This window comes from Caballeronia sp. INDeC2 (assembly GCF_023631325.1).
Lineage (GTDB): Bacteria > Pseudomonadota > Gammaproteobacteria > Burkholderiales > Burkholderiaceae > Caballeronia.
The window spans coordinates 112160-223835 of sequence record NZ_JALQDG010000031.1; the positions used below are offsets into that span (position 1 = coordinate 112160).

Annotated in this window: 111 protein-coding genes and 1 pseudogene (2 of these 112 cut by a window edge); 53 read left to right on the forward strand and 59 right to left on the reverse strand. The window is 64.1% G+C overall.

From position 1 onward, the window contains the following. The 6 genes in view from NCS28_RS20795 to NCS28_RS20820 are tightly spaced (at most 29 nt apart) and all read left to right on the forward strand, a layout consistent with a single transcriptional unit that may run on beyond the window. On the forward strand, positions 1-450 hold the 3' portion of the coding sequence (locus NCS28_RS20795; RefSeq protein ID WP_250515657.1) for a cytochrome b. Its footprint begins 123 nt before the window's first position; 450 of the gene's 573 nt are visible here — the last part of the coding sequence; its start codon lies beyond the left edge, outside the window; it ends in the stop codon at positions 448-450. After that, positions 447-1367: a pyrroloquinoline quinone biosynthesis protein PqqB gene (gene pqqB, locus NCS28_RS20800; protein ID WP_250515658.1), complete on the forward strand. Its 921-nt coding sequence runs from the start codon at positions 447-449 to the stop codon at positions 1365-1367. The genes NCS28_RS20795 and pqqB overlap by 4 nt, the downstream gene beginning before the upstream one ends. Before the next feature lie 29 nt (positions 1368-1396). After that, positions 1397-2143, forward strand: a complete 747-nt coding sequence (pqqC, locus tag NCS28_RS20805; RefSeq protein ID WP_502801224.1) for a pyrroloquinoline-quinone synthase PqqC — start codon at positions 1397-1399, stop codon at positions 2141-2143. Positions 2144-2148: 5 nt separating this feature from the next. Next, positions 2149-2448, forward strand: a complete 300-nt coding sequence (gene pqqD, locus NCS28_RS20810) for a pyrroloquinoline quinone biosynthesis peptide chaperone PqqD (protein WP_250515797.1) — start codon at positions 2149-2151, stop codon at positions 2446-2448. Positions 2449-2452: 4 nt separating this feature from the next. Further along, a complete protein-coding gene (pqqE, locus tag NCS28_RS20815) occupies positions 2453-3649 on the forward strand; it encodes a pyrroloquinoline quinone biosynthesis protein PqqE (protein ID WP_250515659.1) in 1197 nt (398 codons plus the stop codon). Continuing rightward, positions 3646-4338: a response regulator gene (locus NCS28_RS20820; RefSeq protein WP_250515660.1), complete on the forward strand. Its 693-nt coding sequence runs from the start codon at positions 3646-3648 to the stop codon at positions 4336-4338. Before pqqE ends, NCS28_RS20820 begins: the two co-directional genes overlap by 4 nt. Here the strand turns inward: NCS28_RS20820 and NCS28_RS20825 are convergent. Further along, positions 4266-5288: an ATP-binding protein gene (locus NCS28_RS20825; protein ID WP_250515661.1), complete on the reverse strand. Its 1023-nt coding sequence runs from the start codon at positions 5286-5288 to the stop codon at positions 4266-4268. The two genes, NCS28_RS20820 and NCS28_RS20825, sit on opposite strands and share 73 nt — an antisense overlap. A 149-nt stretch (positions 5289-5437) precedes the next feature. On the opposite strand from NCS28_RS20825, the gene NCS28_RS20830 reads away from it, so the two are divergent. Beyond that, the gene (locus NCS28_RS20830) at positions 5438-7786 is read left to right on the forward strand and encodes a TonB-dependent receptor (RefSeq protein ID WP_250515662.1); all 2349 of its coding nucleotides are present in this window, start codon (positions 5438-5440) and stop codon (positions 7784-7786) included. A gap of 8 nt (positions 7787-7794) precedes the next feature. On the opposite strand, the gene NCS28_RS20835 is transcribed toward NCS28_RS20830, so the two are convergent. The 4 genes and pseudogenes from NCS28_RS20835 to NCS28_RS20850 all read right to left on the reverse strand — a co-directional run bounded on the left by NCS28_RS20835 (position 7795) and on the right by NCS28_RS20850 (position 11711). Beyond that, the gene (locus NCS28_RS20835) at positions 7795-8796 is read right to left on the reverse strand and encodes a glycosyltransferase family 2 protein (protein ID WP_250515663.1); all 1002 of its coding nucleotides are present in this window, start codon (positions 8794-8796) and stop codon (positions 7795-7797) included. A 191-nt stretch (positions 8797-8987) separates the two neighbouring features. Beyond that, positions 8988-10052 carry a beta-propeller fold lactonase family protein gene (locus NCS28_RS20840; RefSeq protein WP_250515664.1) on the reverse strand — a complete coding sequence of 355 codons (1065 nt, stop codon included), beginning with the start codon at positions 10050-10052 and terminating at the stop codon, positions 8988-8990. A gap of 172 nt (positions 10053-10224) precedes the next feature. Then, positions 10225-10752, reverse strand: a complete 528-nt coding sequence (locus NCS28_RS20845) for a DUF3280 domain-containing protein (RefSeq protein ID WP_502801225.1) — start codon at positions 10750-10752, stop codon at positions 10225-10227. A gap of 52 nt (positions 10753-10804) precedes the next feature. Then, positions 10805-11711: pseudogene (locus NCS28_RS20850) on the reverse strand (cyclic nucleotide-binding domain-containing protein). A 241-nt stretch (positions 11712-11952) separates the two neighbouring features. Here NCS28_RS20850 and NCS28_RS20855 point away from each other — a divergent pair. The 3 genes from NCS28_RS20855 to NCS28_RS20865 all read left to right on the forward strand — a co-directional run bounded on the left by NCS28_RS20855 (position 11953) and on the right by NCS28_RS20865 (position 13240). Beyond that, positions 11953-12279, forward strand: coding sequence for a hypothetical protein (locus NCS28_RS20855; protein WP_250515665.1), 327 nt, complete (start codon positions 11953-11955; stop codon positions 12277-12279). A 3-nt stretch (positions 12280-12282) separates the two neighbouring features. Next, positions 12283-12654, forward strand: a complete 372-nt coding sequence (locus NCS28_RS20860) for a VOC family protein (RefSeq protein WP_250515666.1) — start codon at positions 12283-12285, stop codon at positions 12652-12654. A 337-nt stretch (positions 12655-12991) separates the two neighbouring features. Then, positions 12992-13240, forward strand: a complete 249-nt coding sequence (locus NCS28_RS20865; protein WP_250515799.1) for a hypothetical protein — start codon at positions 12992-12994, stop codon at positions 13238-13240. A gap of 18 nt (positions 13241-13258) precedes the next feature. Here the strand turns inward: NCS28_RS20865 and NCS28_RS20870 are convergent, their stop codons facing one another. After that, positions 13259-13813, reverse strand: a complete 555-nt coding sequence (locus NCS28_RS20870) for a DnaJ domain-containing protein (RefSeq protein ID WP_250515667.1) — start codon at positions 13811-13813, stop codon at positions 13259-13261. A gap of 87 nt (positions 13814-13900) precedes the next feature. Beyond that, a complete protein-coding gene (locus tag NCS28_RS20875; protein WP_250515668.1) occupies positions 13901-14209 on the reverse strand; it encodes a hypothetical protein in 309 nt (102 codons plus the stop codon). Between the two features lie 101 nt (positions 14210-14310). Here NCS28_RS20875 and NCS28_RS20880 point away from each other — a divergent pair, with 101 nt between their 5' ends. From NCS28_RS20880 to NCS28_RS20890, 3 genes are all read left to right on the forward strand, one after another. After that, positions 14311-14859, forward strand: a complete 549-nt coding sequence (locus NCS28_RS20880) for a phosphonate degradation HD-domain oxygenase (RefSeq protein WP_250515669.1) — start codon at positions 14311-14313, stop codon at positions 14857-14859. 116 nt (positions 14860-14975) lie between these two features. Beyond that, the gene (locus NCS28_RS20885) at positions 14976-16385 is read left to right on the forward strand and encodes a DHA2 family efflux MFS transporter permease subunit (RefSeq protein WP_250515670.1); all 1410 of its coding nucleotides are present in this window, start codon (positions 14976-14978) and stop codon (positions 16383-16385) included. A gap of 105 nt (positions 16386-16490) precedes the next feature. Beyond that, complete coding sequence (locus tag NCS28_RS20890; protein WP_350029804.1) at positions 16491-17078, forward strand: transglycosylase SLT domain-containing protein; 588 nt, start codon at positions 16491-16493, stop codon at positions 17076-17078. 134 nt (positions 17079-17212) lie between these two features. Here the strand turns inward: NCS28_RS20890 and NCS28_RS20895 are convergent, their stop codons facing one another. Both NCS28_RS20895 and NCS28_RS20900 read right to left on the reverse strand, forming a co-directional pair. Further along, complete coding sequence (locus NCS28_RS20895) at positions 17213-17617, reverse strand: hypothetical protein (RefSeq protein WP_250515671.1); 405 nt, start codon at positions 17615-17617, stop codon at positions 17213-17215. 95 nt (positions 17618-17712) lie between these two features. Continuing rightward, positions 17713-18015: a hypothetical protein gene (locus tag NCS28_RS20900; RefSeq protein ID WP_250515672.1), complete on the reverse strand. Its 303-nt coding sequence runs from the start codon at positions 18013-18015 to the stop codon at positions 17713-17715. Positions 18016-18202: 187 nt separating this feature from the next. Between NCS28_RS20900 and NCS28_RS20905 the strand changes: the two genes are divergently transcribed. After that, entirely contained in the window at positions 18203-18895 is a 693-nt protein-coding gene (locus tag NCS28_RS20905) for a hypothetical protein (RefSeq protein WP_250515673.1), read from the forward strand. Positions 18896-19095: 200 nt separating this feature from the next. Next, entirely contained in the window at positions 19096-19599 is a 504-nt protein-coding gene (locus tag NCS28_RS20910; RefSeq protein ID WP_250515674.1) for an Mpo1 family 2-hydroxy fatty acid dioxygenase, read from the forward strand. Here the strand turns inward: NCS28_RS20910 and rarD are convergent, their stop codons facing one another. Then, the gene (gene rarD / locus NCS28_RS20915; protein WP_250515675.1) at positions 19600-20577 is read right to left on the reverse strand and encodes an EamA family transporter RarD; all 978 of its coding nucleotides are present in this window, start codon (positions 20575-20577) and stop codon (positions 19600-19602) included. It abuts the gene before it with no gap. A gap of 375 nt (positions 20578-20952) precedes the next feature. Between rarD and egtD the strand changes: the two genes are divergently transcribed. Beyond that, a complete protein-coding gene (egtD, locus tag NCS28_RS20920) occupies positions 20953-21921 on the forward strand; it encodes an L-histidine N(alpha)-methyltransferase (RefSeq protein WP_250515676.1) in 969 nt (322 codons plus the stop codon). A 1-nt stretch (position 21922) separates the two neighbouring features. Here the strand turns inward: egtD and NCS28_RS20925 are convergent, their stop codons facing one another. Genes NCS28_RS20925 through NCS28_RS20945 form a run of 5 tightly spaced genes read right to left on the reverse strand, consistent with a single transcriptional unit; the run spans position 21923 to position 28027 of the window. Next, on the reverse strand, positions 21923-22219 hold the full coding sequence (locus NCS28_RS20925; protein WP_250515677.1) for an acylphosphatase: 297 nt from the start codon (positions 22217-22219) through the stop codon (positions 21923-21925). 49 nt (positions 22220-22268) lie between these two features. Then, positions 22269-23408: a hybrid sensor histidine kinase/response regulator gene (locus NCS28_RS20930; RefSeq protein ID WP_250515678.1), complete on the reverse strand. Its 1140-nt coding sequence runs from the start codon at positions 23406-23408 to the stop codon at positions 22269-22271. Between the two features lie 25 nt (positions 23409-23433). Next, positions 23434-24030 (reverse strand): chemotaxis protein CheB, encoded by a 597-nt coding sequence (locus NCS28_RS20935; RefSeq protein ID WP_250515679.1) that lies wholly within the window; start codon positions 24028-24030, stop codon positions 23434-23436. Between the two features lie 2 nt (positions 24031-24032). Then, entirely contained in the window at positions 24033-24869 is an 837-nt protein-coding gene (locus NCS28_RS20940) for a CheR family methyltransferase (protein ID WP_250515680.1), read from the reverse strand. A 17-nt stretch (positions 24870-24886) separates the two neighbouring features. Then, positions 24887-28027 carry a hybrid sensor histidine kinase/response regulator gene (locus NCS28_RS20945; protein WP_250515681.1) on the reverse strand — a complete coding sequence of 1047 codons (3141 nt, stop codon included), beginning with the start codon at positions 28025-28027 and terminating at the stop codon, positions 24887-24889. Positions 28028-28200: 173 nt separating this feature from the next. Between NCS28_RS20945 and hpnA the strand changes: the two genes are divergently transcribed. The 3 genes from hpnA (at position 28201) to NCS28_RS20960 (ending at position 32459) form a co-directional block, all read left to right on the forward strand. Continuing rightward, complete coding sequence (hpnA, locus tag NCS28_RS20950; RefSeq protein ID WP_250515682.1) at positions 28201-29211, forward strand: hopanoid-associated sugar epimerase; 1011 nt, start codon at positions 28201-28203, stop codon at positions 29209-29211. Between the two features lie 244 nt (positions 29212-29455). Beyond that, on the forward strand, positions 29456-31702 hold the full coding sequence (locus NCS28_RS20955; RefSeq protein ID WP_250515683.1) for an NADP-dependent isocitrate dehydrogenase: 2247 nt from the start codon (positions 29456-29458) through the stop codon (positions 31700-31702). A gap of 226 nt (positions 31703-31928) precedes the next feature. Next, complete coding sequence (locus NCS28_RS20960) at positions 31929-32459, forward strand: hypothetical protein (protein ID WP_250515684.1); 531 nt, start codon at positions 31929-31931, stop codon at positions 32457-32459. Between the two features lie 121 nt (positions 32460-32580). Here the strand turns inward: NCS28_RS20960 and NCS28_RS20965 are convergent, their stop codons facing one another. After that, a complete protein-coding gene (locus NCS28_RS20965) occupies positions 32581-33783 on the reverse strand; it encodes a glycosyltransferase (RefSeq protein WP_284505373.1) in 1203 nt (400 codons plus the stop codon). 420 nt (positions 33784-34203) lie between these two features. Between NCS28_RS20965 and ispH the strand changes: the two genes are divergently transcribed. Then, the gene (gene ispH / locus NCS28_RS20970; RefSeq protein ID WP_250515685.1) at positions 34204-35166 is read left to right on the forward strand and encodes a 4-hydroxy-3-methylbut-2-enyl diphosphate reductase; all 963 of its coding nucleotides are present in this window, start codon (positions 34204-34206) and stop codon (positions 35164-35166) included. A gap of 13 nt (positions 35167-35179) precedes the next feature. Then, positions 35180-36334, forward strand: coding sequence for an adenosyl-hopene transferase HpnH (hpnH, locus tag NCS28_RS20975; RefSeq protein ID WP_250515686.1), 1155 nt, complete (start codon positions 35180-35182; stop codon positions 36332-36334). Between the two features lie 78 nt (positions 36335-36412). Here the strand turns inward: hpnH and NCS28_RS20980 are convergent, their stop codons facing one another. The 3 genes from NCS28_RS20980 to NCS28_RS20990 all read right to left on the reverse strand — a co-directional run bounded on the left by NCS28_RS20980 (position 36413) and on the right by NCS28_RS20990 (position 39018). Beyond that, positions 36413-36559, reverse strand: a complete 147-nt coding sequence (locus NCS28_RS20980; protein ID WP_250515687.1) for a hypothetical protein — start codon at positions 36557-36559, stop codon at positions 36413-36415. A gap of 170 nt (positions 36560-36729) precedes the next feature. Continuing rightward, positions 36730-36924 (reverse strand): YbdD/YjiX family protein, encoded by a 195-nt coding sequence (locus NCS28_RS20985; RefSeq protein ID WP_008354281.1) that lies wholly within the window; start codon positions 36922-36924, stop codon positions 36730-36732. A gap of 9 nt (positions 36925-36933) precedes the next feature. After that, positions 36934-39018, reverse strand: a complete 2085-nt coding sequence (locus tag NCS28_RS20990) for a carbon starvation CstA family protein (RefSeq protein WP_250515688.1) — start codon at positions 39016-39018, stop codon at positions 36934-36936. 264 nt (positions 39019-39282) lie between these two features. Here NCS28_RS20990 and NCS28_RS20995 point away from each other — a divergent pair, with 264 nt between their 5' ends. Both NCS28_RS20995 and NCS28_RS21000 read left to right on the forward strand, forming a co-directional pair. Further along, positions 39283-40710: a cache domain-containing protein gene (locus tag NCS28_RS20995; protein WP_250515689.1), complete on the forward strand. Its 1428-nt coding sequence runs from the start codon at positions 39283-39285 to the stop codon at positions 40708-40710. Continuing rightward, positions 40700-41338 carry a response regulator gene (locus NCS28_RS21000; RefSeq protein ID WP_250515690.1) on the forward strand — a complete coding sequence of 213 codons (639 nt, stop codon included), beginning with the start codon at positions 40700-40702 and terminating at the stop codon, positions 41336-41338. Before NCS28_RS20995 ends, NCS28_RS21000 begins: the two co-directional genes overlap by 11 nt. A 28-nt stretch (positions 41339-41366) precedes the next feature. Here NCS28_RS21000 and NCS28_RS21005 read toward each other — a convergent pair whose 3' ends face one another. Next, the gene (locus tag NCS28_RS21005) at positions 41367-41984 is read right to left on the reverse strand and encodes an MlaC/ttg2D family ABC transporter substrate-binding protein (protein ID WP_250515691.1); all 618 of its coding nucleotides are present in this window, start codon (positions 41982-41984) and stop codon (positions 41367-41369) included. Between the two features lie 258 nt (positions 41985-42242). On the opposite strand from NCS28_RS21005, the gene hpnN reads away from it, so the two are divergent. The 3 genes from hpnN (at position 42243) to NCS28_RS33230 (ending at position 46204) form a co-directional block, all read left to right on the forward strand. Then, the gene (hpnN, locus tag NCS28_RS21010) at positions 42243-44903 is read left to right on the forward strand and encodes a hopanoid transporter HpnN (protein ID WP_250515692.1); all 2661 of its coding nucleotides are present in this window, start codon (positions 42243-42245) and stop codon (positions 44901-44903) included. Next, complete coding sequence (locus tag NCS28_RS21015; protein ID WP_250515693.1) at positions 44900-45877, forward strand: MlaA family lipoprotein; 978 nt, start codon at positions 44900-44902, stop codon at positions 45875-45877. Before hpnN ends, NCS28_RS21015 begins: the two co-directional genes overlap by 4 nt. A 201-nt stretch (positions 45878-46078) precedes the next feature. Further along, positions 46079-46204 (forward strand): hypothetical protein, encoded by a 126-nt coding sequence (locus tag NCS28_RS33230; RefSeq protein ID WP_284505381.1) that lies wholly within the window; start codon positions 46079-46081, stop codon positions 46202-46204. 32 nt (positions 46205-46236) lie between these two features. Here the strand turns inward: NCS28_RS33230 and NCS28_RS21020 are convergent, their stop codons facing one another. From NCS28_RS21020 to NCS28_RS21065, 10 genes are all read right to left on the reverse strand, one after another. Beyond that, a complete protein-coding gene (locus NCS28_RS21020; RefSeq protein WP_250515694.1) occupies positions 46237-46470 on the reverse strand; it encodes a type II toxin-antitoxin system Phd/YefM family antitoxin in 234 nt (77 codons plus the stop codon). Between the two features lie 25 nt (positions 46471-46495). Then, the gene (locus NCS28_RS21025) at positions 46496-46969 is read right to left on the reverse strand and encodes an acyl-CoA thioesterase (protein ID WP_250515695.1); all 474 of its coding nucleotides are present in this window, start codon (positions 46967-46969) and stop codon (positions 46496-46498) included. A gap of 130 nt (positions 46970-47099) precedes the next feature. Continuing rightward, positions 47100-47756, reverse strand: coding sequence for a phosphorylase (locus NCS28_RS21030; protein ID WP_250515802.1), 657 nt, complete (start codon positions 47754-47756; stop codon positions 47100-47102). Positions 47757-47782: 26 nt separating this feature from the next. Then, a complete protein-coding gene (gene shc / locus NCS28_RS21035; RefSeq protein WP_250515696.1) occupies positions 47783-49762 on the reverse strand; it encodes a squalene--hopene cyclase in 1980 nt (659 codons plus the stop codon). Further along, positions 49762-51039, reverse strand: a complete 1278-nt coding sequence (gene hpnE, locus NCS28_RS21040) for a hydroxysqualene dehydroxylase HpnE (RefSeq protein ID WP_250515697.1) — start codon at positions 51037-51039, stop codon at positions 49762-49764. Before hpnE ends, shc begins: the two co-directional genes overlap by 1 nt. Continuing rightward, positions 51039-51887, reverse strand: coding sequence for a presqualene diphosphate synthase HpnD (gene hpnD / locus NCS28_RS21045; protein ID WP_250515698.1), 849 nt, complete (start codon positions 51885-51887; stop codon positions 51039-51041). Before hpnD ends, hpnE begins: the two co-directional genes overlap by 1 nt. A 226-nt stretch (positions 51888-52113) precedes the next feature. Beyond that, positions 52114-53055 (reverse strand): GGDEF domain-containing protein, encoded by a 942-nt coding sequence (locus NCS28_RS21050; RefSeq protein ID WP_250515803.1) that lies wholly within the window; start codon positions 53053-53055, stop codon positions 52114-52116. 19 nt (positions 53056-53074) lie between these two features. Next, on the reverse strand, positions 53075-53698 hold the full coding sequence (locus NCS28_RS21055; RefSeq protein WP_250515699.1) for a chemotaxis protein CheC: 624 nt from the start codon (positions 53696-53698) through the stop codon (positions 53075-53077). After that, positions 53691-54059: a response regulator gene (locus NCS28_RS21060; RefSeq protein WP_250515700.1), complete on the reverse strand. Its 369-nt coding sequence runs from the start codon at positions 54057-54059 to the stop codon at positions 53691-53693. The genes NCS28_RS21055 and NCS28_RS21060 overlap by 8 nt, the downstream gene beginning before the upstream one ends. Positions 54060-54170: 111 nt before the next feature. Beyond that, positions 54171-54353: a hypothetical protein gene (locus tag NCS28_RS21065; protein ID WP_250515701.1), complete on the reverse strand. Its 183-nt coding sequence runs from the start codon at positions 54351-54353 to the stop codon at positions 54171-54173. Between the two features lie 521 nt (positions 54354-54874). Between NCS28_RS21065 and NCS28_RS21070 the strand changes: the two genes are divergently transcribed. Both NCS28_RS21070 and NCS28_RS21075 read left to right on the forward strand, forming a co-directional pair. Continuing rightward, positions 54875-57151 (forward strand): hybrid sensor histidine kinase/response regulator family protein, encoded by a 2277-nt coding sequence (locus NCS28_RS21070; RefSeq protein ID WP_250515702.1) that lies wholly within the window; start codon positions 54875-54877, stop codon positions 57149-57151. Between the two features lie 175 nt (positions 57152-57326). Next, on the forward strand, positions 57327-58649 hold the full coding sequence (locus NCS28_RS21075; protein ID WP_250515703.1) for a hypothetical protein: 1323 nt from the start codon (positions 57327-57329) through the stop codon (positions 58647-58649). 75 nt (positions 58650-58724) lie between these two features. On the opposite strand, the gene NCS28_RS21080 is transcribed toward NCS28_RS21075, so the two are convergent. Continuing rightward, positions 58725-59276, reverse strand: a complete 552-nt coding sequence (locus tag NCS28_RS21080; protein ID WP_250515704.1) for an NADPH-dependent FMN reductase — start codon at positions 59274-59276, stop codon at positions 58725-58727. A gap of 457 nt (positions 59277-59733) precedes the next feature. On the opposite strand from NCS28_RS21080, the gene NCS28_RS21085 reads away from it, so the two are divergent. Next, positions 59734-59973 (forward strand): DUF4148 domain-containing protein, encoded by a 240-nt coding sequence (locus NCS28_RS21085; RefSeq protein WP_250515705.1) that lies wholly within the window; start codon positions 59734-59736, stop codon positions 59971-59973. 108 nt (positions 59974-60081) lie between these two features. Here the strand turns inward: NCS28_RS21085 and NCS28_RS21090 are convergent, their stop codons facing one another. After that, a complete protein-coding gene (locus NCS28_RS21090; protein ID WP_250515706.1) occupies positions 60082-61062 on the reverse strand; it encodes an AEC family transporter in 981 nt (326 codons plus the stop codon). Between the two features lie 492 nt (positions 61063-61554). Here NCS28_RS21090 and NCS28_RS21095 point away from each other — a divergent pair, with 492 nt between their 5' ends. Beyond that, positions 61555-62124, forward strand: coding sequence for a lipocalin family protein (locus tag NCS28_RS21095; protein ID WP_250515707.1), 570 nt, complete (start codon positions 61555-61557; stop codon positions 62122-62124). Positions 62125-62128: 4 nt separating this feature from the next. Here NCS28_RS21095 and NCS28_RS21100 read toward each other — a convergent pair whose 3' ends face one another. After that, complete coding sequence (locus tag NCS28_RS21100) at positions 62129-62395, reverse strand: hypothetical protein (protein WP_502801226.1); 267 nt, start codon at positions 62393-62395, stop codon at positions 62129-62131. Positions 62396-62487: 92 nt separating this feature from the next. Continuing rightward, positions 62488-63942, reverse strand: a complete 1455-nt coding sequence (locus NCS28_RS21105) for a sigma-54 interaction domain-containing protein (RefSeq protein ID WP_250515708.1) — start codon at positions 63940-63942, stop codon at positions 62488-62490. Positions 63943-64249: 307 nt separating this feature from the next. Between NCS28_RS21105 and NCS28_RS21110 the strand changes: the two genes are divergently transcribed. The 4 genes from NCS28_RS21110 (at position 64250) to NCS28_RS21125 (ending at position 68654) form a co-directional block, all read left to right on the forward strand. Further along, a complete protein-coding gene (locus NCS28_RS21110; RefSeq protein ID WP_250515709.1) occupies positions 64250-65650 on the forward strand; it encodes a GntP family permease in 1401 nt (466 codons plus the stop codon). Positions 65651-65850: 200 nt separating this feature from the next. Continuing rightward, a complete protein-coding gene (locus tag NCS28_RS21115; RefSeq protein WP_250515710.1) occupies positions 65851-66645 on the forward strand; it encodes a 3-hydroxybutyrate dehydrogenase in 795 nt (264 codons plus the stop codon). A gap of 148 nt (positions 66646-66793) precedes the next feature. Then, complete coding sequence (locus NCS28_RS21120; RefSeq protein WP_250515711.1) at positions 66794-68353, forward strand: methyl-accepting chemotaxis protein; 1560 nt, start codon at positions 66794-66796, stop codon at positions 68351-68353. Between the two features lie 67 nt (positions 68354-68420). Then, a complete protein-coding gene (locus tag NCS28_RS21125) occupies positions 68421-68654 on the forward strand; it encodes a hypothetical protein (RefSeq protein WP_250515712.1) in 234 nt (77 codons plus the stop codon). Positions 68655-68684: 30 nt separating this feature from the next. Here the strand turns inward: NCS28_RS21125 and NCS28_RS21130 are convergent, their stop codons facing one another. Then, a complete protein-coding gene (locus NCS28_RS21130; RefSeq protein ID WP_250515713.1) occupies positions 68685-70685 on the reverse strand; it encodes an AI-2E family transporter in 2001 nt (666 codons plus the stop codon). A gap of 279 nt (positions 70686-70964) precedes the next feature. Here NCS28_RS21130 and NCS28_RS21135 point away from each other — a divergent pair, with 279 nt between their 5' ends. The 6 genes from NCS28_RS21135 (at position 70965) to zwf (ending at position 77134) form a co-directional block, all read left to right on the forward strand. After that, on the forward strand, positions 70965-71147 hold the full coding sequence (locus NCS28_RS21135; protein WP_250515714.1) for a DUF1289 domain-containing protein: 183 nt from the start codon (positions 70965-70967) through the stop codon (positions 71145-71147). A gap of 104 nt (positions 71148-71251) precedes the next feature. After that, complete coding sequence (locus NCS28_RS21140) at positions 71252-71554, forward strand: hypothetical protein (RefSeq protein WP_250515715.1); 303 nt, start codon at positions 71252-71254, stop codon at positions 71552-71554. Positions 71555-71712: 158 nt separating this feature from the next. After that, positions 71713-72333: a glutathione S-transferase family protein gene (locus NCS28_RS21145; RefSeq protein ID WP_250515716.1), complete on the forward strand. Its 621-nt coding sequence runs from the start codon at positions 71713-71715 to the stop codon at positions 72331-72333. 72 nt (positions 72334-72405) lie between these two features. Further along, on the forward strand, positions 72406-74493 hold the full coding sequence (locus tag NCS28_RS21150) for a 2Fe-2S iron-sulfur cluster-binding protein (protein WP_250515717.1): 2088 nt from the start codon (positions 72406-72408) through the stop codon (positions 74491-74493). An 89-nt stretch (positions 74494-74582) separates the two neighbouring features. Then, positions 74583-75482, forward strand: a complete 900-nt coding sequence (locus NCS28_RS21155) for a LysR family transcriptional regulator (RefSeq protein ID WP_250515718.1) — start codon at positions 74583-74585, stop codon at positions 75480-75482. Between the two features lie 176 nt (positions 75483-75658). After that, positions 75659-77134, forward strand: a complete 1476-nt coding sequence (gene zwf, locus NCS28_RS21160; RefSeq protein ID WP_250515719.1) for a glucose-6-phosphate dehydrogenase — start codon at positions 75659-75661, stop codon at positions 77132-77134. 27 nt (positions 77135-77161) lie between these two features. Here the strand turns inward: zwf and NCS28_RS21165 are convergent, their stop codons facing one another. The 3 genes from NCS28_RS21165 to NCS28_RS21175 all read right to left on the reverse strand — a co-directional run bounded on the left by NCS28_RS21165 (position 77162) and on the right by NCS28_RS21175 (position 79698). Continuing rightward, positions 77162-78454, reverse strand: a complete 1293-nt coding sequence (locus tag NCS28_RS21165) for an FUSC family protein (protein WP_250515720.1) — start codon at positions 78452-78454, stop codon at positions 77162-77164. A gap of 86 nt (positions 78455-78540) precedes the next feature. Then, positions 78541-79056: a CPBP family intramembrane glutamic endopeptidase gene (locus tag NCS28_RS21170; protein ID WP_250515721.1), complete on the reverse strand. Its 516-nt coding sequence runs from the start codon at positions 79054-79056 to the stop codon at positions 78541-78543. A 3-nt stretch (positions 79057-79059) separates the two neighbouring features. Further along, positions 79060-79698: a LysE family translocator gene (locus tag NCS28_RS21175; protein WP_250515722.1), complete on the reverse strand. Its 639-nt coding sequence runs from the start codon at positions 79696-79698 to the stop codon at positions 79060-79062. Between the two features lie 178 nt (positions 79699-79876). On the opposite strand from NCS28_RS21175, the gene wrbA reads away from it, so the two are divergent. Beyond that, complete coding sequence (gene wrbA, locus NCS28_RS21180; protein ID WP_250515723.1) at positions 79877-80479, forward strand: NAD(P)H:quinone oxidoreductase; 603 nt, start codon at positions 79877-79879, stop codon at positions 80477-80479. A gap of 14 nt (positions 80480-80493) precedes the next feature. On the opposite strand, the gene NCS28_RS21185 is transcribed toward wrbA, so the two are convergent. Genes NCS28_RS21185 through NCS28_RS21195 form a run of 3 tightly spaced genes read right to left on the reverse strand, consistent with a single transcriptional unit; the run spans position 80494 to position 83057 of the window. Continuing rightward, complete coding sequence (locus tag NCS28_RS21185) at positions 80494-82110, reverse strand: alkaline phosphatase D family protein (protein WP_250515724.1); 1617 nt, start codon at positions 82108-82110, stop codon at positions 80494-80496. Beyond that, positions 82068-82655 carry a universal stress protein gene (locus tag NCS28_RS21190; RefSeq protein WP_250515725.1) on the reverse strand — a complete coding sequence of 196 codons (588 nt, stop codon included), beginning with the start codon at positions 82653-82655 and terminating at the stop codon, positions 82068-82070. Before NCS28_RS21190 ends, NCS28_RS21185 begins: the two co-directional genes overlap by 43 nt. A gap of 15 nt (positions 82656-82670) precedes the next feature. Continuing rightward, positions 82671-83057: a tellurite resistance TerB family protein gene (locus tag NCS28_RS21195; protein WP_250515726.1), complete on the reverse strand. Its 387-nt coding sequence runs from the start codon at positions 83055-83057 to the stop codon at positions 82671-82673. 421 nt (positions 83058-83478) lie between these two features. Here NCS28_RS21195 and NCS28_RS21200 point away from each other — a divergent pair, with 421 nt between their 5' ends. Together NCS28_RS21200 and NCS28_RS21205 are read left to right on the forward strand one after the other, a co-directional pair. Continuing rightward, a complete protein-coding gene (locus tag NCS28_RS21200) occupies positions 83479-83961 on the forward strand; it encodes a glycoside hydrolase family 108 protein (protein WP_035502886.1) in 483 nt (160 codons plus the stop codon). Continuing rightward, on the forward strand, positions 83961-84650 hold the full coding sequence (locus tag NCS28_RS21205; protein ID WP_250515805.1) for a hypothetical protein: 690 nt from the start codon (positions 83961-83963) through the stop codon (positions 84648-84650). Before NCS28_RS21200 ends, NCS28_RS21205 begins: the two co-directional genes overlap by 1 nt. Positions 84651-84661: 11 nt before the next feature. On the opposite strand, the gene NCS28_RS21210 is transcribed toward NCS28_RS21205, so the two are convergent. Together NCS28_RS21210 and NCS28_RS21215 are read right to left on the reverse strand one after the other, a co-directional pair. Next, on the reverse strand, positions 84662-85198 hold the full coding sequence (locus NCS28_RS21210; RefSeq protein ID WP_250515727.1) for a Spy/CpxP family protein refolding chaperone: 537 nt from the start codon (positions 85196-85198) through the stop codon (positions 84662-84664). A gap of 234 nt (positions 85199-85432) precedes the next feature. Then, positions 85433-86200, reverse strand: a complete 768-nt coding sequence (locus NCS28_RS21215; protein WP_250515728.1) for an IclR family transcriptional regulator domain-containing protein — start codon at positions 86198-86200, stop codon at positions 85433-85435. 266 nt (positions 86201-86466) lie between these two features. On the opposite strand from NCS28_RS21215, the gene NCS28_RS21220 reads away from it, so the two are divergent. Beyond that, positions 86467-87876, forward strand: coding sequence for an MFS transporter (locus NCS28_RS21220; RefSeq protein WP_250515729.1), 1410 nt, complete (start codon positions 86467-86469; stop codon positions 87874-87876). A gap of 140 nt (positions 87877-88016) precedes the next feature. Continuing rightward, a complete protein-coding gene (locus NCS28_RS21225) occupies positions 88017-88931 on the forward strand; it encodes a LysR family transcriptional regulator (RefSeq protein WP_250515730.1) in 915 nt (304 codons plus the stop codon). A gap of 9 nt (positions 88932-88940) precedes the next feature. On the opposite strand, the gene NCS28_RS21230 is transcribed toward NCS28_RS21225, so the two are convergent. Continuing rightward, positions 88941-89156, reverse strand: coding sequence for a GNAT family N-acetyltransferase (locus NCS28_RS21230; protein ID WP_350029806.1), 216 nt, complete (start codon positions 89154-89156; stop codon positions 88941-88943). Further along, on the reverse strand, positions 89157-90173 hold the full coding sequence (locus tag NCS28_RS21235) for an AraC family transcriptional regulator (RefSeq protein WP_250515732.1): 1017 nt from the start codon (positions 90171-90173) through the stop codon (positions 89157-89159). Between the two features lie 172 nt (positions 90174-90345). On the opposite strand from NCS28_RS21235, the gene NCS28_RS21240 reads away from it, so the two are divergent. Next, a complete protein-coding gene (locus NCS28_RS21240; RefSeq protein WP_250515733.1) occupies positions 90346-91197 on the forward strand; it encodes a class I SAM-dependent methyltransferase in 852 nt (283 codons plus the stop codon). A gap of 41 nt (positions 91198-91238) precedes the next feature. On the opposite strand, the gene NCS28_RS21245 is transcribed toward NCS28_RS21240, so the two are convergent. From NCS28_RS21245 to NCS28_RS21260, 4 genes are all read right to left on the reverse strand, one after another. Continuing rightward, entirely contained in the window at positions 91239-92285 is a 1047-nt protein-coding gene (locus NCS28_RS21245) for a Gfo/Idh/MocA family protein (RefSeq protein WP_250515734.1), read from the reverse strand. A 62-nt stretch (positions 92286-92347) separates the two neighbouring features. Beyond that, positions 92348-92557 (reverse strand): hypothetical protein, encoded by a 210-nt coding sequence (locus tag NCS28_RS21250; RefSeq protein WP_250515735.1) that lies wholly within the window; start codon positions 92555-92557, stop codon positions 92348-92350. 80 nt (positions 92558-92637) lie between these two features. Beyond that, complete coding sequence (locus NCS28_RS21255) at positions 92638-94017, reverse strand: ATP-binding protein (RefSeq protein WP_250515736.1); 1380 nt, start codon at positions 94015-94017, stop codon at positions 92638-92640. Next, the gene (locus NCS28_RS21260; RefSeq protein ID WP_250515737.1) at positions 94014-94676 is read right to left on the reverse strand and encodes a response regulator; all 663 of its coding nucleotides are present in this window, start codon (positions 94674-94676) and stop codon (positions 94014-94016) included. Before NCS28_RS21260 ends, NCS28_RS21255 begins: the two co-directional genes overlap by 4 nt. A gap of 199 nt (positions 94677-94875) precedes the next feature. Here NCS28_RS21260 and NCS28_RS21265 point away from each other — a divergent pair, with 199 nt between their 5' ends. After that, entirely contained in the window at positions 94876-95265 is a 390-nt protein-coding gene (locus tag NCS28_RS21265; RefSeq protein WP_250515738.1) for a hypothetical protein, read from the forward strand. Between the two features lie 251 nt (positions 95266-95516). Next, positions 95517-96491, forward strand: coding sequence for a bifunctional helix-turn-helix transcriptional regulator/GNAT family N-acetyltransferase (locus NCS28_RS21270; protein ID WP_250515739.1), 975 nt, complete (start codon positions 95517-95519; stop codon positions 96489-96491). Between the two features lies 1 nt (position 96492). Here the strand turns inward: NCS28_RS21270 and NCS28_RS21275 are convergent, their stop codons facing one another. The 4 genes from NCS28_RS21275 to NCS28_RS21290 all read right to left on the reverse strand — a co-directional run bounded on the left by NCS28_RS21275 (position 96493) and on the right by NCS28_RS21290 (position 101797). Further along, complete coding sequence (locus NCS28_RS21275; RefSeq protein WP_250515740.1) at positions 96493-97413, reverse strand: dihydrodipicolinate synthase family protein; 921 nt, start codon at positions 97411-97413, stop codon at positions 96493-96495. 13 nt (positions 97414-97426) lie between these two features. Next, positions 97427-99139 (reverse strand): IlvD/Edd family dehydratase, encoded by a 1713-nt coding sequence (locus NCS28_RS21280; RefSeq protein ID WP_250515741.1) that lies wholly within the window; start codon positions 99137-99139, stop codon positions 97427-97429. Positions 99140-99281: 142 nt separating this feature from the next. Next, a complete protein-coding gene (locus NCS28_RS21285) occupies positions 99282-100598 on the reverse strand; it encodes an MFS transporter (protein ID WP_250515742.1) in 1317 nt (438 codons plus the stop codon). A 17-nt stretch (positions 100599-100615) separates the two neighbouring features. Continuing rightward, on the reverse strand, positions 100616-101797 hold the full coding sequence (locus tag NCS28_RS21290) for a M20 aminoacylase family protein (RefSeq protein WP_250515743.1): 1182 nt from the start codon (positions 101795-101797) through the stop codon (positions 100616-100618). Between the two features lie 133 nt (positions 101798-101930). Here NCS28_RS21290 and NCS28_RS21295 point away from each other — a divergent pair, with 133 nt between their 5' ends. Continuing rightward, positions 101931-102824, forward strand: coding sequence for a LysR substrate-binding domain-containing protein (locus tag NCS28_RS21295; protein ID WP_250515806.1), 894 nt, complete (start codon positions 101931-101933; stop codon positions 102822-102824). 40 nt (positions 102825-102864) lie between these two features. Here the strand turns inward: NCS28_RS21295 and NCS28_RS21300 are convergent, their stop codons facing one another. Beyond that, on the reverse strand, positions 102865-103383 hold the full coding sequence (locus tag NCS28_RS21300; protein WP_250515744.1) for a hypothetical protein: 519 nt from the start codon (positions 103381-103383) through the stop codon (positions 102865-102867). Positions 103384-103562: 179 nt separating this feature from the next. Here NCS28_RS21300 and NCS28_RS21305 point away from each other — a divergent pair, with 179 nt between their 5' ends. Further along, positions 103563-104201 (forward strand): YceI family protein, encoded by a 639-nt coding sequence (locus NCS28_RS21305; protein ID WP_250515745.1) that lies wholly within the window; start codon positions 103563-103565, stop codon positions 104199-104201. 10 nt (positions 104202-104211) lie between these two features. Here the strand turns inward: NCS28_RS21305 and tdh are convergent, their stop codons facing one another. Next, entirely contained in the window at positions 104212-105243 is a 1032-nt protein-coding gene (tdh, locus tag NCS28_RS21310; RefSeq protein ID WP_250515746.1) for an L-threonine 3-dehydrogenase, read from the reverse strand. A 100-nt stretch (positions 105244-105343) separates the two neighbouring features. Next, the gene (locus NCS28_RS21315) at positions 105344-106546 is read right to left on the reverse strand and encodes a glycine C-acetyltransferase (protein ID WP_250515747.1); all 1203 of its coding nucleotides are present in this window, start codon (positions 106544-106546) and stop codon (positions 105344-105346) included. A 153-nt stretch (positions 106547-106699) separates the two neighbouring features. Here NCS28_RS21315 and NCS28_RS21320 point away from each other — a divergent pair, with 153 nt between their 5' ends. After that, the gene (locus tag NCS28_RS21320) at positions 106700-107302 is read left to right on the forward strand and encodes a helix-turn-helix domain-containing protein (RefSeq protein ID WP_250515748.1); all 603 of its coding nucleotides are present in this window, start codon (positions 106700-106702) and stop codon (positions 107300-107302) included. A 118-nt stretch (positions 107303-107420) separates the two neighbouring features. On the opposite strand, the gene NCS28_RS21325 is transcribed toward NCS28_RS21320, so the two are convergent. Beyond that, positions 107421-107609 carry a CsbD family protein gene (locus NCS28_RS21325; RefSeq protein WP_250515749.1) on the reverse strand — a complete coding sequence of 63 codons (189 nt, stop codon included), beginning with the start codon at positions 107607-107609 and terminating at the stop codon, positions 107421-107423. 267 nt (positions 107610-107876) lie between these two features. Here NCS28_RS21325 and NCS28_RS21330 point away from each other — a divergent pair, with 267 nt between their 5' ends. Further along, positions 107877-108233, forward strand: coding sequence for a DUF2471 family protein (locus NCS28_RS21330; RefSeq protein ID WP_250515750.1), 357 nt, complete (start codon positions 107877-107879; stop codon positions 108231-108233). A gap of 67 nt (positions 108234-108300) precedes the next feature. Here the strand turns inward: NCS28_RS21330 and NCS28_RS21335 are convergent, their stop codons facing one another. Further along, complete coding sequence (locus NCS28_RS21335) at positions 108301-109725, reverse strand: DUF2252 domain-containing protein (protein WP_250515751.1); 1425 nt, start codon at positions 109723-109725, stop codon at positions 108301-108303. A gap of 185 nt (positions 109726-109910) precedes the next feature. Here NCS28_RS21335 and NCS28_RS21340 point away from each other — a divergent pair, with 185 nt between their 5' ends. Beyond that, on the forward strand, positions 109911-110951 hold the full coding sequence (locus NCS28_RS21340; RefSeq protein ID WP_250515752.1) for a tyrosine-type recombinase/integrase: 1041 nt from the start codon (positions 109911-109913) through the stop codon (positions 110949-110951). 24 nt (positions 110952-110975) lie between these two features. On the opposite strand, the gene NCS28_RS21345 is transcribed toward NCS28_RS21340, so the two are convergent. Beyond that, positions 110976-111676, reverse strand: partial view of a DNA-binding protein gene (locus tag NCS28_RS21345; protein WP_250515753.1) — the 3' portion only. The gene runs 499 nt beyond the window's last position; only the last 701 of its 1200 coding nucleotides appear in the window; its start codon lies beyond the right edge, outside the window; the stop codon is at positions 110976-110978.

Here is a 111676-nt window from a genome sequence, read left to right on the forward strand (position 1 = left end):
TGCATCGGCTTCTATATGGTCGGCCTGCCGCGCGGGCTGCCGTTCAAGTCGGACCTCATCAACTTCCACAAATCGCTCGGAATCACCGTTTTCCTGCTGGTGCTGATGCGCATCATGGTACGCCTGGCTTATGGCCGACCGCCTCTGCCGCCGATGCCGACGTGGCAACGCGCCGCCGCGAGCATTACGCAGGCTCTTTTATACGTAGGCATGGTGGCGATGCCGCTCACCGGTTATCTCGGCTCGTCGTTCAACAAGTTCGGCACGAAGTTCTGGGGCATTGCGCTGCCGCAATGGGGCTGGGAAGACAAGCATCTTCGTCAGATCTTTTTCGGCATCCACGAATACCTTGCGTGGATCATGGCCGCGCTCGTCATCGTGCATTTTCTCGGCGCGATGAAGCATCAACTGATCGACCGCGACGGTCTCTTGCGGAGGATGTTGCCTTGAAAATACGCGTGCTCGGTTCATCGGCGGGCGGCGGCTTTCCGCAATGGAACTGCAACTGCCGCAATTGCGACGGCGTGCGGCGCGGCGCCATTGCGGCGCGTGCGCGCACGCAGTCGTCCATCGCTGTTACCGATAACAGCGAGGACTGGCTGCTCGTCAACGCATCGCCGGACATTTTGGCGCAAATCGCCGCGAATCCCGAACTGCAGCCCGCGCGCCGCGCGCGCGATACGGGCATCGCGGCCGTCGTCACGATGGATGCGCAGATCGATCACGTCACGGGCCTGCTGATGCTGCGCGAACGCGGAACGCCCTTGCCGCTCTACACGACCGACGCCGTATGGAAAGACCTCTCGACGGGCTTTCCGATCACGTCGATTCTCGCGCATTACTGCGGCGTCGAGCACAGGCGCATCGCGCTCGATGGCGCATCGTTCTCCGTGCCCGAGCTGCCGCGCGTCGCCATCGACGCATTGCCTTTGTCGAGCAAGGCGCCGCCTTATTCGCCGCATCGCGATGCGCCTGAAACGGGCGATAACATCGGCCTGATGTTCACGAATACGGCCACAGGCAAGCGCGCGTTCTATGCGCCCGGTCTCGGCGCACTCGAACCGCACGTGCTCGATGCGATGCGCGAAGCGGACCTGCTGCTCGTCGACGGCACCGTGTGGACCGACGACGAAATGATCCGTTTGGGCCTCACGAAGAAGACCGGCCGCGACATGGGTCATCTCGCGCAGAGCGGCGCGGGCGGCATGATCGAAGTGCTGGATTCGATCGATCGCGCAAACGTCCGCAAGGTGCTGATTCACATCAACAACACGAACCCGATCCTCATCGAGGATGGACCCGAAAGACGCATTCTGTCGGAGCACGGCATCGAAGTCGCGCACGACGGCATGAGCTTCGAGCTATGACATTCGCACTGGAAACTGGAGACCGCCCGATGTTCGATCCGATGCTCAACCCGACCACAGGTCCGATCTTCACGAAAGTGAAGGACGCTGGGCCCGCGTGGACGCGCGAGGAATTCGAAGCGCAACTGCGCGCGAAGGGCACGGCGTATCACATTCATCATCCGTTCAACGTGACGATGAACAGCGGCGGCTCTTCGAAGGAACAGATACGCGGCTGGGTCGCGAACCGCTTCTATTATCAGATCAACATTCCGCTGAAGGATGCGGCCGTGATGTCGAATTGTCCCGATCGCGAAACGCGCCGCCGCTGGGTGCTGCGCATTCTCGATCACGACGGCTACGGCGATCAGCCGGGCGGCATCGAGGCATGGGCGCGTCTCGGCGATGCAGTGGGCCTTTCGCGCGACGATCTGTGGTCGCTGAAGCTCGTGACGCCGGGCGTGCGCTTCGCCGTCGATGCGTACGTGAACTTCGCGCGCCGCGCGCCGTGGCAGGAATCGGTGTGCTCGTCGCTCACCGAAATGTTCGCGCCGCAGATTCACAAGGATCGTCTCGCGACGTGGCCCGAGCATTACACATGGATCGAGCCGGAAGGGCTTTCGTATTTCCGTTCGCGCGTGTCGCTTGCACAGCGCGATGTCGAGCACGGGCTCGAAGTGACGCTCGCGCATTTCACGACGCGCGAGGCGCAGCAACGCGCGCTCGATATTCTTCAATTCAAGCTCGATATTCTCTGGACCATGCTCGATTCGATCGAAAAGGCCTTCCCGCAATGAGCGACATGAATCCGACGCAACGGAAACAAGAAGCCGTCGAAGCGCCCGACGATTCGTTGCATCCGAAACTAAAGCGCCTGTTCCGGCTGCAATGGGAACCGGCGCAGGATGCGCACGTGCTGCTTTATCCCGAAGGCATGGTGAAGCTCAATCAAAGCGCGGCGCAGATTCTTCTGCGTTGCGACGGCACGCGCGATATTCCCGCGCTCGTCGCGGATCTGGAGCAGGCGTTCAACGCGTCCGGCCTCGGCGACGACGTGCGCGCGTTTATCGCCGGTGCGCGTACGCGCGGCTGGCTGGAGTAGCGTCATGACCGACTTGTCCGAACCGATCGCAAGACCCGAGCACGAAGGCGCGCCGATTGCGCCGCCGCTGTGGCTGCTCGCGGAGCTGACGTATCGCTGTCCGCTGCATTGCGTGTTCTGCTACAACCCGGTGAATTACGCCGACCACACGCGCGAGCTCGATACCGCTCAATGGATCGACGTATTGCGTCAGGCGCGCGCGCTAGGCGCGGCGCAACTCGGCTTCTCGGGCGGCGAGCCGCTCCTGCGCGACGATCTCGAAACGCTCGTTGCCGAAGCGCGCAAGCTCGGTTTCTATACGAACCTCATCACGTCGGGCATCGGTCTGACGGAGAAGCGCATCGGCGCATTGCAGGAAGCCGGGCTCGATCACATCCAGCTTTCGTTTCAGGATTCGTCACAGGAACTCAACGACTTTCTCTCCAGCACGAAGACCTTCGACTATAAGAAGCGCGTCGCAAGTCTCATCAAGGCGCACGGCTTTCCGATGGTGCTTAACTGCGTTCTGCATCGCTATAACCTGCCGCATACCGGACGCATCATCGATATGGCGCTCGCGATGGACGCCGAATATCTCGAACTCGCGAACACGCAATACTACGGCTGGGCGCATGCGAACCGCGCGCAGCTCATGCCGACCAAAGAACAACTCGACGAAGCGGAGGCTGTGGTCGAGCGCTATCGCAACGAGATCGGCGACAAGTGCAAGATCTTCTTCGTCGTGCCCGATTACTACGAGCGCCGGCCCAAGCGCTGCATGAACGGCTGGGGCTCGGTGTTTCTCGGCATCGCGCCCGATGGCGCCGCGCTGCCGTGCCACACCGCGCGCTCGCTGCCCGGCCTCACGTTTCCGAACGTCACCGAGATGCCGCTCAAGGACATCTGGTACGAGAGCGATGCGTTCAATCGCTTTCGCGGCTTCGGCTGGATGAAGGAGCCGTGCCGCAGTTGCGACGAGAAATCCATCGACATGGGCGGCTGCCGCTGTCAGGCGTATCTGTTGACGCAAGACCCCGCGAATGCGGACCCGGTGTGCGACAAGTCTCCGCATCACGAGCGCGTGATCGAAGTGGTGCGCGCGGCATCGGCGAGGCAGGAACCGCAGGAGCAACCCATCGTCTTTCGCAACGATGCGAACTCGAAGCGCATCGCGGCGCTTGCTCGCGACAATGGTTCGAAAGAAGGAGAAGATAAGCCATGATTGCCGACATCTCCGTGCTGCTCGTTGACGATCACGCCGTCGTGCGTGAAGGCTACAAGCGTCTGCTCGAACTGAGTCCCGACGTGAACGTCGCGGGCGAAGCGGCGGATGCGGCCGAGGCGTATCAGAAGTTTTGCGCGTTGCAGCCGGATGTCGTCGTGATGGATCTCGCGCTGCCCGGCGCGAGCGGCATCGAGGCGATGCGGCGCATGCTGGCGCGCGAGCCGCATGCGCATGTGCTGATCTTCAGCGTGCACGAGGAAGCGATCTTCGTGCGGCGCGCGCTCGATGCCGGGGCGCGCGGCTATGTGACGAAGGCGAGCGCACCCGATGTGCTCGTCGAAGCGGTGCGGTCCGTCGCGCGCCGCATTTCCTATCTGAGTCCCGATGTTTCGCAGGCGCTCGCGTTGCGCGCAAGCATTCAGGAAGGACGGCAGTTATCCGCGCGCGAGTTCGAGGTGCTGCGTCTGCTCGTGCAGGGTTATACGCTGCCGAGCATCGCGGAAAAGCTGGGCTTGAGTCAGAAGACGGTCGCGAATCATCAATCGGTGATTCGCCAGAAGTTCGGCGCGGACAACGGCGTGCAACTCGCGCAGATCGCGAATCGCCTGGGCCTTCACTTCGCCGATTTCGCTTCGTCGGCCGCTGCTTCGTTCGGCACCGAAGTCGGCAACGGCAGCCCTGCCTGAGCCGGCACGCGCGCGCAAAGCAGGAAGCCGCCGCCCGGTTCGCTGGCGATCTGAAACGCGCCGCCGAGCGCTTCGACGCGTTCGCGCATGCCGATCAGACCGAGCCCGTTGCGCGGCTTCGCGAGATCGACGCCGGGTCCGTCGTCGGCCATCGTCACGACGATTTCCTCGGGCGCGCGCGCGAGATAAATCTCCACGCGTGAGCGCCGCGCGAACTTCGACACGTTCGTGAGCCCTTCCTGCACGAGCCGATACAGCGTGATATTGAGCGCATCGCTCAGATTGTCGAAGTCGCCGTCGACGGCGAGCGTGAACGTCGCCTCGGGCAAGCGCTCGCGCCAGCCGTCGACGCAATGTTCGAGCGCGGTCGGCAAGCCGAATTCATCCAGCCCGATGGGACGCAGCTTGCGAATCATCCCGCCGATCTCGCGATACACGTGCGTCGCGCTTTGCATCAGCGACAGCGACAGCCGATGCACCTCGGCCTCGCGCCCCGCCGACAGATCGCGGATGCGCCCCGCATCGAGCGACATCGCGTTGAGATATTGGCCGAGCTCGTCGTGCAGTTCGCGCGCGAGATGGCGGCGCTCGGTTTCCTGCGCGGCGAGCGCCTGGCTCGCGAGCCGCCGGTTTTCCGCGAGCAGATGCTCGGCTTCTTCCTCCAGCACGCGTCGGCGGCGCACTTCCGATTGCGCTTCGCGATAGCGCCGCCACGCGAACCATGCGAAGCCGATGGCGAGCACGACGAGCGTCGGCGGCAATTCGTCGAGCTGGAAGCGCTCGGCGCTGCGTGTCAGGCGAAACGCGTACTCGCTGAAATCGAATCGTGCGAAGAGCGCGCCCGCGACGAGCGTGATCGCGATCACGCAGGCCAGATCGCGCCATGCCGGCGAGCGCGGCACGCGACGGTCGGCGTCTTTAGCGAGAGTGGGCAAAGATTCGGATGGCATCACGGAATGCATTCTACGCACGGAACGCAATTGGGAACGCTTCCCTGCGCGATCGGGAAAAGCTCCCGGTCCACGCGTTCATTCTTATGCGACGCTTTCATTGAAAGAACAATCTCGACGCGTGAGTCGAACGATAAGAGGAGACGACGATGAAGAGCATGCCGCGCCTGAGCGCGCCCGCGCATCCGTTCAAACCCCGAGCGGGGCTGCGGCTCGTTTTCGGCGGCGCGGTCGCGAGCATCACCGTGGCCGCGTGGGCGCAAACGCCGCCTTCGACCGATGCGGCACAAGCGCCGCCCGCGGCCTCGGCCACGCAGGCGCAAACGCCGCCGACCACGGAGTTGCCGACGATCGTCGTCGTCGGCACCACGCCGCTCGTCGGCGTCGGCACGCCGCTCGAAAAAGTGCCCGCGAACGTGCAGACCATCAAGGGCCCGGAGATCGAGGCGCAGCACACGCCCACGATCACCAACTACCTGGAAAAGAACGTCGGCAGCGTCGACGCCAACGACGCGCAAGGCAATCCGTGGCAGACCGACATCAACTATCGCGGCTTCACCGCTTCGCCGCTGCTCGGCACGCCGCAAGGTTTGTCGGTGTTCATGGACGGCGTGCGCATCAACGAGCCGTTCGGCGATGTCGTCAACTGGGATCTGATTCCGCAAGCCGCGATCCAGACCATGCAGATCATCCCCGGCTCGAACCCGACATTCGGCCTGAACACGCTCGGCGGCGCGGTCGCGGTGACGACCAAGAACGGCCGCAGCAATCCGGGCGGCAACGTGGATATCGGCTTCGGCTCGTTCGGGCGCAAGTATGCGCAGCTCGAGCAAGGCGGCGTGATCGGCGATCATCTGGATTACTACTTCACCGCGAACATCACGAACGACAACGGCTGGGCCGATCACAATTCGAGCAAGCTGCGCCAGGCGTTCGGCAAGATCCGCTATACCGACGCCGATACGACCATCTCCGTCTCGATGGGCGGCGCGGACAACACGCTGAACGGCTCGCAGACGATCCCGCGCTCGTTCATGGACAACTTCCGCCAGGCCTATACGTTCCCCGACACGAACGAGAACCAGGTCGGCTATCTGACGATCAACGCGGAGCACTACTTCACGCCGAACGTGCAGTTGAGCGGCAACGTGTATTACCGGCACTATCGAAACAAGAACGTGAGCTCGAACGTCAACGACGATTTCGATCCGGACGGCGACGATGCCGACGAACTCACGCAAGCCTTCAACGATCAGTCGGTAATCGTGACGGACAGCTACGGCGCGAGTCTGCAGCTCACGCTGCTCAACAAGCTGTTCGGCCATGACAATCAGTTGATCATCGGCGCGGCGGGCGACTTCGCGAATTCGCACTTCAGCCAGGCCGAGCAGCCGGCCACGTTCGAAGACAACCGCGCGACCATCGGCACCGGTCCTTTCGCGCCGACCACGGACGCGAAGACGCACAACTCGAATCTGGGCATCTACTTCGAGAACACGTTCTCCTTCACCGAGCAATGGTCGATGACGCTCGCCGGCCGCTACAACTGGGCGAAGGCGACCATCGGCGATGAAAGCGGCGTGCAGCCGCTGCTCGACGGTAATCACACGTTCTCGCGCTTCAATCCAGCAATCGGCTTCAACTGGAATCCGACGCCGTACTTCACCGCCTACGCGACCTACAACGAAGGCATGCGCTCGCCGACCGCCATCGAGCTCGCGTGCGCGGACCCGGCCGCGCCCTGCTCGCTGCCCAACGACTTCATCGCGGACCCGGATCTCAAGCCGGTGATCTCGAAGACGTTCGAGATCGGCGCGCGCGGGCGCATCGGCAACCATACGACATGGAGCGCCGCGGCCTACAGCACGACGCTCACCGACGATATCCAGTTCGTCAGCAGTCAGGGCGCGGCGAGCACGCTCGGGTATTTTCAGAACGTGGGCAAGACGCGGCGGCAAGGCTTCGAGCTCGCGGGCCGCACGCAATGGGGACCGGTGGGCGTCGCGGCGAGCTACAGCTATGTGAACGCGACCTATCGCTCGACGTGGACCGAAAGCAGCGCGAGCAATTCGAGCGCGGACGACGACGGCAACATCGCCGTACATTCGGGCGATCGCATCCCGGGCATTCCGGCGAACACGGTGAAGATGCGCGTCGACTACAACCCGATATCGCGCTGGAACGTCGGCGCGAATCTTACGTATCGCAGCAACATCTTCGCGCGCGGCGACGAGAACAATCAGGACGCGAACGGCAGCGTCGCGGGCTATTTTCTGATCGACCTCGACACGACCTACAACGTGACCAAGCAACTGCAGGTCTATGCGACGGTGAAAAACCTGTTGAACAAGCGCTACGCGAACTTCGCGATTCTCGGCGAGAACTTCTTCAACGGGCCGAACCATACGTTCAGCGGCGGCGATACCCTCAACGAGCAGTTTCTGGGCGTGGGCGCGCCGCGCGGGGTGTGGGTGGGGATGCGGTATGCGTGGAAGTGATGCGCGCCTTAGTCCTGATAGGACTTCCATGGAATACCGCGCGACTGGAGGCCGTCCCAGAGCGCGACGTTGCAGCGATGTTTGTCTTCCTCGCTGCGCGGATGCTTTTCATCCCACAGGTTCATCCTGTGATTGAGCAAGCCGAGGAGGTTGCCTTCGAGCGGCGCCGGATCCGCGCCCCAACGCAGTTCGATCTCGGAGAGCGCCACGCCCACGGAGCGATGCAACGCAAGCACATCGACCAAGCTCATTTCGATTTCCAGCGGATAGGCGTACAGCTTGTTTATGTTGGCGACGTCGTGTCCTGTCAGGCGCGGGTAGAACGCCGGAAGAATGCGCGCGTACAAGCGGATCTTCGCCTCATACAGCTTGCCGCTATTCAGATTGAGCGAGGTCATGCCGCCGTGGACGCGATACAGCGTGAGCGCTTCAGGCAGATTCGCGAACCGCGCGCCATGCAGCATGCAATCGAACCAGAAGCCGAGATCGTCGACGATGTCGAGGTTCGGGTCGTAGCGGATACCATGTTGCTGCACGAAATCACGCCGAAACATGGTGCTCGGATTGGCGATGTACGCGTTGCCGAGCAGGAAGCGCGCCTTGATGGTCGCGTCGTCGAGCGGAAAGGAGCTCGTCATGTCGTCTTCGCCGAAATGCCGGATTTGCGTGCCGACCATCGTGATATCCGGGTGAGCATCGAGAAACGCGCTCTGCTTTTTCAACCGGTCCGGCTCGGCGATATCGTCGTGATCGATACGCGCGATGTACTCGCCGCGGCACAGACCGAAGGCCCGGTTCGCATTGGCGGGCCGCCCCTGATTGTGTTCGAGCGGGAACACGCGGATACGCGGATCGTTCAAACCACGCACGAGTTCGAGCGTCGCGTCGGTGCTGGCATCGTCGAGAACGACAATCTCGAAGTCCGCGTCCTGGCGCAGCAACGACTGCAAGGTTTCGACGATGTACGTTTGCGCGTTATAAGTCGGGACGACTACGGATATTTTCGGCATGGCTCCGGGCTCGGCGGGCGGATGAAACCGTGCATTGTCCGCCAGCGGATCGGGTGAAATGTCACATAAAGTCTTTTCCCGATGCTATCAGCCGTCGAGACCGCAAAGCGTTCCGGCTTCTGCAACGACGGGCGGCATGAAACGAAACGGCCGCCCAAGGCGGCCATTCCTTGTGAACGATCAAGGGACAATCAACGCCCGACGATCGATCCCGCGCTAGGCGGATACGTCACGATGCCCCATGCGAGCGGCAGTTCGCCGATCTGCTTGATCTCCTTGTAATCCGAACCGTCGAGCACATAGACCGCGTTCGAGCGTCCGCACGCGAGCAGCAGCTTCGAGCCGTCCGGCGTGAAGCTGAAATGCCAGCAGCGCTGACCGACGGGCACGTCCTGCATGTGCGCGTAAGTCGAGCCGTCGAACACCTGCAAGGTCTTGTCGCGCGATGCCGCTATCAGCAGCCGCTTGCCCGACGGATCGAACGAGACGCCGTACGGGCCGGTCTTCGTGTCGACGGTCTTCAAGGTCTTCAGGCTCGCGCCGTCGAGCACGACGAACTTGTTCGCGTTCTCGAGCGTGACGACATATTGCTTGCCGTCCGGCGACGCCTTGATGCCGCGCGGACGCGAGCCCTTGTCGAGCTTCACCGTGCGCACCGGCTTGCCCGTCCCGACGCGATATACCGACACCGTGTCGTCGCCCTCGTTGGTCACGAGGATCAGCTTTCCATCGGGCGAGAACTCCACGCCCTCGGTCTCGTGGCCGCTTTTGACCGAATGCGTGACCTTCATCGTCTTCAGATCGACGATGGCGATTTCCGCGGGCGGCGAGTTGGCGTCGTCGTCATCTTTTTCCGGCTGGCCCGGTTTCGGCGGGCCGCCGCTTTCGCCCGGCTCGTAGGTCACATACGCGTAGCCGCCGAACACGCGTACGAACTCGGGATTCTTGCCGATCTTCACGCGCCGCGCGACCTTGCCCGTCGACGTATCGATCTCGGACAGGTCGCTCGTCGCCTTGTTGGCCACATACAGACGCGTGCCGTCCTTGTTCAGCGAAAGGCCGCGCGGGCCGTCCTTGCCGACATCCCAGGTCTTCGAGAGCGAGAGGTTGTCGAGATCGATCACGCCGACGCCGGCGTTCTCGGTCGTCACGTAGGCGGTCGGCGCGGCGGCGTGCGCGAGGCTCGCGGCGAGTGCGAGCGATGGCGCGAACACCGACGCGCAGGCAATGCGCGCCGCCTTGAATCTGACTTGCATGGTCGTCTCCGGCGTTTCGTTGGGCTTGTTCGAGTTCGTGTGACGCACGCGCGCGGCGCATCGCAAGGCGCGCGTGTCTGCAAGTCCAACTTAGCCCAATCGTCGGCGCCGTGGCAACGGCATCGGCCGGGAGAAATTCCCGAATTCGGCGGAAAAAGCCGCGTCGCGCGATTCAGCGTGTCGCGGATGCATCGCTCGCAAGCAGATCGACGAGCGCCTTCGCGCCGCGCTTCCACGACAAATCGGTGTTGCCGCGTATGTCGACGGAGCGCTGAAAGAGCATCGCGCCGCTCGCCGCATCTTCGACGCGCAGGTTCATGTTGAGGATGAGATTGCTGATCTTCTGCACCCAGCACACGCCCACGCGCGACGCGCCCAGTGCCTTCGCCACGCGCAGTTCGCAGCCGTTGCACGCGCTCAGGTCCTGCGCGCTCTTCAGCGACGCGATCAGATCGCTTGCGGGCGCGTTGTCGGCGACGCGAAAGAGCGCGCGCTCGCGCAAGTCGTCGCGCAACGCGCCGCTCACCATCGCGAGGCGCTCCGTCTGAATGCGGTTGATCTCGGCATCGTTGTAGGCCGCGTTGTCGTCGATGAGCGTGCAGTCGAGCATCGCGATGGATTGCGGCGCGGACTGCGCGAGCGCGCCGCTCATGACGATGGCAAGCGCGATCGCGAGCATCGCGCGTAACGTGTGGATCATGGTCGTGGCCTCGATGATGTGCCCTTCAACATACCGGTCGGCGAAGCAACGATCAAGATGCCGCGCGCAATGCTTCGTCCGCGACGGCGAGCCGCGAAGCCATCATCTTCACGACGAAGCGATGCCATTCCTGCGCGGTCAGGGGATCGTCGAGTTCGAGCTTGCGCAATGCGGCGAGCGTGAGACGCCGCAGGCGCGCGGGTTCGTCGGCGAAGACATCCGCGCTGCGCGGCGCGTTCGTGTACACCGCCATTTCGCCGATGATCGTCCCCGGCCCGAACGAGCGCAAACGAACCGAGCGGCCGTCCGCGAGCGGCAGCGACACGGTCACACGCCCTTCCTCGACGATATAAAGCGCATCGCCCGCATCGCCGCGTCGAAAGAGCGCCTCGCGCGCGCCGTGAAATGCGGGGCGAGCATCGCGCGAAAATCGCCGGCCGGCACGCGCGGTTCGAGCGCGCGCGTCAACGTGGCGAGCTGCTGCGCTTCGATCCATTCGAGGCCCGCATCGAGCGTGTCGAACTCGCGGATGCCGAGCGCGAGCGCGCCGGTGCGCGTGAGCAGCGCTCGCGAGTTGCGCGGCAGCGCGGTCAGCACGAGATCCGCGCCGATCGCCGCGAGCGAGCACAACGCAATGGCGACGAGCACCGTCAGCAGGATTTCCGTCGTGAGCCGCCGTTCGCGCGCACGCTGCTCGCGACGCCCGCCGCGACGCCGACCAGAAACGCGGTGACATTGCTGTCGGGCCCGCCGATGTTCATGCGCATCGAACTCGTCAGCGCGATGACGAACGCGGTAACGATGCAGCTCACGAGCGCGGTCGGCACGCCGAGCTCGGCATAGCGCGCGAGATCGGCGCTGAAGATGAGCGTGCCGAGGCTCATCGCGTAGCACAGCATCATGAGCGTCGATACGGTGCCCGCGGTGATGTTGCCGACGAGCGCGGCGGCGCGCGGCATGGCGCGCGCGAGAACCGTGCGGTGCGTGGCGGCTGGCTTCACGGCCCCTCCCGATGCGGGAAAACGGCAGACGTATGCGCTCAAACGCAACGTGCGTCGAAAAGTATCCGCTGCGTGCGAAGACGATGTCAAATCTGCACGACAGGTCTTTCATCTGACGTGAGCGCCCGTCGCGGTGGATTCATCGCGTCAACTGGAGTAACGTTGATCGGCGAGCGAACACTACACCAAGGAGGCGATCATGCCTGACGATCCCGCTCAGTGGCACGTTTTCGACTACGAAGGATTCGAGATCCACGTACAGCCGCAATTGAAGCCGACGCCCGAGCAGCACGCGGCGCCGGGCAAGGCGGATCGCTACGTGTATATCGGACATGTATGCAGGCCCGGCGCGAATGCGGCCATCCCCGGCGAAGCGGTGCATTTTCACGCCGACGGCGAAGACGCATACAAGAGCGCGCAAGATGCCGTGGACGATGCGCGGCATATCGGCAAGAGCATCGTCGATGGCACGCATCCGGATCTGTCGGTGCTGCCGCTCGTGTCGCATCAACATCATCCGGGATGACGAATGGGATCTACCGGGGATGATGCGCACGTCGAAAGCCTGAGCGCGATCACGCTCGCGACGCACGACATGCCGCGCGCGGTGCGCTTCTATGAAGCGCTCGGCTTTCGCATCCTGCACGGCGGCGCAAACGAGGCGTTCACATCGTTCGCGCTCGGCAATTCATTTCTCAATCTCACTAGCGAAACGCACGGCCCGATTCAGTTCTGGGGCCGCGTGATCATCTATGTGTCCGATGTGGACGCTTTCTATCGGAAAGCGCTGGCGCACGGCTTCGAGCCGCAATTCGCACCACGCGATGCGCCCTGGAACGAGCGCTATTTTCATCTCACCGATCCCGACGGCCACGAACTGAGCTTCGCGCGTCCGCTCTGATCCGTACGGCACAGGCACGGCATTCGCTTCATATCGAGTGACGGGTAGCGTACGCGTCGGCCATTTCATATGACCGATCGCGCACATACCCGGGCATCGCGTTGCATGACGATGGCTTCACGGCGTTACGCGTTCTTCATGGACGGGAATGGCTGAAGACGCATGAAAGCTCGCTGTTGCTATTTTGCAAAAACGGGCACGGCGCTGAATTCAAGGCGTAGAGTTCAAGTGCTTTGTCAAGAACGTGGTGCATTGCGGCAGGGTTTTCATCGATCGGGCTTTAAACATCGAGCAGGTTTGTCCGTTAACCCGATCATGAATGCCGCAGGAGACTGAAATGAAATGCGCGAATGAGCGGTCCCTTCGTTACCAGGTCGAAAAATGGCTCGCGCCGGGCAGCATGCCGGTGCATGTACGACAGTTCAGCCGTACGCGTTCCGACGGGCGCCGCTATGTGTGTGTCGAGGCGTTGCATGGCGCGGCGGCGCGAGCGCTGTTTTTTTTCCGTCACGACGACGGTCACTGGTGCGTTTATCCGCCCGCGCCGAGGCAGAGCAACATGCGCGGTGAAAGACTGGCCGCGTGATTTTTCCGCCATGCGCGATCAGAAGCGAAGATTGTTGAGGAACTGAAACCACATCGCGCCGAGCGGATTGCCCGCGCCGGCGCTGGCAGGCTCCCTGTCCTCTTCCTTGTCCACGACGCGTTCTTCTTCTCGCTCTATCTTTTCTTCTTTGGCCTGTCGCGATTCATGCAGCGCGATTGCGCTGTCCGCGATCTGGCGCGCTGTCGACTCGTCGCACTGCGCGCCGAGCAGCACGCCGAACACGACATCGCGGTTATGTCCTTGCGACGCGAAACGCATCGCAAGCGATACGCGCTGCGCATAAAGTGCCTCGCGTTCGGCTTCTTCACGACGCATGCGCTCTTCCCAGCGACGCATTTCATCGGCGTAAATGCGGTCGTACACGTGACGCTGCGCGGGGTCGGAGAGAATTGCGTAGGCTTCCTTGATCTCCAGAAACTTCGCACGGGCGATGTCTTCGTCGCCCACGTTGCGATCGGGATGGCAGCGCATCGCGGCCTTGCGATACGCGCGTTTGATTTCTTCCTCGGTAGCGTGCTCGTCCACGCCGAGCGTCTCGTATAGCGTTGCCATCTTGCCTCGGTGGATACGGGTCGCCGATCATCGTAACACGCTAGAAACAGGGTCTTTTCGTTAGATGCGGCATTGCAACACGAGCAGCTAGCGGCTCGCGCTCTTGCCTCCGAGCACGTTATAGACGGCGCGCGCAGGCTTCAGATAGTGCGAGATATGAAGCCGGATGTTGACCACCGCGAGCACGAAGATCACGAGCGTGATTAGCAGATAATCGCGCCGGTCTTGTACGACGTGATAGCGCGTATGCAGCAGCACAAAGACGATCCACGCGAACGCCGGCGCATGCAGCGTCCAATGACGCTGGGCGAAATTCCATGCGAGGCGGCGCACATCGCGGCGTGCGGCGCGATCGAGTCCGGCGAGTTCGGGACGTCGGCTAAAGAAGAATGGCATAAGTGCGGAATCGTTTTGCGCATGGCCATCATCGCGTCACGAAAGACTGCGACGATTGCGCCTTTCCCGCTTGAGCATACCCGCTCGCCCCTTTCCTTACGATGGCGCTTACACTCGACGACATCCGGCATCTCTTCGACAAGCACGGCTCGATGGCCTATAGCGGCGAACCGGTCACGCAGTTGCAGCACGCATTGCAAAGCGCCGCGCTGGCCGAGGCGGCGGGCGCGAGCCGCGAACTGATCGTCGCGGCCTTGCTGCACGATCTCGGGCACTTGCTGAATCTGCAAGGCGAGACGCCGAGCGAGCGCGGCATCGACGATCTGCATCAGTACTTCGCGTTGCCCTTTCTGCGCCCGCTCTTTTCCGACGCCGTGCTCGAACCGATCCGCCTGCACGTCGATGCGAAGCGCTGCCTGTGCGCAATCGATGCGTCGTATCACGCGCGGCTGTCGGCGGATTCGGTGCGCAGCCTGCAACTGCAAGGCGGCATTTTCGACGATGAAGCCGCGCAAGCGTTTCTGGCGAAGCCTTACGCGCAAGACGCCATCGCGTTGCGCCGCTGGGACGACGACGCGAAGGACGCGCATCGCGTCACGCCCGCGCTGCCGCATTTCATGGACATGGCCGCGAGCATCGCGCGCGTCTAACCGCCGAGCCAGCGGGCACGCCGGTTTGCGTATCGCGCTAGACTGTGCGCCATGCAAACCTTCCCGTTTCAGTACGCCTTGCAGCAACCCTTCGGCGCGCAAGCGAGCGACGCATCGTGAAAGGCGGCAACTTTCGCATCACCGCCGCCGTCGTGGCCAGCGCGCTCTTCATGCAAAATATGGACGGCACGATCGTCGCGACCGCCATCCCGACGATGGCCCGCGATCTCCAGGTCGACCCCGTCCATCTCTCCAGCGCGATAACCGCTTATCTCGTCGCGCTGACCGTGTTCATCCCGGCGAGCGGCTGGGTTGCCGACCGCTTCGGCGCGCGCCGCGTGTTCATGTGGGCGATCGCGACTTTCACGCTGGCGTCCGTCGCATGCGCTGCCGCGATGAATCTGCCGGAATTACTGGCCGCGCGCGTCGTCCAGGGTCTCGGCGGCGCGATGATGGTGCCCGTCGGCCGCCTGATCCTGTTTCGCGGCGTCAAGCGCGAAGAACTCCTGCAGGCGACGACGTGGCTCACCATGCCCGCGCTCGTCGGCCCTCTGCTCGGACCGCCGCTCGGCGGCTTTCTTACCGACACGCTTTCATGGCGCAGCATCTTCTGGGTCAACGTGCCGGTCGGAATCGTGGGGATGTGGCTTACGTGGAAATTGCTGCCGCCGTCGCCGCCGGAGGACCGGACATCGCCCGATCTGCGCGGCATGCTGCTGTCGGGCGCTTCGCTCAGTCTGTTCATGATCGGCATCGAGAGCGCGGGGCGCGGCGTGCTGCCCGCCGGCGTGCCGTGGATTTGCGTCGCGGTCGGCCTGCTGCTGTTTCGCGTGACGGTGATGCATTGCCGCCGCGTGCCGAATCCCGCGATCGACTTCTCGCTGCTGTCGATCCCGACCTTTCATGCGGCCACGGTCGCGGGCAGCCTGTTTCGCGCCGGCGCGGGCGCGCTGCCGTTTCTCGTGCCGCTCACGCTGCAGACGGGCTTCGGCTATAGCGCGACGGCGAGCGGCCTCGTCACCTTCGCGAGCGCGCTCGGCTCCTTTTGCATGCGCCCGATGACGGCGCTCGCGCTGCGGCGCTTCTCGGTCCGCACGGTTTTATGCACGGGCAGCGTCGTGTTCGCGGCCGTGCTGCTCGTCTGCTCGACGATGTCGCAAGCGTGGCCCGCCATCGCCATCTTCATGCTCTTGCTGCTGGGCGGACTAGGCCGTTCGCTCAGTTTCGCGACGATGGGCGCGCTCGCCTTCGCCGATGTCCCCAAGCCGCGCCTCGCCGCCGCGACCTCGTTCCAGGGCACCGCGCAGCAGTTGATGAAGGCAGTCGGCGTCACGGTTGCGGCCGGCACGATCCAGGCGACGATGCTCGTCTCCGACAGCGCGCACACCGAGCGCTGGCAACTCGCGTGCGGATTCATCATGACGGCGCTCGTCGTGCTGGCTTCGTTGCCGATGTTCGCGCGACTCTCAGACGACGCCGGCGAGGGCATCTCGGCGCCATCTGCGAAGCGGGCGGAACGCACGTAATTCATTCCGATTCGTTAAACGAAACATCATATTTAAGACAAGTGCATGATCCACAAGGCTTTTTTATGTGGCTATAATGCGATTCCGCTTTGATCTCTTCGTCCGATGCGTCGTTTCCTCGCTATCTTTGCCGCCCTTTCCGTTTCGCTGAGCGCAGCGCAACCCGCGCTCGCGCAGGAAAACCCGCTCGCCGCAAGCGATTCGGCCGCGCAAGCCGCAGCTCAATCGGCCGCTCAGCCCGACCCGAAGAGCGAGCAGGCGAGTCACAAGATTTCGGAAATGTTGACGCGAAAATTCGGCGTGGCGCGCGAAAAGGCGCAGACCATCGCGGCGGCGGTCATGTCGTCGGCGTCGAAATATTCGCTTCCGCCGGCGCTCTTGCTCGCCATTATCTCGATCGAATCGCGCTTCAAGGAAACGGCCAAGGGGCCGAACAATGCGACGGGTCTGATGCAAGTGGTGCCGTCGGCGCATAAAAAGCTCGTACGCAACGTGGACCTGACGGACCCGGAAGACAACATCGAAACCGGCTCGGCGATCCTGCACGGCTACGTGAAATCCGCTCAGGGCGATGTCGACGCCGCGCTGAAAAGCTACGGCGGTTCGCGCGCCTACGCCGAAAAGGTCAGCTTGCGTGTGAAAACGTTCGAACCGGCTGCATCCGTGGATGCGGCATCGGCGAACGGACAATAACAGTCACTTTCCTCGCGCGAATCCCGGCAAACCCAATAACGCGCGCCGCCGCCAGGCGGATGCCGCTTTCACGTCTCGATGACGCCGCGGCGATCGCACCCGCAAACGCGCTTACCTCGTTGCGCTTACTTCGTTCAGTAGGCCTTCTTGGTGCCGCTGCCATCCGACTTCGTTCCGCTCGAATTCATGTTGCCGTTATTCGGCGCGCTGCGCGTGGCGGCGCCCTGATCCTGGCTCATGCCGTTGGTGGAACCGTTGCTCATGCCGCTCTTCGCGCCGGTGCCGGTCGAGCCATCCGCCGCGCCGCCCATTCCGGCGCCGCCCATGCCTACGCCGCCGCCCTTGCCTCCCGCCGCCGAGCCGGAACCCGACGAACCATTGCCGCCCGCACCCGCCGAGCCGCCCGCAGCCGCGCCGCCGCCACCCGCGCCTCCACCACCCGCGCCTCCACCGCCGCCGCCGCCCGCTTGCGCGTAGACGCCGCCGGACAGGCCCATCACCAGCGCGGAAATCAGCAGTTTCTTCGTCATCGCATTCATTGCAAGTCTCCCAAGTGTGTGTGGCGGTCGTCGCACATTGGATGCAACGACCGTGTCCGCATCAGCGCAAGGGGCGTGCCGCGACTCGCACCGGATCAATAACCGCAGGGCACGTATGCGCCACGGTAGTTGTCGTAACAGTAGCCGGGCGGCTGCGCCGGTTGTGCGTAGACCGGTTGCGCGTACGCAGGTTGTTGATAGACGGGCTGCGCATACGTGGGCTGCGCATTCGCGACGGAGGTCACGAGCGCGCCGAGCACCGCGCCGCCGATCAACGCACCGACGATCGCGCCGCCATCGCCGCCGCCACGATGACCGCCGCCATGCCCATGCGCCGACGCCTGGCCCGCAGCCGACAAACTACCGATCATCAACAAGACAAATGCTGCGCGTTTCATGAGCTTCTCCATTCCCGTTGGCCGGGTTCATGGAGATTATCTTAAGCAGACAGCTAAGAAATAAGTGCAGCAGTTGGTAACCGCGCATTTCAACGATTACAAATGAGTCGACACAAAGGGCGCGAAAACCGATTTCGATTCGGATACCGAATTACCTTAAGTCACGGTTACAAATCGAATCGAATACGTGAATCGATACGGCTTTTTAGCCGAACCGGTAAAGCTGATCACAACAACCTCTGCAACCCGGCCGCTTTTACCGGACGCAGTTTCATTTGCTCGCCACTGGTTACTGTTTGTCACCAGAACGCTGTCAACTAGTTCGACGCACGCGGCGTTTTCATCGTCAACGCGGCGCATTGCGCGCCACGTGTCCTCGAAGAAAAGACCAAGGGAGTTTCAAACCATGAAGAAGATCGTCGCTGCTCTCGCATCCGCCATGCTCGTTACTACCGTTTTCGCGCAAACCGCCGCAACCGATACGGGCAAAGCGCAAATGAAGGCAAACAACGAAAAAGCCGAGGCTCAGGCGAGCGCGAACAAGAAGAAGGCCGAAGCACAGCACGATGCCGCGAAGGCGCAGGCATCGGCGAACGAGGACAAGGCATCGGCGCAAGCCGACGCCAACAAGGAAGCCGCGAAGGTAGCGCAGGCGACCACGCCGGAACAGGCTTCCGACGCCCGCGGTGATGCCACCAAGGCACAGGCGAAAGCCAACAAGAAGAAGCACGCTGCGCAAACCAAGGCCGACAAAAAGAAGCAGGATGCAGCGAAGGATGCCAACGTGGCGCAAGCGAAGGCCGATAAGGAAAAAGTCGAGGCGCAAAGCGACGCCAACAAGACGGCCGCCGATGCGAAGGTGGACGCGGCGAAGAAGTAAGGGAGGCCAGCGTCATCGCATCGCGCACTGGGCATTGTCTGTCGACATACCAGTGCGTTCGGTTCAGGCGAGTCTTCGGGCTCGCCTTTTTGCATCACTTCGATCGAACGATTCCGCTCGACTAAAGGAAACGCTCTACTTGCCGATGTCGGCGTGCGGCTTATCATTCGTGAAATAAAAACACGAAGGAGACGCCCGACATGCGCACGCTGACCGATCAGTTATCGCGGTACGCCGAATATCATCGCGACAGGCGCAACATCGCCACGCACTTCGTCGGCATTCCGCTCATCGTGCTCGCGATCGCCGCATTGCTGAGCCGTCCCGCATGGCCCGTATTGTCGGGCTCATTCCTGCTCACGCCCGCCTGGGTGCTGTTCGCGCTCGCCACGCTCTACTATCTCTGGCTCGATGTGCCGCTCGGTATCGGCATGGGTGTCGTGTCCGTGCTGAGCGCGGCGTTCGGGCAGTGGGCCGCGTCGCAAAGCACGTGGAGCTGGCTTGCGATCGGCTTGGGGATGTTCGTGACCGGCTGGGTGTTTCAGTTCATCGGGCACGTGCGCTATGAGCATCGCAAGCCGGCTTTTGTCGACGATATCGTCGGCTTGTTGATCGGGCCGCTCTTCATTCTCGTCGAGCTCATGTTCGGCCTCGGCCTCATGCGCGATCTGCACGATGCCATCGAAACGCGCGCCGCGCGCTGATCAGTCCACACGCTCGATTTCCTCCGCGACGGTCTCGTGCTCGACGCTCGCGTGATGCTCGCTCATCGGCAATGCGTGCTTGTGCGAGCGCTCGCGCATCAGAAGGCGCGCGCTGTGCACACCGGTCAGCACGACGGCGATCCAGATCGGCACGTAGGTTCCGAGTTGCCGCGCGGAAAACGGCTCGCCGAGCAACAGCACAGCGACGCCGACCAGCAGCACCGGTTCCACGTATCCGAGAATGCCGAAGAGCGCGATCGGCAGATGACGGCTCGCGCGCAGATACGACGCCAGCGCGATCGTGCTCAGCGCGCCGAGTCCCGGCAAGAGCAGCAAGCCGAGACGCGGTTCGCCGACGACCTCCGCAATCGAGCCTCGCACGATCAGCATGATCGCGGCGACGGGCGCGATCAGCATGATTTCGACGGCGAACGAGACGAGCGGATCGGCATTGAGCCGGCGACGCAGCACGAAGTACGGCGGATAGCCGAGCATCACGACGAGCGTCGGCCACGCGAACGCATGCGTGATGACGAGCTCGTGCGCGACGCCCACGGCTGCCGCGGCGACGCCCGCCCACTGGAAACCGTCGAGACGCTCGCCGTAATGGAAGCGGCCGAGCAGCACCATCGCGAGGGGAAGAAGGAAATAGCCGAGCGATACTTCGAGCGCGCGCCCGTGCAGCGGCGCCCAGAGAAATATCCACAACTGCAGGCCGAGCAGCGCGGCGGCGACGGCGGACATCAGCAAGAGATGCGGCGTTTCAGCGAGCCTCGCGACGAGCGCGCATAATTGCGGCCAGCGCTTGCGCAGCGCGACGAGCGCGAGCGCACCCGGCAATGTCCACACGATACGCCACGCGAAGATGTCGAGCCCGTCGAGCGGCGCGAGCCATTTCGTATAGCCGGACGTGAGCGCGAAGAGCGCGGAAGCGGCGACGGACAGCGCGATGCCGCGCCCCAGGTCATGCTGATTCATCGATAAAGGCGCAGCGCGCTGAAGGTGAATGCAAGCCGAACGAAACATGAACGCGCATTTTAAACGCAGCGCGCGCGCCATTTTCAAAAGCCGCTTCGATCCATGTTCCAGATGTGCCCGTTTTTTGCTTCCTTCACGCTTCGCATTTCGGCATGAACTCCACCGCGTGATCGCTGTCACTTGCGGTTGTCTTTAGCCGGTCACGTTGATCGGCGACTCTTGCCGGTCCGGCTTCGCTGCCGGTCCGGTCCCGAAGTCCGGGCGGTGCCGCGTACGAACACGCGCCGCCCACGTCATTGCATCCGCAGCAAAACACGCCGTGCCGTCAGTTTCGACGATGGCACGCGAAGAAAACGCCGCATCGATGGAGACGTCATGACTCAACCTGCCCTGTCGCCCCGCTTTTCCAACGCCTTCGCAGAGGCCGTGCACGTAGGACTCAGCAAGCGTCCGCAGAAAGAATTGCCTTCGATGTATCTGTATGACGAAGTCGGCTCGGCCCTCTTCGAAGTGATCACCGCCTTGCCCGAATACGGCGTGACGCGCGCCGAAGAGCGCGTGCTGAAGGACCATGCGACGGACATCGTCGCGGCTCTGTCGGGCGATATCCAGGTCGCCGAACTCGGCAGCGGCAGCGGCCGCAAGACGCGCCGCATTCTGGAGGCGCTGTGTAAAAAGCAGCCCACCGCTTACCATCCGATTGAAATTTCTCGCACTGCCTTGCAGTTGTGCCGGCGCGAATTGAGCGACATCGAACGCGTGTCGATCGTCGGGCACGAGCGCGATTACCTCGCGGGATTGTCGGAAGTGAGCTCGAAGCGCAAGGACGGCGAACGGCTGCTCGTGCTGTTTCTCGGCAGCACCATCGGCAATTTCGCGCGGCTCGCGGCGACGAAGTTTCTGCGCTCGATTCGCGGCATGCTCCAGCCCGGCGACGCGCTCTTGCTCGGCACCGATCTCATCAAGCCGCTGCCGGTGCTCATCGCCGCGTACGACGATCCGATCGGCGTCACGGCCGCGTTCAATCTGAACATGCTTGCGCGCATCAATCGCGAACTCGCCGGCGACTTTCCGCTCGATGCCTTCGAGCATGTCGCGCGCTTCAATCCGGATGCGCGCAGCATAGAAATGCATTTGCGTGCGAAGCGTGCGCTGTCCGTGCGCGTGCGCGGCGCGGACCTGCACGTCGATTTCCGCGAAGGCGAAACGATCTGGACGGAAAGCAGCCACAAGTACGCGGCCGACGAAGTCGCGCCGATCGCCGCCGATGCGGGCTTCGAATGCACGCATCAGTGGCGCGACGAGGAATGGCAGTTCGCGGAGAGCTTGCTGGTCGCGCGATGATTCAGTGCTGCTCGAAGCGCTCGTAACGCTTCTCGATGTCGCGCTCTTCGCTATGAAACTCGGTGACGCGGGCATGCGGCGGCCCGCGTCGCAGCCATTCGAGCATCAGATCGACCTGATTGGCCGCGCCCTGCACGATCGCTTCGACGGAGCCGTCGTCGAGATTGGCGACCCAGCCGCGCACGCCGAGCGCATGCGCCTTTCTGACCGTGTAATGCCTGAAGCCGACGCCCTGCACGACGCCGCGCACCCGCACGTAATAGGTTTCGATTCTCGTATCCAGATCCGGGCCTGGCATCGTGCTTTCTCCTTTCAGACGTCCATACGCCGCATTGTAGACACGCTCGTCAACTCAGACGGAAAGGCTGCGCCATGTCCGCGCGCTCGCCCGAACGCGGATGCGGCACGCGCGGCAGCGTCACTTCGAACACCGTGCCGGATTCGATCGACGAGCGCACCGTGACGTCGCCCCCGTGCATCTGCGCGATTTCGCGCGTGATGTAGAGCCCGAGACCCAGGCCGCTCGATTCATGCTGCCGCCGGCCCGAGCGATACGGCGCGAAGATCGTCGGCAGGACGTCTGCGGGAATCTCGCCCGCGTTGTGCACGGCGATGGTCACTTCGTCCGCGTTGCCGTCGAGGCGCACCTGAATCGCCGAGCCTGCCAGACCGTGTTGCAGCGCGTTGCCGATGAGATTCGAGAACACTTGCGAGAGCAGATCGCCGTCGCCCTGCAAGAGCGTATCTCCCTGACGCAGAACGAAGATGCGTCCCTGGCCGACGCGCGCCTCGTATTCGTCGACGATATTCTTCGCGAGCGTCATCAACTCCACCGCGCGCGGCTGCAACGTGACGCGCCCGCCGCGCAGACGCGCGAGGTTCAGCAACTGATCGACCATGCGCACCATGCGCATGCCGCTCGACTTGATGCGCGTGCCGATGTTCGCGACGTTCTCATCCTCCACGAAACGCGCGAGATATTCCGCCGACGCGATCACCGCCGACAGCGGCGTGCGCAGATCGTGGCCGAGCACGGCCATCAGCATCTCGTTCGCATCGAGCAGTTGCTGCACGGTCGAGAGTTGCGTCGCGAGTTGCTGCTTCTGGCGCTCGATCTGGATGAACACATCGACCTTCGAGTTGAGGATGCGCGAATCGAAGGGCTTGTAGAGAAAATCCACCGCCCCCGCTTCATAGCCGCGGAAGGTGCGGCTCGCGTCCTGCGCCGTCGCCGTGAGAAAGATGATCGGCACGTGCGCGGTGCGCGGGCTGCCGCGCATCAGCTCGGCGAGTTCGAAGCCGTCCATGCCGGGCATGTTGACGTCGAGAATCGCGAGCGCGACCTCGTGCTTGAGCAGCAGCTCGAGCGCGGCCGGTCCCGATTCGGCTTTCAGCACCGACAGATCCGGCCGCGCGAGCGACGCTTCGAGCGCGGTGATGTTGTTGCGGATGTCGTCGACGATCAGCACGTGGATGGGTTGCGTCATCTGGTGACTCCTTGCCTTGCTTCCTTCATTGCCTGTAGCCGATGCATTGCGTGAGCCGCATCGCCATGTGATCCAGCGTGAGCACTTCGTTCACCGCGCCCTGCGCGATGGCCGCGAGCGGCATCGCGGGCGCGGTCGCCGTCGCGGGGTCCTGCGCCCAGCACGCGCCGCCCGCGTCGCGGATCGCGCGTGCGCCGCGCGCGCCGTCGTCGTTCGCGCCCGACAGCACGATGCCGAGCAGCCGCTCGCCATACGCGTGCGCCGCCGATTCGAACAGCACATCCACCGACGGCCGCGAAAAGCGCACCGGCGGATCGACGGACAGCGCGATCGCGGGCGCCCTGCCGTCTTCCGCCTCGACGAGCATGTGATAGCCCGGCGGCGCGAAATACACGGTGCCCGGCGCGATCTCGTCCTTGTCGAACGGCTCCTCGATAGCAAGCGCGCAGCGCGAAGCGAACAATCCGGGCAAGAGGCTCGGCTGCCCCTGACGCACATGCACCACGACGAGCACGGGCGGCGCGAACGCCTTCGGCAAGCCGGGCAGCAACTGATTGAGCGCCTCGACGCCGCCCGCCGATGCGCCGATCACGACTGCCCCGATGCGGTCCGCGTCGAACATCGTCACACCTTCTGATAAAGCCGCTCGCGCGGATTGAAGTCCGCGAAACGGTCTGCGTACGTGGAAAAGCGCAGGCTCTCCTTGCTGCCGAGACCGAGGAACCCACGCCGCACGAGCGAATCGCTGAAGAGGCCGAGGGCGCGATCCTGCAACGCGCGATCGAAATAGATCAGCACATTGCGGCACGACACGAGATGCGCTTCGAGAAACACGCTGTCGGTCGCGAGACTGTGATCCGCGAACACGACGCGCGACTTGAGCGTCTGCGAGAACTTCGCCGCGCCGTAGGCCGCGTGATAGTAGTCCGACAGCGAGCGCTTGCCGCCTGCCGCCAGATAGTTCTGGCTGAAGCCCGCCATGCGCTCCAGCGGATAAATGCCGCTCTCCGCCTGACGCAATGCCTCGGCGTTGATGTCGGTTGCATAGAACACGGTGCGATCCGCGATCTTCTCTTCGGCGAAGAGCACCGCGAGCGACCACAGTTCCTCGCCGCTGCTGCATCCCGCGACCCAAACCTTGATCGACGGATACGTCTGCAGAATCGGCACGACCTGCTCGCGGATCGCGCGGAAATACTGCGGGTCGCGGAACATCTCGCTCACCTGCACCGTGAGGTACTGAAAGAGCCGCGCGAACAGCGACGGGTCGCGCAGAATGCGCTCCTGAAGATGCGAGAGCGTCGGCAGGCCGAAATCGTGCACGGCCTGCGCGAGCCTGCGCCTCAGCGAACTCACGGAGTAATGCCGGAAGTCGTGCTGATAGCGCAGGTAGATCGCTTCCAGAATCAGCTTGAGTTCGATATCGAACGTCGCTTCTTCGTCGTGGCGGCCTTCATTCATCTGAGAGGTGGCTCCGTTCATCGCTGGCGCAACCATACGCGGCACAGCGACACGAGCTTATCCACGTCGATGGGCTTCGATATGTAATCGTCCGCACCCGCTTCGAGACATTTCTGGCGATCGCTCGGCATCGCCTTCGCGGTCAGCGCGATGATCGGCAGGCGCGCGAATTCCGTGCGCTTGCGGATTTCGGTCATCGCGGTGAGGCCGTCCATCTCGGGCATCATCACGTCCATCAGCACGAGGTCGATGTCGCCGCGGCGCGCGAGCGCTTCGAGCGCCTCGCGTCCGTTGCGCGCGATTTCGAGCGTGGCGCCGAGCGGCTCGATCACGCGCGAGAGCGCGAAGATGTTGCGCACGTCGTCTTCGGCGAGAAGGATCGTGCGGCCCTCGAACACGTCGTCGCGCTGGCGCGCCGCGCGCAGCATGCGCTGCTGCTCGGGCGGCAGCGCGCTTTCCACGCTATGCAGGAACAGCGTGACTTCGTCGAGCAGACGCTCCGGCGATTTCGCTCCCTTGATGATGATCGATTTCGAGTAGCGGCGCAGGCGCTGCTCCTCTTCCTGCGACAGCAGCCGTCCCGTATAGACGATGACCGGCGGCGACGCCTGCCCGCCTTGCGCCGACACGCGTTCGAGCAGTTCGTAGCCGGAGCCGTCGGGCAGCGCGAGATCCATCACGACGCAATCGAACGGCGCGCGCTGCATTTCCTCGATGGCTTCCGCGATCGAACCCGCCTCCACGATGCCGACCGTCTCGCTCGCGAGCAGCGCGTGAATGCTCTGGCGCAGCGCCGGATCGTCCTCGACGACGAGCACGCGGCGCATGCCTTGCGCCGAGCGCGCTTCGAGCTTGCGGATCGCGCGGGCGAGATCGTCGCGCGCGCTCGGCTTCAGCGTATAGCCGATCGCGCCCAGATGCAGCGCGACATCGGCGTGATCGGTGGCGGAGACGACGTGAATCGGGATGTGGCGCGTGAGCGGATCGTGCTTGAGCCATTCGAGCACCGTGAGACCCGACTGATCCGGCAAACCGATGTCGAGCAGAATCCCGTTCGGCTGGAGCGAGCGCGCGAGTTCGACGCCTTGCGTCGCCGTGGCGGCGTGGACGCAGTCGAAGTCGAGTTCGTGCGCGAGATCGTAGAGAATGCCGGCGAACGGCTGATCGTCCTCGATGACGAGGATCACGCGATCCGGACGCTTGCGATCGGCGCGATCGTCGGCGATCGCCATGGGCTCGGGCATCGCGACGGGCGGCTGAACGGGCGGCGGCTCCACCGGCGCGGAAGTGGACACAGGCGCGGGCGCGGCGGCCGGCGCCGGCTCGCTCACGGGGACGATCGTATCGAGCTTCGCGGTGACGGTGCCTTCGCGCACGGCGATCGGCAGCGTCACCGAAAACACGCTGCCCTGCCCGAGTTCGCTCGACACGGACACCGAGCCGCCGAGCAGTCGCGAAAACTCTCGCGAAATCGACAGCCCGAGGCCGCTGCCGCCGTATTTGCGGCTCGTGGTGCCGTCGGCTTGCTGGAAGGCCTGGAAAATCATGTCCTGCTTCTCGCGCGCGATGCCGATGCCCGTGTCGCGCACATCGAAACGCAGCGCATTGTCGCCCGCGCGCTCGACCGCGACCGTCACGCTGCCGCGCTCGGTGAACTTGAACGCGTTCGACAGCAGATTGCGCAGCACTTGCAAGAGCCGCTGACTGTCGGTGACGAAATACTGCGGCACGTTCTCGCCGTGCTCGGTGACGAATTCGACGCCCTTGCTCCCGGCGACGGGCGCAAAGGACTGCCGCAGCGTCTGCAAAATCGAATCGACGGAAGTGGGCGCGAACTGCACGTCCATCTGTCCCGCCTCGACCTTCGACAGATCGAGAATGTCGTTGATGAGCGAAAGCAGATCGCTGTTCGACGAATGGATCGTCGCCGCGTAGCGCACCTGCTCGTCGGTCAGGTTGCCTTGCTTGTTGTCCTGCAGGAGTTTCGCGAGAATCAGCGAGCTGTTGAGCGGGGTGCGCAATTCGTGCGACATGTTCGCGAGGAACTCCGACTTGTACTGGCTCGCGCGCTCCATTTCCAGCGCGTTCGCGGTCAGTTCCTGCTGCGCCTGCAAGAGTTCGGCCTTCTGCCGCTCGAGATGCTGCGTATGCTCTTCGAGCTGCACGTTGGTCTGTTCGAGCTCCGCCTGCTGCTGTTCGAGCCGCGCCTGCGAATCCTGCAACGCGCGGCCGCGCTCTTCGAGTTCCTCGTTCGACACGCGCAGCTCTTCCTGCTGCACCTGCAATTCCTCGCTCTGGCGCTGCGTTTCTTCGAGCAGTTCGACGAGACGCGCCCGATAACGCGCCGAACGCAGCGCCATGCCGATCGGTTCCGACGCCATGTCGAGCAGCGCGCGGGCATCGTCGAAATGTCCTTCGTTGCCGACGAAGCCGAGCTCGATCGCGCCCGCGATATCGCCATCGGCGAAAAGCGGCGCGATCAGCACGCGCGAGGCCGTCGCCGACCCGAGCGCGGAACCGGCCTTCAGATAATGCGATGATGCGTCGCGCAGTTCGAGCACGCGCGCTTCCTCGATCGCCTGGCCGACGAGCCCTTCGCCGCGCGCGATCTTCGCCGGCGCGCCGCCCTCGTCCGGCAGCGCCCACGCCGCGACGCGCACGAGAACGTCGCCTTCGAGCGCGTAGACGACGCCGACTTTCGCTTCCACGTACGGAATGATCGAACGCAGGATGCTCACGCCGATCGAAGCCGGTGACTGCTCGCCGCGCAGTTTGACGCCGAACTGGACGATGCCCTGTTGCAGCCAGGTCGTGCGTTGTACGGCCAGCCGCGATTTGATATATAGATGCGCCACCGCCGCGAGCACGAAGAGCACGACGATGCCCATCAAGCGGTTGATCTGGAGCACGTCGCGGCTCGTATTCGGATCGGCCGTGGAGAGTGCGTATCCTGCGATCATCAGCGCGGCCGATACGCCCGCGGTGACGATCGGCACCGACGGCCGGTCGGCCCAGACGCACAGCACGACCGGCAGCATGTAGAAGATCCAGATGGCGACGCGCATCGGCGTGAGCACATCGATGCCGAACACGACGGCGAGCGCGAGCCCGATGGCGGGGTAGATCCAGGAGCTGAGTTTTCGAGTGTCTTGAGGCATCGTCCACCGGTTCTGTTCATGTTTTGCGCGGGCCACGCGCCGGCAGCAGGCACGGACCTTAGCATGAGCCGCAAGCCCTTGTCACATCGGGCTTGGCAGCCGATCGACGCATGGCTTTTCTGCGCGGCAGTTGTTACGACGACGGCCGCGCCAGTGTTTTCAACGAGGTAAGAATGACTGATTTTTCCGGCTCTCGCGTGCTCGTCACCGGCGCCTCGGGTTTCGTCGGGTCCGCGGTCGCGCGGCTCGCCATCGAACGCGGTTTCGACGTGCGCGTGCTCGTGCGTAAGACGAGCCCGCGCAAGAACGTCGAATCGCTGAATGCGGAGATCGTCGTCGGCGACATGCGCGACGAAGCGTCGATGCGCGCCGCGCTCAAGGGCGTGCGCTTCCTCTTCCACGTCGCGGCCGATTACCGCATCTGGGCGCCCGACCCGAGCGAGATCGAGCGCGCGAATCTCGAAGGCACCGAGGCGACGATGCGCGCGGCGCTGGCCGAAGGCGTCGAACGCATCGTTTATACCAGCAGCGTCGCGACCTTGAAGGTGACGAGTTCGGGCGTGATCGTCGACGAGACGAAGCCGTCGGACCCGGCGAGCACGATCGGCGCGTACAAGCGCAGCAAGGTGCTTGCCGAACGCGCCGTCGAGCGCATGGTCGCGCAGAACGCGCTGCCCGCGGTGATCGTGAATCCGTCGACGCCGATCGGCCCGCGCGACGTGCGTCCGACACCAACCGGGCGCATCATCGTCGAAGCGGCGACGGGCAAGATTCCCGCCTTCGTCGATACGGGCCTGAACCTCGTCCATGTCGACGACGTCGCGAACGGACACTTTCTCGCGCTCGAACGCGGCAACATCGGCGAGCGATATATCCTCGGCGGCGAGAATCTGCCCTTGCAGCAGATGCTCGCGGACATCGCCGGGTTCGTCGGGCGCAAGCCGCCGACCATCAAACTGCCGCGCGGGCCGCTCTTTCCGCTCGCGATCGGCGCGGAATTGTTCGCGAAGGTCAGCGGCAAGGAGCCGTTCGTGACCGTCGATGCGCTGCGCATGTCGAAGAACAAGATGTACTTCACGTCGGCGAAGGCCGAACGCGAACTGGGCTACACCGCGCGGCCGTATCGCGAAGGATTGAAGGATGCGCTCGACTGGTTCCGGGCGAACGGGTATCTCGCAAGATGAAGCGCGGAATCATTTCGTGAAACGCTCCCGTTCACGCAACAGCGCGCGGATTCCCAACTCTTGTATAAGACTCGAAAAAAGTTAAGTTGTTGATATAGCATGAAAAACGTCCGTTTTGGCCGTTCGCGTACGGCGAAATTCACACGCGCGCCCTGCAAAAATCAGGCAGAATAGCGGTCTGTTGCCGGAGGGGTGCCGAGGCCGGCGGTTTTTTCCAACCTGTTTTCGGATGTCGAGACAAGCGATGAGTAATCAGCAACCCACCATCATCTACACCCTGACCGACGAAGCTCCGCTGCTCGCGACCAGCGCCTTTCTGCCGATCGTCCGTGCCTTCACCGCGCCGGCGGGCGTGAATGTCGTGACGAGCGACATCTCCGTTGCCGCGCGCATCCTGGGCGAATTCCCCGAATATCTGACTGAAGAGCAGAAGGTCCCCGACAACCTCGCCGAGCTCGGCCGCCTCACGCAGCTCGACGACACCAACATCATCAAGCTGCCGAACATCAGCGCGTCTTTGCACCAGTTGACGAGCGCGATCAAGGAGCTTCAGTCGAAAGGCTACAAGCTGCCCGACTACCCCGAGGAGCCTAAGAACGACGAAGAGCAAGCCATTCGCGCGCGCTACGGAAAGTGCCTCGGCTCGGCCGTGAACCCGGTTCTGCGCGAAGGCAACTCGGACCGCCGCGCGCCGCTCGCCGTGAAGAACTACGCGAAGAAGCATCCGCACAGCATGGCCGAGTGGAGCATGGCTTCGCGCACGCACGTCGCGCACATGAAGCATGGCGACTTCTATCACGGCGAAAAGTCGATCACGAACGACAAAGCTCGTGAAGTGCGCATGGAACTCGTCACGAAGCGCGGCGAGACCATCGTGCTGAAGCCGAAGGTCAAGCTGCAGGAAGGCGAGATCGTCGACAGCATGTTCATGAGCAAGAAGGCGCTCGTCGAGTTTTACGAAGAGCAGATGGAAGACGCGCGCAAGACGGGCGTCATGCTGTCGCTGCACGTGAAGGCGACCATGATGAAGGTCTCGCACCCGATCGTCTTCGGCCACGCCGTCAAGGTGTTCTACAAAGACGCGTTCGCCAAGCACGCGAAGCTCTTCGAAGAACTCGGCATCAACGTGAACAACGGCCTCGTCGATCTGTACACGAAGATCGAGACGCTGCCGGAATCGCAGCGCGATGAAGTCATCCGCGACATGCACGCGTGCCACGAGCACCGCCCGGCGCTCGCGATGGTCGATTCGGCCAAGGGCATCTCGAACCTGCATGCGCCGAACGACGTGATCGTCGACGCTTCCATGCCCGCGATGATCCGCGCGGGCGGCAAGATGTGGGGCGCCGACGGCCGTCCCCAAGACACGAAATGCCTGATTCCGGAAAGCACGTTCGCGCGCATCTATCAGGAGATCATCAATTTCTGCAAGACCAACGGCGCGTTCGATCCCAAGACCATGGGCACGGTGCCGAACGTCGGCCTGATGGCGCAGAAGGCCGAAGAATACGGCTCGCACGACAAGACCTTCGAGATCGCGGAAGACGGCACGGCGCGCATCGTCGACAACGCGACGAACGAAGTCATCGAACGGCTTACGCAGGAAGTCGAGAAGGGCGACATCTGGCGCATGTGCCTCGTGAAGGACGCGCCGATCCGCGACTGGGTGAAGCTCGCCGTCACGCGCGTAAAGAACTCGGGCACGCCGGCGGTGTTCTGGCTCGACCCGTATCGTCCGCACGAAGCCGAGCTCATCAAGAAGGTCGAGACGTACCTGAAGGACTACGACACCACGGGTCTCGACATCCAGATCATGTCGCAAGTGCGCGCGATGCGTTACACGCTCGAGCGCGTGATCCGCGGCATGGACACGATCTCGGTCACCGGCAACATCCTGCGCGACTATCTGACCGACCTGTTCCCGATCATGGAACTCGGCACGAGCGCGAAGATGCTGTCGATCGTTCCGCTGATGGCGGGCGGCGGCCTGTACGAAACGGGCGCAGGCGGCTCGGCGCCGAAGCACGTGCAGCAGCTCGTGCAGGAGAACCATCTGCGCTGGGATTCGCTCGGCGAATTCCTCGCGTTGGCGGTGTCGCTCGAAGAGCTCGGCATCAAGAACGACAACGCGCGTGCGAAGCTCGTCGCGAAGGCGCTCGACGCCGCAACGGGCAAGCTGCTCGACAACAACAAGAGCCCGTCGCCGAAGACCGGCCAGCTCGACAATCGCGGCAGCCAGTTCTATCTCGCGATGTACTGGGCGCAGGAGCTCGCGTCGCAGACGGACGACAAGGAACTCGCCGCACTGTTCGCGCCGCTCGCGAAGACGCTCGCCGAGAACGAGCAGAAGATCGTCGACGAACTCGCCGCCGTGCAGGGCAATGCGGCGGATATCGGCGGCTACTACAAGCCGGACGAGAAGAAGCTCGAAGCGGTGATGCGTCCGAGCAAGACGCTCAACGCGGCGCTCGCGGAAGTGAGCGCGAAGTAACGTGGTGCGGGCGCGTGATGCGCGCCCCGACCGACCGGCATCTCTTCGGGGATGCCGGTTTTGTTTTTGAGCCCCGTATCGCGCTATGCCGACGTCAGCATAGAAGAAATCTGTCGTGTAATCCGCACGTTCGGTGCATTTGGTTACAACCTGTGCCGACCTCGCCAAATTCGAGCGGGTAGAATCGTTGCCTCGCCGCCCGCTTGCCAGACACAGACACACTCGCATGAATCTACAAGACCAGCTCGGCGCGCTCGAGTCGAGCCTCGACACGCTCCTTCAGACCGCCGCCGCATCTGCCCGAACATCCGTTGAATCGACTGAAGGCGCATCGTCGTCTTGTGCGATTTCGCCCGATGAACCGCCCGCTTTGGGCGACGTGCGGGAGCCGGGCGAATCCGCCGCGCCGGCCGAACCGCCGGGCCTCAACGAGCCACCGACGCTCGTTGTCTCGCGACCCGAGCGCGATGCGGTCGAGATGACGATCGCTGGCAAGACGGTGAAGCTGAGCCCGGAAGGCGTGTCGGAGCTGATCGAGGAATTGTCGAACGTGCGCGCGTCGATGTCTCCGGATCAGCCGGCTGGCATCGCGCCGGGTTGGCGCTTCGCGGCCACGAAGAATCCCGTCATGGCGACGCAGAAATATCCGAACGGCGATCGCTTGCTGGTCATGCGGCATGCCGGGCACGGGTGGGTGCCGTTTACGTTTTCGCCGAATATGGTCGTCGAGTTGTATGCCATGTTGACGAAGAAGTAAGCGCCCGGTTCGTCGGCTGTATCCCGCTTTCTTTATGGTCTATTAGCACGGCCCCTGTGCGGGGAGAGGCAGTGCTCATAAACCGACACCAATACGGCATCAACCGCTAAAACCCCCCCGACTACGAACCCTCCTGCGTCGGCGCCTGCACCCGCGCCTTCCACTGCCCGCCTTTCCCGCTCCAGTACCGCACGGCCGACCCAATCGTCGCGCTCACGTAAAACAACGCGACGAGCGGAAGCAGCGGCGCCCACAAGAGCGATCTGCGGTAATAGCGCAGCATCGGACCATACGCGATGCACATGAACGCCCACGCGGCGCATGCGGGCCAGGCCCGCGAGCCGTAGACCAGCGCGAGCACGGGCGGCGCCAGATAGATCACCGCCATGCCGAGCACGGTGCCGGCGAGAAGCAGCGGCGAGTAGCGCAGTTGCGTGAACGCCGTGCGGGCGATCATGTTCCAGATATCGCGCCAGCTTTCATAAGGACGCAGCGATTCGCTGCGCTCGGCGAGATCGAGGCGGATGGGACGCGCGTCGTTGCGCCCCGCGCGATGCTTGATGCGCGCGGCGAGACTGCAATCGTCAATCAATTCCTGACGGATCGATTCGATCCCGCCCGCCTCCGCCAGCGCCGAGCGGCGCACGAGCATGCAGCCGCCCGCCGCGCCGGCCGTCGGCTTCTTCACGTCGTTGACCCACGCGAACGGATAGAGCTTCGCGAAGAAGAACACGAACGCCGGAATCAGCACCTTTTCCCAGAGCGAATCGCAACGCAGCCGCACCATGAGCGAGACCAGATCGCGGTCTTCCAGAATCGTGCGCGCGACGAGTTGGGTCGCAGCATCGGCCGGATGGTGGATGTCCGCGTCGGTCAGGAGCAGGAACTCGGCGGGCAGTCCGAGCGAATCGATCGCGCCGATGCCCTGCGACTGCGCCCACACCTTGCCCGACCAGCCCGGCGGCAGCGACTGCGCGGTCAGCACCGTCAGACGGTCTTCGAGGGCAAGATCGCGGGCGGCGGCGAGCGCGGCGCTGGCGGTGCCATCGGTGCTGTGATCGTCGACGACGATCACATGGAACGCGCCCGCGTAGTCCTGCTTCAAAAGCGAGCCGACCGCGCGCCCGATGACGTCGGCCTCGTTGCGCGCCGGCACGACCGCCACGAGCGCGGGCCATGCGCCGCGCCGCGCGATCTCGGCGTTGCCGACGGCGTGGACCGTCGTATCGGACAGTGCCGGCGCAGGTTGCGCGCGCCAGAAGCCGCCGCGAGCGAACAGCAGCACGATCCAGATCAAAAAAGACAGCCAGGCGATCAGTAGCATGAAATAAACGATTAGCTTGGAAAGGGTGACGCAGCCGGCTGCGCGTTGCGCCAAAAATACACGGGTGGGAATGCCGTCCGAAGCCCGGCCCGAGGGCCGTACGGCCAGGGAAACGGCGCAAGTCTCGCCGCCATGCGGTCCGAAGCGTCCGACAGTTTACTGGGTTCTCAAATTCGCCGTGTTGACGCGTGTGAAACGGCTGCGCGCAGTGGAGCGGGCGTTGAGCACCCAAAAAGGGAACGGGTTAGAATACGCGGTCAACTTCGGCGCGCAGACCCAATCACCGTGTCTTTTTTTCCGGTCTGCTTTTCCCGGCACTCTTTTGGCGTTTCCGAGGCGTCGTGAAGGCCGAAACAAAGGAAAGCGCGAGCTTCGCGCCGGCTAACCCCGAAACCCGCGTCAGTCGGAGTTCGTTCGAATATGCGTATCATCCTTGCTCAACCCCGCGGCTTTTGTGCGGGTGTGGTCCGTGCGATCGAGATCGTCGATCGGGCCCTCGAACGGCATGGCGCGCCCGTCTATGTGCGTCACGAGATCGTTCACAACCGTCACGTCGTCGACAACCTGCGCAGCAAGGGTGCGCGTTTCGTCGAAGAACTAGATGAAGTGCCGCACGGCGCGGTCGCGATCTTCAGCGCGCACGGCGTTGCGCAGAGCGTCGAGAAGGATGCACAGACGCGCGGGCTCGATGTGCTGGACGCCACCTGCCCGCTCGTCACGAAAGTTCATGTGCAGGGGCGTCAGTATGTATCGCAGGGACGCACGCTCATTCTGATCGGCCACGCGGGTCATCCGGAAGTCGAAGGCACGATCGGGCAGATTCCGGGCGAAGTCGTGCTGGTGCAGAGCGAAGCCGAAGTGGAAAAGATGACGCTCGCGCCGGACACGCCCGTCGCCTACGTCACGCAGACCACGCTTTCGGTCGATGACACCCGCGGCATCATCGACGCCTTGCAGCGCCGCTTCACGGATATCGTCGGCCCGGACACGCGCGACATCTGCTACGCGACGCAAAACCGCCAGGCCGCCGTGCGCGAGCTGTCGAGCCAGGTGGATGTGCTGCTCGTGGTCGGCGCGACCAACAGTTCGAATTCGAACCGCCTGCGGGAGATCGGCGCCGAGACCGGCGTTCCGAGCTACCTCGTCGCGGACGGTTCAGAGATCAGGCCGGAGTGGTTTGCCAATGTGCAGACGGTCGGCATCACCGCGGGCGCTTCGGCGCCCGAGGAAATGGTCAAACATGTGATCGATGCCCTGCGCGCGTTCGAAACCGTCGAAGTCACGACGATGAACGGCCGCGAGGAAAAGGTCGAATTCAAACTTCCCGCGAAGCTCACTCAGCCGGTCGCCGCCGTTGCGGCAACCGCGACTCGCGAAGAATAAGGAGAGGACGCAATTGTCTATCCCGATGCTCCAGAAGGCCCGCGTAGGCGCCTACATCTTCAAGCAGCACCTGACGGGCAACAAGCGTTATCCGCTCGCGCTGATGCTCGAACCGCTGTTCCGCTGCAATCTCGCCTGTAACGGCTGCGGAAAGATCGACTACCCGGATCCGATCCTGAACCAGCGTTTGTCGCTGGAAGAGTGCCTCGGCGCCGTGGACGAGTGCGGCGCGCCGGTCGTGTCGATCGCGGGCGGCGAGCCGTTGCTGCACAAGGAAATGCCGCAGATCGTGAAGGGCATCATGGCGCGCAAGAAGTTCGTGTATCTCTGCACGAACGCGCTGCTGATGGAAAAGAAGATGGACGACTACGAGCCGAGCCCGTACTTCGTCTGGTCGGTGCACCTCGACGGCGACCGCGAGGCGCACGATCACTCGGTTTCGCAACCGGGCACTTACGACAAGGCCGTCGCCGCGATCAAGGAAGCGAAGCGCCGCGGCTTTCGCGTGAACATCAACTGCACGCTGTTCAACGATGCGGAACCCGAGCGCGTGGCGAAGTTCTTCGACACGCTCGGCCCGATCGGCGTCGATGGCATCACGGTCTCGCCGGGCTACGCGTATGAGCGCGCCCCGGACCAGCAGCACTTCCTGAATCGTGAAAAGACGAAGAACCTGTTCCGCGAAATCTTCAAGCGCGGCAACAACGGCAAGAACTGGTCGTTCAGCCAGTCGACGCTGTTCCTCGACTTTCTCGCGGGCAACCAGACATATCAGTGCACGCCGTGGGGCAACCCGGCGCGCACGGTGTTCGGCTGGCAAAAGCCCTGCTATCTGGTCGGCGAAGGTTACGTGAAGACCTTCAAGGAACTGATGGAAACCACCGACTGGGACAAGTACGGCACCGGCAAGTACGAAAAGTGCGCGGACTGCATGGTCCACTGCGGCTTCGAGGCGACCGCCGTGATGGATACGGTGGCGCATCCGCTCAAGGCCGCGAAGATCGCGCTGTCGGGCCCGCGCACGACGGGCGCATTCGCGAAGGATCTGCCGATCGACAAGCAGCGTCCGGCGGAGTACGTGTTCTCGAAGCACGTCGAGATCAAGCTGGAAGAGATCGGACGCGCGCAGAAGAACAAGGGCGCGAAGACGGCAGCGGCGGTGAACTGAGGCGGGCGCTGAACGTTTGAAAATGCGAAGGGCGGGTGACTTGGGTCATCCGCCCTTTTGTTTTGATGTACGCCGCATCTAATCTCTGAGGGCTTCCCAAACATCTACGCCGACGGGTTCAATCGGATCGATGTTGAACGGCACACTCCCGCGCAACGCTTCGAGCGGCGAAAGGAGTTCATTGTCCGATGGCTTATCAGGCATCGGCTTTTGATGATCTGTCATGTTGACGTCCTCGAAGTGCAAAAGCGATTGTGCTTTGAACACCCTTTTGAGCGGTGGGTTTCCGGAAGGCGCGGCTGAAGTTGTCGAAAATTTGCCATCTCTGCACGCACAAAAAAACGCGACGGCTCTCACCGTCGCGTTGTCGTCAACCCTTGCCACGCCGCATCAACTCAACAACACTTCCCCGCTCCCGATCCATACCGCGCCTCCTGTCGCTCGCGGAAAAACTCCGCGTAGCTCATCACCGGCTTGTCGGGATGTGTCGTCTGCATGTGCGTGACATAGGCATCGTAATCGGGCATCCCGACCATCAGACGCATCGTCTGGCCGAGATACCGTCCTGCTTGCCGAAGATCGCTGAACATCGTGCGCTCCTAGTGGCCCGAACGGACCGCCGCGCCCGCGCCCGCGGGCATCGCTTCGAAAGGCGTCTCGCGCACCGTCGGCTTGGTTTCGCGACGCGCGCGCAACACCGCCAGCACGCCGTACAGCGCGATGCTCAACACGACGAAAATGAACAGGCCGGCAAGCGCTGCATCGACGTAATCGTTGAAGATGATGCGCTGCATCTCCGCGAGCGACTTCGCCGGCGCCATCACCTTGCCCGCATCGTACGCGTCCTTCAGCTTGCCCGCGTGGGCGAGGAAGCCGACCTTCGGATTCGCGTCGAAAATCTTCTGCCAGCCGGCCGTCAACGTGCAGATGAGCAGCCAGATCGTCGGGACCAGCGTGACCCACGCATAGCGCTCGCGCTTCATCTTGAACAGCACGACGGTGCCGAGCATCAGCGCGATGCCCGCGAGCATCTGGTTCGAGATGCCGAAGAGCGGCCACAGCGTGTTGATGCCGCCGAACGGATCGACCACGCCCTGATACAGGAAGTAGCCCCACGCGGCGACGCACAGACCCGTCGCGACGAGATTGGCCGGCAGCGACTCCGTGCGGCGCAACGCCGGATGAAAGGTGCCGAGCAGATCCTGCAGCATGAAGCGGCCGGCGCGCGTGCCCGCGTCGACGGCGGTCAGGATGAAGAGCGCTTCGAACAGAATGGCGAAGTGATACCAGAACGCCATCATCGCCGGGCCGCCGATCACCTGATGAAGAATGTGCGCCATGCCGACCGCGAGCGTCGGCGCGCCGCCGGCACGCGCGACGATGGTCGTCTCGCCGACCGCCTTCGCCGTCGACGTCAGCATGTCCGGCGTCAGCACGAAGCCCCAGCTCGTCACGGTCTGCGCGACCGCTTCGGGCGTCGAGCCGAGCAGCGCGGCGGGACTGTTCATCGCGAAATACACGCCCGGCTCGATCACGCAGGCGGCGACGAGCGCCATGATCGCGACGAACGATTCCATCAGCATCGCGCCGTAGCCGATGAAGCGCATGTTGACTTCGTTATCGATCATCTTGGGCGTCGTGCCCGACGAGATCAGCGCGTGGAAGCCCGACACCGCGCCGCACGCGATCGTGATGAAAAGGAACGGGAACAGATTGCCCGACCACACCGGCCCGCTGCCATCGACGAACTTCGTGAAAGCCGGCATCTTCAGTTCGGGCGCGACGATCAGAATACCGATCGCGAGGCCGAGAATCGTGCCGATCTTGAGGAAGGTCGACAGATAGTCGCGCGGCGCGAGCAACAGCCACACCGGCAGCACCGACGCGACGAAACCGTAACCGATCAGGATCCACACGAGCTGCGTGCCGGTGAACGTGAAGTACGGCGCGAGCGTCGCGGATTCGGCGACCTGGCCGCCGTACACGATCGCGAGCATCAGGCCGATGAACCCGATGATCGACACTTCGCCGATGCGTCCCGGACGAATGTAGCGCGTATAGACGCCCATGAAGAGCGCGATCGGAATGGTCGCCGCGACGGTGAACGTGCCCCACGGCGAATTGGTCAGCGCCTTCACGACGATCAGCGCGAGCACCGCGAGAATGATCACCATGATGAGGAACGCGCCGAAGAGCGCGATCACGCCGGGCACGGTGCCGAGCTCCATCTTGATGAGATCGCCGAGCGAGCGGCCGTCGCGGCGCGTCGAGATGAACAGGACGACGAAATCCTGCACCGCGCCCGCGAACACCACGCCGCCGAGGATCCACAGCATGCCGGGCGTATAGCCCATCTGCGCGGCCAGCACCGGGCCGACCAGCGGGCCCGCGCCCGCGATCGCGGCGAAGTGGTGGCCGAAGAGCACGTACTTGTTCGTCGGCACGTAGTCGAGGCCATCGTTATGACGAACGGCCGGCGTCATGCGCAGGCCGTCGAGTTGCAGCACCTTCGCCGCGATGAAGCGCGAATAGAACCGGTAAGCGATGAGATAGACGCAGACCGCCGCGATGACGATCCATAGTGCGCTGATGCGCTCGCCGTGCGCGAGTGCGATGGTGCCGAATGCGAACGCGCCCAATAGCGCGAGCGCGATCCAGACCAGGAATCCGGAAGCCCGATTCATGGCGTCTCCTTAGTTATTGACCCGTGAGGTCGATGGATGCGCCGTGATAGCGCATTGGGCGGTAGTATTCGCTTTCGCCCGGGCGCTTACAAGCGCATAACTACGTATGCGCGCTACGTGGCTTCACGTAGCGGAAAACCCGAGGGTCGGTTCGCATACGAAACGGCCATGCGAACGACGCCGCCATTGGGCGCAGTTCGGGCGTTCCGAAGGGTTGCCCTGCAAGGGCAACGCGTGGCCGTTTTGTATGTGAACAGACCCTAGATGAACCTGAAGGCAAAGATCTTCCTGCTCGCGATCGTGCCGTTCGCGCTGGCGATCGGCGGCATCACCTACGGCGTGCGCCAGCAGGCGCAATCGCTCGCGCAGGCGCAGCACGAGACCACGCAGGCCGCCTACATGTCGAGCAAGGAAATCGAGCTGCGGCATTACGTCGAGATCGCGAAGAGCGCCATCGCGCCGTACTACGACGCACCCGCGACCGATCCGCGCAGCGACGACGAACGCCGCCGCCTCGCACTTGATGCGCTGCAGCGGCTCGACTTCGGCCAGGACGGCTACTTTTTCGTCTACACGATGCACGGCACGTCGCTCATGCATCCGCGTCAGCCGGATCTCGTCGGACGCGATCTCTGGCTCATGCGCGATCCGAACGGCGCGCTGACCATTCAAGAACTCGTCGAACAGGCGTCGAAAGGCGGCGGCTACGTGCGCTATGTGTGGCGGCGGCCGTCCACCGGACTCATCGCGCCCAAGCTCGGCTACGTGGTGCCGCTCGAGCGCTGGGGCTGGATGATGGGCACGGGCATCTATCTGGAGGATGTCGAAACGACGCTCGCGCGCATCGATTCGCAGGCGGCCGCGAATATCGAACGCACGCTGATGTGGATCGGCGCTACCGCGCTCGCCGCGCTCGCGATCATTGCGGTGTGCGGCGCGGTGCTCAACATCAGCGAGCATCGCAGCGCCGACGCCAAGCTGAAGCGCCTCGCCCGGCAAGTGGTCGATTCGCAGGAACAGGAACGCGCGCGGCTCTCGCGCGAGCTGCACGACGGCATCAGCCAGATGCTCGTCTCGGTGAAGCTGCTGCTCGAATCGGCGCTCGCGCGATTCGAGCGCGGCGCGGCGCGCGAGCCGACCGCCGAAGCCGCGCTCGCGACGAGCCTCGGGCGTCTCTCGGGCACGCTGCGCGAAGTGCGCCGCATCTCGCACGCGCTGCGCCCCGCAATGCTCGACGATCTCGGGCTCGCCGCCGCGCTGCAGCAGCTCGTGCGCGAGTTCGACGGACACGACGGCATCGAGGCGCGCTTCGAATCGATGGACGACGGCAAGCCCTGCGCGACGCAGCGCACCACGCTGCCCGATCCCGTCAACACCGTGCTGTTTCGCATCGCGCAGGAAGCGCTGACCAACATCGCGCGGCACGCGCAGGCGTCGCGCGCGGCGATCACGCTCGATATCGCCACGCACGCCGTCACGCTCGACATCACCGACAACGGTCGCGGTTTCGACGCGCACAACGCGTTCTCCGATCCCGCGAGCGGCGTTGGTCTGCGCAACATGCGCGAGCGGCTTGACACGCTCGGCGGCACGCTGACGATCAGCGCACAGCTCGGCCGCACTTCGATCACCGCGAGCGTGCCGCTGCCGCTCGCCGCACCCAATCTTCAAGGACTTACCGATGAGCGCTGAACCCGCCCGCATCATTCTCGTGGACGATCATCCGCTCGTGCGCGACGGCCTGCGCGCCCGCCTCGACTCCGTGCCGCGTCTCTCCGTGATCGGCGAGGCGGGCAACGCGAACGAAGCGCTCGCGCTCGCCGCCGACGAAGCGAACCCGCCCGATCTCGCGCTTATGGACGTCGGCATGGCAGGGATGAGCGGCGTCGAACTGGCGGCGCTTTTTCACGAGCGGCATCCGGGCGTCCGCGTGCTGATGCTGTCGATGCACGACAACGTGGAGTACGTGAAGCAGGCGGTACGCGCGGGCGCGAGCGGCTACGTGCTGAAGGATTCGCCCGCCACCGAGATCATTCAGGCGATCGACGCCGTGCTCGCCGGGAAGACCTTCTTCAGCGCCGGGCTCGCCGCGCGCATGATTCAGGCACAGTCGATGCAGACGCCGCTCGAACGCCTGACGCCGCGCGAACTCGACATCCTCGATGCGCTGGCCGAGGGTTTATCGAGCAAGCAGATCGCGCAGCAGCACGGGCTGTCGGTGCGCACGGTGGAAACGCATCGGTTGAATTTGAAGCGCAAACTGGATATCGACGGTCAGGCCGAGTTGATCAAGTTTGCGGTGGAGCACCGTCGAACGTGATGCCCGGCCTCGCCGAAAGATGCGAGCGTCAGCCCGCGGAACGGGCGTTGTGCTCGGAAAGGAACTTGATGAGGCCGTCGACGCCGCCCTTTTGCAACTGGCCGGCGAATTGTTGCTGATAGACCTGAATGAGCCAGGCGCCCATCATGTCGATGTCGTAGATTTTCCAGCCCTGCGGCGTCTTTTCCAGACGATAGCGCACGGGATTGTCGCCGCCCGTGGAAATGACATGCGACTCGACGACGGTGTCTTTCGCGTTGGCGTCGACGTTGGGCGCGTCGAACTTGAACTTCACGTCCTGATCGCGCAATTGCGAGAGCGAGGCCGCATAAGTGCGAACCAGAAGCGTCTGGAACTGGTCGTAAAGCTGCTTTTGCTGTTCGGGCGTGGCGCTTGCCCAGGCTTTGCCGACCGCGATGCGCGTCGTGCGCTGGAAGTCGGTCGCGGGCAGGAAGCGCGTTTCGACGAGTTGCGTGATCTTCGCCATGTCGCCGCCGCGCGCCTGCGGGTCGGCCTTCATTGCGTTGACGGTGCCTTCGACGGCGTTCTTCACGACGGCATCGGGACTCGTTTGTGCGAGCGCCTCGCCTGTGAAGGACAACGAGGCAAGGAGGAAAGCGAAGCAAATAGACAGATAGCGTTTCATGGCACCCGTTCTCTAATCAGGTTTGGTGGCGCGGGTTGTGCGGCCTTCGGATTGCAGCAGCGGCCAGCTGGCTGCGCGGTCAGTATATCGACACCGCCGCGCCGCAACAGTTCAAGCAGGGCGTGTCGCGTGCGCCCGGTATACTTGCGCGGCTCCCCGCATCGTTTCATGGAGTGATCCGGATTACGGCGGTCGGCATCATGCACTTCGCGCGTTCGCACGCACAAAAGATAACAGGGCACACCAGGTAGCGTCTTCATGCTGACGTCCAACATTACTCGCTTCGTCACACTCGCCATCCGCCGGCCGGCGTGGATTATCGCCGTTTCGCTCCTGCTCGGCGTGCTCTCCACGATTTATGTCGTCCATCACTTCAAAATCAGCACCGACGTCAGCCAACTGATCGAGACGGAGCCCGAATGGGCTGCGCGCAGCAAGGCTATCGACGAGGCGTTTCCGCAGCGCGGCGCGAGCCTGCTGATCGTCGTCCAGGCGCCCGCCCAGGAATTCGCCGATGCCGCCGCGAACGAACTCGCCGCCGCGCTCGCGAAGGAACCCGAGCGCTTCAAGTCGGTGTCCCAGCCCGAAGGCGGCGCGTTCTTCGAGCATAACGGCCTGCTCTATCTGCCGACGGAGAAGGTCGAACAGGTGACGAAGCAGCTCGTGCAGGCGCGCCCGCTCATCAATACGCTCGCGCACGACCCGACGCTCACCGGCCTCGCGCAGACGCTCAGCACGACGCTCAATCTGCCGCTCACGCTTGGACAGGTCAATCTGGGTCAGATGGCCGGTCTGCTCGGCAGAAGCGCGACCGTGCTCGATCGTGTTCTCGCGAATCAGCCCGCTGCATTCTCGTGGCGCGGCCTCGCGGATTCGTCGGACAGCGCTGCGCCTGGGCGCGCGTTCGTCACCGTGTTGCCGGAGCTGAACTTCAATGCGCTGAAGGCGGCGGCGGGCACGTCGGAAGAGATTCGCGCGAAGGCCGCCGAGCTCGGCATCGACAAGAAATATGGCGCGACGCTGCATCTGACCGGCGCGCAACCGCTCGCCGACGAGGAATTCGCGTCCGTGCAGGACGGCGCCGTGCTCAACGGCGTGCTCACCTTTCTCGTCGTGCTGATGATCCTCTGGGTCGCGCTGCGCTCGAAGCGCATGATCCTCGCGGTGTTCATCACGCTCTTCGTCGGGCTCGCGATCACCGCCGCGCTCGGCCTCATGATGGTCCATGCGCTCAATATGATCTCGGTCGCGTTCATGGTGCTGTTCGTCGGGCTGGGCGTGGACTTCGGCATCCAGTTCGGCGTGAAGTATCGCGAGGAGCGCTACAAGCACAAGCGGCTCGACGTATCGCTCGCCGAAACCGCGCGCCACGTCGCCGTGCCGCTCACGCTCGCCGCCACCGCGACCGCCGCGAGCTTCTTCTCGTTCCTGCCGACCGCGTATCGCGGCGTGTCGGAGCTGGGGCTGATCGCGGGCGTCGGCATGTTCGTGGCGTACGCGACCAACATGACGCTCCTGCCCGCGCTCATCAAGGTGTTCGCGCCGCCGGGCGAAGCGCATTCGCCGGGCTTTCCGGTGCTCGCGCCTGTCGACGAATTCCTCGACAGGCATCGCAAGCCGGTGCTGATCGGCACGCTCGTGGTCGTCATCGGCGCGCTGCCGCTGCTCTTCGATCTGCGCTTCGACTTCAATCCGCTGCATCTGAAGGATCCGCATACCGAGTCGATGGCGACGCTCACCGCGCTCAAGGATTCGCCGGAAGGCGCGGTGAACGATGTCGCGGTGCTCGCGCACTCGCTCGCCGGCGCCGACGGCATCGCCGCGAAACTGCGCAAGCTGCCGGAAGTCGGCAGCGCGACGACGCTCTCGTCGCTCATCCCCGCGGATCAGCCGCGGAAACTCGAACTCATCAAGGCCGCCGCCGATCAACTGCTGCCCGCGCTCGATCAGCAGACCGCATCGCCCGTGACAGACGCCGTGCGCGTCGCGGCGCTCAAACGCGTGTCGAGCCAGCTATCGCTCGCCGCCGACGAGCATCCCGGCCCCGGCGACAAGGAAGCGAAGCACCTTTCGGAGACGCTCGCCAAGCTGGCCCAAGCCGACGCCGCGACGCGCGATCGCGCAGAGCACGCGATGGCCGAGCCGCTGCGCGTCGCGCTCGCGCAACTGCGCACGCTCCTCACGCCGACGGAAATCACACGCGACACGCTGCCGCCGCAAATGGTCGCGTCGTTCGTGACACCGCAGGGTCAGGCGCTCGTCGACATCGCGCCGAAGATCCCGCCGGGCGCCGATCCCAACGACGACGCGCTGCTCGCCCGCTTCGCCGACGCCGTGCAGAAGGCCGCGCCCGATGCGATCGGCGGGCCGATCTCCGTGCGCCATTCGGCGGAGACGATCATCAAGGCGTTCGAGCAGGCGGCGCTCTATTCGCTGATCGCGATTGCCGTGCTGCTGTGGATCGCGCTGCGCCGTTTGGGCGATGTTTTAAGAACTTTGGTACCGTTGCTCGTCTCCGCGATCGTCACGCTGGAACTGTGCGTCGTCTTCAGGATGCCGCTCAATTTCGCGAACATCATCGCGTTGCCGCTGATGCTGGGCGTCGGCGTCGCGTTCAAGATCTATTTCGTGATGGCGTGGCGGTCCGGGCAGACGCGCTTGCTACAGTCGAGCCTCACGCATGCCGTTATGTTCAGTGCAGCCACGACGGCAACGGCGTTCGGCAGCTTGTGGTTCTCCCATCATCCGGGCACGTCGAGCATGGGACGACTGCTGGCGCTGTCGCTCTTTTGCACGCTGATCGGCGCGGTGGTGTTTCAGCCTGTCCTGATGGGCAAACCGCGCAAGGTGCGCGCGGCCGCCCGCGCGAAGCTCCGGGCGGCGCAACGACATGACAACCTAAGAGGAATTGAAGAATGAAGTGGGGATCGACGGCTTTGACCGCTCGTGCAGTGCGTAAATTCGGGATGAGTCTGGCGATGGCGGGCGCGCTCGCGACAACGGGCTGCGCGACCGGCCCGGACCGCAATCCGAAAGACCCGCTCGAGCCGATGAACCGCAAGATCTTCACGTTCAACGACACGCTCGACACCTACGTCGCGAAGCCCGTCGCGCAGTTCTATGTCGATTACACGCCGAGCCCGTTGCGCACGGCGGTCAGCAATTTCTTCTCGAATCTGGGCGATTTCTCGAACTTCGCGAACAACCTGCTGCAACTGAAGATCACCGATGCGACGCAGGATCTGATGCGTATCGCGATGAACTCGGTGTTCGGCATCGGCGGCCTGATCGATATCGCGTCGCCGGCGGGCCTGCCGAAGCATCATCAGGATTTCGGCCTGACGCTCGGGCACTACGGCATGCCGTCCGGGCCGTATCTCGTGCTGCCGCTGCTCGGCCCGAGCTCGTTCCGCGATTCGACGACCTGGCTCGTCGACTGGCGCGTGAATCCCGTCAGTTATTCCGATGCGGAGATCCGCTGGCCGCTGTACGGCGTGAACTTCGTGAGCGCGCGCGCGGATTTGATCGGCGCGACCGATTTGCTGTCGGCCGCCGCGCTCGACAAATACGCGTTCGTGCGCGACGCGTACACGCAGCGGCGTCAGTACTTGTTGACGGGCGGCGGCACGAGTTCGCTGCCCGATTATGGCGACGAAGGTGCGTCGGCGCCCGACGGCGCGAGCGCGCCGGGTGAAAGCGGCGGTGGCAGCAAGGAGCAGGGCTTGCCGACGTATGTCGATCCGGGTGCGGCGGCATCGCCGGCGGGCGGGGTCGGTGGGAAGTCGCCTGCACCCGAGGAAAATGCGCCGAAGGGCGAGCCGTCGCCGAGTTCGAGCAAGGCTCAGGGGCTGCCGCAGTATGAGGATCCAGCGGCGCAGCCTGCGGGGAAGTAGGCTGGTTTGGAAGCAGGAAAGGAAACGGGCGCATGAGCGCCCGTTTTGGGTTTTGTGTGTGGCGTTCAGAAGTCGCGAGACATGGCGCGTCAAAGACTCTGCCCACGCTTCCCCCCGCTGCCGCCGCCTCGTGATTCCGCCATCGCGACGGCTAACCGTTAAAACGACGATATTCCGCTGAATTTCGTCATCGCGGGCGATATGGACGAGCCGGTAGCCCACACCTCGCAGCTTGAGCCCGCCACGCGCGGTGGCCTTCAGGCGTTTGCGCAGCGCCTGCTGGAAAAGCGCTTTGAGAGGACCATGCAGTTCCGCCCGATTCTCTAGAGCCTCGGGCACGAACAGGAGTTCATAGGCCGTCACAGATCGTCGGTGTCGACCTTGACCGCGCGTTTCACGGACTTCAGGCGAGACCGGACCAGGTTCGTCAACTGGCGTTGGTCATAGAGCTCGCCCATTTCGGCCATCAACTCCGGGAATACAGTGTAGAACGCCGGGCGATTGCGATTGAGCACAGCAGCAGGCCCGCCGCGCCACACCTCGATCACTTCGCCCGGATTCTGCTTGAACTCGGAAATGCTACCGGACAACACGCTATGAATTCGTTCAATGACGGCTTCAAAGCGCGCCTTCTTCCGCAACTTCCTGGATCAAATCATCGCCCGACACCTTCGGCGCTTCCACCGCCCCCTGATCGCGCCGATACGCCTCGAACAATTCATCGGCGTAACGGATCTGCGTGCGGCCGTGCGGCGCGGGCTCACCCTGTTCGTTCAGGTTCACGAACACCATCTTCTCGACGGTCAGAATGCTTTTGCGCGTAATCTTGTTGCGGACTTCTGCGCGCAGCGTGATCGATGTGCGGCCGAAATGCGTCGCGGTGATGCCCAGTTCGATGATGTCGCCCTGACGCGCCGAACTCACGAAGTTGATTTCGGACATGAACTTTGTCACGACGCGCTGGTTACCCAGTTGCGATATCGCATAAATCGCGGCTTCTTCGTCGATCCAGCGCAGAAGACTGCCGCCGAAGAGACTTCCGTTCGGATTCAGATCTTCGGGCTTGACCCATTTGCGGGTGTGGAAATTCATTTGCGGTACCTCGCTTTCTTGACCGCGCGCGTCACAAGACAGAGAAAAAGGACGCGCGCTCGGTTAGGGTTTTCCCTGATTATATCGAGATGAGGGTTAACCCGCAGAAAGCAAGAGTGAAGTGAAACACTCAGCCAAAGGACAGCGCCCGCGCCGATCCCAGCGCGTGGCGCGCCTGCACGAGCGTCGCGCGGGCTGCGCGGGCGTCGGACGCGAGGCGCAAGAGCGCGCCCAGTTGCGCCGGATCGCGCAGCAATTCCCGCAAAATCGGACCGATGGCCGTCGTTCCGTCATCGCGCAAACCGGCGGTTGCGGCCGGCGGCAACGTTCGCCACGCAGGATCGACGACCGCGCGGCATACCGCGAACGGCAAGCCGCGCGCCGTCGCGATCGCCCCGGCGATATGCGATTCCATATCGACGGCCAGCGCGCCCGTCGACGAATGCAGCGAGCGCTTTTCCGCCTCGCTCTTGACGGGCGCGGTGACGCCCGCCATCCGGCCGCGCCGTACGACGCGCTCGACGGGCGTGCCCGCGAACGCATCGGCGATACGCGCGGACCACGCCGCGTCAGTATGCAACTCGCCGAACGGACCGCACACGCTCTCGGCCACGATCAACTCGCCCGGCTCGAGATCCGGCGCGAGGCCGCCCGCCGTGCCGAAGCTGATGATGCCCGAGCAGCCGCGCGCGATCGCATCGGACAACGCGCGCTCCAGCCAGTCGGCGCGCGCCGCGAACACCACATCGACGCCGCGTCCGCGCACGATCTTCGCCTCGAACGCCATGCCGGTCACGGCGACGACGGGCGCGTTCACATTGCCGCCGTCACGCGCGTGAGGCCGTCGCGCGTCAGGTTTCGATAGCGCGCGAGCGCCCACAGCGGGAAGAACTTGCGATAGCCGTGGTAGCGCAGATAGAACACGCGCGGAAAGCCCGTCGCGGTGAAGCGGGTTTCGTCCCACAGGCCGTGCGCCTGTTGCGTCTTCAGCAGATAGTCGACGCCGCGCGCAACCGACGGATGGTCGACCAGACCCGCCGCCATCAGCCCGAGCAGCGCCCACGCCGTCTGCGACGCGGTGCTCGGCGCCTCTTCGTAGCCACGATAGTCCAGCTTGTAGCTCTCGCCGTCCTCGCCCCAGCCGCCGTCGCTGTTCTGGATGCCGACGAGCCAGTTCGCCGCGCGTTGCATGCGCGGGTCCGTCGGGGCGACACCGGCCGCGTTCAGCGCGCACATCGCCGACCAGGTGCCGTAGATGTAGTTCAGGCCCCAGCGGCCGTACCAGCTTCCGTCGCGTTCCTGGCCTCTCACGATGTAGTCGAACGCGCGGCGCGCGGGCTCGCTGTTGAGCGAGGTCTCGCCGAGCTGCGCGAGCATCGACAGACAACGCGCGGACACGTCGACCGTCGGCGGGTCGAGCAGCGCGCCGTGATCCGAAAACGGAATGTTGTTCAGGTAATACTGCGTGTTTTCCGGCTCGAACGCGCCCCAGCCGCCGTCGCTGCTCTGCATGCCGACGACCCACTCGCGCGCCCGCGCGATCGGCTCGCCGTACATCGCCGTGCCGTTCTCGCGATCGGCGCGCTCCATCGCCATCGCGACGACGGCCGTGTCGTCCACATCGGGATAATGCGGGTTCGCGAACTGGAATGCCCAGCCGCCCGGCCGCACGTTCGGACGGCGCGAGATCCAGTCGCCGCGCACGTCGAGAATCTGAAGCGGCACGAGCCAGTCGAGGCCGCGCGCCACCGCCGAGCGCGCCTTCGGCATACCGGTTTCGAGCAGCGCATGCGCCGCGAGCGACGTATCCCACACCGGCGACAGACACGGCTGGCAATACGCTTCGCCATCGTCGGCTTCGTCGATGACGAGGAGCTTGTCGAGCGACTTGCGCGCGATCGCGCGATTCGGATGCTCGGGCGGATAGCCGAGCACGTCGTACATCATCACCGAGTTGGCCATCGCCGGAAAAATCGCGCCGAGACCGTCCTCGCCGTTCAGGCGCTCGTCGACGAAGCGCACGGCTTCATCGATCGCGCGTTCGCGGCCGGCTTTAGGCAACAGCGGATCAGCCACGCGCAGGATCGAATCGACGACGCGGAAGAACGCGAACCAGCCGCGGCTCTGATGCGCCGCGCGGGCCGGCATGCCTGTGTTGACCGGTGGATTCGCGAACACCTCGTCGATGCGCACGCCGCGCGGATTGCGCGCGCGCGGGCGCTTCGCGTTGAGCACGAGCATCGGCACGATCACCGTGCGCGCCCAGTACGATACCTTCGACAAATGGAACGGGAACCACATCGGCAGGCGCATGATCTCGACGGGCATCATCGGCACGGCGCGCCACGACACGACGCCGAACAGCGCGAGCAGGATGCGCGTGAACACGTTCACCTTCTCGGCGCCGCCCGCGGCGAGAATCGCGCGGCGGGCGCGCTGCATGTGTTCGGCGTCCGGCGAATCGCCGATCATCTTCAGCGCGAAATACGCCTTCACGGTCGCGGAGACGTCCATCGCGCCATCGGTGAAGAGCGGCCAGCCGCCGTCCTCGCATTGAATGCGGCGCAGATAGCGGCCGATCTTCGCTTCGAGCATCTCGTCGGCGGTTTCGCCGAGATAGTGGACGAGCAGCACGTATTCGGCCGGGATGGTTGCGTCCGCTTCGAGTTCGTAGAGCCAGTAGCCTTCCGGATGTTGCGCCGCGAGCAGCGCATCGGTGGCGCGGTTGACGGCGGTATCGAGCGAAGCGCCCGAAACCCGCGCGCCCACGGCCGACAGGGATAAATCGTTCATCAGCGTTCCATCGATGGGTTCAACAGCGCGTCCGCCGCCTTCTGGCCGGAGCGGATCGCGCCTTCGATCGTCGCGGGCAGGCCGGTCGCCGTCCAGTCGCCCGCGAGCGTGAAATTGGGCCAGCGCGTGCGCGTGGCGGCCCGCAAGCCTTCCTGCGCAGGCAACGCGGCAAACGTCGCGTGCTCCTCGGCGACGACTTGCGAGGGCGGCGTCGGCACGGCGGGCATGCGCATCGCCTTCGCCGTTTCCAGCCAGACCGCCTGCGCGAGTTCCTCGTGCGGCGTCGCGAGCCATCGGTCGGCGCTCACGAGCGTGACGGAGAGCCGGCCATCGGCCGCGAAAATCCAGTCCGACATACCGTTGACGACGCACGTCATCGGCTGAAAACCGTTCGGCGCATCGACGGCGAAATGCACGGTGACGATCGCGCGCGATGAATCCGGCGCGCTCAGGTCCGGCACGAGAGCGCGCGCCGCGTGGGGCGGCACGGCGAGCACGACGCCGTCGCCCGCGCCGAGCGCGACAGGCTCCGCCGCGCCTTCGAAAGCCAGCGAGCTTACACGCTCCTTCGAATCCGTGCCCGATACCCCGATGCCCGCGACGCGCGAGCCGAGCCGGATATCCGCGCCGCCATACTGCAAAAGCCGCAGCGCGGGCTCGACGAACGCATGCGACAGCCCGCTTCTCGCGACGAGCGGACGGCACGCCTGCCCGCCCTGCGCGACCGTCTCGCGCAACAGACCCGCCGCGAGTTCAGCGCTCGCTTCGGAAGGATCGGCGTTGAGCATGGCGCGCAGAAGCGGACGCACGAGAAGACTCCACACGCGATCCTTCCGTCGCACCGACTCCTCGATCGTGCGGCCCGGCTTCGCCCAGAAGAGCGGCAGGAACGGCAGGTAATCGGCGGGCAGCGTGCCGGGGACGCGCGCGTCCGCGTCGAAGATCCAGCGTGGCAAGCGCCCCGGCGACATGCGGATCGTCCAGGCGTCGCCGCTCGCGGCATCGAAGAACGGATACTCGGGCTGCGTCGGGCCGATCAGCGTGTCGGTTGCGCCGATCGCTCGCAGATAGGCCATCGTCGATTGATTGCCCGACAGCAGCAGATGATTGCCGTTGTCGAGCGTGACGCCGAGCTTGGGATCGAAGAAGGAGCGGCAACGGCCGCCCGCGTGAGGCGCCGCCTCGTGCAGCACGACGCGTGCGCCGCGCCGTTGCGCCTCGACCGCGGCGGCGAGTCCGGCGATGCCCGCGCCGACGACGAAGACCCGCCGGGACATCAGATCAGGTTGCGCGCCACGATCCACAGCAGGCGCGCACGCGGCGTGCGCACGCGCGTGCGCGGCAGGTCGAAGCCGCGTTTCAGATTGGCGTCGAGCACGGTGCGATACGCCGCCGACATGATGCGCGGGGCGCGCACCTGGGCGCGCGGCGACGCCGCCATGATCGCGTCGGACTGGGCGTAGTGGCCTTTCGCGCGCTCGACGAGCACGGCGCACACGCGCGGCAGGCGCGCATCGCCGACGATGCTCGCCGGATCGCTCGTCGAAATGCCTTCGCGGGCGAGCAGCTCGCGCGGCAGATACACGCGGCCGATTTCCGCGTCTTCGTCGATGTCGCGCAGGATGTTGGTCAGTTGCAGCGCGCGGCCGAGATGGTGCGCGAGCCGCCGTCCAGCGTCCTCGTGCATCCCGAATATTCTCACCGACAGCCGCCCGACCGCGCTCGCCACGCGATCGCAATACAGGTCGAGCGTGGCTTCGTCGGGCGCGACGATATCGCCCGCGGCGTCCATCGCCATGCCGTCGATCACGGCCTGAAAGTCGTCGCGGGAAAGCTGGAAAGCCTGGATGTGGCGCGTGAGCGCTTCGAGCGATTCCTTCGGCCTGCCGGCGTAGCACGCGTCGATGTCCTCGCGCCACTGGTCGAGCGCAAGCGCGCGCTCGCGGCGCGGCAAGGTGCCTTCGTCGGCGATATCGTCGACGGCGCGGCAGAACGCGTAGATCTGGTACATCGCGTCCCGCTGCTCGGCGGGAAGGATGCGCATCGCGAGATAGAACGAGCTTCCCGACGACGTTTTCGCGGCGTCTGGAGCAGTATCGTCAGCGATGATATTGGAAACGGCCAAGACGAACTCCGCTGTGGCGCCCCCAAGGGCAAATTTAGTGAGAGATCGGGCGCCGGTCCCGACGCCCGGTGCGCGCGGAACCACCTGGCGCTGAGCGGGACGATCGAGGAGATAAGCCGGCGCGAGCCGGCTCGTGACTGCGCCGGAAGCGGCAAAGAGTATATCAATACTTTGCCCGATTGCGCCGCAGCCAAGCCGGGCAAGGCGCCGCGCGTCGCGCGAAGAATCAGGCGAAACCCACCGCCCTATTGCGCCCTTCGCGCTTGGCCGTATAAAGCGCCGCGTCGGCCTCGTTGATGAGCGCCTCGTACGACGACGTCACGCCGGTCCGCGCGAGCGCCGCCCCGACGCTCGCCGTGACCGGCACGCGCGCGCCCTGCACGTCGATGGGCGTCTCGCCGATCGCGCACCGCACTTTCTCCGCGACGATCATCGCGTCCTCAAAATTCGTACAGGGCAGCAGCAGCGCGAATTCCTCGCCGCCGAAGCGCCCGAACACATCCTGCACGCGCACGCTCTTAGCCACCCGCTCGGCCATCACGCGCAAAACCGTATCGCCGACGAGGTGGCCGAGGTCGTCGTTGATGCGCTTGAAGTGGTCGAGATCGAAGAGCAGCATCGACAGTTCGCCGCCGTAGCGCTGCCATCGCGAAAATTCGTCGCGCAGGCGCAATTCGAAGTAGCGCCGGTTCGCGATGCCGGTCAGACCATCGCGGTCCGCGAATTCCTGCAGCTTCGCCACCGCTTCGTCGCGGGCGCGCTGCATCATGCTCGCGTGCGTCGCGTCGCAAATCGTCACGCAGACGGCGCGCACCTCGCGCTCGAGCATGAGCGGCATGAAGGTGCAGTCCTGCTGCATGAAATCGACGCCACCGGTAATCGGCCGGTCGTGATCGAACTTGAAGAGATAGGGGCGCTGCTCCCACGAGCTGAACGCGAAACTGCCGAGCTGGAATACGCTCTCGACCTTGCGCGTGAACCACACGCGCGGCAGCTCCGGAAAGCTCGCGAAGATGGATTTGCCGATCACCTGTTCGGCCGTCCTGCCGCTGTGGTCCTGCATGAACCGGTTCCACATCAGCACGTTCAAGTCGCGATCGAGCACGAAAATGCCGAAACCCACGCGCTCGATCACGAGTTCGGAAAGCGCGTGGCGCAGTTCGTCCATGCTCACGATGGCGTCCCGTTCAGAGGCTCGACAGAAGCGCGTCGAGCGCTTCGTTCAGATGCGCGATGGCGTCTTCGGCCATCAGCATCACGAGATGCGCGCGGAAGCTGTGGTCTTCTAGCGCGAAATTCACTTCAAGCAAAAGCGCGGTCTTCCACGCGAGCATCGCGGGCTGGAAGACCTCGTCGAGCCCGATTTCCGAGCCGAGCATGCCCGGCGGCGAAAAGATCGGCGAGCGTCCGAGTCGATCGAGGATGCACGACACGCACGCGCCCATCAGCACGGTCGCGACGTCGAAGACGAGCTCGGTGCGGGTCGTCGCCTCGTAGGTGGATTTCGTGTACGGATCGTCGACGAGCGCGCACAGCTGATCGACGCTGCCGCTCTTGCACAGCACGATCGCCTCGCCCTTGATGTCGGAACGAAAGCCCTGTCGGACGGCCGTCACGGTATCGGTGATGCCGGTCATCTCGGCGAGCGCCGCGGACGCCTCGGCCACGCTCACCACGCGCACGCGCGGCACGGACAGCTCGATGAACGTGCCGAGCAGCTTCGAGAGCCGCGTCGCGGCCTGGCCCATCGCCATGTTGGCGACTTCCTGCAGCGCGTCGCGCTGATCTTCGTTCAGGGCGGATTCATTCATGGAGTCCGTACTCCTTCAAAACGGGACGCAGCGCTTCGGGGGTCACCGGCTTCGGCAGAAATGCGATCGCACCGAGCGCACGCACGCGTTCCTGGGCCATCGGCTGCACGTCGGCGGACACGACGATCACGAACGTGTTCAGGTCCTCGTGCTGCAAGGCGTCGAGCACCTGATAGCCCGTCATGTCGGGCATCGTGAGATCGAGGAACATCACGGAGGCGCGGCCCGCCCGGTAATGTTCGAGCGCCTCGCGCCCGTTGGTCGCGTAGGAGATCTCGACGTCCCACTCCGGGGGCAGCGCGCGCGTCAGCACCTTGCGCGCGAGCAGGGAATCATCGGCAATGACAATCGGCAACGGCATGGTCGGCAGGATCTTTTAGGCTGTTTTGGGGCTGAGGACGGTCGTGTCGACGGACACGGCAGGCTCTCGTATGTGATTACGGCATCCGCGCGGCGATCTTTATGGCGATCTTCACGGCAGAACCGGCGCGAGCCCTTTCGCCCGGCGGGAATGCGGGTGCTGTCGGAGATGCAGTTCGGCGGCGATCAGCCAGGCGCGACGCCCGCGGACGAAGGCGCGCCATCCCGCGGGCGAGCGCTGAACGATCGGCGTGCGCACAGCGCGCGATGCAGGTTGGCTCTCGATCGGCGTCATGTCGACTGCCCCGTGCGTGGTCCGAAAGAGGTTTCCGGACCGTGGCCTTCTTCTCCTCGTTCGGTCGCGTTGCCTGGCCGGACGGGCCGGACAAGCGGTACTTCTCCCCGGCGCGCGCCGCGAGGCTGCTTGTGTCCTCCGGCCGACGCTCTCTGAGCGGCGTATCAGGTCGGAGGATTGCATTGTCTGACTATCAGAATGTCAAAGCAACTCGCCAGAGCTCGAAGCGAGAATTAATCAGACAAAAACTGCCGACAAACAGGTACATTTCTCTCGATGCCTTCTGCTGTGATAGGTTGTCATACTTTTGTGTACGTTTGCGCTTCCGATAATCTCGCTAACTTCGCGGCGCGACCGAAGGTTTCCTCCACGTCGCTCGCGCGGCATAACCCATCGACCGGCATGCTTCGTGCGTCCTACCTGTGGTTGCACCGTTCAGGCCCGACTAGCCCCGCGCGCCCGCCGGCCACGGCCGCCACACGGCGCGGGCTTCGAGTAAGTTTTCCAATTCGCTGCCAAAAATGACGCTGCAACGTGAGGAGACCGACGCCGAACCTGCCGCGGAATCTTGGCAGGAAGAACCGCCGTTTCCGGTGGTTCCGGAGCGCAACTTCGCCGCGCAGCGCCTCACGCTCTACGCACTCCTCGTCCCCGCGATCGTACTGCCGTGCGTGTACGTCGCGGTCACCGCCTTCACCGATTACCACGCGCGCGTCGCGGATGCCTCCGACATCGTCGCGCGCAATGCCCGCGTCGCCGAGGAGCACGCGCTCAAGGTCTTCGATCTGAACGTGACGCTCAACGAGCGCATCGTCGATCTGCTCGACGATCTCGACACCGCCGCCATCCGCCGTGAGAGCCAGACGATTCACCAGCGTCTGAAGACGATGAGCAACAGTTATCAGCAGGTCGCGGCGGCTTCGGTGTTCGGTTCCGACGGCAAGCTGCTCGCGACGAGCCGCACCTGGCCGACGCCCGATGTCTCCGTCGCGGATCGCGACGACTTCGGCGGCTTGCGCGCCGGTCAGCAGATCGAGCAGATTTCCCGCGTGATGGTCGGCCGGGTCGCCGGCGAGCAGGTGTTCAACACGGCGGTCGCGCGACGCACCGCGTCGGGCAAGTTCGACGGCATCGTGTCGATTGCGCTGCGGCCCGCGTACTTCGGCGCGTTCTATCGCGAGCTCATCGGCGACAACCCTAGCGTCTCGCTCGGCCTGTCGCGCTCGGACGGCGAAGTGCTCGCCTGGTATCCGCCGCGCCCGCCCCAGCGCATGGCGCTCGCCGCCAGCTCGCCGCTGCGCGAGGCATACGCCGCGGGGCGCAGGAGCGGCGTCGTGAACATGGTGTCCGGGCTCGACAATCAATTGAAGATCGTCGCGTTCCGGCGCGTCGGCACGTATCCGGTCTACGTGTCGAGCGGCTATCCGATCGCGACGATCTGGTCCGCCTGGTGGAAGCATCTGAGCGTGCTCGCGCTCTCGATCTTCGCGCCGTGCATCGTGCTGTGGGGCGTGATCGCGCAGTCGTTGCGGCGGCTCGCGACCGAGGAAGAAGCGTGGGAGCGCTGGCAGGCCGAGACGTCGATGCGCCGCTCGATCGAATCCGCGTACCGCCAGGCCCGCAAGATGGAAGCGCTCGGCAATCTCGTCGGCAGCGTGGCGCACGACTTCAACAATCTGCTGATGATCGTGTCGACCAACGTGCAGATCGCGCGGCGGCGCGGCGCGCCCGGTCTCGACGCCGAGCTGACGGCGATGGAACGCGCGTTGAAGAGCGGCCAGTCGTTGACGCGGCAGTTGCTCGGCGTCGCACGCAAGCAGCCGTTGAGAAGCGAAGTCATCGCCATCGGCAAATGGGTGCCGGCGGGACGCGAGCTGCTGCGTGCGTCGCTCGGCGCGAAGGTCGCACTGAACGTCGAGGTCGCGCCGGACCTGTGGGCGATCCGCGTCGATCCGGCGGAACTGGAGCTTGCGCTCATCAACGTCGCGGTGAACGCGCGCGACGCGATGCCCAACGGGGGCACCTTCACCGTGCGCGCCGACAACGTGCGCTTTCGCCACGAGGACGGCTTTCCGATCACCGGTGAATTCGTGCAGATCATGCTGGAGGACAACGGCTTCGGCATGAGTTCCGACGTGCTCGGGCGCGCGTTCGAACCGCTCTTCACGACCAAGCCGAAAGGCATGGGCACGGGCCTCGGCCTGCCGCAAGTATTTGCGTTCTGCGAGCGCGCGGGCGGACTTGCGACCATCGACAGCGCGACCGGCGCGGGCACGGCCGTGCGCCTGTATCTACCGCGCGCGGCGGCGGGCGCGCCGGGGGCGTCGGTGGCGCAAGAGAAGGCCGCGGCGACGGACGCGGAAGGCTTGCGCGTGCTGCTCGTCGAAGACAACGAGGAAGTCGCCGCAGGCACCGAGGCGCTGCTTACGATGATGGGCCACCACGTCACCTACGTCTTCAATGCCGATACCGCCGCCACCGTGCTCGAAGCCGCGCGCGCCGACGCCGCCACGGACTTCCCGTTCGATGTCGTGCTATCCGACATCCACATGCCGGGGCATATGAACGGCATCGATCTCGCCGAGATGTTGCAGCGCTTCGAGCCGCGCATTCCGGTGATTCTCGTCACCGGCTATGCGGAAGAGCTCGACCGCGCACGGCAGGTCGGCGCACGCGTACTGTCGAAGCCATTCGATATCGCGCTGCTCGATTCGCTCCTGCGCGCAATTCGCGAGCGCGCGGACGGCGCCGCCGCGACGACGCCCGATGCGCCCGCCGCGCGTTCCGTCGATCGTTGAATCGCGCGCAACACGATCGACTTTTGCACGCACGTTTGTAAAAGCGCCGCCATCCTTTCCCGCGTTCTCCTGCGCGCGCCGGTTCGCGCGCCCGGCACGCGAGTTGCGTAAATGCCTCCATGTCCGGCGACGCCGTCGCCGATTTTTCGGAATCCGCCCACCGCAGGAGGCATACATGCGACACACCGTGATCGGAGTTTTTGATACCTACGCGCAAGCCGAGGACGCACGCTCGGCCCTGATCGCCGCCGGCTTCCCGCGCGCGGATATCGAGTTGCAGGCCAATCCCAAGCGCGACGACGCCGCCGCGCCATCCGAGATGCCCGACGCCGTCACGCATCAGGAGCCGGGCATGCTCGCGAACATCGAGCGCTTCTTCAGCATGCTCTTCGGCGGGCGAGACCAGCCGCCTGAAGTCGCGCATTATTCGGAGGCCGTGCGGCGCGGCGCAATCCTCGTCGCCGTCGATACACCGAGCGTCGAGCAGGCCGACATCGCGCGCGCGACGCTGAGCGACCAAGGCGCGATCGATATCGACGAACGCGCCGCGAGCTGGACGACGCTCGAACACGGCACGACCGACATACCCGCCACGGCCGCCGACGATCGCGATCATTCGGTGCTCGACGAGCTCGGCCTCGGACGCGGCAGCGCCGTCCCGGGACGCGAGCCGGTGAACGATCCGGACATGTCGCCGATGCGCGCGCGCGCCTATCCGCGTTCGGATGTCGGCGATCCGGCCGCGGTGACGCCGCGCGATTATGTCAGCGATCCCGCCGACGATCCGCTGATGCCGCGCGGCGGCGTGCAATCACAGTCGCAATCTCAATCGATGATGAGCGAAGCCGGGCGCACCGCAAACGATCCGCTCGCCGGACGCGATCCGGTGACGGGCCGCGATCCGTACGCAACGACCGGCATCGATCCACTCGCCGATCCGCTCGCCGGCACGCCCGCCGATCCGCTCGCGGCGCGCGACGAACTCTCGGGCGAATCGCTATCGGAACGGGATGCGCTTGCCGGCCGCGATCCGCTGCGCACGACGGGCGCCGCCCCGTCGGAACGTGACCCGCTGCCTGGCGTGCGCACGGACATGGCTTCCGAATGGCGATCGGTCGAGCCGCTCGGACCGCTCGACGAACCGGCTGCGCCGTATCAGGGCGGTGCGGAGCGCGTGGCGGCATCGTCGACTGATCCGTTGGCAGGTCCGGCAACGGTCCCCAACGAGTACATGGAGTACGAGGAGGACTTCCGCGCCGATTACCAATCCAAGTATTCGGCGACGGGCGAGCCGTATGAGGACTATCAGGGCGCGTATCGCTACGGCGCGACGCTCGGCAACGACGATCGCTTCCGCAGCCGCGCGTGGGACGATCAGATGGAATACGAGACGCGCCGCGACTGGGAAAGCAAGCATCCCGAAGGCGATACGTGGGAACGCTTCAAGGCCGCCATCCGTCATGGATGGGATCGTGTGACGGGACAGCATCACATCTAAGTCTTACGTCAGGCTGCGGTAAAACGAATACGGCCCGCTCGGCGGGCCGTATTCGCATCGGCCAATGGCGAGCGTTCAGGCCGCCCGATCGCGCACCCACGCAGCGTATTTGTCCATGAAAGTCTGCAAATACTTGCGCGTGTCCTCGCTCACGATGTTGCCGCTCGCGTCGATGCGCTTCTCGTCGTGCTTGATGTACATCTCCGGCTGGTTCATCAGCACGATGTCCAGATACGCGCACACGCCGCGCAGATGCGATTGCGCGATCGCCGTGCCGATCGCCCCGACCGAAGTCCCGATGATCGCTCCCGGCTTTCCGCCCCAGACGCTGTGCCCCCACGGACGCGACGCCCAGTCGAGCGCGTTCTTCAACACGCCCGGGATCGAGCGGTTGTACTCCGGCGTGACGATCAGCAAGCCGTTCGCATCGGCGATCTTTTGCTTGAACGCGCGCGCCACTTCGGGAAAGTCGCTGTCGTAATCCTGGCTATAAAGCGGCAGCGTACCGATGTCGAGAAACTCGAAGGAAAAATCGCTCGGCGCAAGCGACACGAGCGCATGCGCGAGCTGCTTGTTGAACGAATCCCGCCGCAGACTACCGACGACCACCGCAATCTTCAAGGCCATGACATCTTCCCCGTGAAAGGATGAATAAGTGGATGAACGGTCCGGACAACGCCGTCATCGAACGACACGAGTGCACATGATAAGGCGCATCGCCGGGGTCGGCGTCTTGATCGATTGACCATACGTAGTGGACTATTTTTGCGACGAATTGAGCAATCTACCTTGCACCGCGACCCCGCGCGGTTCTCGATGAGCTATCCCCATGGTTATCCACAGAAACTGTGGATAAGTTGAGAGTAACGTCCATTACGTTTAGTTTTTGGTTCATAAACGAAACATGCCGCTCGTCCAGCGCCTTTTTGAGAGCGGCCTGAGCAGCACTTTGCGATCGAAGGACAGCATTCATCCAGTCTCGACAACAATGTGTTGGCTCAATCGATATTTTTGTCCAATAGGAATCCTCCTAGACTGCACTTCAAGCGTCGGGGTCGACGCACACGCATCCAGGAGGCTTCAAATGAAAAAGACGTTGATCGGCGGTCTGGTCTTGACTGCCCTGCTCGCCACCGCGCCCGCTTTCGCTCAGTCGGCATCGGTGTCCAAGTCGCGCGCCGAGGTGAAGGCGGAACTCGCGAGCGCACGTCGTGCGGGCGATCTCGACGCCGTCAATTCGCTGAGCTATCCGCAGTTGCGTCCGTATCAGGAGCGGCATGCGCAACTTCGCGCCGACGCCCGCGACGGCAGCGTCACGCGTTAAGCGGCAGCGTTTCGAAGAATCAGAGGAAGCAGTCTGAACTGGCCCTCCTCCACCGTCGAACAGAAGGTGGTTACGCCCGGTGCGGTACGCCGGGCGTTTTTTGCGCGCTCAAAGCAACAGAGTCAGACAGAGCGTGACCGTGACGAGCGAAACCACCGTCGAGAAGAGAATCGCGCTCGACGTCACCCCGCCCTCGCGTCGATAGAACTCGGCGAGCATGAATGGACCGGTGCCGGTCGGAAGCGCGCTCAGAATCACGGCGCTCTTCGCCCACAGCGGCGGCAAGCTGAACACATGGAACGCCAGCCACCAGGTCAGAAGCGGCTGCGCGACGAGCTTGAGCGTCACGAGCGCGCTCGTCGTACCGATGGCGCGCGCCTCGCCTTTCGCGCCGAGGAAAAGACCGAGCGCAACGAGTGCGCAAGGACTCGCCGCGCCGCCCAGCAACTTGAGCAGCGCTTCGGCGCCTTGGGGCACATGCGCGCCCGCGCCGCTCAGCAACGCGCCCGCGACCGGCGCGATCAGCAACGGATTCTTCGCCAGCGACTTCGCCACATGCCCGAGCGTTGCGGCGATGTGCTTCTCGCTTTGCAGTCCGAGTTCGATCAGCACGATCGCCACGGCGAACAGCACGCAGACGGTGAGAATCGTCGCGATCACGGCCGGCGCGAGACTCTCCTTGCCGAACGCAAGCAGACAAAGCGGCAAGCCGACGAAACCGGTATTCGGATATGCGGCATTCAATCCGTCGATGCTAGCGTCGGCGAGATGACGCGACTGCATCAGCCGCACGGTGAGCGTCAGCAGAAAGATCACCGCCGAGCCGATACCGAACGCAGCGATGAACGCAGGCTGGTCGAGCATGCTCCACGGCGTCTCCGCCATGATGTCGAAGAGCAGCGCGGGCAACGCAAGATAGACGACGAAGCGATTCAGTTCCGAGGCGGCGCCCGGCCCGAGCTTGTTCAGCTTGCGGCAGGCGTAGCCCGCGAAGATGAGACCGAAGACCGGCAGGATGATGGTGACGAGTGGAGTGAGCAGCGAAGGCAGTGACGTGAAAGCGTGATGCAAGGAAACCGACGTAGGCATGGCGCGGCTGCGTTGGATAAAGAGCGAGAGGATACTCCCGGACCCAATAGGTGAGAGGTTTCGGGAATACCGCGACGGTGAGCCGATCACTCGATGCATGACTCACTCTTCAGCGGTTCATAGGGAACGCGAAGCATTCTTCGATCTCACTTACTCTGTCAAATGAACCGTGCAAGCCATTGTTCCTTAACGTAATCGACTTTCAGGCGCGTTACGGCACGTTGCGTTGAGCGTACCGGTGCCGGATGCACGCAAACGGCAATGAAGCGGCATGCGTCGGTACAGGTGAGGTGATTCGGGAGCTCGTCGAACGTCGTATCGGCCAAGCGCGGCCACTAAATAAAACGCAATCAAGACAGCCACTTGCGCCTCACGCCGATTTAGCGCGCGTCGTCGTTCAGGCTTGAAGGTGAGGAAATTCGGGAGACACGCGCCTACGGAACGAAGCTTGCTGCTCCGTCTGCCTTCGCACTTATCACTCAACCAGGCAACATGAAAATCGGAAGACCATGGGCATACGGCGCTGCGGCGCTGGCTTTGATCGGCGGCATCGTCACGTTGGCGGCGTGCGCATCGAACGGGGCGCGCAAGAGCGGCAACGACGACGTTCCCGAGCCGTCGAAGGCCGTCGATCTCGACCGCTATCTCGGCCACTGGCACGAGTTCGCGCGCTACGAGAATCGCTTCGAACGCAATTGCGAAGCCGTCACGGCGAATTACGCGCGTCGCGAGGACGGGCTCGTTTCCGTCGTCAATGCGTGCAGGCAAGGCGGCGTGAACGGTCCGTACCGGTCGGCGGAAGGACGCGCGAAGATCGTCCCGGGATCGAACGGGACGAAGTTGAAGGTGTCGTTCTTCGGCCCGTTCTATGTCGGCGATTACTGGATTCTGGATCACGCCGACGACTACACGTGGTCCATCGTCGGCGAGCCGACCGGGCGTTATCTGTGGATCCTGACGCGCGAGGCAAAGCCGTCAGCCGAGTTGCGCCGCTCACTGATCGAGCGCACGCGCGCGCTCGGTTATGACGTCACGATGCTGCGCGAGACGCAGCAAGGCTGATCGATCAGCCGCCCTTGCAGGCAATCAACAACGCGTTCTGATTGTTCTCGGTGGACTGCCCGAGCACGTCGTAGCCGCTCGGACAGAGCGCCTTCGCGTTGTCGGTGCAGTTGCGCCAGCCGCTGTATGTGGGGCATTGAATCTGCTGCGTCGGGCGGCCATCGGCGGAAAAAAGCGGCGGCGCGCTGCTGCATCCGGCAAGCGCCCACGCGCCACCCGCAAGCATGGCTGAAAGACCGACCGCCCTGCCGAATTTCTTCCCGCGTTCCATGCCCTACCCCTTTGATTCTTGGTCGTTATTTTCGATTTGCGGAGTATGCCACGCGAAGCTTTCGCGGCGATTTGGCTGTTCGCGAAAGCGCGTCAGACGGCGATCCCGAGCGCCGCGATCTTCTTGTACAACGTCGCCCGCCCGATGCCGATTTTTTCCGCCGCATCCGCCACGCGCCCGCCGCTCGCGCGCAACGCATCGGAGAGAAAGCGCCGTTCGAAATCGGCCATCGCGTCCGCATAGGACACGCTCGGCGGATCGCCGGCTTCCCGCTCCGACGGCTCCGCTTGCGCCGCGATCGCGACGCGCCCCGCGTCGATGAACGCACTCAGCGCGCGGGCGTCGATATGCTCGGTCTCCGACAGCATCAGCGCGCGCTCGAGCGTATTGCGCAGCTCGCGGACATTGCCCGGCCACGAATACGCCTCGAGCAGGCGCAGTCCGTCGTTGTGCAGCACGAAGTGGCCGCCGTGCCCCGGTCGCGTATCGGCGGACAGATCTTCGAGAATCGCGTAGGCGAGCGCCTCGATATCGCCGAGCCGGTCGCGCAAAGGCGGCGCGTGAATCGTGAGCACGTTCAGGCGATAGAACAGGTCCGCGCGAAACCGCCCCGCCGCGACGAGCGCGGGCAGATCGGCGGAAGTCGCCGCGATGATGCGCACATCCGCGCGCACGATGCGATTCGAGCCGAGCGGCTCGAACTCCTTGTCCTGCAACACGCGCAGAAGCTTTCCCTGCAACGGCAGCGGCATGTCGCCGATCTCGTCGAGAAAGAGCGTGCCGCCGTCGGCGAGCTCGAATTTGCCGACGCGGCCCTTCCTCTCCGCGCCGGTGTACGCGCCCGCCGCGGCGCCGAAGAATTCGACTTCGAGCAGCGTGTCCGGAATCGCTGCGACGTTGACCGTCACGAGCGGCTTGCCGGCGCGTGTAGACGCCCCGTGGATCGAATGCGCGAGCAGTTCCTTGCCGGTGCCGGTTTCGCCGAGCAGGAGCACCGGCGAATCCACGAGCGCCGCCCGCCGCGCCTGGCGCTTCACTTCGAGACTGACCGGACTCGTGCCGACGAAACTCGAAAACGTGTACTTCGCGCGCCGCGCCTGCGCGAGCGACTGGCGCGTGGCGATGAGTTCCTGCTGCACGCGCGAGTAGTGCGCAAAGAGCGGCGTGAGCGCCTTCATCTCGTCGAACAGCGCGAAACCGATTCCGCCGATGATCGCGCCCGACTCGTCCCTAAGCGGCAGACGCGTGACGACGAGCGGCTCGCGGTCCGTTTCCAGCACGTCCAGCAAAATCGGCTTGCCGGTCGCGACGACTTCGCGCATCAGGCTGTTCGGAATCACCGCTTCGCAGTCGAGGCCGATCGCGTCGAGCGGATCGTCGAAGCCGAAACGCGCCGCGTAGCGCTTGTTGATCCACACGACGCGCGCATCCGCATCGACGATGAAAGTGCCTTCGCTCAGATTCTCGAATGTCTTGAAAAGCGACTCCATCGCGCGGCGCATCACGTCGCTGTAATCCAGGGGCACGTTGATCCAGTCGTTGCGCATGGCGCCCAAAGTCTCCGTTTTCTCCGTATCGAGACAAATATCTCAATTGGGAGACGCGCCTGCTATCCGCATCTGTACTAGTCTTGACAAGTTGGGCGGGCGCGCGCGGCGCTCAGAATGTCTCGGTTTTGAGACATCAAGCTGGATTGCTGCGATGACATGCTCGCCCGATGCCCGCCGCGGCCGAATGCCCGCCAGTTGGCACGAAACCTGCATGCTGCCCGCGCGGTGCGTTATCGACGCGCCGGTAGCGCGTCCAGAAGACACGCGTACAACGTTGCAAAGAACAACCATTCATGGAGACTAAATGTCGTTCATCATCGTGCTCGCCGCCCTGGCGTTCCTGATGCTCGCCGCCTATCGCGGCTACAGCGTCATTCTTTTCGCCCCGATCGCGGCGCTCGCGGCCGTCCTTCTAACCGATCCCGCGGCCGTCGCGCCCGTTTTCTCCGGCATCTTCATGGAGAAGATGGTCGGCTTCGTGAAGCTCTATTTCCCGGTGTTCCTGCTCGGCGCGGTGTTCGGCAAGGTCATCGAGTTGTCGGGCTTTTCCGAGTCGATCGTCGCGGCCGCGATTCGCTACATCGGCAAGTCGCGTGTGAATGCGGTGATCGTCGCGGTGTGCGCGCTGCTCACTTATGGCGGCGTGTCGCTGTTCGTCGTCGTGTTCGCGGTGTACCCGTTCGCGGCGGAGATGTATCGCCAGAGCAATATTCCGAAGCGCCTGATGCCGGGCGCGATCGCGCTGGGCGCGTTCTCTTTCACGATGGATTCGCTGCCGGGCACGCCGCAGATCCAGAACATCATCCCGACGACGTTCTTCAAGACGACCGGCTGGGCCGCGCCGTGGCTCGGCGTGATCGGCTCGCTGTTCATCATCGTGGTCGGTTTGACGTTCCTCGAATGGCGCCGCCGCTCGGCGATGGCCAAGGGCGAGGGCTACGGCACGTCGCTCGTGAACGAGCCGGAGCGCGTGGAATCGACGTCGCTGCCGAATCCGCTGCTCGCGATCGCGCCGCTGATTCTCGTGGGCGTCGCGAATTTCGCGCTGACCAAGTGGATTCCGACCTGGTACGGCGCGAGTTATACCGTGCCGCCGGAAGTGCTGCCGGGCGTGCATGCGCCTGTGACCACGGCGGTCAAAACCGTCGTGGCGATCTGGGCGGTCGAAGGCGCGCTGTTGCTGGGAATCGTGCTCGTTTTGCTGACGGCGTTCTCGCGCGTGAAGGAGCGGTTCGCGGTGGGTACGCGCGCGGCGGTCGCGGGTGCGTTGCTCGCGGCGATGAACACGGCTTCCGAATATGGCTTCGGCGGTGTGATCGCGGCTTTGCCGGGCTTTCTCGTGGTCAGCGATGCGCTGAAGAGCATTCCGAATCCGCTCGTCAATGCGGCTATTTCCGTGAGCTCGCTCGCGGGGATCACGGGCTCCGCGTCGGGCGGAATGAGTATCGCGCTTGCCGCGATGTCGGATACGTTTATCGCCGGGGCGCAGGCGGCGCATATTCCGCTTGAGGTGCTGCATCGGGTGGTTGCTATGGCCTCCGGCGGGATGGATACGCTGCCGCATAACGGCGCCGTCATTACGCTGCTCGCGGTGACCGGGCTTACGCATCGGCAGTCGTATCGGGATATTTTTGCTGTGACGGTTATTAAGACGCTTGCTGTGTTTTTTGTTATTGCTGTGTATTACTTGACGGGGATTGTTTGAGGTTTTGGTCGGGGCGGTGTCGGTGGGCTTGTTTTCGCGGAATCTTGATTTCGTGTCGGTCTGTCGGCTCTGCCGCCCCGTACAGGGGCAAAGCTAATAAACCAACACCAATACGGGATCCGGCAACAACCTGAACCGTCTGGCTATTCCAACCCAACGATGCAAAGGCCTTAAACCTCAACTCGGAAAGGAAAAAACACATGACCCAACCAGCATCGAACAAACCCCTCGCAGGAAAGACAGCCTTGGTCACCGGCTCGACGAGCGGCATCGGCCTCGCCATCGCCACCGCACTCGCGCGAGCAGGCGCAAATCTGGTGCTCAACGGCTTCGGCGATATCGAAAACGCCGTAAAGCAAATCGAAGCGACGGGCACGAAAGCCGTCCACCATCCCGCCGACATGACCAAGCCCGGAGAAATCGAGTCGATGATCGCATTCGCGAACGACACATTCGGCGCCGTCGACGTCCTCGTGAACAACGCGGGCATCCAGCATGTCGCGACCATCGACGAATTTCCGGTCGATCGCTGGGACGCGATCATCGCCATCAATCTGAGCTCGGCCTTCCACACGATGCGCGTCGCGCTGCCGCAGATGCGCGCGCGCAACTGGGGCCGCGTGATCAACATCGCGTCGGTGCATGGGCTCGTCGGCTCGGCGGGCAAGTCGGCTTATGTCGCCGCCAAGCACGGCATTCTCGGGCTGACGAAAGTCGCCGCGCTCGAAAACGCCCGCACCGGCGTGACCGTCAACGCGATCTGCCCGGGCTTCGTGCTCACGCCGCTCGTGCAGAAGCAGATCGACGATCTCGCCGCGCGCGACTCGCTCACGCCCGATGCGGCCCGCGCGAAGCTGCTCGGCGACAAGCAGCCGTCGGCGCAGTTCGTGACCGCGCAGCAAATCGGCGACATGGCGGTGTTTCTCTGCTCCGACGCCGCGAGCGAGATGCGCGGCTCGGCGCTGCAGATCGACGGGGGATGGAGCGCGCAGTAAGTGCCCCCTATCGGCGACATTCCGCCACACTTGAGCGTTTCACTCGGAATCCCCTAAAGAACGTGGGGGTTCTGGCCGTTATGTCCTTGTAATCAGGCGCGCGCCGCCCTCCGAAAGCGGCGCGTGAATCGGAAGAAGCAAGGACATCATGCGCAACAACCAGCCCGTCACCCAGCAAGCGTTCGAATTCCCCGCCTCGGAGATGCTCGTCTCCGCGACCGATCTCTCCGGTAACATCCAGTACTGCAATCCGGCGTTCGTGTCGGTGTCCGGCTTCTCGCGCGAGGAACTGATCGGCCAGCCGCACAACATCATCCGTCATCCCGACATGCCGCGCGAAGCCTTCGCCGATCTCTGGGCGACGGTCCGCGCCGGCCGCTCGTGGACCGCGCTCGTCAAGAATCGCCGCAAGAACGGCGATCACTATTGGGTGCGCGCCAACGTCACGCCGGTAATGGAGCACGGCAAGGTCGTCGGCTATCTCTCCGTGCGCGTGAAGCCGACGCACGAGGAAGTGCGCGACGCCACCGCACTATACGCACAGATCAAGGCGGGCAACGCATCGCACAAGCTCGTGCGCGGCGCGCTCGTGAAGCACGGCATCGCCGGCAAGCTCGCGGCGATCGCGAACATGCCGGTCAGCGCGCGTCTGGGCGCGGCCTTCGCGGCCGTGCCCGTCAGCATGTCGATCGCGGCGCTCGCCGGCTGGCGCGGCGCGCCGCCGCTGCCCTTCTGGATCGCATTGGGCGTGAGCGCGGCGGCGAGCTTCGCGGGCTGGCTCGCGCTTTCGCGTCAGGTGGAAGCGCCCGTGCGCACGATGTCCGGCTTCGCCGCGCGCATGGCAGCGGGCGATCTGACCGTCGACATGCCCGATGCCCGCCACGACGATCTCGGCGACGTGCAGCGCGCGCTCGGCCAGCTGAAGGCGAATCTCGCGGCGATCGTCTTCGACGTGCGCGGGCAGATCGGCGGCGTGCTCGACGCCGCCAACGAGATTTCGAGCGGCAACACGGACCTGTCGCGCCGCACGGAAATGCAGGCGGCGTCGCTGGAACAGACCGCCGCGACGATGGATCAGCTGACCACCACGGTGCAAGGCAACGCCGACGCCACCGTGCGCGCCCTCGAACTCGTACGGGAAGCGCAAGCCGCGGCGGACGACGGCGGGCGCATCGCGAGTCAGGTCGAGCGGACGATGGCGGGCATCACGGCGGCGTCGCGGCGCATCGCGGACATCACCGATGTCATCGACGGCATCGCGTTCCAGACCAACATCCTCGCGCTCAACGCGGCCGTCGAGGCGGCGCGCGCGGGCGAGGCGGGCCGCTCGTTCGCGGTCGTCGCGACCGAAGTGCGCAACCTGGCGCAGCGCTGCGCGGCATCGGCGAAGGAAATCGAAGGCGTGGTGGCGACGAGCGTCGCGCAGATCGAGGAAGGCACGAACCTCGTCACGCGCACGACGAGCCAGATGCGCGCCATCGACGAAGCGGTAAACCGCGTGTCGACGATCATCATGGAAGTCGCGAAGGCGAGCGGCGAGCAGGCCGAAGGCATCGCGCAGGTGAATCAGGCGGTCGCGCATCTCGACGACTCGACCCAGCAGAACGCCGCACTCGTCGAGCAGGCGGCGGCCACCGCGCAGCGTCTCGCGGAACGCGCCGTGGTCCTCGACGAAGCCGTGCGGCTCTTCACGGTCGCGAAAGCTTGAGATCGGGCAGCGTCGAAAGGCGCGTCGCTTGGTACTATCGGGACATTGCCAACGAGGAGTGTGTCCGATGACCGCTGAGAACAATCGCGCGGAAGAAGCGCGAGCGATGGAACGTATCGTCAACGCGACGCGTCAGGTTCAGTCCGCGTTCCTGGCGCTGCAAACGCATTTTCCGCCCGAAGGCGACGGCCGCCCGTCGCAGATGGCGCTGCAGACGTTCGATGCCGCGCTCCAGGAACTCGAAGACGCGCAAGCCGCCTTCGACACCATGCTCAACGATCTCTTCGACGGCAACCGGTAAGCGCACCGCGCCTTTTTCGCGCTTAGGCGCTTACGCGTTGCGCAGTTCCGGCACGTCCTCGCCCGGGCCGCTCAACGCGGCCTCGCTGCTCGTGTCGCCGTCGCCGAGGCCCGCCCACGGCACGCCGTCGTTGGACTGGCGGCGCGCGGCCGCCACGCATGCCTCGACCAGTTCCCGGAACGACACCGCCGCCGAACTCGTGCGCACGAGCACTTCGCCCTGCAGCGGGCTTTCTGGGAACACCAGCCCGACGATCAGCTCGGCCGACGACGCGCGTTGATGCAGGCGTCGCAGCAGATTGCGCAGATACGGCGGCGACTCGGCCGCATCGAACGACACGACGCAAATGATCGTCACACCCGAGAGATCGACTTCGCCGAAACGTCCGCGCGAAAAGCGCTCGTAGCCCGCGAGATCCGCGTACAGCCCGTGTTTGCGAAAAAGCTGCACGGCGATAGTCGCCGCGAGATCGTCCAGCTCGCTTCTCCCCGCGATGCACAGCACCGACGCCGTGTGGCCTTCCTTCTCCGCGTCGAAGCGCGCGGGCGGCGTTTCGTGCGGTTGGCCGGTATCGGGAGAATCGAGGCTCGCGGGCAACTCTTCCTTCGGCTCGACGGTCACCGCGATATCTTCGGCGTCTTCCAGTCCTTCGATGATGTCGAGCGCGGATTCGTTGATGCGCCTGAGCTGATCCGCCGTCACGACGCCGCGCAGCACGTCGTTGTGGGCGTAGCGCAGGCCTTGCAGCGCGACTTCGTCGTAATACGCGATCAGCGAGCGCTCCTTGAGCAGCGTCTCGGCCTGCACCAGCGCTTCGTCGGGATCGTTCGCGAGCAGCCGCTGATAGAAGTTCTCCGCGGGTGTGAGCGCGGGCCGGTCGCCGAACAGCACGTCGAGAAATTCGAGCCGATCGACATGGCGGCCGAGAATCACGAGACACAAGGTGAGCGGCGTCGAGAGCACGAGGCCGATCGGCCCCCAGATCCAGCTCCAGAAGATTGCCGCGACGATCACGGCGAACGGCGACAAGCCCGTGCTATGTCCGTACAGCAGCGGCTCCACGACCTGGCCCGCGAGGATATCGGTCACGCCGAACAGGACGACGGTCCACACGAGCATCGTCCAGCCGGGACCGACCGCCGCCGCGAACACGACCGCGATGATCGCCGCGATCCACGTGCCGACGTAGGGCACGAAGCGCAAGAGCGCGGCCATCACGCCGAACAGGAGCGCGCCCGGCACGCCGATGATCGCCAGCCCGATCGCGATGACAATGCCCACGCTCGCGTTGATGCCGAGCTGCGCGAGGAAATAGCGCGACAGACGCCGCGCGGCCTCGTCCATCGCCGTGGTGGCGCGATGCAGATCGCGCGAGCCGAAAAGCCGTATCAGGCGGTCGCGCAAATCCTCGCGCTGCAAAAGGATGAACACCGCAACGACGAGCACGATGCCCGTGGTTTCCAGCGGACTGATGACGGGCGACAGAAAACGCTGCGCCAATTCCAGCGGCGTCGGCGTGGGCTCGTGGACTTCGACGGGCATCGGCTGATCGATCGGCGATGCGGCCGGGTTGTCCTCGTTCTTCGGCTCCTGCTCGCGCGCGGGCGAAATCCGCTTCAGCGCACGCGATGCACGGCCGAGAAACTCGTCGGCGCGCCCGACCGTCATGCGCTGCACGTTTTCGATCTTGCGCTCGACCGCGACCTGATACTTCGGCAGATCGCTCGCGAGTTGCGCGACCTGCGCGCCGATCAACGCGCCGACGGCAGTCAGCACGGACAGCGCGATCACCACCGCGACGATCACCGACGGCACCTGGCCGAAGCGCAGCCGTCGCAGAAAATCGACGAAAGGCGCGAGCAGAAAGCTCAGCAGAATCGCGAGGATGATCGGAATCATCACCGCGCGGCCGAAGTACAGCGCGCAAATGATGACCACGCCCGTCACCAGGGACAAGAGCGCGCGCACGCCGGGCGCGTCGGGCGGCAAGATCTTCGCAGGTGGCCGGCGCGGCCCGGGTGCTTGCGGCATGGGGAATGGCTCGCTTTCGGTATGACGTCAGGCGGCGCACGGTTGTGCGGGAGCAAGCGACGGTCAAGCAAGGCGCGTGCCGTCATAGAAGCGCCCGTCGCCATTGAGGTGAGTCTATTCGGGAGGCGAGCCCGACTGCAATCGGTTCAAAGGTGAGGACATACGGGAGCAGTGCGGGACCGCGTCGTGCTCTATCGCCCTGATCGATACAATCAGTTGGATACGCGAATGTCGCGCGTGCGACATTGACTTTTCGCCGCGCTCATCGAAAAGGACATCATGGCAGTCGATTCGCCCTGCATCAGCATCTGCAAGTTCGACGAAAAAACCGGCCTGTGCATCGGCTGCCTGCGCACGAAGGACGAATGCAAGCAGTGGAAGAAGATGAAGGACAAGCATCGCGCGCGCATCATGGATGAACGGCCCAGGCGCAAGGCGAAGCTCAAGAAACACAAGAAGTAGGCATCGCGAAAGAACAAACCCTGGACTGGTTGGCGAAAGGGTGATGGCGATTTTCGGCGCGCGCCCGGACTACACTGAAGCGGACTTTGCAGAAGGAGTCAGCCATGAAAATGATGTGCGCCGCATTCGTTTTTTCATCCGCCTTTGCCGCGACATCGGCTTTCGCGCAACTGCATCCGAGCGCAGAAACCGATATGAACGCGCCGCAGAACAATACGAAGCTCATGCCGAACGCACCGCTCGGCAGTCAATATCCGACGCACGGCAACGCGCAGGCGGGCGAGCTCAATCTCAATCCGAGCGATCCGCGCGCTCAACTCGTCAACGGTCTTCCGAACAACGCGAACAGCGGCGGCTACGGCTCGCCGCTCGCGGGCAACAAGGCGAACGTGCCGCGCGGCGAATAATCCGGGCGTGAGCCACCGAAAAAAGATCGCTTTCACCATTCTCGTTTCGAGAATGGTGATTTGAAAAACGCCGCCATTCCCCTTCTCACGGCAAGTACCGATACTTGATTCACCGGACGGGACGTCTCCCGGCCGCCAACCGAATCAGGGAATCCGCCGTGAAGATCTACTACCATCCGCTGTCCGGCCATGCGCACCGCGCGCGTCTCTTTCTAAATCTGCTCGGCGTCGAGCACGAAGAAGAATTTGTCGATCTGGCGGCCGCCGCGCACAAGACGCCCGACTATCTGAAGCTGAACCGCTTCGGCCAGATTCCCGTTCTCGTCGATGGCGACGCGATCATCGCCGATTCGAACGCGATTCTCGTCTATCTTGCGAAGAAAGCCCGCAACACGGCATGGCTGCCCGACACGCCCGCCGAAGCGGCCGCCGTGCAGCGCTGGCTGTCGGTCGCGGCCGGTCAGATCGCGTTCGGCCCCGCCGCCGCGCGTCTCATCACCGTGTTCGGCGCGAAGTTCAACGCGGAGGAAGTCATCGCCCGCGCGCACAACGTGCTCAAGGTGATCGATTCGGAGTTGGCGCAGCGCGACTGGATCGCGGATATCGGCGCGACGCATCCGACCATCGCGGATATCGCGCTCTACAGCTACATCTCGAGCGCGCCCGAAGGCAATGTCGACATCTCCGGCTACACGAACGTGAACGCGTGGCTGGCGCGCGTCGAGGCGCTGCCCGGCTTCGTGCCGTTCCAAAAGACAGCCGCGGGTCTCGCGGCGTAAAGTTGGCGCGGCGGCTTCGCACTCCGCAGTTCGCGTTCCGCCGCCGCGTCCGAATCGAAGAGGCATACGATCATGTCCGCTTCCGCGCTCGCCGATGTTTCATCGGCCGTCACATCCTCACCGTGGCATCCCGGCGAAATCGCCATTCAGAAAGCCTTCGGCGTCGACGAACGCATGGACGGCGTCGGACGACGCGTCGTGCGCGATCACATGCCGGAGCAGCATCGCCGGTTCTTCGCGCAGTTGCCGTTCATCGTGGCGGGCGCGGTCGACGAGCGCGGCGATCCGTGGGCGACGCTGCTCGCCGGGAATCCCGGCTTCATGCGCACGCCGGATGCAAAAACCCTGTCGATGAGCCACGCACGCGATCCGCTCGATCCTGCCGACGCCGGCATGAACGATGGCGCGTCGATCGGCCTGCTCGGGATCGAGTTGCACACGCGCCGCCGCAACCGCATGAACGGCGTGATCCGTCGCGACGGCGCGAATGTTGAATTCGATGTGGCCGTCGAGCAGAGCTTCGGCAATTGCCCGCAGTACATCCAGCTGCGCGATTTCGAATTCGTGCGCGATCCGGCCGTGCCTTCGCCCGTGCAGCCGGTCACGTTCGATGAACTTCCGCCGCGCGCCAAGGCAATGATCACCGGCGCGGACACGTTCTTCGTCGCATCGTATTTCGATCGCGACGACGGGCATCGGCAAGTGGACGTGTCGCACCGCGGCGGCAAGCCGGGATTCGTGCGCCTCGGCGGCGACGGCGCGCTCACCATCCCGGATTTCGCGGGCAATCTCTTCTTCAACACGCTCGGCAACATTCTCGTCAACGGGCGCGCGGGCCTCGTGTTCGCCGACTTCGAGACCGGCGATCTGCTGCAACTCGCGGGCGACGCCGAGGTGCTGCTCGATTCCCCCGAAACCGCCGCGTTCCAGGGCGCGGAGCGGCTGTGGCGCTTTACGCCGCGCCGCATCGCGTATCGCGCGGGCGCGTTGCCGGTGCGGTGGAAGGCGCGCAGCGAGGGCGCATCGCCCAATTCGCTGATGACCGGCGACTGGGCGCAAGTGGCCGAGCGCCTGAAGGCGGCCTCGCTCGCGACCGTATGGCGCAATTTCCGCGTGAGCAAGATCGTCGATGAAAGCGACGCGATCCGCTCGTTCCATCTCGAACCGGCCGATGGCGCGGGCATCGTTGCCCACAAGGCCGGCCAGCATCTGCCGATCCGCATCACGCCGCCGGGGGATGCGAAACCGCTGATCCGCACGTACACGCTGTCGGTCGCGCCATCGGACGGGCGGTATCGCATCAGCGTGAAGCGTGACGGACGCGTATCCGCGCATCTGCACGACACGCTGAAAGTCGGCGACGTGATCGAAGCGCGCGCGCCCGCCGGCGACTTCACGATCGATCCGTTCGAGCAACGTCCGGCCGTGCTGATGGCGGCGGGCGTCGGCATCACGCCGATGCTCGCGATGCTGCGCCACGTGGTCTATGAAGGTTTGAGAAAGCGGCGCGTTCGTCCGGTGTGGATGATCGTGTCGGCGCATTCGCTCGCGAGCCGCGCGTTCGCGCAGGAAATCGACGCGCTCGCGCAAGCCGCGGGCGGCGCGGTGAACGTGATCCGCGTGCTGAGCGACACGAACGGCGCGCAGCTCGGGCGCGATTTCGATGCATCGGGGCGCATAGACATCGACCTGCTGACGAGCCGCCTGCCCTTCAACGACTACGACTTCTATCTGTGCGGCCCGGGCGCGTTCATGCAATCGATCTACGACGGCCTGCGCGCGCTGAATGTCTCTGACGGACGCATTCACGCGGAGGCGTTCGGTCCGTCGGCGCTCAAGCGCACGGCGGATCGCGGCGCCGACGTAAAGCCGATGCGCCCGGCCGCGACCGAGCCGGTGAAGATCGAATTCGTCAGGTCGGGCACGAGCGCGCAGTGGAAGCCCGGCAGCGGCACCTTGCTGGAACTCGCGGAAGCGAGCGGCCTGTCGCCGGAATTCAACTGCCGGGGCGGCACGTGCGGCACATGCAGAACGCCCATCGTGCAAGGCGCGGTGTCGTATGAAAGCGAGCCGGCTTTCCATGTCGGCGACGACGAAGCTTTGATCTGCTGCGCGCTGCCCGCCGCGGATGACGGCGGCAAGCTCGAACTCGAACTTTGATCGAATCGTAAAGCGGTCGTGGATTGTGCCTCGCGCGCATATCCCCGAGAATGCACGGCATCTCATGCTCGCATGGCTCGTGCTTTTCCATGGACCGTTTACAGGCAATGACGACCTTCGTCACGGTGGTCGAGACCGGTGGCTTCGCATCGGCGGCGCGCAAGCTCGATGTCTCGCCGTCTGTAGTGAGCCGTGTCGTGACGGAGCTGGAGGAGCATCTCGGCGTGCGCCTGCTCACGCGCACGACGCGCGTCGTGCGTCTCACCGATGCAGGCAGCGGCTATTTCGAGGATTGCCGGCGCATCATCGGCGAGATCGATACCGCCGAGCTTTCCGCGACCGGCACGCATTCGTCGCCGCGCGGCCTGCTCTCCATCACCGCGCCGGTGATGTTCGGCCGGCTGCACGTCACGCCGATCGTGCTCGACTATCTGCGCCGTTATCCCGAAGCCGATGCGAGCTGCTGGTTCGTCGACCGTGTGGTGAATCTCGTCGACGAGGGCATCGACGTGGCAGTGCGTATCGCGCAATTGCCGGATTCGTCGTTGCAGGCGATCAACGTCGGGCGCGTTCGGCGCGTGCTGTGCGCATCGCCCGGCTATCTCGCCGCGCACGGCACGCCGCGTCATCCCGACGATCTCGCGGGCCACGTGATCATCGCGTCGACGGGCTCGTCGTCGCCGCCGGAATGGCGTCTGCACGACGGCGAGCGGCAGCTGGTCGTGCGCGCGCATCCGCGTTTCACGACGACCACGAACGATTCCGCGATCGCCGCCGCGCTCGCGGATTTCGGCATCGCGCGGCTCCTGTCGTATCAGGTCGCGCAGCATGTGGCCGAAGGGCGTCTCGCGATCGTGCTGCCCGAATTCGAGCCGCCGCCCTTGCCGATCCATCTCGTGCATCGCGAAGGACGCCACGTCACGCAGAAGGTCCGCGCGTTCCTCGACCTCGCCGTGACGAAGCTGCGCGCGGACGAATCGTTGCGCTGAAACGCGCTAAACATGTGCGCCGGCAGATGACATTTCGTCCATCGCCCGGCGAATCGAACGTCCGTTAGCACGACTGCCGTGCAAAGTACCGGCAAAACATGCAACATAGCTGTCTCGAACGATCGCACCGATCGGCGCGCTTTCGGCTTTCCCGAACCTTTACCGGCTCACGCACCATGACGAATCCAACTTCTCCCTCGAATGAACGCCCGCTCGACATGATCATCTTCGGCGGCGGCGGAGACCTGGCGGCGCGCAAGCTGCTGCCGGCGCTCTACATGGCGCACATGCATTGCAACCTGCCCGCCGACACGCGCATTCTCGCGATCGGCCGCAAGGACTGGACGCGCGAGGATTACCTCAAGAATTTCATGGAAGAACAGGCGCGTCCGTTCATCGACGCGAAGGCGTTCGATGCCCAGTCGTGGGACAAATTCCTCGCGCTCTTCGACTACGTGCGCGTCGACATCGAGAATCCCGGCGATTTCGAGCGTCTCGCGCAGGCCGTGCGCCCCGACTCGCAGCGCGTGCTTTATCTTTCGACGTCGCCCGAGCTTTTCGTGACCATCTGCGAGAACCTCGACAGCGCCGGAATCATCGACGATCACGCGCGCGTCGTGCTGGAAAAGCCGCTCGGACACGATCTCGCGTCCGCGCGCGCGATCAACGATGCCGTCGGCAAGCACTTCAAGGAAGAGCAGATTTATCGCATCGACCATTATCTCGGCAAGGAAACCGTGCAGAACCTGATGGTGCTGCGCTTCGGCAATGCGATCTTCGGGCCGCTGTGGCAGGCGCCGTATATCAAGAGCGTGCAGATCACGGTGTCGGAGACGGTCGGCGTGGGCAGCCGCGCGGGCTTCTACGATCACACAGGCGCGTTGCGCGACATGGTGCAGAACCACTTGCTGCAACTGCTGTGCATCGTCGCGATGGAGCCGCCGGTGTCGCTCGATCCTGACGCCGTGCGCGACGAAAAACTGAAGGTGCTGAAATCGCTGCGGCCGATGACCGTAGCCGATATCGCGCGCGACACCGTGCGCGGCCAATACACGGCGGGCGCGGTCGGCGGCGAGGCGGTGAAAGGTTATCTCGAAGAGCAGAACGTGCCCGCCGACAGCCGCGCGGAGACGTTCGTCGCATTGCGCGCGCATATCAACAACTGGCGCTGGGCGAATGTGCCGTTCTTCCTGCGCACCGGCAAGCGCATGCAGAATCGCCGCTCGGAGATCGTCATCGATTTCGCGGATCTGCCGTTCTCGATCATTCCGGATGGTCCGCGTCACTATGGCAACCGGCTGACGATCACGCTGCAGCCGGAAGAGTCGATCCAGTTGCAGATGCTGGCGAAGGAACCGGGCAGCGGCATGCACATGCAGCCGGTCACGCTCAACCTCGATCTGCAACAGGCCATGACGCAACGGCGCGCGGAGGCTTACGAGCGCTTGTTGATCGACGTGATTCGCGGCAGGCTCACGCACTTTATGCGTCGCGACGAACTGGAAGCCGCGTGGACGTGGGTCGAGCCGATTCTCAACGGCTGGAAGGAGCTGGGCGACCGGCCGCGCGGGTACACGGCGGGGACGTTCGGACCGGCGGCGTCGAGTGCGTTGATGGCGCGGGAGAATCAGGCCTGGGCGGAAGAGGCTTGAGTCATTGCGCGATGCGGTGGTGTTCGTTCACCGCATCGCGACGCGCGATGTCCGCTTCGCGGCCCACGCCGCCCCTGCGGCCATCACCGCCGACAACACCACGATCCCGCCCAGAATCCCCACGAGCCTCATCAGCGCCGGCATCGGGTCCGACGACCAATGATGGTCCTGCACGAACACCATGATGAACGCGATGCCGAACTGCCGCCCGACATAGCTCGCGCCCTGCGAGCCAGTCTGCACGTGACAGCCGATCCACACGCCCGCGCACAGCGCGACCATGCAGGCGAACGCGTTATCGCCCAATAGCGGCAGCAGCGCGAGACTCACCGCGCCCGCGAGCAGGCAGCCGATGAAGCGCTGGATCATGCGCTCGGCGATCGGCTTGCGCGTCGGCTTGCCGAGCGCCGATGCGGGCAGGATCAGCACGGCGACCGCCGTCACCATCGCCTGCGCGAAGCCGGACAGATCCCACGTGTAGGCGAGCGATGCCAGGATCATCACCGACCACGCGCCCTGCCACGCGAGGCGCTTGCGCATCGCGAGCGCGATCTGCTCGGCGCGGGCGACGTGCGTCGCGTCGAGCGCCTGCACGGCCTGGGCCGCATCGGACGGAATGACGGTGACGGCTTGCGCGTTGACGCCATCGACGCGATCCACCGTGGATGCCGCCTGCGCGCGCGGCACCGGCGGCGCGCCCCGCGACTTGCGATAGTGCTGCACGCCCGCATGAAAGAGCGCCGACACGGCCACGCACGCCACCGTCCCGACGACGACTTCCGCGACCCGCAGCAGCGCGAACGACGCCGTCGCCGCCGCCGATACGAGCCGATGCGCCTCGAACGTCACCATCAGCGACGTCACCGCGCCCAGCACCCACGCGTAGCCCGCATCCGACACGAGCGCGCGATACACCGACACGCCCACGATCACGCCGAGCAGCGGCACGAAGAGCCAAGGCACGTCGCCGACCGTCGCGCCCGCCACCGCGCCGATGATCGCGCCCGCGACCGTGCCGACCACGCGGTGCACGCCGCGCTGCGCGCACGCGGAGAATTTCGACTGCATCACCGCAAAGCCGCTGATCGCCGCCCACCAGATGTTGCTTAAGTGGAACGCATAGGCGAGCGCCACCGCGAGCCCGACGGACAGCATCGCCTGCGTGGCGAAGAGCGCGCGCGCGGGCGTCGGTCTGATCGCGATGAGTTCGCGTCCGAGCGCGGCGAATGCGTCGCGCACCATGTGGACGTACGCAGCCACGGCTTCGGCGCTTTCGGGCGGAATCGGGCGGGCGCTGCGGGAAGAATCGTCGGTCGGCATCGTTGTGGCGATCAGGGCGTCTGGTTCGAGCGTAGCCGCCGATCGTCCAGATGCAAAGCCGAACCGCACGCGATGCGGCAAATCCGCTACACGAGCTGCGAGAGGGCAAACGCCGTGATGAGGTTGTGGAACGCATGCACGGCCGTCACGACCCAGAACGGCGAGCCGCGCTTTTCCTGCTCGACGACGAATACCGTCGCAAGCACGAGGCCGCCCGCCGCCGCGCGCACCATGTACGGCACGCTATACGTGTGCGCGAGCCCGAACGCGATGGCCGACACCGACACCGCCCACGCAATGCGCCAGCGCAGCTTGCGCCGCACGAAAACGATGATCGCCCACTGAAAAACGAACGTTTCGATGGGCGGCATGATCGCACACGCGACGATCAGCGCCGCGACGAACCCGATGCCCTGTAACGGGAGATGCGGACCGCCGACCGGGACATCGGGCGCGATCAGCATCACGAGTCCCATCGCGACGATATTCGCCGCATAGCCCGCGATGACGGCGACGACGATCAGCACGGGCGTCGGCAGACGCGTCAGAAACGCAAACGCCGATTCGGCCGAAAGCAACGATGCGCGCGCGAGCCGGTTCATGCGTCACACGCGCGAAGTCAGCAGGCGAATGCCCGCCGCGCCGAACACGAGCGCGAGGCACGCATCGAGGCCGCGCTGGACGCGCGTGTAGAGGCGCCGCGCGGACGCCATCGAGAAGAGCGCGGCATATCCGCCGAACACGCACACGCCGATGCACAGACACCCCGCGACGACCACGAGCATATGTCCCGGCCCTTCGCCCGCCGACGAGCCGAGCGCCGCCACCGACATCCACACGAGAATCGCCTTCGGGTTGGTGAGATGCAGGAGCGCGCCGCGCGCATAAAGCCTGCGCCCGCTTTGCCCCCGCGCATCCGCCGATGATTGCCGCAGCGGAGGCTTCAGCGCGGCGCGCCCCGATTTGAATGCGAGCCACAGCAGGTACAACCCGCCGCAAATTTTCACGCCGACGAGAAAGCCCGAGTACGCAGTGAGCGCGGCGGAGAGGCCGAGCGCCGCGAGCATCGCCCAGAAGAACGAGCCGGACATGACGCCCGCCGCGAACGCGAATGCCGCGCGCCTGCCCGACGTGCTCGCGATCGACATGATCGCGAGATTGCTCGGCCCGGGACTCGCCGTCCCGACGAAATACGCCGAATACGCGATGAGCAAATTTGCGCTGAGCAAGGCGTGGCCGTTCATGGCGGTCGTGTCTCCGTTTCGATTCTCGATATTTGACCGGAGAAACGCGCGCGCGTCCATGAACGCCTGGCGTTCGCGCGGGCAGGCCAGTTCCTTGCGGATGCATGCGGTGCTATCTTTGAAGGCGCGCAACGAGCCTCGTATCTCCATCGGATGCACCCTCACACAAGGACACATCATGGCGAAAGTTCTGGTTCTCTACTATTCGATGTACGGCCACGTCGAAACGATGGCGCAGGCAATAGCCGAAGGCGCGCGTGGCGTCGCCGGCGCGGAGGTCACGTTGAAGCGCGTGCCCGAAACGATTCCCGCCGATCAGGCCGCGAAGATCGGCGTGAAGCTCGATCAGCAGGCGAGCGTCGCGACCGTCGACGAACTCGCGGATTACGACGCGATCATCTTCGGCACGCCGACGCGCTTCGGCAACATGGCCGGCCAGATGCGCACCTTTCTCGATCAGACCGGCGGGTTGTGGGGCAAAGGCGCGCTCATCGGCAAGATCGGCAGCGTGTTTTCGTCGACGGCTTCGCAGCACGGCGGGCAGGAAACCACGATCACGTCGTTTCATAGCACGCTGCTGCATCACGGCATGGTGATCGTCGGCGTGCCGTATGCATGCGCCGGGCTCACGAATATGAGCGAGATTTCAGGCGGTACGCCCTACGGCGCGACCACGATGGCATCCGCCGACGGCAGCCGCCAGCCTACGCAGAACGAACTCGATATCGCGCGCTATCAAGGAAAGCATGTCGCCGAACTGGCGACGAAGCTCGCGGGATAGCATCGACGCCGCGTTCAGGCTTCGACGTCGAGCTTCACTTCGTAGAGCGGCTTGCCGTTCAGATCGTGCAGCGAGACGGTCATCGCGCGGCTCGCGGGATCGATCTTCGCGCGGCCATAGAACTGTTGCAACGACGCGGGGGAGCGATTCTGCGGGTTGTCGTTCGGCACGCTCACGTAGCGCAGTTCCGGCCCGAACGTCGTGTCGAGATCGTTGGGTCCGAACGTGCCCGCGTTGATCGGCCCGCCGACGAATTCCCAGAACGGCTTGAACTCGGTGAACTTCGCGCGCGACGGATCGTAATGCGTGGCCTGTGCGTAGTGCACGTCCGCCGTGATCCACACGACGTTCCTGATGTCTTCCTGCTTGATGAAGCGCAGGATCTCCGCGAGCTCCAGTTCGCGTCCGAGCGGCGCGCCGTTGTCCGCATTGGCCCATGCCTCGAACGTGCCCTTCGGCACGTCGGGATTGGCATCGGGCACGACGAGCGAGATCGGCATGTCGCTCGCGATCACCTTCCACGTCGCGCGCGACGCCTTCAACGATGCCTTCAGCCACGCCGTCTGCTGCGAGCCGAGAAAGGCCGAATCGGCATCGAGACGCATCTGCCGGTTCGGCGAGTTCGCGCCGCGATACGAACGCTCGTCGAGCATGAAGACATCGAGCAGCGGACCGAACTGAAAACCGCGATACACCTGCTCCGGATCGAGCTGATCGATGCGATACGGGTTGTATTCGAACATCGCCTGCTTCGCGCGCGCTTCGAGCAGGTTGATCGAGCGCGTCTGATAACGCTTCTCCGCGTCGCCTATTCGCTGGCCCGGATACCAGTTGTTGCGCACTTCGTGATCGTCCCATTGCACGAGGAACGGCACTTCCGCGGCGAAGCGGCGCTTGTTCCTGTCGAGCTGGTTGTAGGCGAAAGCCGCGCGATAGTCGTCGAGCGTCTGCGCGACATGCGACTTGCCTTCGGTGACGATGTTGGTCCACATCGTGCCGTCGGGCAGCTTCACTTCCGGCTCGATCACGCTGTCCGCGTAGATCTGATCGCCCTGATGGATGAAGAAGTCGGGCGCTTCGCGGCGCATCGCCTCATAGATGCGATAGCCGCCGAAGCGCTCGTTGATGCCCCAGCCCTGCCCCGCTTCATCGCCGGAGAAGACGAAGGTGATCGGCTTGTTCGCATCGAGCGATGCCGTGCGCAAGCGTCCCGTCATCGGCTCGCTGTAGGCCTTGCCATCTACGAGATCCTGAAAGCGCACCCGATAGAACACGTCTGCGCCCGGCGGCAGACCGGTCAGATCGACGCGTGCCGTGAAGTCGCTGCTGTCGAGCGCGGCCGGCCCGATGCGCCGCTGAAACGTCTCGAAGCGCTCGCTCGTCGAATACTCGACGATCATGCGCGCCGGACGGTCCGAGCGGCTCCAGACGATGCCGCTCGTCGCCGTGACATCGCCGCTCATCACGCCGCCGGGTAGTTGCGGACGCAACTTGTCGGCGGTGACGACGGCGGGGGCGACGCCTTGCGCGAGGGCATCGGCGAGACCCGCGCCCGTGAGCGCGAGCCCCGTGCCGGAAACGAGACCCTTCAGCAAGGTGCGTCGGGACGGCTTGACGATGCGATCCGGCATGGCGAACTTCCTCTCGAACTGTATGGTGAAGTGACGCGCTGCGTCGAATCGACGATGGTAAAGCGTAACGGTGTCGCTTTTGTTTCAACGGGCGCTTCATTGCCCGCATGATTCGATGCGATGAGCACGCGACGATTGCTATGACGGCTCACCGCATCCGACACGCTATCTTCCCAGAAGCGCCAGTTCGTGGCCTTCGTGCGGCCGATCACGATGAGGTCCGCATCGAACTCGCGCGCCGCATGCGCGATTACGCGCGCGAGCGTCGTGCCGCCTGGCAGGTCTATCGTCACGCACACGCCGTTGATGCTCGACGCGCGTATCGCCTGAAGCGTGCGCTTCTCGACTTCGCGCGCGAGTTCGTCGACATGCGCGAGCGCCGCGCCGAAGTCGTACTGCGCGGACGATATCGCCCAGAAAGGCATACGGTCCACCACATGAAGCGCCGTGAGGCGCGCATTGCATTCGCGAGCCCGCGCGATGCCGAGCGCGAGCGCTGCGTGGCTGTTATCCGGACCCACTGCGACGAGAATGTGCTGTTGCATGATGTCGTCTCCGATTCAATGCATGCGCCACGCGTGCTTTACCGCATCGATCACGGCGGCCTCGGTGCAAGTCATCACGCCGTCCGCGACCACGGCCGATTCGCAGAGCGTGAGCACGTCGCGCCGCATGCGTTCGTCGCGCACTTCTTCCGCGAGCTGTCGCACGACGCGTGGATCGACCCGACACACGTCGTCCCACGTGAGAAAGGAACAACGCGTGAGGTCTTCGCAGACTTCGCGCACGACTTCATGCAACTCGCCTGCATGCAGCCCGAGCCGCGCATAGAAGCCGCGCCGTTCGAGCTCTTCGATTTCCGCACTGCCGATATGGCCGTCCGCGATCAGCGACATCACGACGATGCGCGCGGCCGCGCGGGGACTATCCGATGGGTAGTGACGCATGGCATTTCTCCTCGATGGAACGTCGTCAACGAAAGGCAGTGCGATGGTTTCGATGGGACCGCGCCGCCTGGATGCTTCGCATCGTAAGCGTGGAGAATGAGCATCGAATGAGCGTGTCGCGCATGGATCGATGTATGAGCAGACCGAACAACCGCGCTGCAAAGCGTTGGCCGGCGCACGACAGTTCGATTTTCTTCGCGCGCCTTCGTGCGCTGCCGGAGCCTTGCCGCACAAGGCCCGGACACGTTTCACCCAACGACTGGCATAGCCGATGCATAAGGCATGGCCGTCGCGTCATGACTGCCTGCCACTGTTTGACGCGACCGGGCCGGCCGCCTCGTGCGCCGGCCCGTTCCTTCCGGCGCCGCGGCCTTCGTATCGCGAGTCACCGGCGGCACGCGCAGGCGCCAAGGAGATCACCATGAACAATTTCGATGACGCTTTCGAAGCGCTGATCGGCAGCGAAGGCGGGTACTCGTTCCATCCCGCGGACCCGGGCGGCGAAACGATGTGGGGCGTGACCGCGCGCGTCGCGCGCGGCTACGGTTATGCCGGCGCGATGAAGGACTTGCCGCTCGAACTCGCCAAGCGCATCGCCAAACAGAAGTACTGGGACCCGCTGCATCTCGACGAATTCGATCCGCGCGTCGCCTTCCAGATCTTCGATGCGAACTACAACGGCGGTCTCGTCGTGCTGTGGATGCAGAAGGCATCGGGCGCGAAGGAAGACGGCAAGTTCGGCCCCGATACGGTCGATGCCGTGAAAGCCGCCGATCCGATGCGCTTCGTCCTGCGCTTCATCGCGTATCGATTGCGTTATCTGAAGGGCCTGCATGCGTGGCCGACGTTCAGCCGCGGCTGGACCGACCGCATGGCGACGAATCTTCTTCTGGGAGCAGCATGATGGACTGGACGAAAGTGGCGGCAAGCATCGGCGCCAAGGCGCCTCTTCTCGCGGGTCTCATCGGCGGGCCGGTCGGGCTCGGCGTGACGACGGCGGCCGCGATCATCTCGCATGCGCTCGGCACGCCGAGCGATCCGGATGTCGTCGAGACCGCGCTCAACGATCCCGCCGCGCTCGACAAGATCAGTCAGGCGGAAAGCGCGAATTCGTTGCAGTTGCAACAACTGGTGGTCGCGGCGGCGCAGGCGCGCCTGTCGTTCGAAGCGGACATGGCGCGCATTGCGGCGGGCGACCGTGCCGATGCGCGCGCAATGGGCATCGCGAACAAGGACTGGGTGCCGAAGGTCCTCGCGATGTGCGTCACGGGCGGCTTCTTCGGCATCCTGCTGTTGATGGCGCTTCGTGCGTTGCCCGAGGCGAATCGCGATCTCGTGAACGTCGTGGTCGGCGCGCTCGGGACCGCGTGGATCAGCATCATCGGGTATTACTTCGGGACGTCGGCGGGCTCGATGCGCAAGACCGAACTGCTCGCGCAACCGAGCGTGCCGATCACGCCGGAGACAGCCGTCACGTTGCGCGATCCCGCGCCGGCGACGGCCACGCGCGATCAGTCCGGCGCGAACGCCGATCATGCGCCGCGCGCATTCATCCCGGGCGGACAAGGCCCGATCTTCACGGGCGCGTCGTGAACTTCTTCGCGTCAAAGTCCGGTTCGCGGATCGTAGGGACGCGCCGGATGATGCGCGATGTTCTCGAACTGCGGCCGGATCGCATCGCTGAAGGTGGTCTTCTGCTGATCGTTCAGGCTGCCGTAGAACTTGAGCCACGCTTTCGCGGATTGCTCCGATAACGGCGCGTCCTGCTGACGGATCTTCTGGTCCATCGCGTGCAGCGCGGGGAGATCGAGGATCGGCTGCTTGAGCATCGTCTGCATGCGCGCCTGCATCTGGTCCGCGTTCATGCGCTCGGATGAATGGCTCTCGCGCATGGCGTCGAGCGCGGCTTGCCATTGCACTTCCTGATCGGCCGTGAGGTTCAGTTGACCGTGCAGCGTGCGCATGTCGAGCGGCTGTGGGTGAACGGCTGCGCTGTTATCCATCGGCAGCGCCTGTGCGTAGACCGGCGCGGAGCCGAGCCCGAGCGAGAGCGCGGTGACGATGCTTACCGCCGAGAGTTTGAGAAGCAGGCCGGTGCGTTGTGCCTTGCGCGAGTTCGCCGATGCGTTGAGCTGAGTCATTTCGTTCCCCTTTCCTCTGTCGATGTCCGATGTGGTTGACCGGGTTTGTCGCGGTAACCATGGAAAGGAGTGTAGGGAGGGGGAATTAGGGGAAAGTGAGGGCGTTCGGCCCTCCCGAAAACCCTCACCTCTGGAGCGTCGGCCCTCGCCGAAAAGCCTTTGAAACACGGGCTTCGGGCACGTCCGAACCGCATGTTCCCGAAAACCCTCACCTTCACGCTGAACACGACCCAACTAGATCACATTCAACATCGACAACGCCGTCTCCTGCAACGGATGCAACACGCGGGCAAGCGCGGCCGCGCCCGTCTCCTTTCCGATCGGCATGTTCGCCGACAACGCCGCCACCACCTCACCGTGCCGGTTCTTCATTGGCACTGCGATGCCGCGCACGCCCATCTGCAATTGCTGCTCGATCTCGACGTAGCCGTCGACCCTCGCCTGCCGGATCTTTTCGTAGAGCCTTTCCTTGTTGGTGATCGTGAGCGGCGTGAAGGGCTTGAACTCGGTCGCGTCGAGCCAGCCGCGCACCGATGTCTCGTCCATGTAAGCGAGCATCGCGATGCCGCCCGACATCAGCGCGGCCGGCACGCGCGCGCCGAGCACGAAGCCCGTCGTCATCACGCGCGTGGAGCCGTTGCGCGCGATGATCACGAGATCCCAGTCGTCGAGCACGCTCACGTACACCGATTCGTGGATCAACGCGCTCAACTGCTGCAAGTAAGGCTGCACGATGCGCGGCAGCCGCGCCGATTCGAAATACGACCAGCCCATGCGCAGCACGCGCGGCGTGAGATTGAAGAGCTTGCCGTCGGTCTGCACGTAGCCGAGATGCGCGAGCGTCAGGAGATAGCGGCGCGCCGCCGTGCGCGTGAGGCCGGTGCGCATCGCGGCTTGTGTAGGCGTCATGCGCGCGTGCTGATCGTCGAAGGCTTCGAGGATCGCGAGACCCTTTTCGAGACCGGCGATCCAGTCGCGTTTGTCGAGTTCCGGTTTAGTCATGCTGACATGTCTGTTTAGTTATGGAACGCGCGGTGTTTCGGCGCTCGACGAAGCCATTTGCTAGTGCTAACCCCCAAAGTGATCGATTATCGGACACACGCGTGCGATAATCGCGCAAAATTTATCATAAATCGTTGATGGAAAGGGGTTGCGCTCTTATTCTCCAATCACTCTCAGAGCGACGCGCAATTCAGATGTTCCGAATGCCCGCCGCTCGGCCAGGTTTCAGGCTCAACTCCATAAACCCATTGTTCGGAGACATCTACATGGCTAGCCCTAAGGAAGACGCGCACGGCGGCCGCCAGGCGAAAAAAGCGACCGCGAGCGGTTGGATCGGCTCGGCGCTGGAGTACTACGACTTCTTCATTTACGCCCAGGCAGCAGCGCTTATTTTCCCGCAGTTGTTCTTCCCGTCGGGTAATCCGAAGGTCGCCATCATCGCGTCGCTCGCGACGTACGGCGTGGGTTACGTCGCCCGTCCGATCGGCGCATTCGTGCTCGGCCATCTGGGCGATACGCACGGCCGCAAGAACGTGCTGCTCATCTGCATGTTCCTGATGGGTTTCTCGACGATGGCCGTCGGTCTCCTGCCGACGTATCACAGCGTCGGCATGCTCGCACCGGCGTTGCTCGTCGTCTTGCGCCTGATTCAGGGCTTCGCGGTGGCCGGTGAAATCTCCGGCGCAAGCTCGATGATTCTGGAGCACGCACCGTTCGGACGCCGCGGCTATTACGCGAGCTTCACGCTGCAAGGCGTGCAGGCCGGCCAGATTCTCGCCGCCGCCGTGTTCCTGCCGCTCGCCACGTTCATGCCGGAAGACATGTTCAACTCCTGGGGCTGGCGCGTGCCGTTCCTGCTGTCGGCGTTCGTGCTGGTCGCGGGCTACATCATCCGGAAGGAAGTGCACGAAACGCCGGCGTTCACGTCCGAAGAATCGCACGGCGGTCTGCCGAAATCGCCGATCAAGGAAGCGTTCGCCAACAGCACGCCCGACATGATCCGCGTCGTCTGCATGGCGCTGATGAACGTGATTCCCGTCGTCGCGACGATCTTCGGTGCGGCGTATGCGGTGCAGGCTTCGTATGGCATCGGCTTTCACAAGAGCGTGTACTTGTGGATTCCGGTCGTCGGCAACGTCGTCGCGGTGCTGGTGATTCCGTTCGTCGGCAATCTGTCGGACAAGATCGGCCGTCGCCCGATGATGATCGGCGGCTCGCTCGTCTCCGGCCTGCTGGCGTTCGCGTATCTCTATGCAATCAGCATCCACAGCGTGCCGCTCGCGTTCCTGATGTCGCTCTTGATGTGGGGCGTCGTGTATCAAGGCTATAACGCGATCTTCCCGAGCTTCTATCCGGAACTGTTCCCGACCCGCTCGCGTGTTTCGGCGATGGCGATCGCGCAGAACATCGGCACCACGATCACCGCGCTTCTGCCCGCTCTCTTCGCCGCGGTCGCGCCCCCGGGATCGAACAACATCCCGCTGACGGTCGGCGCGATCGCGTTCGGCGTGACGATCATCGCGGCGATCGCGGCTTACTCGGCGCGTGAGACGTATCGCATCCGCCTGAACGATCTGGGCAAGAAGGACGCCGTGCCAATGAGCGAGCAGGAATATGAACGTCTGCGCGCCGATTCGATGTCCGTGGATAAGGTCGCGAAGGCGCACCACGCATAACGTATCGGGTTGGCCGTGTTGGAGTGATTTGCCGGGCCCTTCGGGGCCCGTTTTTTTATTGCGCGTCCGGTTAGTGTCCGCGCCTGCGCCGCGCATCGCGATAACATGAATGCCCTCTCACCCATGACGCGGAGGCATGAATGGCCGGCTTCAACGAACGCATCCTCAACGGCATCGGCGTGTTCGCCGCGATTGTCGATGCGGGCACCTTCGCCGCGGCGGGCGATCGTCTCGGCATGTCGCAGCCCGGTGTGAGCCGCGCGATCGCGCGTCTCGAAGCGCGCCTGAAGATCCGTCTCTTCGACCGCACCACGCGCAGCGTGTCGCTCACCGACGACGGCCGGCGTTTCTTCGAGCACGTCATGCCGCATCTCGCGGGACTGGAGGAAGCCGCGGCGAGCGCATCGGAGGGCGCGACGGCCGTGCGCGGCCGCCTGCGCGTGAACATCGATCCGATCTTCTCGCGGCTCTTGCTCGGCCCCAAGCTCGATGCGTTCCTGAGCGCGCACCCCGAACTGCAACTGGAGCTCATTACGAGCGACCGTCTCGGCGACATCATCGCGGACGGCTTCGACCTCGCCGTGCGCTTCGGCGAGCCGCGCGATTCGAGCCTCGTCGCGCGCAAGCTGCTCGATACGCCGGTGCGCACTGTCGCCGCGCCTTCGTACATCGCGCGGCACGGCAAGCCCGCGACGCCGCAGGCGCTCGCCGACAACACGCACACGTGCATCGAGTTTCGCGATCCCGAAACGGGGCGGCCGTTCGCGTGGGAGTTTCATCGCAAGAAGAAGCGCCTGACCGTGCAGACGCGCGGCCGTCTCACCCTCAACGATCCCGCCACGATGCTGAGCACGATTCTCTCGGGCTATGGCATCGCGCAGATTCTGCTGCTCGGCCACGAACACCTGATCGCCGATGGCAAGCTCGTCGATCTCTTTCCCGACTGGCCCGACGAGCGCTTTCCGCTCTATGCGTTTTATCCGTCGCGGCACCATCCGCCGGCGAAGACGCGCGCGTTTCTCGATCTCGTCATCGCGTTGACGGGCGCGAGCTGACGCGACGCGTCAACGCAATGCTTTCTCGAACCAGTGATCCGCATAAGGCTCGTCGCTGAACGCGGCAACCTCCACATAACCCGATCGCCGATATAGTCCGACGGCCTGCGTCAGCGCCTTGTTGGTTTCGAGACGCAGGACTTCAGCGCCGCTTCGACGCGCGTGCCGTTCGGCCTCTTGGAGCAATCGCCGTCCGACGCCCAGTCCGCGAGCGTCAATCCGAATTCATGCCTGCGCTTGTGTCATGGCTTCTATGCGGCTCTTCTCGCGACGCCACGTTGCGGGCGGCTTGCCGACGAGACGCTTGAACGCGCGTATGAACGCCGCTTCGGAGGCGTAGCCGACGTCCTGCGCCACGGCCGCGATCGTCGAATTCGTGTTGCGCAGCAGTCCGGCCGCGACCTGCATGCGCCAGTTGACGAGATATTGCATCGGCGGCAGGCCGATCATGTCGACGAAACGCTCGTGCAATGCCGAGCGCGACAGACCCACGCGCTCGCCCAGCTCTTCGACCGTCCAGTCATGCGCGGGCGCGTCGTGCATGACGGCGAGCGCGCGGCCGACGAACCGATCGCGCAAGCCCGCGAGCCAGCCGCGACTTTCGTCGGGGAGGACATCGACATAACGGCGCACGGCATCGACGAACATCATTTCGCTCATGCGTTCGAGCATCGCCTCGCCGCCCGGCCGCTTGTGGCGCGATTCCAGCACGGCCTGCTGCATGAAGTGATTGATCCAGCCCTGCGTACCCGTCTCCTTCAGATGCAAGAGCCGCGGCAACGTCGCGATCAGCGGATTGAACGGACGCAGATCGCAGCCGAGAAAGCCGCATACGAGCATCGTTTCGTATGAATCGCCGGGACAGGGATCGTCGCGCGCTTCGACCGCGTCGTAGGTGAGCGTGAAGGGCAACTGGTCGATCTTCGCCGAGAGCGCGGTCACGTCCACTTCGGCGCGAATGCCGGGGGCGCTCGAGATCACGTGCGCGTCGCCATGCGGAAACACGATGATGTCGCCGCTCGCAAGCCGCACCGGCGCTTCGCCGACGATCGCGCCCCAGCAGTTGCCGTGCGTCACGACGTGATACTCCATCACGTGCTCGCATTCCGGCATGACGATGCTCGCGATATCGCGCGCGGGCGGCGCCTCCGCGGCCCAGCTGCGATTGCCGCTCACGTGAAAGAAGAGCGCGCCTCGCAGGCGCACCGTGCGCAGCACATCGGAAAGGATGTCGTGACTCATGTCGGCTCCCGCGTTCGAAAGCATCGCCGTGACGCGGCGCGAAGACGAAGCGGACGAACGGGCAATTCGCGGCGACTCGCGGACAGGCGTCGAAGCGATGGTAACGGGATACTGCCCGTGCCCGCCATCAGGGCGACGCTGGACACATCATTCGGAAACTGGAGAAGCAACCATGCATGCGTTGAATACATCCGCGGTTCGCGACGAGCCGATCACGCCGCAACCCGACTTCGCCGCGATCAAGTCCCGGCAGCAGGCCACCTGGGCAAGCGGAGACTTTGCGGTGATCGGCACGACGTTGCAGATCGTGGGCGAGATGCTTGCCGAAGCGATCGACGTGCGCGCCGGCGAACACGTGCTCGATATCGCCGCCGGCAACGGCAATGCGACGCTCGCCGCCGCGCGACGCTTCGCCCACGTGACATCGACCGACTACGTGCCCGCGTTGCTCGAAAAGGGCCGTGCGCGCGCGAATGCCGATGGGCTCGCCGTCGACTTCAAAGTAGCCGATGCGGAAGACCTGCCCTTCGACGACGGCAGCTTCGATGTCGTGCTATCGACGTTCGGCGCGATGTTCACGCCCGATCACAAGCGTCCCGCGAGCGAGATGCTGCGTGTGGCGAAGAGCGGCGGGCGCATCGGCATGGCGAACTGGACGCCCGAAGGTTTCATCGGCCAATTGTTCAAGATCATCGGCGCTTACGTGCCGCCGCCCGCGGGACTGCAATCACCCGCGCTCTGGGGCACGGAGCCGCATCTCGTCGCGCTGTTCGGCGCAGAAGCCGCCGATATCCGTTGTGTGCGCAAGCACTTCAACATGCGCTATGAATCGAGCGCGCACTGGATTCAGGTGTTCCGCGATTTTTACGGACCGGTGCATCGCGCGTTCGCCGCGCTCGACTCCGCTAAGCAGGCGGATCTCGAACGCGATATCACCGCACTGCTCGAACGTTGCAATGTGGCGGGAACGTCGTCGCTCGTGGTGCCGAGCGAGTACATGGAAGTCGTGATCGTCAAGCGTTGACCGCGATGCACGCGCGCCGGCGTGTGCATCGCGTCGGCGACTCACAGCGTGACAGGCTTCTCGCTGCGCGCGCTTTCGATGATCGCCGCGAGCGTCGCGGCATTGTCGAGGCTCACCTGCGCGTAGTATTCGATGGCGGCGGCGTCGCGCGTCGCGATCATGCGCGCAAAGCTTTCCGCCGCGAAGAAGAAGCCGCTGCCCACATCGGACGCAATCGGTTCGAACGGCACCGAATTCGGAATGCCGCGCCGCACGCGCATCTGGCTCGGCAGATAGCCGTATCGGTCGCCGGCCGTTTCCGAGCTCGTGTGATTGAGATACTCGGTGTCGATGGTGCCTTGCGAGCCGATGATCGTCGCGTACCGATGATTCGCCGCATCCATCGCGCACGAGACCTGCGCGCGGCGGCCATCGGCATAGACGAGCGTCGCCATGAGACTGATGTCGACCTTGCTGTCCGCCCATGTCGCGACGGCGTCGACGCGCTGCGGCGCGCTTCCCATCACGAGACGAACGAGGCTCAGCGGATAGCTGCCCGCGTCGAGCAGCGCGCCGCCGCCGAGCTCGGGCTTCATGCGGATGTTCGCGCCGGGATTGCCCACCGTGAAGCCGAAGCTCGCCTGAATGGCGCGCACCTCGCCGATCGCGCCCTCGCCGATCAACGTCATCATCGCGGCGGTCTGCGGCTGAAAGTAATACGGGAACGATTCGAGCAGCATCACGCCGTTGCGATCGGCGGCCTCGAACATGCGCGCGGCTTCGTCGCGATCGAGCGCAAGCGGCTTTTCGCACAGGATGTGCTTGCCGTGATCCGCGGCCTTGATCGCCCATTCGGCATGCAGGCTGTTGGGCAATGGAATATAGACGGCGTCGATATCCGGACTCGCGAGCAGCGCGTCATAGGTGCCGAACCATGTGTCGATGCCGTTCGCTTGCGCGAATGCTTTCGCGTTCTCGTCGCTGCGGCTCGCGACGGCGACGACGCGCACGCTTTCGCTTGGCTTCACGTCACGCGCGAATTGCCTGGCGATGTTCGCGCCGCCGAGAATGCCGAGGCGCAGGACGGATGAATCTTGAGTGGAAGACAAGGCGGGCTCCTTGAGTTTGTACCAACTGGTTCATCCTCGAAGGTAACACATTCGTACGCGAGTCAGGGCGCGCATCGGTCGGGGCGAACCTTCGTGCCGCGCCGTTCGGCGGGCACGTGGCAATTGTCGACGCGTTGCTCGTCGCTTGCCTTGTCGCCCAGGCGCTCTTTCAGCGTCTTCGGTTCGGAGGCCGCGGCGGGCGTGGTGGCATTGTCGGCAAACACGACGCCGGTCATCGCGAGAGATACGCATAGAAGGACGAGCTTCTTCATGATAGGCCCGGCATGAAGAGATGAAACGACAAGCATCGTCGCATCTGCAACCGATGACGCCCCGCTTCTTGCGCTTTCATTCACGCATGCATTGCGCTGACGATATCCTTCGCGTGCGCGGTCGATGCAACCGCCCGCAAGCCGCGCACCGTGACGACGAGTCCGCTCGCATCGGCGCGATTCGCGACTTCGAGCGTCGCGTGATGCCGTTGCGCGACGCGCAGCGCGATCGCGAGGCCGAGCCCGCTGCCATGCCCCGACGCGCCCACGCAGCGATAGAAGCGGTCGCATACGCGATCGATCTCGCTGTCCGGAATGCCCGGGCCGGAATCGAGCACGGTCAGCGCGATGCCTTCCTCTTCGCGCCGCAACGTCACGTCGACACGGCCGCCGTGCGGCGTATGACGGATCGCGTTGTCGAGCAGGTTGTTCACGAGCGCGGCGAGCGCGTGCATGTCGCCCATGACGATGAACGCGTCATGTTCGTCTTGCGCATGTTCGAGTTCGAGGCCGAGGTCGATCGAGCGCGCTTCGGCCAGCAACGAAAAATCGCTCACGCGAATTTCACACAGCGCGCGCAGGCTCATGGGCGCGATGGCCGCCTCGCGCGCGGCGTCTTCGCGCGCCATGCTGAGCAGTTGCTGCGCGAGGTGGATCAGGCGATTCAGGCGGCCATCGATTTTCGCGAGCGTCGCGGCATCGACCTGTAGCGAACCGTCGCCTGTCGCGCCCTGGATTTGCAGCTTGAGCGCCGTGAGCGGCGTGCGCAACTCGTGCGCCGCATCCGCGACGAACGTGCGCTGCGCCTGCGATGCATCGCCCAGACGCGCGAGCAAGTCGTTCAATGCGCTGACGAGGGGATGCAGTTCGTCGGGCATCGGCTTGTGGAATGCAATCGGTTCGAGCGACTCCGGCGAGCGCGCGGCGAGCGAATGCGACAGCCAGCGCACCGGCGAGAGCCCGCGCGCGACGACGAAGAGCACGATCACGACGATCACCGGTATCAGCAAGGCGAGCGGCCAGATCGTGCGCAGCGCGAGCGAGATGGCGAGATCGTCGCGAATGTAATAGGGCTGGGCCACCTGCACGAAGCGGTCCGGCTGCGCGACGCCGAACGCGCGCCAGCGAAACCCTTCGCGTTCAGCCGATTCGAAGCCCACGCCGAAGCGCGGCAACGCGGGCTCGTGAGGCGAGTGATAGATGAGCCGCCCCGAGCGGTCCCATATATCGATGACGAGCCTGTCATCCGCAATGCCGTGCAGCTCGGGATCGCGTCCGTGCGCGACGTCGTCGGCGTTGATGTTGTGCGGCAGCGAGAGCGCGACGGTGCGCAGCTCGTAATCGAACAGCTCGCCCGCCTCCAGCCGCGCGGCGTTGAATATACCGACGCCCGCGATCAGACACGCGACGCCGAGACCGCATATGAGCCATCCGAGGAGCCATCGGCGGATCGATGTCATCCGATCCTCTTCAGGCGATAACCGACGCCGCGCACTGTGACGATTTCCTCCGCGCCGATCTTGCGCCGCAAGCTGTGCACATGTACTTCGATCGCGTTGCTGCCGACTTCCTCGCCCCAGCCGTACAGTTTTTCTTCGAGTTCCGAGCGGCGAAACACGCGCGATGGCTCCTCGATCAGCGCCTGCAGCAGCGCGAACTCGCGCGGCACGAGATTGAGCGCGACGCCGCCTTTGCCTGCTTCGTGCGCGGCGGGATCGAGGGTCAGCAAGCCGTGCGAATACACGGGATGCTTGTGGCCCGTGCGGCGTCGCAGGAGCGCACGCACGCGGGCGGCGAGCTCGTCGAGATCGAAGGGCTTCATCAGGTAGTCATCCGCGCCGGCATCGAGTCCGCGGATGCGGTCATCGACGGCATCGCGCGCGGTCAGGATCATCACGGGCGCATCGCCGCCGTTCTTGCGATAAGCGGCGAGCACGTCGAGACCGTCGCGCCTGGGCAGATTCAGGTCCAGCAGCACGAGGTCGTATACGCCGTTGCCGAGCGAAAGCTCCGCGGCCCGGCCGTCCTGTGCCCAGTCCACCGTGTAACTCGCGCGGCGCAACGCGGCGAGCACGGTCTCCGCGATCATCTCGTCGTCCTCCACCAATAACAGGCGCATGCGCTTTCTCCGGGCTCGAACACGTCGCCAGCGATTCTCCAGCCCGCATGCTTAAGCGCCCCTTAAGCTATGCGCGCTGCCGCACACGTGTGCCACCTTATCGGCGTTACGCGCGTGCTGCTTAAGCATTGCATAAGCATCGTCCACGCACTATACCGTCGAGCGAGCCGATTCGCGGCCGTGCGGTCCGGAGATGCCGATGCGATCGTCCACTCTCGTTTCCCTGCGTGCGAATGCGGTGCTGATCGCATGGTGCGTCGCCGCGTCGGATGCAGCGTGGCTCACGGTCTGCGGCTGCACGGGCCATGCGCATGCGCTCGAAAGCATCACGGTGCGCCTCGCGACGCTCGTGAGCGCGGCGGGCATCGTGCTCGTCGTGCGGCGCATCGCGAAACTCGCATTCGATGCCGCGCGAATGAAGCATCGCATCGAATGGGCTGCGGACCGGATCGTGATCGATGGAACCTGTCCGGGCGACTGGCTCGTGCAGCTTCATGCGGAACTTCATCCCGACGGCTCCCGGCCAAGCGCCGCGCAAGCCTGTCCGCGCGCGGCGGCGTCGCGCAAAGTGCCACGCGGTCGGGCGTGACTCGGAACTCGCCCGATCTCCTTCACCCGGCCTCTCCGCCGGGTTTTTTTCGTCCGCACCGGTTTCTTGGCGGGACGTTTCAATGTTCGTTCGTCTGCCTAACCAAGCATTCTTAAAGGCCTTGGCGAAATATTTGCGCCCCATCGCGGCTTGAGGTGAGAGCTTTCGGGAGCACGATTTTTCTTGCGAAAGTTGCACTACGCAACTAAATTGAACGGATGTGGTTGCGCTTCGCAACCGGTGGAGCCGTCATGGATTTCATCGACACACCCGTTCAATCCCGCGACAAAACCATCCTCGAACTGCGTGAGTTCTCACGCAAGCTCGTGCGCGAACTGGGCTTCATGCGCAACACGCTCGCGGACAGCGGCCTCGCGCCGTCGGCGGTGCACGCGATCATCGAGATCGGCGCGACGCCCGGCATTCAGGCGCGCGACATCGCGCAGATTTTGCGGCTGGACAAGTCCAACGCGAGCCGGCAGATTGCGCGGCTCGAAGCGGCGGGACTGATTACGCGCCAGACATCGAGCGATGATGCGCGCTCGTCCGAGCTTTATCTCACGACGGCAGGTCAGAAGCTGCGCAGAAAGATCGACAAGTTCGCGACCGATCAGGTTTCCGATGCGCTGCGCCGCATGGTGCCCGAAGATCAGCAGACGCTCGTGCGCTCGCTCGCGCTCTACGCCGATGCCCTCGCGCACGGTCACGACCGCAAGACGCCGCACGCCGCGCAAACGCAAAACGCGCGCATCGTCGAGGGATATCGGCCGGGTTGCATCGGCGATGTGGCGAGCCTGCACGCGCGCTTCTATGCGCATCATGCGGGCTTCGGCGTGTACTTCGAGCGCAAGGTCGCCACCGAACTGGCCGCGTTCGCCGAAGGCCTGCCCACGCCCGGCAAGGCGCTGTGGCTCGTCATGGAAGGCGAGCGCATGCTCGGCTCGCTTGCGATCGACGGCGATGCGGCGACGCGCGTTGCGCATCTGCGCTGGTTCATCATCGACGATGCATTGCGCGGCAGCGGCATGGGCAGGCAATTGATGGCGCGCGCAATGGACTTCGTCGACGCGCACTACGACGAGACGTATCTCTGGACCTTCAAGAGTCTCGACGCCGCGCGGCACCTGTACGAATCGTTCGGCTTCACCTTGACCGATGAAGCCGAAGGCACGCAATGGGGCACGTCCGTGAACGAACAGCGCTTCACGCGCCGCCCGGTTCGATGAATCATCGACGCACGACGCGCGACATCGGCCCGAGGCGTTGCGCGAAACGCCGCGCGCACTCGATGCCGAACGGCGTCGGCCGCGCGCCGCGATCGTGCACAACGTCGAAGCCCATGCGCCATGCCGCGACGCGCTTGCCGTAACAGGTGAGCGTTTCCAGGGACTGCATCACGAAGACGATTTCCGGCAGCGTGTTTGCATACAGCGATTCGGCGTCGTCCTCGCGCCCTTCGGCGAATGCCTGATGAATCGCGACCTGACGATCGAACGCATCCGGCGCGACGATCAGCCCATCGCAGCCCGCGCGCAAATTGTCGACAAGTTCCTGACCGCCGCGTCCATTGAACACCGCGAGCGTCTGTTCGAGCGCGCGCAAGCGTTCGATGGTCGCACGGATCGTCACGGCCGGTCCTTCGCCCTTCAGCAAGCGAAAGTTGGGCCGCTCGGCCGCGAGCGCGGCAATCGACTCCGCGGACAGACCGACGCCGAGATATTCCGGCGCGTTCTGAATGCCCGCGTTCGCGCCGGTTCGTTCGAGCACCGACGCGAAGAACTCGTAGTAAAAGGCTTCGGGCTCGCCGCGCATCGACGGCGGCTGAAGGATGAGCCACGATGCCCCGCGTTCGAGCGCATAGTCGGCGAGTGCCACTTGGCGCTCGATGCTGTCGCCGGTGATCGTCACCGCGAGCGGCACGCGGCCCGCGATGTGCGCGGCGCAATCGTCGATCATCGTGCGCTTTTCTGCATCGGACAGGCGATTCACTTCGGTCGCGAGACCGAGCGTGACGATGGCGGGCGCGCCCGCCTCGATGGTCGCGTCGATCTGCCTGCGCGTGGCGTCGCTGTCGAGCCGGTTGAGCGCGTCGAAGTAGGCATAGAGCACCGGCCACATGCCAGATGGCGGCGTTTGACGTTCCGACATCGACGCCTCCCGCTCAATGCGAATCGCGCGGCACGGGCGCGCCGCTCGAACCGACGAGGAAATCGAGGTCCGCGCCCTGATCCGCCTGCAAGACATGCTCCACGTACAAGCGGTAATAGCCGCGCTTTGGGAGCTCGGGCGCTTGCCATGCGGCGCGGCGCTTCGCGAGCGCTTCGTCGGAAACTTCGAGATGCAGACGGCGCGCCTCGACATCGAGCTCGATCATGTCGCCCGTTTGCACGAGCGCGAGCGGCCCGCCCGCCGCCGCTTCCGGCGACACGTGCAGCACGACCGCGCCGTATGCGGTGCCGCTCATGCGGCCATCGGAGATGCGGACCATGTCGGTGATGCCTTTTTGCAGCACCTTTTTCGGCAGCGGCATGTTGCCGACTTCCGCGAAACCCGGATAACCCTTCGGTCCCGCGCCCTTGAGCACCATGATGCAGTGCTCGTCGATATCGAGCGAATCGTCGTCGACTTTCGCGTGCAAGTCTTCGACGTTCTCGAATACGACCGCGCGCCCGCGATGCTTCAACAGCGATTGCGTCGCCGCCGATGGCTTGATGACCGCGCCGTTCGGCGCGAGATTGCCCTTCAGCACCGCGATGCCAGCGTGCGGCTTGAACGGCTTTTCGAAGCGCGTGATGACCTTCTCGTCGTAGTTCGGCGCGTCGCTCACGTTGTCCCAGATCGTGCGGCCGTTCACGGTGAGCGCATCGCGATGCAGCAAGCCTTGCTCGCCGAGCTGACGCAGCACCGCGGGCAAGCCGCCCGCGTAATAGAAGTCTTCCATCAGGTACTCGCCCGATGGTTGCAGGTTCACGAGGCACGGCACGTCGGACCCGAGTTCCCAGTCATCGAGCTTCAGTTCCACGCCGATGCGTTTCGCCAGCGCGATCAGATGCACGACCGCATTCGTCGATCCGCCGATGGCCGCGTTCGTGCGGATCGCATTCTCGAAGGCCTTGCGCGTGAGGATCTTGTCCATCGTGAGATCCTCCCTGACCATGTCGACGATGCGCCGTCCCGCCACGTGCGCGAGCACCTGACGGCGCGCATCGACGGCGGGAATCGCGGCATTGTGCGGCAGACCCATGCCGAGCGACTCGACCATCGACGCCATCGTGGAAGCGGTGCCCATCGTCATGCAATGGCCGCGCGAGCGGTTCATGCACGATTCCGCTTCGACGAACTCTTCCTGCGTCATCTTGCCCGCGCGCACTTCCTCCGACATCTGCCATACGCCCGTGCCCGAACCGATCGTGCCGCCGCGAAAGCGCCCGTTCAGCATCGGTCCACCCGATACGGCGAGCGCGGGCAGATTGCACGACGCCGCGCCCATCAGCAAGGCGGGCGTCGTCTTGTCGCAGCCGACGAGAAGAATGACGCCATCGATAGGATTGCCGCGGATCGACTCTTCGACATCCATCGACGCGAGATTGCGGAACAGCATCGCCGTGGGCCGCAAATTCGATTCGCCGAGCGACATCACCGGGAATTCGAGCGGCAGGCCGCCCGCCTCGCGCACGCCGCGCTTCACGTATTCGGCAAGCTCGCGGAAATGCGCGTTGCAGGGCGTGAGTTCCGACCACGTATTGCAGATGCCGATGACCGGCCGGCCATCGAACTGATCGTGAGGAATGCCCTGGTTTTTCATCCACGAGCGGTGAATGAAGGCGTCTTTATCGTTGCCGCCGAACCAGCTTTGCGAGCGTAGCTTGCGCATGGAAGTCCCCTTTTATCGCGCGTTCTTCATAGTGTGGGATCCAGTTGAAAAAGGCCGCGTGGGCGGCCTTTTCGAAACCCGGATACGTCGAGTTATACACCTCGCTTCGCATCCGTCGCGCGTCAGTCGCAAGATTTGACCATCAGTCGAGCATTTCCTTTGATCTATCGCGCATGCACGCCACGGCGATCACGGAGAACACGCCGCAGCCGATCACGTACCACGCGGGCGCCATCACGTTCTTCGTGATGACGATCAGCGACGTCACGAAAAACTGCGCGAAGCCACCGAAGATCGCGACGCCCAGGCTGTAGACGATGGCGGCGCCCGTCGCCCGCACGGAACGCGGGAACAGTTCGCCGAGCATCGCGCCGGTCGGGCCGACGTTGAGCGAATGCACGATCGAAAGCGCGGTGACGACGGCGAGCAGCGTGCCGGTCGTCGGCGACATGTTCAGGAGCGCGAAGGCCGGCCAGATCGCGAGCATGAGCAGGATGCGCGTCGTCTGCGCGAGCTTGTTTCGGCCAATGCGATCCGACAGATAGCCGCCGATCGGCGCAACGATGAAAAGAATCGCGCCCGACACGCAGCCGGAGAGCATCGACGTCCAGCCCGGCAGGCCGAGCGTCTTCACGCCGTAGATCGACAGATAGAACACGATGATGAAGTGCGCCGACGTGCCGCCGATCGTGAGACCGAGACCGTTGAGCACCGCGCGGCCATGCTCGCGAAGCACGGTGACGAGCGGCAGCTTCGGCGCTTTCGGCGCGGCTTCGATGCTTTCGCGCGGCGCTTCTTCCATCGTGCGGCGCAGCCACCAGCCGACCGGCACGATCGCGGTGCCGATGATGAACGGCACGCGCCAGCCCCAGCTTTCGAGCTGCGAAGTCGTGAGCGATGCCGTCAGCGCGACGCCCGTCAGCGCGCCCGCGAGCGCCGAAAGTCCCTGACTCGCGAACTGCCACGATGCGTAGAAGCCGCGCCGATTCGACGGCGCCTGTTCGAGCAGCAGCGTGGTCGATGCACCCACTTCGCCGCCCGCCGAGAAGCCTTGTATCAGGCGCGCGATCACGAGGATGACCGGCGCCGCGATGCCGATCTGCGCGAACGTCGGCGCGGCCGCGATCATCGCGGTGCCGAGCGCCATCAGGCCGAGCGTGAGCAGCATCGCTTTCTTGCGGCCGGCGCGGTCGGCGTACATGCCGATCAAAAGGCCGCCCACGGGCCGCGTGAAGAACCCGACGCCGAAGCTCGCCACCGCGAGCAGCAACTGGCCGACCGGATCGTGCACCGGAAAGAACAGCTTGCCGATGACGAGCGCGAAGAACGCATAGACCGTGAAGTCATAGAACTCGAGCGCGTTGCCGACTGCCGCCGCCATGACGAGCCGCGTGCGCGCTGCGCGGCTCGTGGACGTCGATACGGTCGCCGGCGCGCTGGCGAGGGTGGGTGCGTTCATGATGTGCTCCGAAAGGATCAGTCGGCGAGCCAGGCTTCGGCCAGGCGCACCCAGTAGCTCGCGCCGATAGCGAGGATGTCGTCGTTGAAATCGTAGGCCGGGTTGTGGACCATGCAGCCGCCCTTCGAGCCGACGCCGTTGCCGATCCACGCATACGTGCCCGGACAGGCTTCGAGCATGAACGCGAAGTCCTCGCTGCCCATCAGCGGACGCGCGGCCGGGTCGACGCGTTGCGCGCCGAGCATTTTCGTCGCGACATCGGTGGCGAAGGCGGTCGGCCCTTCGTGATTCACGAGCACCGGATAGCCGAGTTCGTAATCGATCTCGGCCGTGCAGCCGAATGCGAGCGCCTGCGCGTTCACGAGCGCCGTGATGCGTTCCTGAAGCTGCTTGCGCACGGCCGCGTCGAGCGCGCGCACCGAGAGTTTCATGAGCGCGGTCTCGGGAATCACGTTGCACGCTTCGCCCGCCTGCACGCTGCCGACGGTGACGACGGCAGGCTTTTGCGCATCCACTTCGCGCGCGACGATGCTATTCAGGCTCAGCATGATCGACGCGACGGCGGGCATCGGATCGCATGCGACGTGCGGCATCGCGCCATGACCGCCGACACCGCGCACGGTGATGTTCACGCGGTCCGACGAGGCCATGCCCGGCCCCGGCGTGAAGAACATGTCGCCCGCGGGCAGGCCGGGCATGTTGTGCAGGCCGAACACGGCATCGCACGGAAACTTTTCGAAGAGGCCGTCTTCGATCATCGCGCGCGCGCCGGCCTCGCCTTCCTCGGCGGGTTGAAAGATGACGATCAGCGTGCCCGAGAACTGGCGGCTCTCGGCGAGATGGCGCGCGGCGCACAGGAGCATCGCGGTGTGGCCGTCGTGGCCGCATGCGTGCATCGTGCGCGAGTGCTTGCTGGCGTACGGCAGGCCGGTCGCTTCTTCGATCGGCAAGGCATCCATGTCCGCCCGCAGGCCGATGCGCTTGCCGCCCGCGCCCTCTGTCAACACGCCGACGACGCCCGTCTTGCCCAGCCCGCGATGCACTTCGTAGCCCCATTGCGCGAGCAGCCCGGCGACGAGATCGCTCGTTTGCGTTTCTTCGTACGCAAGCTCGGGATGCGCGTGAATGCGCCGGCGCACATCGACGAATTGCGATGCGATGGCGGCAATGCCGGGGATGACGGGCTCGACGGACAGCATGTGACACTCCTTGCTCGGTGCGGAATCAACGTGACCCAAGCATATAAAGCCGTTAAGCAAACCAAAAGACGGTAAATTTATTGCGTGAATACGATTGGTTGTCGGTGCTAACCCTAGGATGTCTCTCATGAGCATGAAGATCCACCAGTTGCGCGCGTTTCTGACGACCGCCGAGCAAGGCAGCATCCGCGCGGCCGCGCGCAGCCTTCATCTGTCGCAGGCGGCGCTGACGAAGGCGATCAAGGAACTGGAGCAGGATCTCGGCGTGCCGCTCGTTCTACGCACCGCGCGCGGCGTGCAGTTGACCGCGTTCGGCCAGCAGTTGCGCGTGCGGGCGCATCTGATCGTGAGCGAGATGCGCCGCGCCGAAGACGACATCACGCAGATGAAAAGCGCGGGTTCGGGAAGCGTGAGCGCGGCCGTCACGCCGACGGCAGCGCTATCGATATTGCCGCAGGCGTATCGCGCGTTCCGCCGACAGATGCCCAGCGCGCGCGTGAGTTTCATCGAGGGCTTTCCGGGCGTCGCGATGCCGCGTTTGCGCGACGGCTCGCTCGACTTCGTCGTCGCGGTGGTCGTGCCGGAGCATCTCGCGCCGGAGTTCGATCACATCGAACTGTATGAGAGCCGCTCGGCGATCGTCGGACGTGCGGATCATCCGTTGCGGCACTGCACGTCGCTGGCGGAACTGTCGGATGCGGAGTGGCTTCTGAATCCGTCGCCGGAAAGCTCGACGCAGGCGCTGCTCGATTCGTATGCCGAGCGCGGTCTGACGGTGCCGGGGCGCGTGATCGAGTGTCCGAGTTTCATCATCGCGCACGGCTTGTTGCGCGGATCCGATGCGCTCGCCGCGATGCCCGCCGCGTTGCTCGAACATCCGTGGGTCAGCGACGGACTCGCCGTCTTTCCGATCGAAGATCCGTTGCCTGTGGTGTCGGTGAGAGTCGTGACGCGGCGTGATAGTCCTTTGACGCCCGCCGCGACGGTGTTGCTGGAATGCCTGCAACATGCGGCGCGTTCGTTGTGAAATGCGGCGAATGTCTCAATGCAGATTTAGTTCGGATTCCCTAGAATCTCACCCTGAGCATGAAGCCGAGCGTGAATGGTAGATCGCTCGAAGGAATCGGCGGAATCAGGATGATGTTCGCGCCGACGCGCTTGTATTCGAGCATGATGAGCGGCGCGGCCACCGGTCCGACCGTATGGTTATGCCCGAGGCCATAACTGCCGTAGTCGTAGCCGGAGATGAGGCCCGCCATCACGGCGAGCCTGATGTAATTCCAATGAAGAAAGTCCGGGCCCCAGACGCCGCCGCCATAGAACGACGGCTTCGACAACGAGTTGCGAAAGTAGCCGCCCGTCACCGCCCATTGCGGCGCGACCCAGCATTCCGCGCCGATGCCGGGATTGAACTGCTCGAAATCCTTGTCCGGGTGAAAGTGATGAGAGGCGACCATCGCATCGAGCCAGAAACCGTCGCCGCACCAACTCGCGTGAGCGGCAGGCGTCCATGCCGACGCGGCGAAGGCGGTGGCCATCAACACGTGCGCGCGGAAGGTTCGGAAACGGGACAGCCATGTGCGCATGGGTTCTCCGCCGTCGCGCGTCCGCGATGGCGCCTTTTTTCTGAGATGGAGGTCGAGGCGAACTCTACCTGATCGCGGCATTTTCGTGTGTGCTGACGAAAAGCGCGTGACGGCTTGCGCACGCTTTTACGATCTCGGCGAAACTTGTCGAAATCTTTTTCGTATTCGAGGAAAGCGCGATGAACGTTTGTAAGCGTCTCGTTCCTTTTTTGGCGGCGGTCGCGTTGACGGCGTGCACGCCGCTGCAGGTCGTCACGCATCATGTGTCGCCGAGCGAATCGAGTGTGCCGCCGGGGCGTTATCAACTCGATCCGCATCACTGGAACGTGAGCTTCGACGTCGATCATTTTCACTACTCGCGTTTCGTGATCCGATTCGACAAGACCACGGCGAACCTCGACTGGAATGCGGACGGAATGTCCGGAAGCTCGGTGCGGGCGACCATCGACGCGTCGAGCGTCAACACCAATGTGCCGTTGCTCGATCGCATGTTGAAAGGACCCGACATGTTCGATGTCGAGCGTTATCCGAGCATCGTCTTCGTCAGCACGGGCTTTCAGCGCACGGGCGACGACAAAGGCGTATTGACGGGCGATCTGACGATCTGCGGCACGACGAAGCCGGTCACACTGAACGTGACCTTCAACGGCCATGCAGTCAATCCGCTAACGAAGCAGGAAACGTTGGGCTTTTCCGCCGATGGACATTTCAGCCGCGCGCAGTTCGGATTGACGACGTGGTATCCGGCTGTCGGCGACGATGTGCACGTCGCCGTTCAGGCCGAGTTTTCGAAGGCGCCGGCGGTTTCCGTTCAATGACGCGGCGTTCTCAGGCCGCGGTCCAGTCGAGTACGACCTTGCCGCTGTTTCCGGAGAGCATCGTGTCGAACGCGCGCGGATAGTCGTCGACGGGAAAGGTATGCGTAAGGATAGGCGATAGATCGAGGCCGCTTTGCAGCATCGCGACCATCTTGTACCAGGTCTCGAACATCTCGCGTCCGTAGATACCTTTGATCTCGAGGCCCTTGAAGATCACCTGATTCCAGTCGATCGCGGTCTGCGCCGGTGGAATACCGAGCAGCGCGACCTTGCCGCCGTGATTCATCGATTCGAGCATCGCCGTGAATGCGCTCGGTACGCCGGACATTTCCAGACCTACATCGAAGCCCTCGGTCATACCGAGTTCGCTCATCACGTCGCGCAAGTTTTCATTCGCCACATTGACCGCGCGCGTCGCGCCCATCTTGCGGGCGAGTTCGAGGCGATAGTCGTTGACGTCGGTAATGACGACGTTGCGTGCGCCGACATGCCGCGCGATCGCAACGGCCATCACGCCAATCGGACCTGCGCCGGTGATCAGCACGTCCTCGCCGACGAGGTTGAACGAAAGGGCCGTGTGCGTCGCATTGCCGAACGGATCGAAGATCGCGGCGAGGTCGTCGGAGATATCGGGCGGAATCTTGAATGCGTTGAACGCCGGAATGACGAGAAGTTCCGCAAACGCGCCTTCGCGGTTCACGCCGACGCCGACCGTGTTGCGGCACAGATGACGACGGCCCGCGCGACAGTTCCGACAGAAGCCGCAGGTGATATGGCCTTCGCCGGACACGCGATCGCCGATGGCGAACCCGCGCACTTCCTGACCCATCTCCACGATTTCCCCGACGTACTCGTGACCGACATGCATCGGCACAGGAATCGTCTTCTGTGCCCAATCGTCCCATTTCCAGATGTGGATGTCGGTGCCGCAGATCGCTGTCTTGCGGATGCGGATGAGCACGTCGTTGTGGCCGACTTCGGGCCGCTTCACGCGCGTCAAAGTAAGGCCGGGCGCGCGTTCGAGTTTGGCAAGGGCTTTCATTGCGTTTGATCCTGACGTTTGGTCTTCGTGATTCCGCTTCGGAGGTCGCGGGCTCGTAGCCCGGTCCCGAGGTTTATGCGCATAAAGTCGCCGATGCTGCTCAGCGGATGACGCCGAGCGACCGGCCGACGCGCGCGAACGCATCGACCGCGCGATCGATCTGTTTCGGCGTATGCGCCGCACTCATCTGAGTACGGATGCGCGCGCGTCCCTTTGGTACTACGGGGTAGGAGAAGCCGATCACATAGACGCCTTCCTCGAGCAATGCATCGGCCATCTTCGAGGCGAGCTGCGCGTCGCCGAGCATGACGGGAATGATCGGATGTTCGCCGGGAACAAGATCGAAGCCGAGCGAGGACATCGCGCGGCGGAAGTGCGCGCCGTTTTCGCGGACGCGCTGGCGCAGTGTCGCGCCTTCGTCGCTGTCGAGCAGTTCGAGCACTTTCAGCGATGCCGCCGCGATACTCGGCGCCAAAGTGTTGGAAAACAGATACGGCCGACTGCGCTGACGCAGCAGTTCGATGACTTCCTTGTGCGCGGCGACATAGCCGCCCGATGCGCCGCCGAGCGCCTTGCCAAGCGTTCCGGTGATGATGTCCACGCGATCCAGCACGCCGCAATGCTCCGGCGTTCCGCGTCCGTTTTCCCCGATGAAGCCTACGGCGTGCGAATCGTCGACCATCACGAGTGCGCCATAGCGGTCGGCGAGATCGCAGATGCCGGCGAGGTTCGCGATGATGCCGTCCATCGAAAAGACGCCATCGGTTGCGATCAACTTGAAGCGCGCGCCGGCGGCGCCGGCTTCCTCAAGGCGCGCTTCGAGGTCCGCGAGGTCGTTGTTCTTGTAGCGCAGGCGCTTCGCCTTCGAAAGCCGCACGCCGTCGATGATGCTGGCGTGATTCAACTCGTCGCTGATGATCGCGTCTTCCTCGGTCAACAGCGTCTCGAAAAGACCGCCGTTCGCATCGAAGCAGCTCGAATAAAGAATCGCGTCGTCGGTGCCGAGAAATTGGGCTATCGCCTGTTCGAGTTCCTTGTGCACGGTCTGCGTGCCGCAGATGAATCGCACGGACGCCATGCCGAAGCCGTCAGCGTCGAGGCCTGCCTTCGCGGCATCGATCAGACGGCGATCATCCGCAAGACCGAGGTAATTGTTCGCGCAGAAGTTCAGGACGCCACTTCCGTTCGCAAGCCGGATATCCGATGACTGCGGGCTCGCGATGACGCGCTCAGTTTTGTAAAAGCCGGCAGCGCGTATCTCGTCGAGCGTCGAACGCAGATGGGAGAGGTATCGGTCTTTCATCGCAATCCTTTTTTTGGCCTGATCGTGGTGTCCGGCCGCGCAGTGCGCGCAAGCCGCCCTTAGCCCTGTTATAGTCCATCCGTCTCACCGGACATGTTCGATATTTCGAACCGATTTCCGATATGACGAACACTTTAAGGGATTGATCGAGTCATGGCAAGCACGGGTTCGGAAGGAAAAGCGGCTGATCTCGCGGGTGCGGGTGCAACACCGCCGCGCGTCGGAGAAACCATTCAACGCTTGCGCAATGAACGAAAGCTGACGCTCGATGATTTATCGCGGGCGGCGGGTGTGTCGAAGTCGATGCTGTCGGAAATCGAACGCGACAAGGCCAATCCGACGATCGCGGTCGCATGGCGACTGACCAATGCGCTCGGCATCAGCCTCGATCAATTGTTCGCGCAGCAAAGGCCGGTCGAAGCAATTCGCGTTGTCGGGCCGCATGAGATACCGACGTTGAGCGGCGATAACGGCGGCTATCAGCTGCGTGTGTGGGGGCCGATAGAACTCGCGGGCAAGTTCGAGTGGTATGAACTCACGCTGCAATCAGGCGCCGCGCTCACTTCGAATGCGCACGAGCCGGGCACGCGTGAGCACCTCACCGTGTTGAACGGATCGATCGAAGTGGATGCGTCGGGGGCGACGCGTCGGCTCAAGGCGGGAGAAACTGCACGCTACGCAGCGGATGAAGCACATGCGATCCGCAATGTCGGACGCGCGGAGGCCAAGGCGCTGCTGGTGGTCATTCACGGCTGACATGCGGTCGCTCGACCGGCTTTATGCGCACAAAGTCCGGCCATAATGAGAAGCGGGACGCGCATGGAAGCGCGTCCCGCTCGAAGCAGCACCGGCGTCGCGGCGCGATTTGCCCGTTTTACGGGTTCTTCTTGACGGTGTCCTTCACATCTTCGCGCGCATCGCCCACGCCCTTCTGGACCTTGCCCGCGGCCTGTTGCAGATCGCCCTTGGCTTCTTGAGCCGTGTCGCCGGTCACTTTGCCGACGCCTTCGTTGATCTTGCCCTTGACCTGCTTGCCAACGCCTTCGACTTGATCCTTGTTCATCTCAGTTCTCCCGTGGTTTGCAGCGCTGTTGGCCGCGCAGTGCCGTCGAACTAACGCAGTTGGGGCCTGCGCGTTCCGCTCAGGATCTGTCCTAAGCATGGTTCTAGGATGCGCTTCGTCGGCGGGCACGCATAGCAGCGCATGTCTGAAACGCACGTAGGCGGAATCGCACATACACCCGGGTCGAGTAGCGCGACGCTAGTTTCATTGCAACAAGTACTGTATGTTTATACAGTACAATGAGACCAGTTGGCGGAGGGGTGAATCATGGAGTCGAACGGCGAAAACCTGAGCAGGCGGCAGTTCGCGCGCGCCGTGCGCGATCTGGAGCGCATTACGCGTCAGATAGCGGCGCGTTACATCGATAAAGGCGTGCCGTTGACCTGGCGGCTGTTGCACGCAATCGAGGCCGAGGCCGTGGCGGACCTCGGATTTGCCGGACGGCACGAAGCCGCATTGCGCGAGCTCTTCGCGCGTCCGGACGATTTTCATTTCCCCGAGACCGACGATGTAGTCGATGTCGCATCGTCCGATGCCTTGCCCGCCGTTTTCGCGTTCGCCGTCGATGCGTATGAACGTGCGGCGCGTCAGGCGCAGCCGCAAGCCGTCATCGCCGCGCATTGACGCGCACTCGGCCGGCACGCGGAACGGCCCGCGTGCCCTGCGTCATCTCTTCCGGCATCGATTTGCTTCAGGGCGCAAAGTCGGCCGACATGTCCGCATCGGAACGCGCTTCGAGCTTGCCGTCACGGCACGCGGAGCGAAAAACCTCGTAATCCTTCTCCACCTGATCCGCGTAGCCGCGCCCGTAGCGAACCAGCACTTCCGCCATGCGATCGCTGTTGCCGAGATAGCCGGAAATCTCCAGCGCGCGTCCGCCCGATTTCGCGTGCGCGCGGGCCAGCGCCCAGCCGCAGAGCGCGGCGTACTCGCGGAAGGTGTCGTCGGTGAAGGTTTCGAGTTCGGCGGAAATCTTCATGTCACGTAACTGGCGGATATACAGCGCGCGTCCGAGAGGCCCCGTGGCCCAGCCGAGGAACGGGTCTGTGGCCGCCTGCATCAGACGTTGTCCGTGAACCACGCGATGACCGTCGTGTACCGAATCGTCGGCATATTTCGCCTGTTTCACGTACCTCGCGACAACCGACGTCGAAGCTTCCTTCATCTGCAGGAAAAGCGGTTTGTCGTGATGATCGGTGAGCAATAAAACGAGGCAGCGCGTGCCGACACTCCCCACGCCCACCACCTTGAACGCGACATCCTGCAGCGTGAATTGCGACAGGAGCCGCGCCCGTTCCGGCGTCAGCGTGGCCACGTATTTCTGCATGAGCGCCCCGAAAATCTCCTCGCGGCTGCCTTTCATCGTCATCCAGCCGTCGTTCTCGTCGATCAGTGTGCTCTTGCCGATGATGTGGAAGACGGCAGGCGGCGTATCGCGGATGCGCCACGCGCCACCGATCCGCTCGGCGAGCTTCGGCAGCATCGTCTCGTGCGTGCGGCGCGACGCCCGTTCGATGCCGCGCTTGATGCGCCGCCGCGCGTCGTCGTTCTGCACAGTGTCGTACATGCGATCGAACGTGATGCGCTCGTACCAGAGATCGAGCGCGCTCATTTCGGCGTATTCGCGCAGATGCGTCTGATAGCTGCGCGCGGCGAGAAACGCGAACTCGTCGGCGGCGAGATCGCCGTGGCCGAGATGCCGACCGGCGATCGTGAAACTCGCGACGAGTCGTTTCAGATCCCACTCCCAAGGCCCGAGCGCGGTTTCGTCGAAGTCGTTGAGATCGAAGATGAGTGCGCGCTCCGGCGTCGCAAAGCCGCCGAAGTTCGACAAATGACAGTCGCCGCAAATCTGGATCGCAATGCCACTGTCCGGCGTGGCGGCGAGATCGTGCGCCTGCACGATGGCGCTCCCGCGATAGAAAGTGAACGGCGAGACCAGCATGCGGCCGTAGCGCAATGGAATCAGCGCACGCACGCGGCCTTCGCTGCTCATCCGCAAGAGTTCGATGGGATCGCGATCGACATCACCGATCGCCTCGTGCGCGCCCCGCGGCGTGCGCTCGCGCGCGGCGCGTCCCGTCGCACGGCGTTCCTGCCAGGATTGCTGGGCCATCGCTCACTCCTTCTTGCTATTGTGCTTGCGGGTGGAAGAAAGCCGTATAGACGACAGTAGTGACCAAACGCACCTGCGGCAAGACGGTAATCGACACTTGGGCGAACAGCTTCCCTTGACGTTCGGCGCTCGAAGCCTGACCCTGTGCGCAATGCAACACAGTGCGCATCGCGCCTACCAACACCATGCCGAACACTTCCGATCTCTTTGACCAACAGCGAGCCGACTGGCAGGCCGATCCGCACGCCGCATTCGATGCGTGGCTCGCTCAACAGTCGTTCCGGGCGTCGTCAGCGGATGTGTATCGAGCGCAGTGGGGCAACTTTCTCGAGTGGCTGGCCGCGAAGCGCGCGACGCTGCATACGGTGCAACGTCCCGTCATCGAGCAATTTGTCGCGCAGTTGGACATCCGACGTCCGCAGCGCATGCGTTACCTGAGGCTGATCGAGCGCGTGCTGGATCATGTGCGCGAAGTGGAATCGGCGGCGACGAATCCGGCGCGATTCATCGCTCAGGACGGCAACGCGGCGTGGCGCAAGGCGCGCGACAACGAGCCGACCGGATTTCTCACGCACGACGAGCGCGCGCTGCTCGTCGCGCATCTGTATTCCCCGATGGGCGCCTTGCCGGCCTCGCAGCGCTGGCGTGAGCGGCGCGACCGGGCGCTCGTCGCCGTTTTTCTGGGCGGAGGGGTGAAAACGGGCGAGGCGGCGCAGTTGACCGTCGACTGCTACGCGGCGGGCGCGCCGTACATCACCGTCGATGCATCGAACCCGCTGCTGATCCGGCAAGCGCGGCTCGCGCCGTTTGCCGTCGAATTGCTCGACAACTGGATCAGCGAGCGCAAGACGGCGGATCTCGCGGGTGAGCTGCTGTTCCCGGCCGCGTCGTCCGGACGCTCCATGCACAAGGCGACGATGTTGCGCGCGATCGACGCGGTCGTGGCCGAGTCGGGCATCGCCGCGTCACGCGCCGCGCGGGCCAGTCCGCAGACATTGCGCAACACCTACGCGGCGGAACACTTCGAAGACGGAACGGACCCCGATCGCGTCGGGCAATGGCTCGGGTTTCAGCAGACGATCTCCGTCCACCGGTTGCTTCGCGCGTGGCAGGAATGGATGGGTGAGCAGATACGGGATCGGGATATCGCTCAGGCGCGCGTCGATGGCACGCCGGATGTAGAGCCGTACGAACCTGCCGATGATCCCGAAAACTCTCACCTTTGATCGACGAGATGCCTCGACGGACGTTCAGGATGCGCTGACTCGCGCCGATCGGATGAAGCCGCCGACAGCCGCGAGCTTGGATGACGCCGCGCCGGATGTCCGCTCGCAGTTCGGGCAGGAGAGTTCGTACTCGTCCTCATGGCGCTGAAGTTCCGGTTCGCCGGCCTCGCACGCCGGACACGCGACCGGCGCAACGACGTGCGCATCGACTTGCGTACCCAGCCTGGCGATCTCGGCGGCACTCAGCCGACCGTCGGTCGCCAGCGATGCGATTAACGCACCCACCTCGGCGCTGGCCCCGGACTGAACACGCTGTGCGTCGCGCTCGAGAACGAGCGCATCGATTTCGTCCGATTGAGCCCGCACTTGGGATTCGAGCCGATCGGCGCGGCCTCTTGCGGCGCTAAGTTGTTGAATAAAATCGAATTCTTTCTGGCTGGCTTCGCGAACGCCAGCCTGATAGGTGGCTGCCATGCCACGCAGGGAGTCGAGTTCGACCAGCATCGGGTGAACGCGCCGCTCGGCTTCCTTGATCGCGTCCTTGATTTGCTGGGCGTAGTGCTCGGTATTTTGGCGCAGTTCGCTCTGCAGCTCGTCGACACGGTCTCGCAGTCGTGCTGCCGACTCTTGCTCCTGCCGCAGGCGCTCCGACAGAGCTTCGTTCTCCTTTTCCCAGCGCGCGATGACTTTGCGTAAGCCTTCCTGAGCGTCCGATCCCTGATTGC

Excerpts from the sequence above, each read along its gene's own strand:
- NCS28_RS20945 (WP_250515681.1), bottom strand. The coding sequence starts at position 28,027 with ATGCCTCAAGACACTCGAAAACTCAGCTCCTGGATCTACCCCGCCATC.
- NCS28_RS20875 (WP_250515668.1), bottom strand. The coding sequence starts at position 14,209 with ATGCCATTCTTCTTTAGCCGACGTCCCGAACTCGCCGGACTCGATCGC.
- wrbA (WP_250515723.1), top strand. The coding sequence starts at position 79,877 with ATGGCGAAAGTTCTGGTTCTCTACTATTCGATGTACGGCCACGTCGAA.
- NCS28_RS20990 (WP_250515688.1), bottom strand. The coding sequence starts at position 39,018 with ATGAATCGGGCTTCCGGATTCCTGGTCTGGATCGCGCTCGCGCTATTG.
- NCS28_RS21195 (WP_250515726.1), bottom strand. The coding sequence starts at position 83,057 with ATGCGTCACTACCCATCGGATAGTCCCCGCGCGGCCGCGCGCATCGTC.
- NCS28_RS21060 (WP_250515700.1), bottom strand. The coding sequence starts at position 54,059 with ATGCCGTTGCCGATTGTCATTGCCGATGATTCCCTGCTCGCGCGCAAG.
- NCS28_RS20835 (WP_250515663.1), bottom strand. The coding sequence starts at position 8,796 with ATGCCGAAAATATCCGTAGTCGTCCCGACTTATAACGCGCAAACGTAC.
- NCS28_RS21080 (WP_250515704.1), bottom strand. The coding sequence starts at position 59,276 with ATGGCCTTGAAGATTGCGGTGGTCGTCGGTAGTCTGCGGCGGGATTCG.
- NCS28_RS21065 (WP_250515701.1), bottom strand. The coding sequence starts at position 54,353 with ATGACGCCGATCGAGAGCCAACCTGCATCGCGCGCTGTGCGCACGCCG.
- NCS28_RS21015 (WP_250515693.1), top strand. The coding sequence starts at position 44,900 with ATGAAGTGGGGATCGACGGCTTTGACCGCTCGTGCAGTGCGTAAATTC.
- NCS28_RS20955 (WP_250515683.1), top strand. The coding sequence starts at position 29,456 with ATGAGTAATCAGCAACCCACCATCATCTACACCCTGACCGACGAAGCT.
- NCS28_RS21315 (WP_250515747.1), bottom strand. The coding sequence starts at position 106,546 with ATGAAAGACCGATACCTCTCCCATCTGCGTTCGACGCTCGACGAGATA.
- NCS28_RS20890 (WP_350029804.1), top strand. The coding sequence starts at position 16,491 with ATGCGTCGTTTCCTCGCTATCTTTGCCGCCCTTTCCGTTTCGCTGAGC.
- NCS28_RS21130 (WP_250515713.1), bottom strand. The coding sequence starts at position 70,685 with ATGCCGCAAGCACCCGGGCCGCGCCGGCCACCTGCGAAGATCTTGCCG.
- NCS28_RS21200 (WP_035502886.1), top strand. The coding sequence starts at position 83,479 with ATGAACAATTTCGATGACGCTTTCGAAGCGCTGATCGGCAGCGAAGGC.
- NCS28_RS21300 (WP_250515744.1), bottom strand. The coding sequence starts at position 103,383 with ATGCGCACATGGCTGTCCCGTTTCCGAACCTTCCGCGCGCACGTGTTG.
- NCS28_RS20985 (WP_008354281.1), bottom strand. The coding sequence starts at position 36,924 with ATGTTCAGCGATCTTCGGCAAGCAGGACGGTATCTCGGCCAGACGATG.
- NCS28_RS21275 (WP_250515740.1), bottom strand. The coding sequence starts at position 97,413 with ATGTCGGAACGTCAAACGCCGCCATCTGGCATGTGGCCGGTGCTCTAT.
- NCS28_RS21250 (WP_250515735.1), bottom strand. The coding sequence starts at position 92,557 with ATGAAGAAGCTCGTCCTTCTATGCGTATCTCTCGCGATGACCGGCGTC.
- NCS28_RS21030 (WP_250515802.1), bottom strand. The coding sequence starts at position 47,756 with ATGGCGTTCGAGGCGAAGATCGTGCGCGGACGCGGCGTCGATGTGGTG.
- NCS28_RS20965 (WP_284505373.1), bottom strand. The coding sequence starts at position 33,783 with ATGCTACTGATCGCCTGGCTGTCTTTTTTGATCTGGATCGTGCTGCTG.
- NCS28_RS21090 (WP_250515706.1), bottom strand. The coding sequence starts at position 61,062 with ATGCCTACGTCGGTTTCCTTGCATCACGCTTTCACGTCACTGCCTTCG.
- NCS28_RS21240 (WP_250515733.1), top strand. The coding sequence starts at position 90,346 with ATGCATGCGTTGAATACATCCGCGGTTCGCGACGAGCCGATCACGCCG.
- NCS28_RS21340 (WP_250515752.1), top strand. The coding sequence starts at position 109,911 with ATGCCGAACACTTCCGATCTCTTTGACCAACAGCGAGCCGACTGGCAG.
- NCS28_RS21170 (WP_250515721.1), bottom strand. The coding sequence starts at position 79,056 with ATGAACCGGCTCGCGCGCGCATCGTTGCTTTCGGCCGAATCGGCGTTT.
- hpnN (WP_250515692.1), top strand. The coding sequence starts at position 42,243 with ATGCTGACGTCCAACATTACTCGCTTCGTCACACTCGCCATCCGCCGG.
- NCS28_RS21115 (WP_250515710.1), top strand. The coding sequence starts at position 65,851 with ATGACCCAACCAGCATCGAACAAACCCCTCGCAGGAAAGACAGCCTTG.
- NCS28_RS20925 (WP_250515677.1), bottom strand. The coding sequence starts at position 22,219 with ATGCCAGGCCCGGATCTGGATACGAGAATCGAAACCTATTACGTGCGG.
- NCS28_RS21305 (WP_250515745.1), top strand. The coding sequence starts at position 103,563 with ATGAACGTTTGTAAGCGTCTCGTTCCTTTTTTGGCGGCGGTCGCGTTG.
- hpnA (WP_250515682.1), top strand. The coding sequence starts at position 28,201 with ATGACTGATTTTTCCGGCTCTCGCGTGCTCGTCACCGGCGCCTCGGGT.
- NCS28_RS21320 (WP_250515748.1), top strand. The coding sequence starts at position 106,700 with ATGGCAAGCACGGGTTCGGAAGGAAAAGCGGCTGATCTCGCGGGTGCG.
- NCS28_RS20870 (WP_250515667.1), bottom strand. The coding sequence starts at position 13,813 with ATGGCAACGCTATACGAGACGCTCGGCGTGGACGAGCACGCTACCGAG.
- NCS28_RS21085 (WP_250515705.1), top strand. The coding sequence starts at position 59,734 with ATGAAAAAGACGTTGATCGGCGGTCTGGTCTTGACTGCCCTGCTCGCC.
- egtD (WP_250515676.1), top strand. The coding sequence starts at position 20,953 with ATGACTCAACCTGCCCTGTCGCCCCGCTTTTCCAACGCCTTCGCAGAG.
- NCS28_RS21210 (WP_250515727.1), bottom strand. The coding sequence starts at position 85,198 with ATGACTCAGCTCAACGCATCGGCGAACTCGCGCAAGGCACAACGCACC.
- NCS28_RS21055 (WP_250515699.1), bottom strand. The coding sequence starts at position 53,698 with ATGAATGAATCCGCCCTGAACGAAGATCAGCGCGACGCGCTGCAGGAA.
- zwf (WP_250515719.1), top strand. The coding sequence starts at position 75,659 with ATGACGAATCCAACTTCTCCCTCGAATGAACGCCCGCTCGACATGATC.
- NCS28_RS21280 (WP_250515741.1), bottom strand. The coding sequence starts at position 99,139 with ATGCGCAAGCTACGCTCGCAAAGCTGGTTCGGCGGCAACGATAAAGAC.
- NCS28_RS21165 (WP_250515720.1), bottom strand. The coding sequence starts at position 78,454 with ATGCCGACCGACGATTCTTCCCGCAGCGCCCGCCCGATTCCGCCCGAA.
- NCS28_RS21095 (WP_250515707.1), top strand. The coding sequence starts at position 61,555 with ATGAAAATCGGAAGACCATGGGCATACGGCGCTGCGGCGCTGGCTTTG.
- NCS28_RS20855 (WP_250515665.1), top strand. The coding sequence starts at position 11,953 with ATGCCTGACGATCCCGCTCAGTGGCACGTTTTCGACTACGAAGGATTC.
- NCS28_RS20980 (WP_250515687.1), bottom strand. The coding sequence starts at position 36,559 with ATGACAGATCATCAAAAGCCGATGCCTGATAAGCCATCGGACAATGAA.
- hpnE (WP_250515697.1), bottom strand. The coding sequence starts at position 51,039 with ATGTCCCGGCGGGTCTTCGTCGTCGGCGCGGGCATCGCCGGACTCGCC.
- NCS28_RS21120 (WP_250515711.1), top strand. The coding sequence starts at position 66,794 with ATGCGCAACAACCAGCCCGTCACCCAGCAAGCGTTCGAATTCCCCGCC.
- shc (WP_250515696.1), bottom strand. The coding sequence starts at position 49,762 with ATGAACGATTTATCCCTGTCGGCCGTGGGCGCGCGGGTTTCGGGCGCT.
- NCS28_RS21190 (WP_250515725.1), bottom strand. The coding sequence starts at position 82,655 with ATGCAACAGCACATTCTCGTCGCAGTGGGTCCGGATAACAGCCACGCA.
- NCS28_RS20930 (WP_250515678.1), bottom strand. The coding sequence starts at position 23,408 with ATGACGCAACCCATCCACGTGCTGATCGTCGACGACATCCGCAACAAC.
- NCS28_RS20880 (WP_250515669.1), top strand. The coding sequence starts at position 14,311 with ATGGCGCTTACACTCGACGACATCCGGCATCTCTTCGACAAGCACGGC.
- NCS28_RS21335 (WP_250515751.1), bottom strand. The coding sequence starts at position 109,725 with ATGGCCCAGCAATCCTGGCAGGAACGCCGTGCGACGGGACGCGCCGCG.
- NCS28_RS21025 (WP_250515695.1), bottom strand. The coding sequence starts at position 46,969 with ATGAATTTCCACACCCGCAAATGGGTCAAGCCCGAAGATCTGAATCCG.
- NCS28_RS20940 (WP_250515680.1), bottom strand. The coding sequence starts at position 24,869 with ATGAATGAAGGCCGCCACGACGAAGAAGCGACGTTCGATATCGAACTC.
- NCS28_RS21235 (WP_250515732.1), bottom strand. The coding sequence starts at position 90,173 with ATGAGTCACGACATCCTTTCCGATGTGCTGCGCACGGTGCGCCTGCGA.
- NCS28_RS21000 (WP_250515690.1), top strand. The coding sequence starts at position 40,700 with ATGAGCGCTGAACCCGCCCGCATCATTCTCGTGGACGATCATCCGCTC.
- rarD (WP_250515675.1), bottom strand. The coding sequence starts at position 20,577 with ATGAATCAGCATGACCTGGGGCGCGGCATCGCGCTGTCCGTCGCCGCT.
- NCS28_RS20995 (WP_250515689.1), top strand. The coding sequence starts at position 39,283 with ATGAACCTGAAGGCAAAGATCTTCCTGCTCGCGATCGTGCCGTTCGCG.
- NCS28_RS21285 (WP_250515742.1), bottom strand. The coding sequence starts at position 100,598 with ATGAACGCACCCACCCTCGCCAGCGCGCCGGCGACCGTATCGACGTCC.
- NCS28_RS21270 (WP_250515739.1), top strand. The coding sequence starts at position 95,517 with ATGGATTTCATCGACACACCCGTTCAATCCCGCGACAAAACCATCCTC.
- NCS28_RS20935 (WP_250515679.1), bottom strand. The coding sequence starts at position 24,030 with ATGTTCGACGCGGACCGCATCGGGGCAGTCGTGATCGGCGCATCGGCG.
- NCS28_RS21330 (WP_250515750.1), top strand. The coding sequence starts at position 107,877 with ATGGAGTCGAACGGCGAAAACCTGAGCAGGCGGCAGTTCGCGCGCGCC.
- NCS28_RS33230 (WP_284505381.1), top strand. The coding sequence starts at position 46,079 with ATGGACGAGCCGGTAGCCCACACCTCGCAGCTTGAGCCCGCCACGCGC.
- NCS28_RS20865 (WP_250515799.1), top strand. The coding sequence starts at position 12,992 with ATGAAATGCGCGAATGAGCGGTCCCTTCGTTACCAGGTCGAAAAATGG.
- NCS28_RS21005 (WP_250515691.1), bottom strand. The coding sequence starts at position 41,984 with ATGAAACGCTATCTGTCTATTTGCTTCGCTTTCCTCCTTGCCTCGTTG.
- NCS28_RS20840 (WP_250515664.1), bottom strand. The coding sequence starts at position 10,052 with ATGCAAGTCAGATTCAAGGCGGCGCGCATTGCCTGCGCGTCGGTGTTC.
- NCS28_RS20845 (WP_502801225.1), bottom strand. The coding sequence starts at position 10,752 with ATGATCCACACGTTACGCGCGATGCTCGCGATCGCGCTTGCCATCGTC.
- NCS28_RS21175 (WP_250515722.1), bottom strand. The coding sequence starts at position 79,698 with ATGAACGGCCACGCCTTGCTCAGCGCAAATTTGCTCATCGCGTATTCG.
- NCS28_RS21325 (WP_250515749.1), bottom strand. The coding sequence starts at position 107,609 with ATGAACAAGGATCAAGTCGAAGGCGTTGGCAAGCAGGTCAAGGGCAAG.
- NCS28_RS20895 (WP_250515671.1), bottom strand. The coding sequence starts at position 17,617 with ATGAATGCGATGACGAAGAAACTGCTGATTTCCGCGCTGGTGATGGGC.
- NCS28_RS21205 (WP_250515805.1), top strand. The coding sequence starts at position 83,961 with ATGGACTGGACGAAAGTGGCGGCAAGCATCGGCGCCAAGGCGCCTCTT.
- NCS28_RS21155 (WP_250515718.1), top strand. The coding sequence starts at position 74,583 with ATGGACCGTTTACAGGCAATGACGACCTTCGTCACGGTGGTCGAGACC.
- NCS28_RS21220 (WP_250515729.1), top strand. The coding sequence starts at position 86,467 with ATGGCTAGCCCTAAGGAAGACGCGCACGGCGGCCGCCAGGCGAAAAAA.
- tdh (WP_250515746.1), bottom strand. The coding sequence starts at position 105,243 with ATGAAAGCCCTTGCCAAACTCGAACGCGCGCCCGGCCTTACTTTGACG.
- pqqE (WP_250515659.1), top strand. The coding sequence starts at position 2,453 with ATGACCGACTTGTCCGAACCGATCGCAAGACCCGAGCACGAAGGCGCG.
- NCS28_RS20960 (WP_250515684.1), top strand. The coding sequence starts at position 31,929 with ATGAATCTACAAGACCAGCTCGGCGCGCTCGAGTCGAGCCTCGACACG.
- NCS28_RS21070 (WP_250515702.1), top strand. The coding sequence starts at position 54,875 with ATGACGCTGCAACGTGAGGAGACCGACGCCGAACCTGCCGCGGAATCT.
- NCS28_RS21290 (WP_250515743.1), bottom strand. The coding sequence starts at position 101,797 with ATGCTGTCCGTCGAGCCCGTCATCCCCGGCATTGCCGCCATCGCATCG.
- NCS28_RS21105 (WP_250515708.1), bottom strand. The coding sequence starts at position 63,942 with ATGCGCAACGACTGGATCAACGTGCCCCTGGATTACAGCGACGTGATG.
- NCS28_RS21100 (WP_502801226.1), bottom strand. The coding sequence starts at position 62,395 with ATGGAACGCGGGAAGAAATTCGGCAGGGCGGTCGGTCTTTCAGCCATG.
- NCS28_RS20830 (WP_250515662.1), top strand. The coding sequence starts at position 5,438 with ATGAAGAGCATGCCGCGCCTGAGCGCGCCCGCGCATCCGTTCAAACCC.
- pqqC (WP_502801224.1), top strand. The coding sequence starts at position 1,397 with ATGTTCGATCCGATGCTCAACCCGACCACAGGTCCGATCTTCACGAAA.
- NCS28_RS21225 (WP_250515730.1), top strand. The coding sequence starts at position 88,017 with ATGGCCGGCTTCAACGAACGCATCCTCAACGGCATCGGCGTGTTCGCC.
- NCS28_RS21110 (WP_250515709.1), top strand. The coding sequence starts at position 64,250 with ATGTCGTTCATCATCGTGCTCGCCGCCCTGGCGTTCCTGATGCTCGCC.
- NCS28_RS21135 (WP_250515714.1), top strand. The coding sequence starts at position 70,965 with ATGGCAGTCGATTCGCCCTGCATCAGCATCTGCAAGTTCGACGAAAAA.
- NCS28_RS20860 (WP_250515666.1), top strand. The coding sequence starts at position 12,283 with ATGGGATCTACCGGGGATGATGCGCACGTCGAAAGCCTGAGCGCGATC.
- NCS28_RS21150 (WP_250515717.1), top strand. The coding sequence starts at position 72,406 with ATGTCCGCTTCCGCGCTCGCCGATGTTTCATCGGCCGTCACATCCTCA.
- pqqD (WP_250515797.1), top strand. The coding sequence starts at position 2,149 with ATGAATCCGACGCAACGGAAACAAGAAGCCGTCGAAGCGCCCGACGAT.
- NCS28_RS20825 (WP_250515661.1), bottom strand. The coding sequence starts at position 5,288 with ATGCCATCCGAATCTTTGCCCACTCTCGCTAAAGACGCCGACCGTCGC.
- NCS28_RS20820 (WP_250515660.1), top strand. The coding sequence starts at position 3,646 with ATGATTGCCGACATCTCCGTGCTGCTCGTTGACGATCACGCCGTCGTG.
- NCS28_RS21260 (WP_250515737.1), bottom strand. The coding sequence starts at position 94,676 with ATGCGCCTGTTATTGGTGGAGGACGACGAGATGATCGCGGAGACCGTG.
- NCS28_RS21265 (WP_250515738.1), top strand. The coding sequence starts at position 94,876 with ATGCGATCGTCCACTCTCGTTTCCCTGCGTGCGAATGCGGTGCTGATC.
- NCS28_RS21185 (WP_250515724.1), bottom strand. The coding sequence starts at position 82,110 with ATGCCGGATCGCATCGTCAAGCCGTCCCGACGCACCTTGCTGAAGGGT.
- NCS28_RS21125 (WP_250515712.1), top strand. The coding sequence starts at position 68,421 with ATGACCGCTGAGAACAATCGCGCGGAAGAAGCGCGAGCGATGGAACGT.
- NCS28_RS21215 (WP_250515728.1), bottom strand. The coding sequence starts at position 86,200 with ATGACTAAACCGGAACTCGACAAACGCGACTGGATCGCCGGTCTCGAA.
- NCS28_RS20900 (WP_250515672.1), bottom strand. The coding sequence starts at position 18,015 with ATGAAACGCGCAGCATTTGTCTTGTTGATGATCGGTAGTTTGTCGGCT.
- NCS28_RS21140 (WP_250515715.1), top strand. The coding sequence starts at position 71,252 with ATGAAAATGATGTGCGCCGCATTCGTTTTTTCATCCGCCTTTGCCGCG.
- NCS28_RS21075 (WP_250515703.1), top strand. The coding sequence starts at position 57,327 with ATGCGACACACCGTGATCGGAGTTTTTGATACCTACGCGCAAGCCGAG.
- ispH (WP_250515685.1), top strand. The coding sequence starts at position 34,204 with ATGCGTATCATCCTTGCTCAACCCCGCGGCTTTTGTGCGGGTGTGGTC.
- NCS28_RS20910 (WP_250515674.1), top strand. The coding sequence starts at position 19,096 with ATGCGCACGCTGACCGATCAGTTATCGCGGTACGCCGAATATCATCGC.
- NCS28_RS21050 (WP_250515803.1), bottom strand. The coding sequence starts at position 53,055 with ATGGACGAACTGCGCCACGCGCTTTCCGAACTCGTGATCGAGCGCGTG.
- NCS28_RS21255 (WP_250515736.1), bottom strand. The coding sequence starts at position 94,017 with ATGACATCGATCCGCCGATGGCTCCTCGGATGGCTCATATGCGGTCTC.
- NCS28_RS21295 (WP_250515806.1), top strand. The coding sequence starts at position 101,931 with ATGAAGATCCACCAGTTGCGCGCGTTTCTGACGACCGCCGAGCAAGGC.